At 65.7% G+C, this 108,758-nt stretch carries 108 protein-coding genes and 2 tRNA genes (2 of these 110 only partly in view); 49 read left to right on the forward strand and 61 right to left on the reverse strand.

The features are described 5' to 3' along the window. The 5 genes from V474_RS13770 to V474_RS13790 all read left to right on the forward strand — a co-directional run. Positions 1 to 532, forward strand: partial view of a DUF2163 domain-containing protein gene (locus tag V474_RS13770; RefSeq protein ID WP_059152008.1) — the 3' portion only. 293 nt of this gene lie to the left of the window's left edge; 532 of the gene's 825 nt are visible here — the last part of the coding sequence; its start codon lies off the left edge, out of view; it ends in the stop codon at positions 530 to 532. After that, positions 529 to 951: an NlpC/P60 family protein gene (locus tag V474_RS13775; protein ID WP_059152009.1), complete on the forward strand. Its 423-nt coding sequence runs from the start codon at positions 529 to 531 to the stop codon at positions 949 to 951. The genes V474_RS13770 and V474_RS13775 overlap by 4 nt, the downstream gene beginning before the upstream one ends. A 1-nt stretch (position 952) precedes the next feature. Further along, a complete protein-coding gene (locus tag V474_RS13780) occupies positions 953 to 3,148 on the forward strand; it encodes a phage tail protein (RefSeq protein WP_059152010.1) in 2,196 nt (731 codons plus the stop codon). Positions 3,149 to 3,167: 19 nt separating this feature from the next. Then, the gene (locus V474_RS13785; protein ID WP_059152011.1) at positions 3,168 to 3,626 is read left to right on the forward strand and encodes a DUF2793 domain-containing protein; all 459 of its coding nucleotides are present in this window, start codon (positions 3,168 to 3,170) and stop codon (positions 3,624 to 3,626) included. Between the two features lie 189 nt (positions 3,627 to 3,815). Further along, the gene (locus V474_RS13790) at positions 3,816 to 4,805 is read left to right on the forward strand and encodes an OmpA family protein (protein WP_059152012.1); all 990 of its coding nucleotides are present in this window, start codon (positions 3,816 to 3,818) and stop codon (positions 4,803 to 4,805) included. Between the two features lie 168 nt (positions 4,806 to 4,973). Here V474_RS13790 and queC read toward each other — a convergent pair whose 3' ends face one another. From queC to V474_RS26885, 6 genes are all read right to left on the reverse strand, one after another. Further along, complete coding sequence (queC, locus tag V474_RS13795) at positions 4,974 to 5,669, reverse strand: 7-cyano-7-deazaguanine synthase QueC (protein WP_059152013.1); 696 nt, start codon at positions 5,667 to 5,669, stop codon at positions 4,974 to 4,976. A 36-nt stretch (positions 5,670 to 5,705) separates the two neighbouring features. Then, on the reverse strand, positions 5,706 to 6,026 hold the full coding sequence (locus V474_RS13800) for a hypothetical protein (protein WP_330219644.1): 321 nt from the start codon (positions 6,024 to 6,026) through the stop codon (positions 5,706 to 5,708). Between the two features lie 169 nt (positions 6,027 to 6,195). Then, the gene (gene hslO / locus V474_RS13805; protein ID WP_059152015.1) at positions 6,196 to 7,104 is read right to left on the reverse strand and encodes an Hsp33 family molecular chaperone HslO; all 909 of its coding nucleotides are present in this window, start codon (positions 7,102 to 7,104) and stop codon (positions 6,196 to 6,198) included. Then, positions 7,101 to 8,027 (reverse strand): ornithine carbamoyltransferase, encoded by a 927-nt coding sequence (gene argF, locus V474_RS13810; protein ID WP_059152016.1) that lies wholly within the window; start codon positions 8,025 to 8,027, stop codon positions 7,101 to 7,103. Before argF ends, hslO begins: the two co-directional genes overlap by 4 nt. Next, positions 8,027 to 9,217 carry an aspartate aminotransferase family protein gene (locus V474_RS13815; RefSeq protein WP_059152017.1) on the reverse strand — a complete coding sequence of 397 codons (1,191 nt, stop codon included), beginning with the start codon at positions 9,215 to 9,217 and terminating at the stop codon, positions 8,027 to 8,029. The genes argF and V474_RS13815 overlap by 1 nt, the downstream gene beginning before the upstream one ends. Before the next feature lie 134 nt (positions 9,218 to 9,351). Continuing rightward, positions 9,352 to 10,005, reverse strand: coding sequence for a cold-shock protein (locus tag V474_RS26885; protein WP_059152162.1), 654 nt, complete (start codon positions 10,003 to 10,005; stop codon positions 9,352 to 9,354). A 296-nt stretch (positions 10,006 to 10,301) separates the two neighbouring features. Between V474_RS26885 and V474_RS13825 the strand changes: the two genes are divergently transcribed. Beyond that, a complete protein-coding gene (locus V474_RS13825) occupies positions 10,302 to 10,727 on the forward strand; it encodes a TIGR01244 family sulfur transferase (RefSeq protein WP_059152018.1) in 426 nt (141 codons plus the stop codon). Positions 10,728 to 10,747: 20 nt separating this feature from the next. Here V474_RS13825 and V474_RS13830 read toward each other — a convergent pair whose 3' ends face one another. The 5 genes from V474_RS13830 to V474_RS13850 form a co-directional block, all read right to left on the reverse strand. Further along, a complete protein-coding gene (locus V474_RS13830) occupies positions 10,748 to 11,086 on the reverse strand; it encodes a P-II family nitrogen regulator (RefSeq protein WP_059152019.1) in 339 nt (112 codons plus the stop codon). Between the two features lie 229 nt (positions 11,087 to 11,315). Then, positions 11,316 to 12,614 (reverse strand): ammonium transporter, encoded by a 1,299-nt coding sequence (locus V474_RS13835; protein ID WP_059152163.1) that lies wholly within the window; start codon positions 12,612 to 12,614, stop codon positions 11,316 to 11,318. Positions 12,615 to 12,627: 13 nt separating this feature from the next. Further along, entirely contained in the window at positions 12,628 to 12,966 is a 339-nt protein-coding gene (locus V474_RS13840; protein ID WP_007687500.1) for a P-II family nitrogen regulator, read from the reverse strand. A 162-nt stretch (positions 12,967 to 13,128) separates the two neighbouring features. After that, on the reverse strand, positions 13,129 to 13,833 hold the full coding sequence (locus tag V474_RS13845) for an endonuclease/exonuclease/phosphatase family protein (protein WP_059152020.1): 705 nt from the start codon (positions 13,831 to 13,833) through the stop codon (positions 13,129 to 13,131). Between the two features lie 82 nt (positions 13,834 to 13,915). Continuing rightward, positions 13,916 to 15,454: a peptide chain release factor 3 gene (locus V474_RS13850; RefSeq protein WP_059152021.1), complete on the reverse strand. Its 1,539-nt coding sequence runs from the start codon at positions 15,452 to 15,454 to the stop codon at positions 13,916 to 13,918. 334 nt (positions 15,455 to 15,788) lie between these two features. Here V474_RS13850 and V474_RS13855 point away from each other — a divergent pair, with 334 nt between their 5' ends. Next, positions 15,789 to 18,239, forward strand: coding sequence for a ligase-associated DNA damage response DEXH box helicase (locus tag V474_RS13855; protein WP_059152022.1), 2,451 nt, complete (start codon positions 15,789 to 15,791; stop codon positions 18,237 to 18,239). Positions 18,240 to 18,403: 164 nt separating this feature from the next. On the opposite strand, the gene V474_RS13860 is transcribed toward V474_RS13855, so the two are convergent. The 4 genes from V474_RS13860 to V474_RS13875 form a co-directional block, all read right to left on the reverse strand. Then, positions 18,404 to 18,838: an ExbD/TolR family protein gene (locus V474_RS13860; RefSeq protein ID WP_043977207.1), complete on the reverse strand. Its 435-nt coding sequence runs from the start codon at positions 18,836 to 18,838 to the stop codon at positions 18,404 to 18,406. A 27-nt stretch (positions 18,839 to 18,865) separates the two neighbouring features. Further along, complete coding sequence (locus tag V474_RS13865; RefSeq protein ID WP_201786033.1) at positions 18,866 to 19,399, reverse strand: ExbD/TolR family protein; 534 nt, start codon at positions 19,397 to 19,399, stop codon at positions 18,866 to 18,868. 119 nt (positions 19,400 to 19,518) lie between these two features. Then, complete coding sequence (locus tag V474_RS13870; protein ID WP_059152023.1) at positions 19,519 to 20,283, reverse strand: MotA/TolQ/ExbB proton channel family protein; 765 nt, start codon at positions 20,281 to 20,283, stop codon at positions 19,519 to 19,521. 71 nt (positions 20,284 to 20,354) lie between these two features. Next, the gene (locus V474_RS13875) at positions 20,355 to 21,020 is read right to left on the reverse strand and encodes an energy transducer TonB (RefSeq protein ID WP_059152024.1); all 666 of its coding nucleotides are present in this window, start codon (positions 21,018 to 21,020) and stop codon (positions 20,355 to 20,357) included. Between the two features lie 379 nt (positions 21,021 to 21,399). On the opposite strand from V474_RS13875, the gene V474_RS13880 reads away from it, so the two are divergent. Together V474_RS13880 and V474_RS13885 are read left to right on the forward strand one after the other, a co-directional pair. Beyond that, on the forward strand, positions 21,400 to 22,257 hold the full coding sequence (locus V474_RS13880; protein WP_059152025.1) for a hypothetical protein: 858 nt from the start codon (positions 21,400 to 21,402) through the stop codon (positions 22,255 to 22,257). 100 nt (positions 22,258 to 22,357) lie between these two features. Further along, entirely contained in the window at positions 22,358 to 23,665 is a 1,308-nt protein-coding gene (locus tag V474_RS13885) for a homoserine dehydrogenase (RefSeq protein WP_059152026.1), read from the forward strand. Between the two features lie 48 nt (positions 23,666 to 23,713). On the opposite strand, the gene V474_RS13890 is transcribed toward V474_RS13885, so the two are convergent. Next, positions 23,714 to 24,130, reverse strand: a complete 417-nt coding sequence (locus V474_RS13890) for a hypothetical protein (protein WP_236711268.1) — start codon at positions 24,128 to 24,130, stop codon at positions 23,714 to 23,716. 95 nt (positions 24,131 to 24,225) lie between these two features. Here V474_RS13890 and glpX point away from each other — a divergent pair, with 95 nt between their 5' ends. Both glpX and V474_RS13900 read left to right on the forward strand, forming a co-directional pair. Further along, the gene (glpX, locus tag V474_RS13895) at positions 24,226 to 25,206 is read left to right on the forward strand and encodes a class II fructose-bisphosphatase (protein ID WP_059152027.1); all 981 of its coding nucleotides are present in this window, start codon (positions 24,226 to 24,228) and stop codon (positions 25,204 to 25,206) included. A gap of 187 nt (positions 25,207 to 25,393) precedes the next feature. Then, on the forward strand, positions 25,394 to 26,329 hold the full coding sequence (locus V474_RS13900) for a ribose-phosphate pyrophosphokinase (RefSeq protein ID WP_043977216.1): 936 nt from the start codon (positions 25,394 to 25,396) through the stop codon (positions 26,327 to 26,329). Between the two features lie 100 nt (positions 26,330 to 26,429). On the opposite strand, the gene V474_RS13905 is transcribed toward V474_RS13900, so the two are convergent. After that, complete coding sequence (locus tag V474_RS13905) at positions 26,430 to 27,374, reverse strand: helix-turn-helix domain-containing protein (RefSeq protein ID WP_059152028.1); 945 nt, start codon at positions 27,372 to 27,374, stop codon at positions 26,430 to 26,432. Between the two features lie 168 nt (positions 27,375 to 27,542). On the opposite strand from V474_RS13905, the gene V474_RS13910 reads away from it, so the two are divergent. From V474_RS13910 to V474_RS13945, 8 genes are all read left to right on the forward strand, one after another. Next, positions 27,543 to 28,328, forward strand: a complete 786-nt coding sequence (locus V474_RS13910) for an inositol monophosphatase family protein (protein ID WP_059152029.1) — start codon at positions 27,543 to 27,545, stop codon at positions 28,326 to 28,328. Between the two features lie 4 nt (positions 28,329 to 28,332). Then, positions 28,333 to 28,758, forward strand: a complete 426-nt coding sequence (locus tag V474_RS13915; protein ID WP_059152030.1) for a gamma-glutamylcyclotransferase family protein — start codon at positions 28,333 to 28,335, stop codon at positions 28,756 to 28,758. Positions 28,759 to 28,917: 159 nt separating this feature from the next. Further along, positions 28,918 to 29,121 carry a 50S ribosomal protein L35 gene (gene rpmI, locus V474_RS13920; RefSeq protein ID WP_043977221.1) on the forward strand — a complete coding sequence of 68 codons (204 nt, stop codon included), beginning with the start codon at positions 28,918 to 28,920 and terminating at the stop codon, positions 29,119 to 29,121. 13 nt (positions 29,122 to 29,134) lie between these two features. Further along, complete coding sequence (gene rplT, locus V474_RS13925; protein WP_059152031.1) at positions 29,135 to 29,500, forward strand: 50S ribosomal protein L20; 366 nt, start codon at positions 29,135 to 29,137, stop codon at positions 29,498 to 29,500. A 177-nt stretch (positions 29,501 to 29,677) separates the two neighbouring features. Next, on the forward strand, positions 29,678 to 30,793 hold the full coding sequence (gene pheS, locus V474_RS13930; protein ID WP_059152032.1) for a phenylalanine--tRNA ligase subunit alpha: 1,116 nt from the start codon (positions 29,678 to 29,680) through the stop codon (positions 30,791 to 30,793). 17 nt (positions 30,794 to 30,810) lie between these two features. Further along, complete coding sequence (pheT, locus tag V474_RS13935) at positions 30,811 to 33,204, forward strand: phenylalanine--tRNA ligase subunit beta (protein ID WP_059152033.1); 2,394 nt, start codon at positions 30,811 to 30,813, stop codon at positions 33,202 to 33,204. Positions 33,205 to 33,231: 27 nt separating this feature from the next. Continuing rightward, on the forward strand, positions 33,232 to 34,113 hold the full coding sequence (locus V474_RS13940; protein ID WP_407938337.1) for an aldose 1-epimerase family protein: 882 nt from the start codon (positions 33,232 to 33,234) through the stop codon (positions 34,111 to 34,113). A gap of 11 nt (positions 34,114 to 34,124) precedes the next feature. Continuing rightward, the gene (locus V474_RS13945; RefSeq protein ID WP_059152035.1) at positions 34,125 to 34,874 is read left to right on the forward strand and encodes an SDR family NAD(P)-dependent oxidoreductase; all 750 of its coding nucleotides are present in this window, start codon (positions 34,125 to 34,127) and stop codon (positions 34,872 to 34,874) included. Between the two features lie 37 nt (positions 34,875 to 34,911). Here V474_RS13945 and pgmG read toward each other — a convergent pair whose 3' ends face one another. Genes pgmG through V474_RS13960 form a run of 3 tightly spaced genes read right to left on the reverse strand, consistent with a single transcriptional unit; the run spans position 34,912 to position 37,425 of the window. Then, positions 34,912 to 36,321: a phosphoglucomutase/phosphomannomutase PgmG gene (gene pgmG / locus V474_RS13950; protein ID WP_059152036.1), complete on the reverse strand. Its 1,410-nt coding sequence runs from the start codon at positions 36,319 to 36,321 to the stop codon at positions 34,912 to 34,914. A 1-nt stretch (position 36,322) separates the two neighbouring features. Further along, the gene (locus V474_RS13955) at positions 36,323 to 36,613 is read right to left on the reverse strand and encodes a J domain-containing protein (RefSeq protein ID WP_059152037.1); all 291 of its coding nucleotides are present in this window, start codon (positions 36,611 to 36,613) and stop codon (positions 36,323 to 36,325) included. Next, positions 36,610 to 37,425, reverse strand: coding sequence for a division plane positioning ATPase MipZ (locus tag V474_RS13960; protein WP_059152038.1), 816 nt, complete (start codon positions 37,423 to 37,425; stop codon positions 36,610 to 36,612). Before V474_RS13960 ends, V474_RS13955 begins: the two co-directional genes overlap by 4 nt. Positions 37,426 to 37,595: 170 nt before the next feature. On the opposite strand from V474_RS13960, the gene panC reads away from it, so the two are divergent. From panC to V474_RS13980, 4 genes are all read left to right on the forward strand, one after another. Further along, positions 37,596 to 38,459: a pantoate--beta-alanine ligase gene (gene panC / locus V474_RS13965; RefSeq protein WP_059152039.1), complete on the forward strand. Its 864-nt coding sequence runs from the start codon at positions 37,596 to 37,598 to the stop codon at positions 38,457 to 38,459. Between the two features lie 130 nt (positions 38,460 to 38,589). Further along, entirely contained in the window at positions 38,590 to 39,360 is a 771-nt protein-coding gene (locus tag V474_RS13970; protein WP_059152040.1) for a CsgG/HfaB family protein, read from the forward strand. A 271-nt stretch (positions 39,361 to 39,631) separates the two neighbouring features. Then, positions 39,632 to 40,318 carry a response regulator transcription factor gene (locus V474_RS13975; RefSeq protein WP_059152041.1) on the forward strand — a complete coding sequence of 229 codons (687 nt, stop codon included), beginning with the start codon at positions 39,632 to 39,634 and terminating at the stop codon, positions 40,316 to 40,318. Continuing rightward, positions 40,315 to 41,670: a sensor histidine kinase gene (locus V474_RS13980; RefSeq protein ID WP_059152042.1), complete on the forward strand. Its 1,356-nt coding sequence runs from the start codon at positions 40,315 to 40,317 to the stop codon at positions 41,668 to 41,670. The genes V474_RS13975 and V474_RS13980 overlap by 4 nt, the downstream gene beginning before the upstream one ends. Positions 41,671 to 41,898: 228 nt before the next feature. Here the strand turns inward: V474_RS13980 and V474_RS13985 are convergent. Continuing rightward, positions 41,899 to 41,972 (reverse strand) — tRNA-Gly (locus V474_RS13985). Between the two features lie 376 nt (positions 41,973 to 42,348). On the opposite strand from V474_RS13985, the gene V474_RS13990 reads away from it, so the two are divergent. After that, positions 42,349 to 43,629 carry a malonyl-CoA decarboxylase gene (locus V474_RS13990; protein WP_236711269.1) on the forward strand — a complete coding sequence of 427 codons (1,281 nt, stop codon included), beginning with the start codon at positions 42,349 to 42,351 and terminating at the stop codon, positions 43,627 to 43,629. A gap of 31 nt (positions 43,630 to 43,660) precedes the next feature. Here the strand turns inward: V474_RS13990 and V474_RS13995 are convergent, their stop codons facing one another. The 6 genes from V474_RS13995 to pepN all read right to left on the reverse strand — a co-directional run bounded on the left by V474_RS13995 (position 43,661) and on the right by pepN (position 50,651). Then, positions 43,661 to 44,197: an adenine phosphoribosyltransferase gene (locus V474_RS13995; protein ID WP_059152166.1), complete on the reverse strand. Its 537-nt coding sequence runs from the start codon at positions 44,195 to 44,197 to the stop codon at positions 43,661 to 43,663. A gap of 84 nt (positions 44,198 to 44,281) precedes the next feature. After that, the gene (locus V474_RS14000) at positions 44,282 to 45,121 is read right to left on the reverse strand and encodes a cytochrome c1 (protein ID WP_059152044.1); all 840 of its coding nucleotides are present in this window, start codon (positions 45,119 to 45,121) and stop codon (positions 44,282 to 44,284) included. Positions 45,122 to 45,149: 28 nt separating this feature from the next. Next, positions 45,150 to 46,439, reverse strand: coding sequence for a cytochrome b (locus V474_RS14005; protein ID WP_043978422.1), 1,290 nt, complete (start codon positions 46,437 to 46,439; stop codon positions 45,150 to 45,152). Between the two features lie 22 nt (positions 46,440 to 46,461). Beyond that, positions 46,462 to 46,995 (reverse strand): ubiquinol-cytochrome c reductase iron-sulfur subunit, encoded by a 534-nt coding sequence (gene petA, locus V474_RS14010; protein ID WP_043978424.1) that lies wholly within the window; start codon positions 46,993 to 46,995, stop codon positions 46,462 to 46,464. A 226-nt stretch (positions 46,996 to 47,221) separates the two neighbouring features. Continuing rightward, positions 47,222 to 47,989: a peptidoglycan editing factor PgeF gene (pgeF, locus tag V474_RS14015; RefSeq protein WP_059152167.1), complete on the reverse strand. Its 768-nt coding sequence runs from the start codon at positions 47,987 to 47,989 to the stop codon at positions 47,222 to 47,224. A 7-nt stretch (positions 47,990 to 47,996) separates the two neighbouring features. Further along, a complete protein-coding gene (gene pepN / locus V474_RS14020; RefSeq protein WP_059152168.1) occupies positions 47,997 to 50,651 on the reverse strand; it encodes an aminopeptidase N in 2,655 nt (884 codons plus the stop codon). A 98-nt stretch (positions 50,652 to 50,749) separates the two neighbouring features. On the opposite strand from pepN, the gene V474_RS14025 reads away from it, so the two are divergent. Continuing rightward, complete coding sequence (locus V474_RS14025; RefSeq protein ID WP_059152045.1) at positions 50,750 to 51,595, forward strand: Rossmann-fold NAD(P)-binding domain-containing protein; 846 nt, start codon at positions 50,750 to 50,752, stop codon at positions 51,593 to 51,595. Here the strand turns inward: V474_RS14025 and V474_RS14030 are convergent. Both V474_RS14030 and V474_RS14035 read right to left on the reverse strand, forming a co-directional pair. Then, entirely contained in the window at positions 51,505 to 52,422 is a 918-nt protein-coding gene (locus V474_RS14030) for a DMT family transporter (RefSeq protein ID WP_059152046.1), read from the reverse strand. The genes V474_RS14025 and V474_RS14030 overlap by 91 nt on opposite strands. Continuing rightward, on the reverse strand, positions 52,419 to 53,414 hold the full coding sequence (locus V474_RS14035) for a threonine aldolase family protein (protein ID WP_059152047.1): 996 nt from the start codon (positions 53,412 to 53,414) through the stop codon (positions 52,419 to 52,421). The genes V474_RS14030 and V474_RS14035 overlap by 4 nt, the downstream gene beginning before the upstream one ends. Positions 53,415 to 53,498: 84 nt before the next feature. Here V474_RS14035 and V474_RS14040 point away from each other — a divergent pair, with 84 nt between their 5' ends. Continuing rightward, the gene (locus V474_RS14040; RefSeq protein ID WP_059152048.1) at positions 53,499 to 53,789 is read left to right on the forward strand and encodes a GNAT family N-acetyltransferase; all 291 of its coding nucleotides are present in this window, start codon (positions 53,499 to 53,501) and stop codon (positions 53,787 to 53,789) included. Between the two features lie 7 nt (positions 53,790 to 53,796). Here V474_RS14040 and V474_RS14045 read toward each other — a convergent pair whose 3' ends face one another. After that, positions 53,797 to 55,152, reverse strand: coding sequence for a lipopolysaccharide biosynthesis protein (locus tag V474_RS14045; protein WP_059152049.1), 1,356 nt, complete (start codon positions 55,150 to 55,152; stop codon positions 53,797 to 53,799). Positions 55,153 to 55,316: 164 nt separating this feature from the next. Here V474_RS14045 and V474_RS14050 point away from each other — a divergent pair, with 164 nt between their 5' ends. Further along, positions 55,317 to 56,075: a phosphocholine cytidylyltransferase family protein gene (locus tag V474_RS14050; RefSeq protein WP_059152050.1), complete on the forward strand. Its 759-nt coding sequence runs from the start codon at positions 55,317 to 55,319 to the stop codon at positions 56,073 to 56,075. Positions 56,076 to 56,083: 8 nt separating this feature from the next. On the opposite strand, the gene V474_RS14055 is transcribed toward V474_RS14050, so the two are convergent. Together V474_RS14055 and V474_RS14060 are read right to left on the reverse strand one after the other, a co-directional pair. After that, the gene (locus tag V474_RS14055; protein WP_059152051.1) at positions 56,084 to 56,515 is read right to left on the reverse strand and encodes an HIT family protein; all 432 of its coding nucleotides are present in this window, start codon (positions 56,513 to 56,515) and stop codon (positions 56,084 to 56,086) included. 2 nt (positions 56,516 to 56,517) lie between these two features. Continuing rightward, positions 56,518 to 57,654 carry a CDP-alcohol phosphatidyltransferase family protein gene (locus V474_RS14060; protein ID WP_059152052.1) on the reverse strand — a complete coding sequence of 379 codons (1,137 nt, stop codon included), beginning with the start codon at positions 57,652 to 57,654 and terminating at the stop codon, positions 56,518 to 56,520. A gap of 150 nt (positions 57,655 to 57,804) precedes the next feature. Between V474_RS14060 and V474_RS14065 the strand changes: the two genes are divergently transcribed. The 3 genes from V474_RS14065 to V474_RS14075 are packed head-to-tail and all read left to right on the forward strand — an operon-like array spanning position 57,805 to position 60,588. Then, the gene (locus V474_RS14065; protein ID WP_059152053.1) at positions 57,805 to 58,848 is read left to right on the forward strand and encodes a diacylglycerol/lipid kinase family protein; all 1,044 of its coding nucleotides are present in this window, start codon (positions 57,805 to 57,807) and stop codon (positions 58,846 to 58,848) included. 49 nt (positions 58,849 to 58,897) lie between these two features. Continuing rightward, positions 58,898 to 59,836 carry a hypothetical protein gene (locus V474_RS14070; RefSeq protein ID WP_059152054.1) on the forward strand — a complete coding sequence of 313 codons (939 nt, stop codon included), beginning with the start codon at positions 58,898 to 58,900 and terminating at the stop codon, positions 59,834 to 59,836. After that, on the forward strand, positions 59,833 to 60,588 hold the full coding sequence (locus V474_RS14075) for a nucleotidyltransferase family protein (RefSeq protein ID WP_059152055.1): 756 nt from the start codon (positions 59,833 to 59,835) through the stop codon (positions 60,586 to 60,588). Before V474_RS14070 ends, V474_RS14075 begins: the two co-directional genes overlap by 4 nt. A gap of 33 nt (positions 60,589 to 60,621) precedes the next feature. On the opposite strand, the gene V474_RS14080 is transcribed toward V474_RS14075, so the two are convergent. Continuing rightward, positions 60,622 to 61,146, reverse strand: coding sequence for a DUF2141 domain-containing protein (locus tag V474_RS14080; protein WP_059152056.1), 525 nt, complete (start codon positions 61,144 to 61,146; stop codon positions 60,622 to 60,624). 289 nt (positions 61,147 to 61,435) lie between these two features. Between V474_RS14080 and rpe the strand changes: the two genes are divergently transcribed. The 7 genes from rpe (at position 61,436) to dxs (ending at position 69,334) form a co-directional block, all read left to right on the forward strand. Continuing rightward, on the forward strand, positions 61,436 to 62,098 hold the full coding sequence (gene rpe / locus V474_RS14085) for a ribulose-phosphate 3-epimerase (RefSeq protein WP_043978445.1): 663 nt from the start codon (positions 61,436 to 61,438) through the stop codon (positions 62,096 to 62,098). A 65-nt stretch (positions 62,099 to 62,163) separates the two neighbouring features. Beyond that, entirely contained in the window at positions 62,164 to 64,011 is a 1,848-nt protein-coding gene (locus V474_RS14090; protein WP_082699780.1) for a heparinase II/III family protein, read from the forward strand. 114 nt (positions 64,012 to 64,125) lie between these two features. Continuing rightward, complete coding sequence (gene purH, locus V474_RS14095; protein ID WP_059152058.1) at positions 64,126 to 65,718, forward strand: bifunctional phosphoribosylaminoimidazolecarboxamide formyltransferase/IMP cyclohydrolase; 1,593 nt, start codon at positions 64,126 to 64,128, stop codon at positions 65,716 to 65,718. Between the two features lie 149 nt (positions 65,719 to 65,867). Continuing rightward, positions 65,868 to 66,473, forward strand: coding sequence for a hypothetical protein (locus tag V474_RS14100; RefSeq protein WP_059152059.1), 606 nt, complete (start codon positions 65,868 to 65,870; stop codon positions 66,471 to 66,473). A gap of 169 nt (positions 66,474 to 66,642) precedes the next feature. After that, positions 66,643 to 66,792: a hypothetical protein gene (locus V474_RS26215; RefSeq protein WP_169795069.1), complete on the forward strand. Its 150-nt coding sequence runs from the start codon at positions 66,643 to 66,645 to the stop codon at positions 66,790 to 66,792. Between the two features lie 35 nt (positions 66,793 to 66,827). Further along, positions 66,828 to 67,289 (forward strand): Fur family transcriptional regulator, encoded by a 462-nt coding sequence (locus V474_RS14105; protein ID WP_059152169.1) that lies wholly within the window; start codon positions 66,828 to 66,830, stop codon positions 67,287 to 67,289. Positions 67,290 to 67,411: 122 nt separating this feature from the next. Beyond that, the gene (gene dxs / locus V474_RS14110; RefSeq protein ID WP_059152060.1) at positions 67,412 to 69,334 is read left to right on the forward strand and encodes a 1-deoxy-D-xylulose-5-phosphate synthase; all 1,923 of its coding nucleotides are present in this window, start codon (positions 67,412 to 67,414) and stop codon (positions 69,332 to 69,334) included. A 69-nt stretch (positions 69,335 to 69,403) separates the two neighbouring features. On the opposite strand, the gene V474_RS14115 is transcribed toward dxs, so the two are convergent. The 3 genes from V474_RS14115 to V474_RS14125 all read right to left on the reverse strand — a co-directional run bounded on the left by V474_RS14115 (position 69,404) and on the right by V474_RS14125 (position 73,797). Beyond that, on the reverse strand, positions 69,404 to 70,699 hold the full coding sequence (locus V474_RS14115; protein WP_059152061.1) for an amidohydrolase family protein: 1,296 nt from the start codon (positions 70,697 to 70,699) through the stop codon (positions 69,404 to 69,406). Then, positions 70,696 to 72,078, reverse strand: coding sequence for an amidohydrolase (locus V474_RS14120; protein WP_059152062.1), 1,383 nt, complete (start codon positions 72,076 to 72,078; stop codon positions 70,696 to 70,698). The genes V474_RS14115 and V474_RS14120 overlap by 4 nt, the downstream gene beginning before the upstream one ends. A 63-nt stretch (positions 72,079 to 72,141) precedes the next feature. Next, entirely contained in the window at positions 72,142 to 73,797 is a 1,656-nt protein-coding gene (locus tag V474_RS14125; protein WP_059152063.1) for a peptide MFS transporter, read from the reverse strand. Positions 73,798 to 74,082: 285 nt separating this feature from the next. On the opposite strand from V474_RS14125, the gene V474_RS14130 reads away from it, so the two are divergent. The 3 genes from V474_RS14130 (at position 74,083) to V474_RS14140 (ending at position 75,354) form a co-directional block, all read left to right on the forward strand. Then, the gene (locus V474_RS14130; RefSeq protein WP_043978468.1) at positions 74,083 to 74,364 is read left to right on the forward strand and encodes an integration host factor subunit beta; all 282 of its coding nucleotides are present in this window, start codon (positions 74,083 to 74,085) and stop codon (positions 74,362 to 74,364) included. Between the two features lie 95 nt (positions 74,365 to 74,459). Continuing rightward, positions 74,460 to 74,543, forward strand: a tRNA-Leu gene (locus tag V474_RS14135). A 187-nt stretch (positions 74,544 to 74,730) separates the two neighbouring features. After that, positions 74,731 to 75,354, forward strand: a complete 624-nt coding sequence (locus V474_RS14140) for a PilZ domain-containing protein (RefSeq protein WP_059152064.1) — start codon at positions 74,731 to 74,733, stop codon at positions 75,352 to 75,354. A 13-nt stretch (positions 75,355 to 75,367) separates the two neighbouring features. Here V474_RS14140 and msrB read toward each other — a convergent pair whose 3' ends face one another. The 3 genes from msrB to V474_RS14155 form a co-directional block, all read right to left on the reverse strand. After that, on the reverse strand, positions 75,368 to 75,859 hold the full coding sequence (msrB, locus tag V474_RS14145) for a peptide-methionine (R)-S-oxide reductase MsrB (protein WP_059152065.1): 492 nt from the start codon (positions 75,857 to 75,859) through the stop codon (positions 75,368 to 75,370). A gap of 88 nt (positions 75,860 to 75,947) precedes the next feature. Beyond that, positions 75,948 to 77,207 carry an ABC transporter permease gene (locus V474_RS14150; RefSeq protein ID WP_059152066.1) on the reverse strand — a complete coding sequence of 420 codons (1,260 nt, stop codon included), beginning with the start codon at positions 77,205 to 77,207 and terminating at the stop codon, positions 75,948 to 75,950. Continuing rightward, complete coding sequence (locus V474_RS14155) at positions 77,204 to 78,205, reverse strand: ABC transporter ATP-binding protein (protein ID WP_407938333.1); 1,002 nt, start codon at positions 78,203 to 78,205, stop codon at positions 77,204 to 77,206. Before V474_RS14155 ends, V474_RS14150 begins: the two co-directional genes overlap by 4 nt. 25 nt (positions 78,206 to 78,230) lie before the next feature. Between V474_RS14155 and queG the strand changes: the two genes are divergently transcribed. Next, positions 78,231 to 79,352 (forward strand): tRNA epoxyqueuosine(34) reductase QueG, encoded by a 1,122-nt coding sequence (gene queG, locus V474_RS14160; RefSeq protein WP_082699781.1) that lies wholly within the window; start codon positions 78,231 to 78,233, stop codon positions 79,350 to 79,352. 52 nt (positions 79,353 to 79,404) lie between these two features. On the opposite strand, the gene V474_RS14165 is transcribed toward queG, so the two are convergent. The 4 genes from V474_RS14165 to V474_RS14180 form a co-directional block, all read right to left on the reverse strand. Continuing rightward, complete coding sequence (locus tag V474_RS14165; RefSeq protein ID WP_059152068.1) at positions 79,405 to 80,631, reverse strand: NAD(P)/FAD-dependent oxidoreductase; 1,227 nt, start codon at positions 80,629 to 80,631, stop codon at positions 79,405 to 79,407. A 139-nt stretch (positions 80,632 to 80,770) separates the two neighbouring features. Next, complete coding sequence (locus V474_RS14170; protein WP_059152069.1) at positions 80,771 to 81,763, reverse strand: LLM class flavin-dependent oxidoreductase; 993 nt, start codon at positions 81,761 to 81,763, stop codon at positions 80,771 to 80,773. Further along, a complete protein-coding gene (locus V474_RS14175; protein ID WP_059152070.1) occupies positions 81,760 to 82,668 on the reverse strand; it encodes a tetratricopeptide repeat protein in 909 nt (302 codons plus the stop codon). The genes V474_RS14170 and V474_RS14175 overlap by 4 nt, the downstream gene beginning before the upstream one ends. Before the next feature lie 4 nt (positions 82,669 to 82,672). Continuing rightward, a complete protein-coding gene (locus V474_RS14180) occupies positions 82,673 to 83,443 on the reverse strand; it encodes an alpha/beta hydrolase (RefSeq protein ID WP_059152071.1) in 771 nt (256 codons plus the stop codon). Between the two features lie 336 nt (positions 83,444 to 83,779). On the opposite strand from V474_RS14180, the gene V474_RS14185 reads away from it, so the two are divergent. Then, positions 83,780 to 85,117: an ArnT family glycosyltransferase gene (locus V474_RS14185; protein WP_059152072.1), complete on the forward strand. Its 1,338-nt coding sequence runs from the start codon at positions 83,780 to 83,782 to the stop codon at positions 85,115 to 85,117. 16 nt (positions 85,118 to 85,133) lie between these two features. Here V474_RS14185 and V474_RS14190 read toward each other — a convergent pair whose 3' ends face one another. Then, on the reverse strand, positions 85,134 to 85,325 hold the full coding sequence (locus V474_RS14190) for a helix-turn-helix transcriptional regulator (RefSeq protein ID WP_059152073.1): 192 nt from the start codon (positions 85,323 to 85,325) through the stop codon (positions 85,134 to 85,136). Continuing rightward, positions 85,322 to 85,786 carry a hypothetical protein gene (locus V474_RS14195; RefSeq protein ID WP_236711270.1) on the reverse strand — a complete coding sequence of 155 codons (465 nt, stop codon included), beginning with the start codon at positions 85,784 to 85,786 and terminating at the stop codon, positions 85,322 to 85,324. Before V474_RS14195 ends, V474_RS14190 begins: the two co-directional genes overlap by 4 nt. 359 nt (positions 85,787 to 86,145) lie before the next feature. On the opposite strand from V474_RS14195, the gene thrS reads away from it, so the two are divergent. Together thrS and V474_RS14205 are read left to right on the forward strand one after the other, a co-directional pair. After that, complete coding sequence (gene thrS / locus V474_RS14200; protein ID WP_059152074.1) at positions 86,146 to 88,140, forward strand: threonine--tRNA ligase; 1,995 nt, start codon at positions 86,146 to 86,148, stop codon at positions 88,138 to 88,140. Beyond that, positions 88,137 to 88,811, forward strand: a complete 675-nt coding sequence (locus tag V474_RS14205; RefSeq protein WP_059152075.1) for a spermine/spermidine synthase domain-containing protein — start codon at positions 88,137 to 88,139, stop codon at positions 88,809 to 88,811. The genes thrS and V474_RS14205 overlap by 4 nt, the downstream gene beginning before the upstream one ends. Before the next feature lie 197 nt (positions 88,812 to 89,008). Here V474_RS14205 and V474_RS26220 read toward each other — a convergent pair whose 3' ends face one another. The 6 genes from V474_RS26220 to V474_RS14230 all read right to left on the reverse strand — a co-directional run bounded on the left by V474_RS26220 (position 89,009) and on the right by V474_RS14230 (position 93,628). Then, positions 89,009 to 89,224, reverse strand: a complete 216-nt coding sequence (locus V474_RS26220; protein WP_059152076.1) for a hypothetical protein — start codon at positions 89,222 to 89,224, stop codon at positions 89,009 to 89,011. Beyond that, positions 89,218 to 90,105: a bestrophin family protein gene (locus tag V474_RS14215; RefSeq protein ID WP_059152077.1), complete on the reverse strand. Its 888-nt coding sequence runs from the start codon at positions 90,103 to 90,105 to the stop codon at positions 89,218 to 89,220. The genes V474_RS26220 and V474_RS14215 overlap by 7 nt, the downstream gene beginning before the upstream one ends. Further along, the gene (locus V474_RS14220; protein WP_059152078.1) at positions 90,102 to 90,359 is read right to left on the reverse strand and encodes a hypothetical protein; all 258 of its coding nucleotides are present in this window, start codon (positions 90,357 to 90,359) and stop codon (positions 90,102 to 90,104) included. Before V474_RS14220 ends, V474_RS14215 begins: the two co-directional genes overlap by 4 nt. A 197-nt stretch (positions 90,360 to 90,556) precedes the next feature. After that, the gene (locus tag V474_RS26825) at positions 90,557 to 90,682 is read right to left on the reverse strand and encodes a hypothetical protein (RefSeq protein ID WP_255456490.1); all 126 of its coding nucleotides are present in this window, start codon (positions 90,680 to 90,682) and stop codon (positions 90,557 to 90,559) included. A gap of 253 nt (positions 90,683 to 90,935) precedes the next feature. Further along, complete coding sequence (locus V474_RS14225; RefSeq protein WP_407938334.1) at positions 90,936 to 91,922, reverse strand: agmatine deiminase family protein; 987 nt, start codon at positions 91,920 to 91,922, stop codon at positions 90,936 to 90,938. Beyond that, the gene (locus tag V474_RS14230) at positions 91,919 to 93,628 is read right to left on the reverse strand and encodes a M28 family metallopeptidase (protein WP_059152079.1); all 1,710 of its coding nucleotides are present in this window, start codon (positions 93,626 to 93,628) and stop codon (positions 91,919 to 91,921) included. The genes V474_RS14225 and V474_RS14230 overlap by 4 nt, the downstream gene beginning before the upstream one ends. A 132-nt stretch (positions 93,629 to 93,760) precedes the next feature. On the opposite strand from V474_RS14230, the gene V474_RS14235 reads away from it, so the two are divergent. The 4 genes from V474_RS14235 to V474_RS14250 all read left to right on the forward strand — a co-directional run bounded on the left by V474_RS14235 (position 93,761) and on the right by V474_RS14250 (position 98,621). Further along, positions 93,761 to 96,484, forward strand: coding sequence for a bifunctional [glutamine synthetase] adenylyltransferase/[glutamine synthetase]-adenylyl-L-tyrosine phosphorylase (locus tag V474_RS14235; protein WP_059152080.1), 2,724 nt, complete (start codon positions 93,761 to 93,763; stop codon positions 96,482 to 96,484). Continuing rightward, positions 96,481 to 96,957, forward strand: coding sequence for a peroxiredoxin (locus V474_RS14240; RefSeq protein WP_059152081.1), 477 nt, complete (start codon positions 96,481 to 96,483; stop codon positions 96,955 to 96,957). The genes V474_RS14235 and V474_RS14240 overlap by 4 nt, the downstream gene beginning before the upstream one ends. Then, positions 96,957 to 97,748, forward strand: a complete 792-nt coding sequence (locus tag V474_RS14245) for a ferritin-like domain-containing protein (protein WP_059152173.1) — start codon at positions 96,957 to 96,959, stop codon at positions 97,746 to 97,748. Before V474_RS14240 ends, V474_RS14245 begins: the two co-directional genes overlap by 1 nt. Before the next feature lie 165 nt (positions 97,749 to 97,913). Continuing rightward, positions 97,914 to 98,621 (forward strand): M23 family metallopeptidase, encoded by a 708-nt coding sequence (locus tag V474_RS14250; protein ID WP_082699782.1) that lies wholly within the window; start codon positions 97,914 to 97,916, stop codon positions 98,619 to 98,621. Positions 98,622 to 98,772: 151 nt separating this feature from the next. On the opposite strand, the gene V474_RS14255 is transcribed toward V474_RS14250, so the two are convergent. From V474_RS14255 to cyoA, 10 genes are all read right to left on the reverse strand, one after another. Continuing rightward, positions 98,773 to 98,973 carry a hypothetical protein gene (locus tag V474_RS14255; protein WP_059152082.1) on the reverse strand — a complete coding sequence of 67 codons (201 nt, stop codon included), beginning with the start codon at positions 98,971 to 98,973 and terminating at the stop codon, positions 98,773 to 98,775. A gap of 127 nt (positions 98,974 to 99,100) precedes the next feature. Continuing rightward, positions 99,101 to 99,520: a GtrA family protein gene (locus V474_RS14260; RefSeq protein ID WP_059152175.1), complete on the reverse strand. Its 420-nt coding sequence runs from the start codon at positions 99,518 to 99,520 to the stop codon at positions 99,101 to 99,103. A gap of 61 nt (positions 99,521 to 99,581) precedes the next feature. Beyond that, the gene (locus tag V474_RS14265) at positions 99,582 to 100,274 is read right to left on the reverse strand and encodes a Crp/Fnr family transcriptional regulator (protein WP_059152083.1); all 693 of its coding nucleotides are present in this window, start codon (positions 100,272 to 100,274) and stop codon (positions 99,582 to 99,584) included. Between the two features lie 52 nt (positions 100,275 to 100,326). Continuing rightward, entirely contained in the window at positions 100,327 to 100,905 is a 579-nt protein-coding gene (locus V474_RS14270; protein WP_082699783.1) for a response regulator transcription factor, read from the reverse strand. Beyond that, the gene (locus V474_RS14275; protein ID WP_236711271.1) at positions 100,902 to 102,254 is read right to left on the reverse strand and encodes an ATP-binding protein; all 1,353 of its coding nucleotides are present in this window, start codon (positions 102,252 to 102,254) and stop codon (positions 100,902 to 100,904) included. The genes V474_RS14270 and V474_RS14275 overlap by 4 nt, the downstream gene beginning before the upstream one ends. Continuing rightward, on the reverse strand, positions 102,251 to 102,937 hold the full coding sequence (locus tag V474_RS14280) for an SURF1 family protein (protein WP_059152084.1): 687 nt from the start codon (positions 102,935 to 102,937) through the stop codon (positions 102,251 to 102,253). Before V474_RS14280 ends, V474_RS14275 begins: the two co-directional genes overlap by 4 nt. 65 nt (positions 102,938 to 103,002) lie before the next feature. Then, complete coding sequence (gene cyoD / locus V474_RS14285) at positions 103,003 to 103,395, reverse strand: cytochrome o ubiquinol oxidase subunit IV (protein ID WP_059152085.1); 393 nt, start codon at positions 103,393 to 103,395, stop codon at positions 103,003 to 103,005. Then, a complete protein-coding gene (gene cyoC / locus V474_RS14290) occupies positions 103,395 to 104,039 on the reverse strand; it encodes a cytochrome o ubiquinol oxidase subunit III (protein ID WP_059152086.1) in 645 nt (214 codons plus the stop codon). The genes cyoD and cyoC overlap by 1 nt, the downstream gene beginning before the upstream one ends. A 4-nt stretch (positions 104,040 to 104,043) precedes the next feature. Further along, on the reverse strand, positions 104,044 to 106,056 hold the full coding sequence (gene cyoB, locus V474_RS14295; protein ID WP_201786034.1) for a cytochrome o ubiquinol oxidase subunit I: 2,013 nt from the start codon (positions 106,054 to 106,056) through the stop codon (positions 104,044 to 104,046). Between the two features lie 7 nt (positions 106,057 to 106,063). Further along, the gene (cyoA, locus tag V474_RS14300; protein WP_082699784.1) at positions 106,064 to 107,410 is read right to left on the reverse strand and encodes a ubiquinol oxidase subunit II; all 1,347 of its coding nucleotides are present in this window, start codon (positions 107,408 to 107,410) and stop codon (positions 106,064 to 106,066) included. A gap of 194 nt (positions 107,411 to 107,604) precedes the next feature. Here cyoA and V474_RS14305 point away from each other — a divergent pair, with 194 nt between their 5' ends. Continuing rightward, positions 107,605 to 108,758, forward strand: partial view of an MFS transporter gene (locus V474_RS14305; RefSeq protein WP_059152087.1) — the 5' portion only. 160 nt of this gene lie beyond the right edge of the window; 1,154 of the gene's 1,314 nt are visible here — the first part of the coding sequence; it begins with the start codon at positions 107,605 to 107,607; its stop codon lies beyond the right edge, outside the window.

The raw sequence follows: 108,758 nt of genomic DNA on the forward strand, positions 1-108,758 counted from the left end.
GCAAACCGGGGTGCGGGAGATTCTCTACGCCGGTACCATCGGCGCCATGACCGAGGAGGACGGCGCATTTGCCGCCGAGCTGATCTCGCGCAAGGCGCAGTTGTGGCGCGATCCCGTGCCTCGCACCAGCCCGGCCTGCCGCGCCGTCTTTTGCGGGCCGGGCTGCAATCTCAATCCGCAGCATTTCACGCGCAACGTCCGCCTTTCCGCCATTGATGCGCTGGCCAACGCGGCGATATTCGAAGGCGCGCCCGGCGCCGACCTCCATGCCGGAGGAACGGTACACTGGCTGGACGGGCCGCAGACGGGCGTGGTCACGGGCGTGATGGGACCGGGCGAATCAGGCGGCCTCGTCCTTGACGTGCCCCTGGACGAGACGATCCCCATCGGCACCCGCGCGCGCCTTCGCGAAGGCTGCGACCATACGCTGGGCACGTGCGCCGACCGATTCGGCAATGCGGTGAACTTCCGGGGCGAACCCTTCCTGCCCGGCAACGACATGCTCACCCGTTACCCGAGACCCGGCCAATGACCCCGGACACACTGGCAGCGGCCGCACTGGAACTGGTGGGCACGCGCTTTCGCCTTCACGGCCGCGATCCGCAGACAGGGCTGGACTGCGTGGGCGTGCTGTCCGCCGCATGCTCGGCGCTGGGTCGTGATGCGCCCTTGCCGGCCCGCTATGCGCTGCGCAGCCGCGCCATGCCGGATACCGCGCGAATCGTAGCTGACCTTGGCATGACGGCGGCAAACGGTCCGATCCGCCCCGGCGACGTGCTGATGCTGCGCCCGTCGCCCTGCCAGTTCCACATGGCCATCGCCGCCACCGCGCGGTCGGTGGTTCATGCCCATGCCGGACTGCGCAAGGTCGTGCTCGGCCCGCTTCCCGGCGAATGGCCGGTCGCGGGTCACTGGCGCCTGCTCCCCACCTCCGATCTCACAAGGACCTGACATGGCGACCCTCGTTTTCAGCAGCCTGGGCACGATGCTGGGCGGCCCCGTCGGCGGAGCCATCGGCTCGCTCGTCGGCCGCCAGTTCGACAGCGCCCTGTTCGGTCCCTCCGCGCGGCAAGGCCCCCGCCTCAAGGAGCTGGCGGTGACCACCTCCAGCTACGGCCAGATCCTGCCGCGCCATTTCGGCCGGATGCGCGTCGCCGGCTCGATCATCTGGGCCACCGAACTGGTCGAACACAGCGAACTGCAAGGCACCGGCAAAGGCGCGCCCGCGCTCACCACCTACAGCTACACCGCCAACTTCGCGGTCGCGCTGGCGAGCCGCCCGATCCTTGGCATCGGCCGCATCTGGGCCGACGGCAAGCTGCTGCGCGGCGCGGAAGGAGACCTCAAGGCAGGCGGCACGATGCGCGTCCATACCGGTGCCGGCGACCAGCCTGTCGACCCGCTGATCGCCGCGGCGGAGGGCGAACGATACTGCCCCGCTCACCGCGACCTTGCATACGTGGTGTTCGAGGATCTCGACCTTTCCGAATTCTACAACCGCATACCCTCGCTCACCTTCGAGGTGATCGCCGACGAGCGTTTCGACCTTCAGACCGTGATCGGCGAAGTGATCGAGGGCATAGATGCGTCCGTCCCGCTTGACGGCATGGCCGGTTACAGCAGCGAAGGATCGCCCGCGACCGACCTTGAGGTGTTCGAACAGGTCATGCCCCTGGAAATCGACGCAGGCGGCGATACTCTTTTCATCGCGCGGGAACGCCGGCAGGAAGCGGCGATCACGCTGGCCGAACCGGCGGCAGCTACCGGCGACGACGATTTCGGGGGCGGCGCCGGCTTCACCCGCCGCCGCGCCCCCCAGTCCGACCGCCCTGCGGCAATCCTGCGCTATTATGATGTAGGGCGCGATTATCAGGCCAGCGTGCAGCGCCCGTCCGGCCAGCCCGCGCCGGGCGAACCGGCCACCCTGGATCTGCCCGCCGCGCTGGATGCCGCGACCGCACGGATGCTCATCGAACGCACCGCCCGGCGGGTAGACTGGAGCCGCGACCGTATTTCATGGCGCACCAGCGAACTGGACCCCGGCGTAGCGCCCGGCGCTCTGGTCGCCTTGCCCGGCATCGCCGGCCTGTGGCGCGTGCGCGAATGGGAATGGCGCGAAAGCGGCGTCGAACTGGCCTTGGAAAGAGCGCTTCCCACCGGCGCCGATGCTGCGCCCCTCCTCGGTTCGGACCCCGGACGCGGCAACCCGCCCCTTGACGTACCGCTGGCCGAAACCCGGCTCATGGCCTTCGAACTGCCGCTTGATGGACCTTCGGGCGCGCCGGACCGCGCCCGCGCATTCGCCGCCGCTTCCGGCACCAGCGCGAACTGGAACGGCGCAGCGCTTTACGCCGACCGCGGCGACGGCCAGTTGCTGCCCCTCGGTGCCAGTGGGCGCACACGGGCGACCATCGGCACCGCGCGGTCAGTGCTGCCTGCCGCCAACCCACTTCTGTTCGACCGCGGCTCCAACCTGCTCGTCTCGCTGGTCGATCCCGATATGCGGCTTGCCGGGGCCGACACGCGCCAACTTGCCGACGGCGCCGATCTTGCTCTCGTCGGCGAGGAGATCGTGCAGTTCGCCAAGGCAACAGCGCTCGGCAATGGCCTCTGGCGAATCGACGGCCTCCTGCGGGGACGCGGCGGGACGGAGGCCGCCGTCGACACCCACGGCGAGAACGAAAGTTTCGCACTGCTCGATGCCCGGCTCACCGCGCTCGATTCGGGTACCTTGGGTTCCGACCCCAGCAGGCAGGTAGTGGCATTGGCGCGCCAAGACACCGAACCTTTCGCTGCCCCGGTGCTTCTCGGCGGCATCACCTTGCGGCCGCTTGCGCCCGTCCATCCGCGCACCGTCATGTCGCAGGACGGCGCCCGCACCGTGTCATGGACGCGCCGCGCTCGCGGCGGCTGGCCATGGCAGGACGAAGTCGACGTGCCCCTGGTCGAGCAGGCGGAGCGCTATCTTATAACCCTGGGCGCATTCGACGCCCCGCTTGCCGCCTGGGCGACCGATACCCCCAGCCTGACGATCGATGCGGTGACGCTAACCCGGCTGGCCATGCTGGCGCCGGGAAGCGCGCTGCATGTTCGCCAGCAGGGCACTCACGCACTTTCGCATCCGCTGCTGCTCTGCACTCTCCCCTGATTTCGACAGGAATTCCCCGATGACCGATAATCTGATCTTCGCAAATGCCACGCCTCGCTTCGCCCTGCCCCTGCTTCATGCAGGGCAGGCACAAAAAGAAATTTTCGTGAACGAGGCACTCACGCAGGCCGACACCCTCCTGCATTGCGCAGTGACGGGTGAAAGTGCCTCACCTCCAGAAAATAGCGTAGGCGATGAAGCGTGGCTCATCGGCACCGGCGCATCCGGCGATTGGGAAGGCCACGATGCCGAAATCGCCACGCGCCGGGGCAATGCCTGGGCCTTCGTGTCACCCCGCAATGGCATGCGCGTGTTCGACATTTCCTCAGGATGCGAGATGCTGTTTTTCGGTTCCTGGAGAAAAGCTTCGCTTCTCGTGGAACCACTTGGAGGATTGATTGTTGATGGGGAGGCTCGGGCTGCGATCAATGATCTGATCGCTGCTCTTCAAGCCTTGGGTATTCTCCCATCGGCATAACCGGTGCAAAAAACAAAGGTCCTACAGGGTGTCAGAGGTTTCGAACATTGAGGTCGCAAGTCGCCCCCAAGCCCCCGGAATCGCGACATTCTTGCAACAGTCGGGCTCAATGTGCGCTTGCACACGGAATGCCGAGGGGCTAGACACTCTCGCACTCGGTGGCTCCAAATCTCTCTGTAGGGGAAACGTATGAGGAAACTCGTCCTTGGTCTGGCACTGGCTTCGACAGCCATTGCCACGCCCGCGCTCGCGCGCGACAATTCATGGTATCTGCAACTCGACTTCGGCGGCATGATCGTCGAAGACTCCAACGTCGCAATCAACGGTGTCAAGAACGCCGATTCGATCGACTTCAAGAAGGGCTTCGATGGCGGCGCCGTTCTCGGCTACGACTTCGGTCCCTTCCGTCTTGAAACCGAAGCCAGCTATCGCCAGGCCAAGATCAAGAATTCCGGTGGCGCTGACGCCAGCAACCTGTCGTTCATGGTCAATGGCCTGCTCGACTTCGGTCCCGACGACGGCCTTCAGGGCTTTGTCGGCGGTGGTGCCGGTGTTGCCCGCGTTCACGCCGACGTCATCGACGATTCGGACAGCGGCTTCGCATGGCAGGCGATCGCGGGTATCCGCGCTCCGCTCAGCTCGCACGTTGATGTGGGTCTGAAGTATCGCTTCATGAACGTCGCCAACGTCGACCTGGTCAGCCCTGCTGGCGACAGCATCGGCACTCGCTGGCGCTCGCACTCGCTGATGGGTACCCTGGCGTACAACTTCGGCGAACCGGCAGCTCCGCCGCCGCCCCCGCCTCCGCCGCCGCCGCCGGTTGTGGAATGCAACAAGGGTCCGTACATCGTGTTCTTCGACTGGGATAAGTCGGACATCACGCCGGAAGCCGCGACCATTCTGGACAGCGCAGTCAGCGCCTACGGCAACTGCGACAGCGTTCCCATCATGCTTGCAGGCTACACCGATCGCTCGGGTACGCCGAAGTACAACCTGGGCCTGTCTGAGCGTCGTAACGGTGCGGTCCGTTCGTACCTCACCGGTCATGGCATCCCCGATGGCTCGATCTCGAGCCAGGCATTCGGTGAAGCCAACCCGCGCGTTCCCACCGCTGACGGTGTGCGCGAGCTGCAGAACCGCCGCGTCGAGATCACTTACGGTCCCGGTTCGGGCATGTAAGCGAACCGGCAACGGTCAAGATTGGGGGGTCGGAGCAATCCGGCCCCCTTTTCTTTTGCCGTTGATCCCCGGTATTGGTCAGTGGGTAAACACCGCAGACGCCAATACAAAAAGCCCCGCAGCGCTCGTCGCGCTGCGGGGCTTTTTGTATTGGCTATCCAGAAATTATCAGGCGGAGTACGGCGTGGGATCAATCAGTCCTGCATCGGCAAAACCCGCCTTGCGCAAGCGGCAACTGTCGCACAGGCCGCAGGCGGTGCCATCCGGCTGCGGATCGTAGCACGACCAGCTCATGCCTGGGTCAAGCCCGAGACGGTCCGCTTCGCGGGCTATATCCGCCTTGCCCATGAACTGAAGCGGCGCATGGATGCGCAGTACCTGCCCTTCCGCGCCGGCTTTCGTGGCAAGGGCCGCGATGTTCTCGAAAGCGGAGATAAATTCCGGCCGGCAATCAGGATAGCCCGAATAATCCAGTGCATTAACGCCGATGAAGATGTCGTTCGCGCCGATCGCCTCCGCCCATGCCAGGGTGAGCGACAGGAATACAAGATTGCGGGCGGGCACGTACGTGACCGGGATATCGGCCCCCACGCCCTCCTTTGGCACCTCGATATCGTCTGTCAGCGCCGACCCGCCAAATTGGCGAAGGTCGAGCGGCATCACGACATGGCGCCTGGCGCCAATGAAGCGGGCAATATCCGCCGCAGCATCAAGCTCGCGCCGGTGGCGCTGGTTATAGTCGATGGTAAGCGCGTTGACCGCGAAGCCCTGCTCGCGCGCGATGCCCGCCGAGACCATGGAATCAAGGCCGCCGGAGAGCAGCACAACCGCCTGCTTCGGTTCGGGAGATGTCGTTTCCTGCATATTCGATCCGCTACCCCTGCCGCCGGGCAACGGCAATCATGAACTGTGACATGCGCCCGTCTTGCGGCCCTCTGCCGAGTACGAGAACGGCAGTCCATTGACGATGCCCTGGGTATCGATCTGGATCAGCCGATTCGTCTCGCGCCGAATCCGGGTACGGCCGTAGCCCTGGCCACGGCAGGTATACTGCACCGTGACCTGCACGGCGCTATCCTCCACCACTACGCTGCTGCATGGCACACCGGGGTGGCGCAGCTGAATCAGGCGACGCGCATTGTCGAGGCAGATGTTGTGCACGGATGCGTCCCCCCCGCGCTCCCGCAGCTCCCAGCCTCCACGATCAAGTTCGTCGAGCATGCCAAGCGACGGCTTCTGGCCATGTGCCGGAACCGCAATCGCGGCAAAGACTGCCAGCGTCAGCGCTGAAATAGCGGCTCTCAATGTCGTTCCCTTGATTTCGCACCCAACCTGCCGTCATAGTATCGGTAGACCAGGCCGCGAATTCAAGCCGCGCGCCTACGGCAACTTAAGCCGAAACGCGCAGTATCTTCGAACAGAATGCGCAATCGACCGGGATCGTCCCATCCTCATCGCGCATCTCGGCGCGCTGGTCTTCCGGGAAACTCGACAGGATCGACCGGTAATGCTCCACGCTGCAACGGCATCCCCGCTCGAGCGGCTCAAGCGGGTCAACCCGTACTTCCTCTTCCTCATGGAACAGCCGCCACAGCAGTTGCTCAAGGTTGAGCACGGGATCGACCAGCTCGGCTTCCTGAACGCTGCCGGCCATGACCGAAACGTGCTCCCAGTCCCGGTAGTCTTCCTTTGCGTGAAGCCGTTCCCGGCCTTCTTCACCCTCGGGCAGGTGCTGCACCAGCAGGCCGCCTGCGGTACAGCGCAGTCCATTGGAGCGGACTGCAACCCGCAGTAGGGTAGGGACCTGCTCGGACTGCGCGAAGTAGTTCTCGCAGGCATGGGCAAGCGAAGTGCCCTCCAGCGGCACCACGCCCTGATAGCGTTCATTGCTGACGGCGAGGTCGAAGGTGATCGCCAGGTAGCCGGTGCCGAAGATCGCCTCGAGCGAGCAATCCTCCTCAAGCGCACCGACCTTGTCGGGATCATGGCGCAGGTAGCCGCGAATTTCTCCGCCGCGATAGTCGCAGACCAGAAGATCCACCGCACCGCCTTCGGCCTGCGCCTGGAAGGTAAGCTGCGCGCCGTCCTCCTTGAGCAGCGAGCCCATCAGCGCGGTAAGCACCAGCGCCTCCGCCAGCACATGCTTGACCGCCTTGGGATAGTCATGCGCCGACAGCACCGTCTCCAGCACCGGACCGAGCCGCACAACGCGGCCACGGACGTGACGTGCGGGCACGGTGAAGGCCAGTACCCGGTCGAAGCCGGTGTCGTCGCGGCGTAGCAGATCGTCCTCGGTCACAGCTTGCCGAGTGCCCAGAGCAGCACCGACTTCTGGGCGTGCAGGCGGTTCTCGGCCTCGTCCCAGACAGCCGACTGCGGACCGTCCATGACCTCATCGGTCACTTCCTCGTTCCGGTGTGCGGGCAGGCAGTGAAGGAACATCGCAGCGGGATCCGCCGCTGCCATCAGAGCACTGTTGACCTGATAGGGCTGCATCGCCGCAACGTGCGCGTCGCCGCCTGCCTGGCCCATGGAAACCCAGGTGTCCGTGACGACAACCTGCGCTCCCGCCACTGCTTGGCGTGCATCCTGCGTCAGGATCACCTCGCCGCCGGCTGCGCGTGCACGGGCGACGAAACCAGCATCCGGCTCGTAACCCGCAGGACCGCCGATGCGGATCGTGAACTTCATCAGGCCGGCCGCCTCGATCAGGGAATTGGCGACGTTGTTGCCATCGCCCAGCCACGCCAGCTGCAACCCCGGCAACGCGAAACCGCGCTCCACCACGGTCAGCAGGTCGGCCACGATCTGGCACGGGTGCGACAGATCGGTCAGGCCGTTGATCACCGGAACCTCGGCATAATGGGCCAGTTCCTCGATCTTGGCGTGATCGTCGGTGCGAATCATGATTGCATCGACCATGCGGCTGAGCACGCGCGCGGTATCGGCGATGCTTTCACCCCGGCCGATCTGCGTGCTGCCTGCTTCCAGGATCAGCGCCGATCCGCCAAGCTGGCGCATCGCCATGTCGAACGAAACGCGCGTGCGCGTCGAGTTCTTCTCGAAGATCATCGCCAGCACATGGCCGGCCAGCGGCGCATCGGCATCGGGCCGCGCCTTGGGCCACCCATGGCGCGCAGCCTTGCGGTCTATGGCGTCGTTGATCATAGCCGCGACTACGTCGCCGCCGGCATCCGACAGACCAAGGAAATCCTTCGCCATCAGGCGGCCCCCTCCGGCTGGTAGCTGGCTGCTGCCGCCGAGAGCTTTTCCATGAATTCGTCGATGTGGCTGTCGTCGATCACCAGCGGCGGGATGATCCGCACCACATTGTCGCCCGCCGAAACGGTGAGCAACTGGTGATTGTCGCGCATGTGGGCAACGAACGGCCGCGGTTCGACCTTCATCTTGAGGCCGATGAACAGGCCGCGTCCGCGCACCAGTTCAAACAGATCGGGATAATTGCCGATGAACTGCTCGAGCCGCGCCTTTAGCCGTTCTCCCTTGGCGCGCACGTCCGCCATGAACGTCTCTTCGGACATCACGTCGAGAACGGCGCCGATCGCGGCCATCGCGAAGGGATTGCCGCCATACGTCGAGCCGTGCGTGCCGGCGACCATGCCGCGCGCCGCCTTTTCAGTGGCGAGGCATGCGCCGACGGGGAAGCCGCCGCCGATGCCCTTCGCGGTCGCCATGATGTCCGGGGTGATGCCGTACTGTTCATAGGCGTAAAGCGTGCCGGCGCGGCCGACGCCGCTCTGCACTTCGTCCAGCACCAGCATCAGGTCGTGTTCGTCGCACAGCGCCCGCAGGCCGCCGAGGAATTCATCAGTGGCGATGCGGATACCGCCTTCGCCCTGGATCGGTTCGACCAGGAAGCCCGCCGTATTGGGACCAATGGCTGCCTTGGCCGCCTCCAGATCGTTGAATTCGACGTACTTGAAGCCCGGCAGCAATGGCAGGAAGCCCTTGTGCATCTTTTCCTGGCTGGAGGCGCTGATGGTCGCCAGCGTCCGGCCGTGAAAGGCGTTGTTGAAAGTAATAAGTTCGAACTTGTCCTCGTTGCCCGCCGACTGGTGATAGGCGCGCGCTGTCTTGATCGCGCATTCGACCGCTTCGGCGCCCGAATTGGTGAAGAATACAGTGTCCGCGAAGGTCAGATCGACGAGGCGCTGGGCAACAGCCTCACCCTGGGGGCTGCCGTATAGGTTGGAGACGTGCATCAGCGTCTCGGCCTGCTTCTGGATCGCGCCGATCAGGCCGGGGTGCGAATGGCCCAAGGCATTGACGGCTATGCCGCTGGCAAAGTCGAGGAAACGGCGGCCGTCCTCGCTGACGAGATGGCAATGCTCACCGCGAACGGGGCGCACGCCGCACCGGGGGTATACGGGCATCAGCGGGGTGATCGACATGTCGGTTATCCTCGAAACAAATTCATCACGTGGAGATCGCAAACGACAAATGGCGGCCCTACCGGGCCGCCATTTGCGCGCATTTAGACGTTTGCAGTCGCCCGGTCAAACGACCGGGGGAAGTGCTGTCGGGGTCAGGCCTGGAGCGCCGTCAGGTTGACCGCCGAGTACTTGCCTCGTCGATCCACCTCGATGTCGAACTCAACCCGGTCACCTTCGTTCAGGCCGGACATGCCCGAGCGTTCCACCGCACTGATGTGCACGAACGCATCCGGCTGGCCGTCATCACGCGTGATGAAGCCGAAGCCCTTCATGGAATTGAAGAATTTGACCGTGCCGGTCGCCTTCTCGCCCGTCAGCTGGCGCTGCGGTGCTTCCGGCTCGCGCTTGGCAACGGCGATCACGTCACCCACGACCGAAAGGTCCGTGGCCGAGATCTTGCCGCCGCGATCGACAAGCTGGAATTCAAGCTGCTGGCCTTCCGCAAGGCCTTCGAGGCCTGCACGTTCGACCGAGCTGATGTGAACGAACACATCGTCGCCGCCTTCATCGCGCTGGATGAAGCCGAAGCCCTTTGCCGCGTTGAAGAACTTAACGACGCCGCGACCCTGGCCGACAACCTGGGCAGGCATTCCGCCGCCACCGCCACCGCCGCCGCCGAAGCGATCACCGCCTCCGCCGCCGCCGCCGAAACGATCCTGTCCGGCAAAGAACGGGTCGAACTCGTCCTCGCCAAACCGATCCCGCTTGTCGCGTCCCCTTCCGCGACGACCTCTGTCAAAACCCATGTCTACGAACGTACCTTCGCTGCGCCCCATAAGCATTCGCCCGGACGCGTGGACGTAGCACGCCGGACGCCAGGCAAAGAACTGAGCAAGGCCCAGCGCTTTCCTGCGATCACGGCTCTTACACGAGTCCAAAGTCGATTGCGAACGGAAATGCGCCGCGTTTTAGGCCCACAACGGTGAAACATTCGATTTCTAGCGGTGAATTGGCTTGCCTGTTCTGTCCGAAGCGGCTTGATGGCCGCAAGCCCGATGCCTTGCCTTCGGCCCTGAAAATCGATTCCTAGAGAGTGTGCGCCATGTTCCGCCAGATCACCGACACCGTCTTCGCCAGCCCGCAGATCGGCACCGATGCCATCGAAGAGGCCAAAGCGCTCGGAATCGTCCGGATTATCAATAACCGCCCCGAAGGCGAAAGCGACGATCAGACGCCCGGCGGCGACATCGAGACCGCAGCCCGCGCGGCCGGAATCGATTACGTCGCGATTCCCGTGACTCACGCCGGTTTCAGCCAGGCACAGGTCGATGCGATGGCAACGGCGCTTGACGCCGAGGGGGCTGTGCTCGCCTATTGCCGGTCAGGCACCCGGTCTACGCTGCTGTGGGCGCTTGCCCGCGCAAAGGCCGGTGACAGCCCTGCCGTGATCGCCTCGAAAGCCAACGCGGCCGGCTATGACGTTTCACCGATTCGCGAGTTGATCGACATGCTCGCCGCCCGCGGCTGAACAATCCGGGCGGCGATGCGTCACAGCGCGTCGTCGCCCTGCTCGCCGGTGCGGATACGTACCGCCTGCGCCAGTTCGAATACGAAGATCTTGCCGTCACCGATCTCGTCGTTGTTGGCGTGCTGACGGATGATCTCGGCCACCTTTTCCGCGAGCGAATCAGGCACAGCGACCTCCAGGCGTATCTTGGGCAACATGCTCGATGCATATTCGGCGCCGCGATAGACTTCGGTCTGGCCCTTCTGCCGACCGCAGCCGCTTACTTCCGAAACCGTGACGCCGGAAACTCCGGCCGCGCTCAGCGCTTCCTTCACCTCGGTGAACTTGAACGGTTTGATGATGGCCGTGACGTACTTCATGCGCCCCCCGCTTCCCGAACCTGCTGAACCGAAACCCAGCCTTTCACAAGCGCGGGACCGCGACAAAGGTTTTCGAAAAAAACCCGCGCTGCGCGGACAAAAAAAGGGCCGGAGCGGCTGGCTCCGGCCTTTATGAAGTTTGTGTTCGCAGGAGGAACATCGGTTGGCGACGACGGGTGGGAGGAGAGGAGGAAGTACCCGCCGCCGCCAAACTGTAGAAAACGTGAACTTAGTTGTAGGCGCGCTCGCCGTGCTCACCGATGTCGAGGCCGTCGGCTTCGACTTCGGGAGTGACGCGCAGGCCGGTGATTGCCTTGGCGATGAAGATCGCGATCACGGTGCCGATCGTCGCGATGACGACGGTGGCAAGGACCGCTTCGATCTGGATCACCAACTGCGAGCCCATCGCGAAGTCCGCCTTGCCGGGGCCGCCCAGGCTGGGAGCATAGACGATGCCGGTGCCGATTGCGCCGACGATACCGCCGATGCCGTGGACACCGAAAGCGTCGAGTGCATCGTCATAGCCGAGCATCGGCTTGAGCTTGCTGACCGCGAAGAAGCAGATGAGCGAGGCGACGCCGCCCAGAACGATCGCACCGAACGGACCGGAGTTGCCGGCAGCCGGAGTTACCGCAACGAGACCGGCAACGACACCCGAGCAGAAGCCCAGGGCCGACCCCTTGTGACCGGCCAGACGCTCAGCGAGCATCCAGAACAGACCAGCCGAAGCAGTTGCGACGAAAGTGTTGATCATGGCGAGCGAGGCAGCGCCGTTGGCCGAAAGAGCCGAACCGGCGTTGAAGCCGAACCAGCCCACCCACAGCAGGCCGGTGCCGACCATGGTCAGCGTCAGCGAGTGCGGCGGCATCGGCTCGGCCGGGAAGCCCTTGCGCTTGCCGAGGATGATCGCGGCAACCAGTGCCGAAACGCCCGCATTGATGTGGACAACGGTGCCGCCCGCATAATCGAGAGCGCCCAGACCGAAGAAGTAGCCGGTCGGAGCCCAGACCATGTGCGCGATCGGGAAGTAGACGATCGTCAGCCAGACGACCGCGAAGACCATGACTGCCGAGAACTTGATACGCTCAACCGTCGAGCCCAGCACCAGCGCGACGGTGATCGCCGCAAAGGTCATCTGGAAGCAGACGAAAACGTATTCGGGGATGGTGCCCGAAACCGAATCGGGTGTGACGCCTGCAAGGAACGCCTTGCCGAAGCCGGCGACGAACGCATTGCCGCCCTCACCGAAGGCCATCGAATAGCCGTACATCACCCAGATGAGCATGGCGAGCGCCGCTGCGGCGCCGATCTGCGTCATCGTCGAGAGCATGTTCTTCGAGCGGGTAAGACCGCCGTAGAACAGCGCGAGGCCGGGCAGGATCATAAGGAAGACAAGGACGGTCGACGTCATCATCCAGGCGGTATCGCCCTTGTCGACGGTCGGAACGGCGTCCTGCGCGAAAGCGGTGGTCGAGACGGCGAGGGATGCGACTGTCGCACCCAGGCCGCCGAAAATCTTGCGGTTCATCATGGAAATCCCCTCAGAGCGCGGTGTCGCCGGCTTCGCCGGTGCGGATCCGCACAGCCGAAGCGAGGTCGAGGACGAAGATCTTACCGTCGCCGATGGCTTCGGTGCTTGCGACCTGCTGGATCGTCTCGACGATCTTGGGTGCCAGATCGTCAGGTGCGGCGACCTCGATCTTCACCTTCGGCAGCATGTTGGTCGAATATTCGGCCCCGCGGTAGATTTCCGTCTGACCCTTCTGACGACCGAAGCCCTTGACCTCTGAAACGGTCATGCCGGCGACGCCGATTGCCCCCAGCGCCTCACGCACTTCGTCGAGCTTGAAGGGCTTGATGATGGCTATGATGAACTTCATGCCTATCCCCTGTTTGCCACCGGCCCCAGCGCCGGCTGCGAATACGCAATGCAAAGGGTGTGCCAATTTACCAACTGGCAAGTTTATGTGGCGATTCAAGTCGTGCCGATACCGACGAACGCACGGGCGACACGTACCGTCGCCTGATTCATGAGCAGTTGCCTAAATTTTAGGCATGTTTAGAGACGCAACGACCGGCAGATGGTCCGACCCTACTGCCGACAACGGACTGTGATGGACCTGGGTTTCCAGGACTTCCCACTCCTTGGACACAATAATCCGGTCGAGCAGCGCCATCGGCCGGCGTGAGGGGAAACTTCGGCCCGGCGCCAGCACGCGCCAGCTTTCGTCGAATTCGCGCAGACAGCCACCGCGCTGCGCCCATTCGTTGAGATCGCCCATCATCACCGTCGGCACATGCTCACCGCATCCGGTGCAGTGCGACAGCACGCTGCGCACCTGATGCCGGCGGCGCAGGCCTGAAAGGTCGAGGTGCATGCCGACCACCCGGATCCGCCGCCCCTCGATACGAAGATCGGCGCGGATTGCGCCGCGCGGCTCCAGTACCGGCAGCGGCACCGGCGCGGCCTCGATAAGCTCGATCCCTTTGCGGACCAGCAGGGCATTGCCGTGCCAGCCAAGGCTGTCCGGCTTCATCGAGAGGGGCACGGGCACGTAGTGGGTGCCGGCATGAATGGCATCGAGCGGCAGCACCGCCATGCGCCGACCGTAACGGCGATCGACTTCCTGCAAGGCGACCACGTCGGCATCGATCTCGCGCAGCACCGTCAGGATGCGCTCGGGATCGCGCCGCCGGTCGAGCCCGACGGCCTTGTGAATGTTGTAGCTGGCGAACTTGATCTGCAATCGCTGGGTATCCCGTTGGATGGATAGCCTAGCAATCCACCAGCGTCCTGTCAGGTTCCCCTCATGGCCGCTCAGGCGCCGTTCAGCGCTCCTTGGTGGCGCTGAACGCCAGGTCGGGATTGCGCTCCTGCTGGTAGTTCACATCCCAGGCAGACCGGGCCATGAATACCGGATCGCCGTCGCGGTCCTTTGCCAGGTTCATCTTGTTGATGTCGGCGAAATCGCGCAGCGCCTTGTCGTCGCCCTTGAGCCAGCGCGCGGTGTCGAACGGCGAGGGCTCCAGCATGGCTTCGACCTTGTATTCGGCCTCAAGCCGCGAAATCAGCACGTCGAGCTGGAGCTGGCCGACAACGCCGACGATCCACTGCGAGCCGAGTTCCGGGTAGAACACCTGGATCACGCCCTCTTCCGAAAGATCGTCCAGCGCCTTGCGAAGCTGCTTGGTCTTGGTCGGGTCCTTGAGCTGGACGCGGCGCAGGATTTCCGGCGCGAAGTTGGGCAGGCCGGTGAAGCGCACGTCGTTGCGCTCCGACAGGGTATCGCCCACGCGCAGGGTGCCGTGGTTGGGAATGCCGATGATGTCACCTGGCTCGGCGCTATCGGCAAGTTCGCGGTCCTGCGCGAAGAACAGGATCGGCGAGTGCACCGCGATCGGCTTGCCCAGCCCCGACGGCGTCAGCTTCATGCCGCGCTTGAAGGTGCCCGAAACCAGCCGCATGAAGGCGATGCGGTCGCGGTGCATCGGATCCATGTTGGCCTGCACCTTGAAGATGAAGCCGGTGACCTCCTTGTTTTCCGGCTCGATCGTGCCCTGCTCGGACGGCTGCGGACGCGGCGGCGGCGCGAGGTTAGCGATGGCCTCGATCAACTCGGTGACGCCGAAATTCTTGAGCGCCGAGCCGAAGTAGACCGGCGTCAGGTCGCCGCCGCGATAGGCGTCGAGGTCGAACTCGGGATAGCCAGCCATTGCCAGTTCCAGTTCCTCGGCCACCTCGGCGGGGAGCGCTGCGCCTTCATCGACGGTCCCGAGAAACTCCTTCCTCGGGCCCTCGGGACGGCTGATGCGGCCCGATGCGATGTCGAGAATGCCTTCGAACACACCGCCCATGCCCACCGGCCAGGACATCGGGCAAACGTCGAGCGCCAGCATGTCGGCCACTTCGTCCATCAGGTCGAAGCAGGCCCGGCCCTCGCGGTCCACCTTGTTGATGAAGGTGATGATCGGCAGCGAACGAAGGCGGCACACCTCGAACAGCTTGCGCGTCTGCGGCTCGATGCCCTTCGCGGCATCGATCACCATGATCGCCGAATCGACCGCCGTCAGCGTGCGGTAGGTATCTTCCGAGAAGTCCTCGTGGCCCGGCGTATCGAGCAGGTTGAACGTGATCGTGTTTCCGTCCGCATCGGTCCGCTCGAACGTCATGACCGAGCTGGTCACGGAAATGCCGCGCTGCTGCTCGATCTTCATCCAGTCCGACCGCGCACGCCGCGCAGCACCGCGCGCCTTGACCTGTCCGGCAAGGTGGATGGCGCCGCCTTGCAGCAGCAGCTTCTCGGTCAGCGTGGTCTTGCCGGCGTCCGGGTGGGAGATGATCGCGAAAGTGCGGCGGGAGTTCGTCATCGCCGCGCTTTAGTTGGGCGCGGGGCGGGTAGCAACAGGGGAAGATGAAGGGGAAGGCCCGGATGAAGACCTGGGACCATCGCCCCAGACCCCTTTGATGTCGTCGCGGCGCGCGCAGCATCCCAAAGCACTCCCTGCGCCGCGGGCTATTATGTCTCCCGCCTCTAACGTGAGCGCAAAACGAAGCTTCACGCATGACCTCGACATTAAATGGGTCTGGCGCGATGGCCCCAGAGTCTTCCCTTCAAACACTTCACGCAACCGGCGCGGCGACGGTGCTTTTCCCCATACGTGCCGATATGCTCCTCCACATGCCCAACCTGACGCGCCCCGCATGACCGAACCAGGCCTTGTCCCGCAGGAGATCGCCGACTGGTTCGACGCGCGCGGCTGGCGGGTCCGCCGGCACCAGCGCGAGATGCTTGCTGCCGCCGACAGGGGCAACCATGCCCTGCTGGTCGCGGATACCGGCGCGGGCAAGACGCTTTCGGGGTTTCTCCCCACGCTCGCCGCGTTCTGCCCGTCGCGACTGGCCGGCACAAAGGTGCCCGAAGGCCTGCACACGCTTTACGTCTCACCGCTCAAGGCATTGGCGACAGACGTTCAGCGAAACCTCCTCGCGCCGATCGAGGAGATTGGCCTGCCCATCCGTGTCGAGACGCGAAGCGGGGATACCTCGTCAGACCGCAAGGCCCGTCAGCGCTCACGTCCGCCGCATGTCCTGCTGACCACGCCCGAATCGCTATCGCTGCTGCTCAGCTACCCCGAGGCGCCGGAATTGTTCGCGGGCCTCCAGCGCGTAGTGATCGACGAGGTCCATGCCTTCGCCACCGGCAAACGCGGCGACTTGCTGGCGCTGGCGCTGGCACGGCTGCAGGCGATCAACCCGGCACTCCAGCGCGCCGCCCTTTCGGCGACGTTGGCGGACCCGGACGAGTATCGCGGCTGGCTTGCGCCCTGGGGTGAGATCGACAGCGTGGAACTGGTGGTGGGCGAGCCGGGCGCCGACCCGCAGGTCGACATCCTGCTCCCGCGCGAGGAGCGCATCCCGTGGAGCGGCCATGCCGCGACCTGGGCGATCCCCCAGCTCATCGAGCAGATCCGTGCCCATCGCACTACGCTGATCTTCACCAACACGCGGTTTCTGGCCGAATACATCTTCCAGGAACTGTGGAATGCGAACGACGGCAACCTGCCGATCGGCATCCACCACGGGTCACTTTCCCGCGAGGCCAGGGCCAAGGTCGAGGGCGCGATGGCCGAGGGCCAGCTGCGGGCGCTGGTGTGTACCGCCAGTCTCGATCTGGGGATCGACTGGGGGGATATCGACCTTGTGGTGCAGATGGGGGCGCCGAAAGGTTCGTCGCGCCTGTTGCAGAGGATCGGGCGCGCCAACCACCGGCTCGACCAGCCCAGCAAGGCCGTGCTGGTGCCAGGCAACCGCTTCGAATTCCTCGAAGCCTTCGCCGCGCAGGAGGCGGTGCGCCAAGGCCAGCGCGACGGCGACCCGTTCCGACCCGGCGGGCTGGACGTGCTGGCCCAGCACGTCATGGCTGCCGCCTGCTCGAGACCGTTTCGCGAAGACGCGCTGCTTGCCGAAGTACGGTCGTCGCTCCCGTATGCCTGGGTCGATGAGACGCTGTTCGCACGCGTGCTCGAATTCGTGGCGACCGGGGGCTACGCGCTGCGTTCCTACGACCGCTTCCGGCGCATCGTGCGCGAGAAGGACGGAACCTGGCGGCTGACCCACCCTGAACATGCCGCCCGCCACCGGATGAACGCCGGGATCATCGTCGATGCCGAAATGCTCGATGTGCGCTTCCGCAACGGCCGCTCGCTGGGCAAGGTGGAGGAAGGCTTTGGGGCCAGCCTGAAGCCGGGCGACACGTTTCGCTTCGCCGGCCTGGACCTAGAAGTCGAATCGATGAAGGACCTCGAACTCGTGGTGCGCGCGGCGAAACGGTCCGCGACGATCCCCAGCTACTCCGGGCAGCGGATGCCGATCTCGACCCATCTGGCTGACCGGGTTCGCTCGATGCTGTCCGACCGTGCGGGCTGGGCGCGCTTTCCTGACGACGTGCGCGAATGGCTGGAAGTGCAGGACTGGCGCTCGCACATGCCCGCACCCGGACGGCTGCTGGTGGAGAGTTTTCCGCACAGGGGCCTTGCCTATACCAGCTACTATACGTTCGAGGGATGGAACGCGAACCAGTCGCTGGGGATGCTCATCACCCGGCGCATGGAGGACCGGGGGCTCGGCCCGCTCGGTTTCGTCGCCACCGACTATACGCTGGTCGTATGGGGGCTGAAGGCGGTGGAGGATCCGGCCGCGCTGCTCTCGCCCGATATCCTGACGCACGAGTTTGTCGACTGGGTGCAGCAATCGTACCTGCTACGCCGCGCCTTTCGCGAGGTTGCGGTAATTTCCGGTCTCGTCGAGCGCCAGCAGCCAGGGAAGCGCAAGTCGGGGCGGCAGGTCACATTCTCTACCGACCTCATCTACGATGTCCTGCGCAAGTACGAGCCGGATCACCTCTTGATCGAGGCGGCATGGGCCGATGCCCGCGCACGCATGACCGATGTGGCGCGCGTTGCCGACGTTCTCGACCGGGCCGCGCGCGAGGTGGACCATGTCGTGCTGGAGCGGATCAGCCCGCTGTCTGTCCCCGCAGTGTCGATGATCGGGCGGGAAACCATGCCGTCGGGGGCCGCGGACGACGACCTGCTGTTCGAGGCGGAGAGTTTGGCTTCGGTCGCCATGCGGGTGGATTCGCCAGATAACTGAAGCGCGGCGCCATAGCGCCGGCATACCTAAAGGCCGCCAGGGGAAAGGGTCTGGGGCCCTGAGATTGCGTTTTTACCGCCAACCTTCGCAGACACACAAAAAAGGGGCGGATCGCTCCGCCCCTTTTGGGTGTCCCTTGCGGGACCAGTCTTGGAACCTTTGGCTTACTTGCCGAAGTTCGCGAACTGTTCGTTGCCGACGAAGCCGAACTTCGTGACATTTGCCGCCTTGATCACCTGCAGGACCTGGGCAGACAGCTCATAGCTGGCTTCCGGTTCCGGCTGGAACTGAAGTTCCGGCTCGGTGGCCATACGGGTGGTGGCCTGCAGCGAGTTGACCAGACCGTTCTGGTCGATCTGCACGCCGTTCCACAAGATCTTGCTGTCCTGGGTCAGGACGATCTTGTTCTTGATCGGATCGATCGGCGGCGGTGTGTCCGTCGGAGGAGTCGCGACCGGCAGATCGATATCGATCGAGTGGGTCGCAACCGGGATGGTGATGATGAACATGATGAGGAGCACGAGCATGACGTCGATCAACGGCGTCGTGTTCATGTCCATCATCGGGGAGCCATCATCTTTGCCCGCTGACATTGCCATGGAAAGTTACTCCTGTTCCTGCCTACGTCAGCCGTTCGGGTCGACGGGGTTGGTGATGAAGCCAACCGTCGGGTAACCCGAGACTTGAACGTTGTAGATCGCACCAGCCACGCAGCGCCAGGGAGCCTGGACGTCGCCGCGGATGTGGACCTGCGGGATGAGCTCCGGGTTCGACATCAGAGCCTGCGGGCCACCTTCACGCTTCACGATTGCATCGAGACGCTTGAAAGCCTGGTCGCGCAGTTCTTCAGAGGTGACCGGAGTGACGTTGTTGAAGTAGATACGGCATTCGCCGCCGCGCGAGGCGCCCAGATAACCGGGCTCTCCGGCCGTACGGCCGCCGCTGTCGGTGGTCGAGACGGTGAGGAGAAGGTTTTCGACCTTGTCCTTCGATTCGACTGCTTCGACGACGGGAATGCGCAGCTTCTCGATCGTCTGGATCGCGACCGGAACCGCAATCAGGAAGATGATCAGAAGCACCAACATGACGTCGACGAGCGGCGTCGTGTTGATGTCGGACATCGGTGCGTCTGCACCGCCTCCGCCCGTGGATATCGCCATAGTCTTATCCTAATCCTTGCGTTGCCTTGGGGCCGGCGACGGCATTCGCATGCATCGTACCGCCGCCGATCTCCCCGTACGGGGGGCGGACCGGAAGGCCGGCCCGCTTCCCGCGCTCCTTACGACTTGAGAGGAGCGGCAGCCGGCTTGGGAGCGACGGGCTTCACGGGTGCGGAACCGATAACGGGCTTCACGGCGCCCTTCGAAGTGATGTTCGCGAGAACGTCATTCGAGAAGCCGGTGAGCAGTTCGGCGATACGCTTGTTACGGCTCTGCAGGTAGTTGTAGGCAAGCACCGCGGGAACCGCGACGAGCAGACCGAGAGCGGTCATGATCAGTGCTTCACCAACCGGGCCTGCGACCTTGTCGATCGATGCCGAACCGGCGAGACCGATGGCGATCAGGGCGCGGTAGATGCCGACAACGGTACCGAACAGACCGATGAACGGCGAGGTCGCACCGACGGTAGCGAGGAACGACAGGCCGCCTGCGAGACGCGAATTGACGGTTGCTTCCGAGCGAGCGAGCGAGCCGTGCAGCCAGTCGTGTGCTTCGAGCGAATCGGTCATCTTGGCGTGCTGGTCTTCAGCGGCGAGGCCGTCGTCGACGAGCTGGCGCCAGGCGCTGTTCTTGTCGAGCTTGGCAGCGCCTTCGCGCAGGGTCGGCGCCTTCCAGAAGGTCGTGCGGATGGTGTTGAACTGGCGCAGGATCTTCGACTGTTCGAACCACTTGGTGAACAGGATGTAGAACGAACCGAAGGACATGATGCCCAGGATGATCACGGTCGCGTAGGCGATGAAACCGCCCTGTTCGAGGGCTTCCATGAAGCCGAACTTGTTCTGCGGCGCGCCCGCACCGGCGGCAAGGATGTCAACGATAAGCATGCGATATACCTCTCAAGAAGAATGCAGGAGTAGGTCAGGACCAAAAGGTGCCGTCCGGACCAGCCTTGGAGTTAGTTGAGCTTGTAAACGATCGCCGTCGAATAATTCGACGAGACCGGATTGCCGCCGTCGTCAAGCGCCGGGTCGAAACGCGCATAACGCGTCATACCGTCGCAAGCCGCCTCATCGAGGTCGGGGCTGCCGCTGGAGCTCGATACCGAGCAGGCGCTGACACGGCCATCCGCACCGATCTGGACACGAACGCCCACGCGGCCTTCGCGCTCTTCACGCGCAGCCCGGGTCGGGTAGTTCGACTGGATGCGACCAGCCCAGCCAGCCTGACCCTTCGGCCTTACACCGCGGGCCTTCGAAGGTCCGGGAGGAGGCGGAGGAGCAGCCTGAATCGGCGGCGCAGTCTGGATCATCGGCGGCGGTGCCGGCGGCGGAGTCTGCACCGTCACCACCTGAGGCGGAGCCGGGGCAATATTGATAGGCGGCGGCGGCGCCACGATGGGCGGCGGCGGCGTATCGGGTTGTTCAGGCGGAGGCGGCGGCGGCTCCTCTTCCTTGGGTTTCTCTTCCTTGATATCCACGGTGGTCACCTTCTTGATGACCTGTTGCGCCGCCTTGTAGGCCAAGCCGGTGACAAGCGCATAGCCGACGAAGACGTGGATCAAGGCGACAATGACAAGAGCAACAATCTTGTTGGTGCTCATTTGCTGGTCAGCGTAAGCCATTCAGACGCATCACTCCATTACCAAGCCCCGAACCGTTTCTGACGGAAACCAATCCCGACAAGACGTGTCCAAGGGCGCCCATGGCTTCCCCCGAACGGAGGAATCCATGACGAAACTACAATTACCCACCCTGACGGCTGACAGTCTACCTTCCCGTGAACGAACCCGACGGGAAGACGAACCGCGGGGCATTTTTTAGTATTTTTGCCCCATTTTGCAGGCTTCTTAACGGTGAAGCCTTCCCTGCGCAACGCCTTATCGCGGTGGCGGGTGTTAACGGACAATTCATGCCGCGTTAGGTGAGTTTGATCCAGTGCAATTTTGTGCATAGCCCGCACTGCGGCTATAAGGCATCGCATTTCCACGGAGATTATCCTTCATGTCCTTCAAATCGCAGCACCTTGCAGGGCTTCTGGCGGGTGCCTATCTGGCGCTTGCTCCCGTTATGGCGAGCGCCCAGGCGGCTCCCGGAGGACTTCCTGCGGCGTCTAACGAGGTAACCTATGCCGATGTGGCGGACCTTGCCGATTCGGCAGGCCTGGTCGTGCAGGCGCAGATCGCGAAGATGGTACGGGTCGAAGATGCCCGCGCACCGGGTCTGACACCGGGCCATGGCCGCTTTTATATTCAGGCGAACACCAAAGCGTTGCTGACCGGCAAGGCCCCGCTTGGCGAATCGGTTAGCTATCTCGTTGACCTGCCGCTCGACGCCCGCGGCAAGGCGGCCAAGCTGAAGAAGCAGGACGTGTTCCTGTTCGCTCGTGCAGTGCCGGGCAGGCCCGGCGAGTTGCAGCTGGTTACGCCGACCGCGCAGCAGCTGTGGACCGTCCGGGGCGAAGCGCGGCTGCGCGCGATCCTGGGCGAGCTGGTTTCGCCCGATGCGCCCGCACACATCACCGGCGTGCGCGAGTTGCTCTATGTACCGGGCAATCTTGCCGGACAGGGCGAGACGCAGATTTTCTTCACCACCAGGGACAATTCGGCGGCTTCGATCACCGTCCGCCACGAACCCGGCGCCGCGCCGGTATGGGGTGTATCTTTTTCCGAACTTGTAGCGGACGTTGGCCATCCGCCCCAGCGCGATACACTCGAATGGTATCGCCTTGCCTGCTTCCTGCCCAACCTGCCCCCTGCCCGCGCCAACATCTCGGGCAGCTATGCCGAACAGCAGCAGGCATTGTCCGACTACCGTATGGTGCTGGGCGACCTTGGCGTGTGCAGCCGCACCTTGCGCTGAGTTTCGGTGTCCCGGGCGAGGCCTGGGACACCGGGATCGTCCAAGGCGCTGGAAATTCCCGCCAGCCTGGCTTACGGCGCGCTCCCGAAAAGGAGCTTGCATGGTCGAACCGCTCAATATCGCGCTTGCCGGACTGGGAACCGTCGGCAGTGGCGTCGTCCGCCTCATCGAGACCAACGCGGAGCTGATTGCCCGCCGCGCCCGCCGCCCGATCCGCATTGCGGCGGTTAGCGCGCGCGACCGCACCAAGGATCGCGGCGTCGACCTCTCGCGCTACGACTGGGAGGACGACACTGCCGCCCTCGCCGCGCGCGCCGATGTCGACGTGGTGGTGGAGATGGTCGGCGGGTCTGACGGCCCGGCCCTGGCGTTGGCCCGCAACGCGATTGCGGGCGGCAAGGGCCTGGTCACCGCCAACAAGGCGATGATCGCGCACCACGGGCTGGAACTGGCCGCAGCGGCCGAAGCGGCCGGCGTCGCGCTCAAATTCGAGGCGGCAGTGGCCGGGGGCATCCCGGTCATCAAGGGGCTGAGCGAAGGCGCGGCCGCCAATGCCATCGAGCGGGTCTACGGAATCCTCAACGGCACCTGCAACTACATCCTCTCCACCATGGAAGACACCGGCCGCGACTTCGCGGACGTGCTCGCCGATGCGCAGCGGATGGGCTATGCCGAAGCCGACCCGACCTTCGATATCGAAGGCATCGACGCGGCGCACAAGCTCTCGATCCTCGCCGCGATCGCCTTTGGAACGCGCCTGCGCTTCGATGCGGTGGAAACGATGGGTATCAGCCGCGTGAAGGCCGCCGATATCGAGCAGGCCCGCGCGCTGGGCTACGTCATCCGCCTGATCGGCATGGCCGGGATCGACGGCACCAATGGCAGCGCTCGCCTGTTCCAGCGTGTGCGTCCGCATCTGGTGCCGATCGACCACCCGCTGGCCCATGTCGACGGCGCAACCAATGCGGTCGTCGCCGAGGGCAATTTCATGGGCCGCCTGCTGTTCCAGGGCGCAGGCGCCGGTGACGGACCGACCGCCAGCGCGGTGGTTGCCGACATCATCGACATCGCCAAGGGCGAGAAGGGCCCCGCCTTCGCGATGCCCGCCGCCGAACTGGAAGCGATGGAACCGGCTTCGTCCGGCCACCGCGTGGGCAGCTCGTATATCCGCTTCACCGTGCCCGATCGTCCGGGCGTGCTGGCGGACATCACCGCCGCCATGCGCGATGCCGGCGTTTCGATAGAGAGCCTGATCCAGAAGGGCGACCCTGACCAGGACGGCGAAGTGATCCTCGCCGTGGTCACGCACCCGGGCCCCGAAAGCGCGGTAACCGAGGCCATGCGCATCCTCGACGGATCCGACAGCCTCGCCGGGCGCCCGCTGGTGATGCAGATCATCGGCGCCTGATACAGCCAACCTGTCCTCCCCATCCACGGGGAGGACAGTAAAGCCCGATTATCGTGGAGCCCGGATTTCGCCCTTGGCGATCTTGTCGGCGTCCGAACCAGCCGGGGCCATCGGGATCGTCGACAGATCGATGATATAGGGCCGCTCGACAGAGCCGAACGTGGCTGTGGCCTTGCCCTTGAAGATACCGCCCCCGGCAACGTCGGGGGTATGCAGCCTCCCATCCTTGAGCGCCTGATCCGAGGTGGGGTCGGAATCGGCAGTGGACGGCATCCGGAACTGGTCCTGATCGGGCGCGCAGACCACGATCTCGTTCTGGCGCGTGGGGTTGGCGCATTCGTTATGCGTCTTGTCCGGGGTGATCCGGCCGCCGGCGCCCAGCATCTTTTCGGCAAGCGCCCGGTCCGCATCGGATGGACCTGCGGAAGCCGTCTGCGCAATCGCCGGAACGGGGGCTAAGACCACGATTGCAAAAAGGTAAATCCAGCTTCTCGACAACTCAAATTCCTCTGTCTAAGCGATCCGAACCTTTTTCCTCCCTGGATTACTCCGGAGTGAACATGCCCGAAAACATGACCCCCGCAAGCAAGGTACTCGACCGGGTTCTCGTCCTGGAAATGGTGCGCGTCACCGAAGCCGCGGCCATTGCCGCGTCCTACCTCATCGGCCGCGGAGACGAGAAGGCGGCCGATCATGCCGCCGTCGAAGCGATGCGCAAGGCCTTCGACGAACTCTATATGGACGGTACCGTCGTGATTGGCGAGGGGGAACGCGACGAAGCGCCGATGCTCTTCATTGGTGAAAAGGTCGGCGGCGCGCCGGGTACGGGGCCGAAGATCGACATCGCGCTCGATCCGCTGGAAGGCACCACGATCGCCGCCAAGGCCGGCCCCAATTCGATGGCGGTGCTGGCGGCAGCGGAACAAGGCGGCCTGCTCAACGCGCCCGATGTCTACATGGACAAGCTGGCAGTGGGCCCGGGCTACCCGGACGGCATCATCGACCTGGCCAGGACCCCCACCGAGAACGTGACGGCGGTGGCGGCGGCCAAGGGCGTGAAGCCGGCCGACATCATCGTCTGCGTCCTCGACCGCCCGCGTCACGAGGCGCTGATCGCCGAACTGCGCAGCATCGGCTGCGGCGTCGTGCTGATCGGCGACGGCGACGTCGCGGGCGTGATTGCGGTGACCGACGAAGACACCACGATCGACATGTACATGGGTTCGGGCGGCGCGCCCGAAGGCGTGCTGGCCGCGGCGGCGCTGCGCTGCGTGGGCGGCCAGTTCAACGGCCGCCTGGTGTTCCGCAACGAGGACGAGCGTCTGCGCGCCCGCAAGTGGGGCATCGAGGACCTGAACAAGATCTACAAGCTGGAAGACCTCGCCAAGGGGGACTGCATCTTCGCGGCCACCGGCGTGACCAGCGGTTCGCTGCTGCAAGGCGTCAAGCACCGCAAGGGCGGCAGGATGACGACAGAGAGTGTGGTGATGCGCGCCAGTTCGGGCACCGTGCGCTGGATCAGGGGCGAACACCGCACCTGATTGATGCAAGCTACTGGCAGGAAACGCGAAAGGCCGGATCCGGGGCGCCTCGGGTCCGGCCTTTCACTTTTGCGAGTCCCGCCGCGGAGCGGTGAAAAACCGCCTCCCACTATTGCAATCGCATGACGCATCACTACAGGGCGGGCGCCATCGACCGTCCGTCCAGGAACCGTCACGGGGATTCGCCATGAAGATCATGTCCGGCAACAGCAACCTGCCGCTCGCCCGCGCCATCGCGGCCTATCTTGAGCTGCCGCTCACCGATGCCAGCGTGCGCCGCTTCGCCGACGAGGAAATCTTCGTCGAGATTCACGAGAACGTGCGCGGCGAGGACGTCTTCGTGGTCCAGCCCACCAGCTACCCCGTCAACGACAACCTGATGGAACTGCTGATCGGCATAGACGCGCTGCGCCGTGCCTCTGCCCGGCGCATAACGGCCGTGGTTCCCTATTTCGGCTATGCCCGCCAGGACCGCAAGCCCGGACCGCGCACGCCGATCTCGGCCAAGCTGGTCGCCAACCTGATGACCGAAGCCGGTGCCGACCGCGTGCTCTCCGTCGACCTGCACGCCGGCCAGATCCAGGGCTTCTTCGACATCCCGACCGATAACCTGTTCGCAGCCCCCGTCATGGCGGCCGACATCCAGGCCCGCTACGGCGACCAGTCGCTGATGGTGGTTTCGCCCGACGTCGGCGGCGTGGTCCGCGCCCGCGCGCTGGCCAAGCGCCTCGACAACGCACCGCTGTCGATCGTCGACAAGCGCCGCGACCGTCCCGGCCAGTCGGAAGTCATGAACATCATCGGCGACGTCAAGGGCCGCGCCTGCATCCTGATCGACGATATCATCGACTCGGGCGGCACCCTTTGCAACGCCGCGCAGGCCCTGATGAACGAGGGAGCGGCCAGCGTCACCGCCTACATCACCCACGGCGTCCTGTCGGGAGCTGCGGTTTCGCGCGTGACCAATTCGGCGCTCAAGGAACTGGTCATCACCGATTCGATCCAGGCAACCGATGCCGCCAAGGATTCGGACAAGGTCCGCATCCTGACCATCGCGCCGCTGATCGGCGAAGCTATCCGCCGTATCGCCGATGAAAGCTCGGTTTCCAGCCTCTTCGACTGAGGCAAGGCGGGAAGGCTTCCCTCCCGCTACAAACCATTTTCAAAACCCAGGGCAGTTTACGCTGCTCTGGGTTTTTTCTTTTGCAAGACCAAGGCCGCTCTCACTCCCAGGGCCGGCTCTGGCCAGGCTCTATCCGGTGCAGCGCTTCCAGCCGGCGGGCCTGGCGCGATTCCAGCGCAAGCGTGAGGATCGGCTGCGGCGTCTTGACGAACTGACGCGGCGACATGCCGAACAATTCCGTGAATTCATGGATCAGGTGGCTTTCGTCGTAATAGCGCAGGGCGATCTCTTCTCCCTCACGCGCATCGGCGACGCCGCGCAGGTGGCTTGCCATGTCGAGCGCACGGGCGCGGCGCAGCACCTGCTTGGGCGCCATGCCGAAATCACGGCTGACCACACGTTCGAGCTTGCGCCGCTCAACCCCGCATTCAGCGGCCGCATCGCTTACCGACATGCCTGGGTCACGGAAGGTGATCTCCTCAAATCGCGACGAGATGGGGTCTGGCAGGCTGCCGCCCAGATGCTCCACCCGTTTGCGCAGCTGGCCTTCGAGCGATTCCAGCCATTCCTCGGAGGAGGCATCCGGCGCGAACAGATCCAGCAGCCGGTCCGAAGGCGTGCCTACGACACCCGAGGGCACCAGCCGGTCGATGAAATCCCCCACGCGGGGCCCTTGGAGCGCAGTGCATGCACCGGGGCGGATCGCCATGCCGATGCTGGTGAAGCTGCCGGTGACGGAAACTGGCATCCGGCGCGATTGCGGGCCGAAGAAGATCGCCGCCCGTCCATAGCGCTCTGTCCCGGTCGCGGCTTCGGCGGTCCACTCTCCGGCCAGTTGGATACGGACGCAGGCCGTGTCGTTGAACAACCCGCACGACAGTGTGTAGTCGGCCGGCGCCTGGACTATCGTGACATACAAACGCGCGATCCATGGAGCCAGGTCCGCCGCCGGTGCTCGGTTGTACGACAGGGGTTGCCCGTCCCTTGTGATGCCCTGTTGCGGCGCGATCGTAGAATCTACCGCAGGGCTGTTCTTACGCTGCATGCCCACTCTTGCTGCGAATGCCCAAACACCGCGATACTTGCGCCGCAAAGGCGCGGCAATGCACGAAAAACCACAAGTGCTGTTAGATTCCTGATATTATTTTACAGGTCCGCCGGTTTCAAACCTGTAACCTTGACCATACGGGCGCCGGGAAGGCACAGCAGCGCGATGAAGATCGAACAGGATATCGCCCTTGCCCTCCGCCTTGCCGACGCAGCGGGAGAAGCGATTCGCCCCCACTTCCGCACGGGCATCGGCGCCGAGCGCAAGCCCGACGCCTCGCCGGTGACGGTCGCCGACCGCGCCGCCGAAGAGGCCATGCGCCGCATCCTCAAGGCAGAAGTCCCGCGCGACACCATCATCGGCGAGGAATTCGGCACCGAGGAAGGGGCATCGAACCGGACCTGGGTGCTCGATCCGATCGACGGCACCGTCTCGTTCATCGGCGGACGCCCGATCTTCGGCACCCTGATCGCGCTGCTGGTGGATGGCTGGCCGGTGCTGGGCATTATCGACCAGCCGATCCTGAGGGAACGCTGGGTCGGCGCCAGCGGCTACGCCACCACTTTCAACGGCCGCGAGGTCCGCACCCGCCCCTGCCGCGAGCTTTCCGAGATGATGCTCGCCACCACCGGCCCGCAATACTTCGACGAGCACGAGGGCCAGCACTTCATGACGCTTGCGGCCAAGACGGACCACAAGCGCATGATGATGGGGGGTGACTGTTATAACTATGGCCTCCTCGCCAGCGGCCACATCGACCTCGTCTGCGAAGCGGGCCTCAAGCTGCACGACTGGGCGGCGCTGGTGCCGGTCGTCGAAGGCGCCGGCGGGACCATGTGCGACTGGAACGGCGAGCCGCTCAACATCGAATCGGACGGTCATGTCCTCGCGATCGGCGATCCAGCACGGCTGGAGGACGTCGTCGAGGCGATGGCCTGCCATCACCACTGAGAACATGACGCACGCCCTGCGGCTGTTCGTCTACGGCACCCTGCAACCCCGCGCCGGGACGCAGATGGGCGACTGGCTGGCGGCGCGTCTGGTCCGCAGCGATCAGGCGACGATACCCGGACGCCTCTACGGCATTCACGGCGGCAGCGGCTGGTTTCCGGCGCTGCTGCCTGCCTCGGGCGATGAGATTGTACATGGCACCTTATGCACCGTGCGGCTGGAGGCGGGCGATCTGGCGCTGCTGGACCGTTATGAAGGCGCGGAGTACCGCCGCGAGGCCGCTACCGCCCGGATCGCATCCGGGGGAGAGGTCTCCGCGCAGGTCTATCTCTGGTGCGCCGCCTTGCCGCCCGGAGCGCCGGTGATCCCCGGCGGCGACTTCCTCGACTGGCTGCGCACCGGCCACCGCAAGGCTTTCTCCGCCTTGTAAGGCGCCGGGTGCGTACAGCGCTTGCCTTTCGCCTTCCTCCCCACTAAGGGCCGGCGCTTCAATCGACACGGATGAGTCTTTTCAAAGAGATTCGCGGGTCGGCCTGGCGAAAAGGGCTGCCATGGCCGACGGGACGTGTCCCTGACAAAGGAGACGCAAATGCCCAAACTGAAGACCAAGAGCGGCGTGAAGAAGCGCTTTCGCCTCACCGCGACCGGCAAGATCAAGCACGGCGTGGCCGGCAAGCGTCACCGCTTGATGAACCACAACGGTAAGTACATCCGCCAGAATCGCCGCACCGACGTCATTTCTGACGCCGACGCGAAGACGATCAAGAAGTGGGCGCCCTACGGGCTCAACTGAGGAGTACTAACCAATGAGCCGTATCAAAAGGGGTGTAACCACCCGCGCCAAGCACAAGCGTATTCTCGAGCAGGCCAAGGGCTACCGTGGCCGCCGCAAGAATACGATCCGCGTCGCTCGCCAGGCTGTCGAAAAGGCCGGCCAGTATGCGTATCGTGACCGCAAGATCAAGAAGCGCACTTTCCGCGCTCTCTGGATCCAGCGCATCAACGCGGCTGTCCGCGCTGAAGGCCTGACCTACTCGCAGTTCATCCACGGCACCAAGCTTGCCGGGATCGAACTGGACCGCAAGACCATGGCCGACCTTGCCATGAACGAAGGCGGCGTGTTCAGCACCGTCATCGCTCAGGCGAAGGCAGCCCTGCCCACAGCGGCGTAACAACGCCGCTCGCGCTTGCAGCGTGATGAAAAGGGCGCGGATGGCATATGCCGTTCGCGCCCTTTTCGCGTCTGGGCGTTCCACTATCGCATCGTCCCCTCTTCCGTTGCGATCCGCGCCCCTTCTCCCTAAGGAGCACGGCATCGAATATTCCCTAATCAAGCAGGCGGACGACCAGTGGACTATGCAGCAACCGGCCAGGAGGCGCTCTCGCGGATAGCGGGCGCTGACGATCTCGATACGCTGGAGTCCCTGCGCATCGAATTTCTGGGCAAGCAGGGCTCGATCTCCGGCCTGCTCAAGACGCTGGGCAAGCTCGATCCCGAGGAACGCAAGATCGAAGGCCCCAAGATTCAGGGCCTGCGCGAAAGTGTGACCGAGGCCCTTGCCGCCCGAAAGGACGCGCTGGAAACCGCCGCGCTCGACGCGCGCCTTGCTGCCGAGACGATCGACCTCTCGCTCCCCGCCCCGGCCAGCCCACGCGGCGCCGTCCACCCGATCTCTCAGGTGATGGATGAACTGGCGGAAGTCTTTGCTGACCTCGGCTTCGCCGTCGCCACCGGGCCCGAGATCGAGGACGACTGGCACAACTTCACCGCGCTCAACATGCCGGAAAGCCACCCGGCCCGCGCGATGCATGACACCTTCTACTTCCCGGACAGGAACGAAGCCGGCCGCGAGATGCTGCTGCGCACGCATACCTCGCCGGTGCAGATCCGCTCGATGATCGAGACGGCGAAAGCCAATCCGGGCGGCGCCCCGCTGCGCATCGTCGCGCCGGGCCGCGTGTACCGTTCGGACAGCGACGCCACCCACACCCCGATGTTCCATCAGATCGAGGGCCTGGTCATCGACAAGGGCATCCACCTGGGCCATCTGAAGTGGACGCTGGAGGCCTTCCTCAAGGCCTTTTTCGAGCGCGACGATATCGTCCTGCGCCTGCGCCCCAGCTACTTTCCCTTCACCGAGCCTTCGATCGAGGTCGATGTCGGCTACTCCAGCACCGGGGGGCGCCGCGTGGTGGGCGGTTCGGGCGATGCGCCGGGCCATGCCTGGATGGAAGTGCTGGGCAGCGGCATGGTCAACCGCCACGTCGTTACGGCGGGAGGTTTCGATCCCGACGAATGGCAGGGCTTCGCCTTCGGCATCGGCGTCGACCGACTTGCCATGCTGAAATACGGCATGGACGATCTGCGCGCCTTCTTCGACGGCGATGTGCGCTGGCTCTCCCACTACGGATTCTCCGCCCTCGACGTGCCGACCCTTTCGGGCGGCGTTGGCACGCCGGTCTGAGCGGAAAGGATATTTAGATGAAGTTCTCGCTCTCCTGGCTCAAGCAGTACCTGGAAACCGATGCGACGATCGAGCAGATCGCCGCCACTCTCAACGCCATCGGCCTTGAAGTCGAAGGCATCGAGGACCCGGCCGAGAAGCTGGAAGGCTTCCGCGTCGCCAAGGTGCTGACAGCCGCGCGCCATCCCGATGCGGACAAACTGCAGGTCCTTTCCGTCGATACGGGTGACGGCGCGCCGCTGCAGGTCGTGTGCGGCGCCCCCAATGCCCGCGCCGGCATGATCGGCGTGCTGGGCCTGCCCGGCGCGACGGTGCCGGCCAACGGCATGGTGCTCAAGAAGTCGGCGATTCGCGGTGTCGAATCGAACGGCATGATGTGCTCTACCCGCGAGCTGGAACTGGGCGAGGACCACGACGGCATCATCGAACTGCCCGAGGACGCGCCCATCGGCACGCCCTTCGCGCAGTATCATGGCGCCGACCCGGTCATCGACGTGGCGATCACCCCCAACCGGCCGGACTGCATGGGCCTTTATGGCATCGCCCGCGATCTTGCGGCGGCCGGCATCGGCACGCTCAATCCGCTTCCGGTCGAGGATATTCCCGGCACCTTCCCCTGCCCGGTCGAGGTCCGCACCGATGACGCCGAAGGCTGCCCGGCATTCTACGGCCGCGTCATCAAGGGCGTGAAGAACGGCCCTTCGCCGCAGTGGCTGCAGGATGCGCTGAAGTCCGCCGGTCAACGACCGATTTCGGCGCTGGTCGATGCGACCAACTTCATCATGCTCGCCTTCGGGCGCCCGGCCCACGCCTATGACCTTGCGAAGCTGAGCGGCGCCGTCACCGCGCGGCGTGCGGGCGAGGGCGAGACGGTCGTCGCGCTGAACGAGAAGACCTACACCCTCGACGCCGAAATGACGGTGATCGCCGACGAGGCCGGCGCCCACGATATCGCGGGCATCATGGGCGGCCAGCATTCCGGATGCGGCGATGACACCGCCGACATCCTGCTCGAAATCGCCTACTTCGACCCCACCCGCATCGCGAAGACGGGCCGCAAGCTCAACCTCACCTCCGATGCGCGTGGCCGCTTCGAGCGCGGGATCGACCCGCAGTTTCTCGACACCGGCATGGCGCTGCTGACCGGGCTGATCGTGAAGCTTTGCGGCGGTGAAGTGTCCGAAGTCGTGCGCGCGGGCGCGGCGCCAAGCACGCCCAGGATCGTCCACTTCGAGCCTTCGCTGGTCGCGAAGCTGGGCGGCGTCGCCGTCAACCCCGCCGAGCAGAAGCGCATCCTCGAAAGCCTCGGCTTCTCGGTGGTCGAGGCTGACGGCTGGGCGGTCACCGTCCCTGGCTGGCGCCCCGACGTCGACGGCGCGCCCGACATCGTCGAGGAAATCGTGCGTATCCACGGCCTCGACAAGGTCGAGAGCGTGCCCCTGCCGCGCGCGGAAGGTGTGGCCCTGCCCACCGCCACGCCTGCGCAGACCCTTGAGCGCCGAGTGCGCCGCGCCGCTGCCGCGCGCGGGCTTCAGGAAGCCGTCACCTGGTCGTTCCTGCCCGAAGCGCCGGCGCTGGCATTTGCGGAAGGCGAGCCCTGGGTGCTTGCCAACCCGATCAGCGAGGACATGAAAGCCATGCGCCCATCGCTGCTGCCCGGCCTGCTGATGGCGGCCCGGCGCAACCTTGATCGCGGTGCGTCTGCCTTGCGCCTGTTCGAAATCGGCCGCCGCTATCTGCGCGGCCCGGGCGGAGCGAGCGACGAACGCCTTGCGCTCGGTCTCGTGCTGGCGGGCGAAAAGACCCCGCGCGGCTGGGCGACTGGCAAGGCCGCTGCTTTTGACGCCTATGACGCCAAGGCCGAAGTCATGGCCCTGCTCGCCGAAGCCGGCGCGCCGGTCGACAAGCTGCAGGTCATGGGAGAGGCCGGCCCGCAGTTCCACCCCGGCCAGTCCGCCACCCTGCGCCTTGGCCCCAAGAACGTGCTGGCACGTTTCGGGATGCTGCATCCCAGGATCGCCAGGCAGTTCGACATCGACGGCCCTGTGGCTCTGGCCGAGATCTATCTCGACGCCATTCCGGGCCGTAAGGGCGCGGCGACTTTCGCCCGCACCTCTTATGCGCCTCCTGCGCTGCAGGCGGTGACCCGCGATTACGCCTTCCTCGTCGCCGCCAGCCTGCCCGCCGCCGACCTCGTCCGCTCGGTGCAGGGCGCGGACAAGGTGAACATCGTCGCGGCCCGCCTTTTCGACGACTTCCGCGGACAGGGCGTTCCCGAAGGCCAGAAGTCGCTCGCCCTCGAAGTCACGTTCCAGCCGCTCGAAAAGAGCTACAAGGACGAAGACCTCAAGGCGATCGGCGACAGGGTAACCGCCGCCGCCGCCAAGCTCGGCGCGGTCCTGCGGGGTTGAATGGACAGGAGATCGCCGGTGGCTGACATGGAATTCGTGACCATCTCTTCCGGCGATCTCACCGCCCGGATCAATCCGCTCGGGGCCGAGCTGTGGTCACTCACCGATCGTCAGGGCCGGGAGTACATGACCGATGCCGATCCGGCATTCTGGACCGGCCACGCACCGCTGCTGTTCCCGATCGTCGGCGCCCTCAACGGCGACCGTTACCGCATCGACGGGCAGGAATACGAACTGGCCAAGCACGGCTTCGCACGCCGCTCGATGTTCGAAATCGTCGAAGCCGGTCCGGCCCACGTGCGTTTCCGCCTGACCGACAGCGACGCGACGCGCCGCATCTACCCCTTCGCCTTCGTCCTCGACATGGCCTTCCGCCTGAGCGGCACTGAACTGCACATGCAGGCCACCGTCACCAACCCCGGCGAGGAAGCGCTGCCCTTCAGCTTCGGCTTCCACCCCGCCTTCGCCTGGCCCCTGCCCGGCGGCGCGGCCAAGTCCGATCATGTGATCGCCTTCGAACACGACGAGCCCCAGCCCATCCGCCGCATCGAACCGGAAACCGGCCTCGTCTTGCCCGAGCCGGTCCGCACCCCCGTCGAAGGTCACCTCCTGCACCCCGAGGCCTCCCAGTTCGAGGCGGATGCGCTGATCTGGGACCATCTCGCCAGCCGCTCGCTGACTTTCGGAGCTGCCGGCGGCGCACAGCTCGCCATTGCCTTTCCCGACACGCCAATGCTGGGCATCTGGCAAAAGCCGGGCGCGGGCTACTTGTGCATCGAACCATGGCAAGGCATCGCCGACCCGCTCGGCTTCACCGGCGACTACCGCGAAAAACCGGGCGTGATCTCGCTGCAAGCAGGCGAGGCACGCAGCTTTCGCATGGATGTGGCCGCCCTCTCCGCTGATTGAAGGAGTATCCCATGAAGACCGCATTCATTACCGGCGCCACCTCCGGGATTGGCGAAGCCTGCGCCCGCGCTTTCATCGCGGCCGGCTGGCGCGTGGTCGGCACCGGACGCCGCGTCGAGCGCCTTCAGGCACTGGCCGATGAATTCGGCGCCGAGCGCTTCCATGCCTGCGCCTATGACGTGCGCGACGAAGCTGCCCGCGACGCCGCTCTCGGCGCCCTGCCCGAAGCCTTCGCCGGAATCGACTGCCTTGTGAACAACGCCGGCCTCGCGCTGGGCGCCACCGCTGCCCAGAAGGCCGACATCGCCGACTGGAAGACGATGATCGACACCAATGTCGTCGCGCTCGCCTCGCTCACGCACAAGCTCCTGCCGGGCCTGATCGAACGCAAGGGCGCGATCGTGATGCTCTCCTCGGTGGCGGCGACCTACCCCTATACCGGCGGCAACGTCTATGGCGGCACCAAGGCCTTCGTGCGCCAGTTCGCACTGGGCCTGCGCTCGGACCTGTCGGGAACCGGCGTGCGCGTGACCTCGATCGAACCGGGCATGGTCGAAACCGAATTCACCGTCGTGCGCAACGGCGGCGATCAGCAGGCGTCGGACACGTTCTATTCGGGCGTCAACCCGCTAACCGGCGGGGACATTGCCGAGACCGTGCTGTGGGTCGCCACGCTGCCGGCGCACGTCAATATCAACACGCTTGAAGTGATGCCGGTGAACCAGTCGTTTGCAGGGTTTCAGGTGGCTAGGGAAGGGTAAGAGGAAGTTTAAGGGCAATGGCCGCAGCTCTTCCCCTTCAAACGTCTCCCCGCGACACCCCGGACAATGCCAGCTGCCGGTCGATCTCAGCCACCAGCCGCGCCACCCCCTGATCCGTGCCGCTTTCCGCGCGGGCGGTCAGGGCGGCCTGTGTGTTGGAGGCCCGCAGCAGCCACCAGCCATCGGGGGCAGTCACACGCACCCCGTCGAGGGCGTTGACCTCGGCCCCGGCTCCGATCAGCCTCGCGCGCACCTCCTCGATCACTGCGAACTTGCGTGCTTCCGGGACGGCGAAGCGTATCTCGGGGGTGTTGCACATCGCGGGCATCGCATCGCGCAACCGGGCCAGCGGTGCGCCGAGTCTCGCGCTCGCGGCGATCAGGCGCACGGCGGCATAGAGGCCGTCATCGAAGCCATAGTAATCGTCGCCCAGAAAGAAATGGCCGCTCGTCTCGCCGCCGAGCAGCGCGCCCGTTTCCTTCATTCTGGACTTAATATGGGAATGCCCTGAAGGCGCCATCTCGGCGATCCCGCCCAGCGCCCGCACGGTGTCGTAGACGGCGCCCGATGCCTTCACGTCCGCGATTACCGTGGCGCCGGGGTGGCGGGCCAGCACATCGCGGGCGTAGATCATGAGCAGTTGGTCGGCGTCGATCACGCGGCCCTGCCCATCGATGACCCCGATGCGGTCGGCATCGCCATCGAAAGCCACGCCGAAATGGAGGTTCTTCACCGCGACGAGCGCGCGCAGGTCTGCGAGGTTCGCCTCGATCGTGGGGTCGGGGTGGTGATTGGGAAACCGCCCGTCCACGTCGGAGAAAAGCAGATGGTGTTCGCCCGGCAGCCGCGAAGTCAGCAGTTCCAGCGCGGGTCCGGCAGCACCGTTGCCGGCGTCCCAGCCGATGCGCAGGCCGGCAACGTGATCTGTATCCAGACCGGAAAGCCCCTCGATCAGCCGGTCGACGTAGAGTGGGAGGAATTCCTGCAGTTCGCTGCGTCCGGCGGGTTCTTCGCACTCGACCTCGGCCCAGTCTCCCGCCGCCGCCATGACGCCAAGCCGCTGGATGTCCGCCCCGAAAAACGGCCGGCCGCCAAGTACCATCTTGAAACCATTGTGATCGGCGGGATTGTGGCTGCCTGTTACCTGAATGCCGCCTTGCACATCTTCGGCTGACACTTCGGCAAAGTAGAGCATCGGCGTGGCGGCAAGGCCGATGCGCACCGTGTCCACCCCGCTTGCCGTCAGCCCCTCGACCAGCGCCTGCTCCAGCATGGGAGAACTGAGGCGGCCGTCACGGCCCACCACCAGCCGGTGCCCGCCGGATCGGCGCAGCGCGGTCCCAAAACTGCGGCCGATGGCATAAGCGTCAGCCTCCCCCAGCGTCTGCCCGACGACGCCGCGGATGTCGTATTCGCGCAGCACCGACGGGTCGAAGCGGTGGCTCACCTCACACGTCGACCGGGAGCTGGGCAAGCAGGACGTCGCGCGCGGCGTTGGCCTCGTGGACCTGTTCGTTGCTTCCTCCGCGGTCGGGGTGGACGGCGGTGATGCGGCGGCGGTGTGCCTCCACGATTTCGCGGCGGTCGGCATTGGCGGCGACGCCCAGAAGCGCGCGCGCCTGTGCGGCCTCGAACGAAGGCGCCGTCTTGCCGGCGATCTTGCCCTGCCAGGGCCAACGGCCTTTAATCATGCGCCAGACGATACAGCCCAGCGCGATGAGCCAGATCAGCTTTATCATCGGGCAGCAGCAGTGAGCGCGGGTTCATCTTCGGCGCGAACCAGCTTAGGCAGGTTCAGCCCGGCCAGCAGGCCACGAACCTCCTGCCGGGCAACAAGGTGGCTGGTGCCCAGATCCCCCAGATAGCCCTTGTCGAGCAGGGTCAGCCCCGAGGGGAACAGTTCGCGGAAGATCACGCGCTCGGACAGGCCGCCGGCGATACGGAAGCCCGCCCGCTTCGACAGTTCCTGAAGCGCGCCGTCGATACGGCGCATGTTACGTGCCTCTACGTGCTGGACGCGGTTGCGGACCACCACCCAGTCAAGTTCGCGCCGCCCTTCGGCCAGGGTCTTGAGGCTGCGCTTCTTGCGCGCTTCCCACATGACCTCGGCGTAGAAAGACAGACGCTTGACCTTGAAGGTCTCGCTCTCCACCTGACCGAGAAGGTCGAAATCGACGAAGCTGTCGTTCAGCGGCGTCACCAGCGTGTCGGCCGTGGTGGCGACATGACGGGCGAAGACATCATCGCGGCCGGGCGTGTCGAAGACGAGGAAATCGTAGCCCTCGGCAATCTGCTCGGCGAGGTCGTCGAGTTCGCCCAGATCGTCGCCATCGTAAACCGCGAAGCGGGCGCCGGGCAGCGATATCTCGCGGCGACGCTCTGTCTCCACGCGGTTTTCGAGGTAGCGGTACAAGGTCCGCTGCCGGTGGTCGAGGTCAATCGCCGCTACCTTGGCGCCCTGATAGGCGAGCGCAATGGCGACATGAACGGCAGTCGTGGACTTGCCGGTGCCGCCTTTTTCATTGGCGAAGACGATACGATGCGCTGTCACGGAACCGTTACGCTTTCTTCTAGCGGCCCCGGCGGGGCCGACCGTTTCAATTCACCCCGGACCAGCTACGCCGGTCCGTCAGCTCAATTCAATTGCCCCCAGAAGCGCGCAGCGGCTAAGGCCGGCGCGCCAGCCGGTCGAAGCCCACCATACTGGAGCAGTGAACCTCAATGCAAATCATCCACACCCTTGATCCACTGCGCCGTGCAATTGAGCAGTTGCGCACATCCGGTCCAGTTGCCCTGGTGCCTACGATGGGCGCGCTCCATGAAGGGCATCTGACACTTGTGCGCGAGGCCCGCAAACATGCGCAAAGCGTGGTCGTCTCGATCTTCGTGAACCCCCTGCAGTTCGGCGCGGGTGAGGACCTGGACGCTTATCCGCGCCAGCTGGAGCGCGATGCCGGCCTCCTCGTGGCAGAGGGCGTGGACGTGCTGTGGGCGCCCACGGTGGAGGCGATGTACCCGGCCGGCTTTGCCTCCAACGTCTCGGTCGCCGGGGTGAGCGAGGGGCTGTGCGGCGCGGCCCGGCCCGGCCACTTCGACGGCGTCGCCACGGTCGTCGGCAAACTGTTCAACCAGGTCCTGCCCGATGTCGCGCTGTTCGGCCAGAAGGACTGGCAGCAGCTGGCGGTGATCCGCCGCATGGCCCGCGACCTTGACCTCACGCGCCCGGCGGCGGACAGGATCATGGGCGTCGAGACGGTGCGCGAAGCGGACGGTCTCGCGCTGTCATCACGCAATGCCTACCTGTCACCCCAGCAGCGCGCCGCCGCGGTCGCCCTGCCCGACGCCATGCGCGCCGCCATCGCCAGGATCGAATCCGGGGCTCCAGTGCCTGCAGCGCTGGCGAAGCTGGAGACGGACATACTTGCCGGCGGCTTCCACACGGTCGATTACGCCCAGCTTCGCGAGGCTGCCGACCTGGGACTGCTGGATGCGCGCGCCGACAAGCCGATGCGCCTGCTGGTCGCGGCGCGGATCGGTACTACCCGACTCATTGATAATATGGCTGTCGCTCCCACCAACAATTGAACAAGCAGGGAAAATTTCTCACAGACATCGTCATTTGTTCGTGCCACAGTCGCGGCCTATCTGACGTGTCGCCCAGGGGATCGGGCGTTCCGCGCCACTACTGCGCGGTTAAATGGGAGCAACGATCGACATGAAGACCTCTGTCTGCGCGCTTGCCGCGCTCGCCATTTCTCTGACCGCAACGCCTGGCCTTGCCGCCGACAGGTCCTCTGCCCGCAAGCAGCAGGAAACCCGCACCCAGAACATTCCGATGTGCACCAAGAAGCTGGGCAGCGTCGCCATCGTGGAGCCCGACAACCAGTGGTGGCGCGAACTGAGCCTGGGCAGCCCTGAAGCAATCCTGCGCGTCTTCGTGCAGAAGTCCGGCTGCTTCACCCTGGTCAATCGCGGCCGCAGCCTTGAAAACAGCGCGATGGAACGCGCCTTGGCTGCGCAAGGTGAACTGCAGAAGGGTTCGAACATCGGCAAGGGCCAGATCAAGGCAGCCGACTACTTCCTCCAGCCCGACATCGTCTCGACCAACAACAACTCCGGCGGCGGCGGCCTTGGCGGCGTGCTGGGCGGCGTGGGCGGCATGTTCGGACGCGGCATCGGCGCCATCGCCGGCGGCCTCAACATCAAGAAGGGCGAGGCCAACGTCACCCTCTCGATCGTCAATTCGCGCACCACTGTGGAAGAAGCCTTGACCGAGGGTTACGCTCGCAAATCCGACGTCAGCTTCGGCGGCGGCGGCGCGGGCTTCTTCGGCGGCACTTTCGGCGGGGTCGGCGGCGGCGGCTACCAGAACACCCAGATCGGCCAGATCATCGTGCTCGCCTATCTCGACGCCTATACGAAGCTGGTAACCGATCTGGGTGGCCTGCCAGTGGACGCATCCGCAGCCGCGCCCCAGGCGCACTGAGGCGGATCAGGGCAAGGGGCCGGCGGCCTGCCATCGGCAGGTCCCGGCCTCCTGAGCAGGACATAACAGCCATTGTCAGGCGACCCGCCAGGGGCCTTAGTTTATTTTGCAAAAAGACGTACCATGCGAGGCCGAGGCTCCTGGGTAACCGGGCCGAAGGCGAGGGAGCGGATTACTCGCGGCCTGGGCTTGTCATCGGCACGGCAACCGTGATGCCGCGCGGTGTGCGGCATGAACGGGAGCTTGGCGCCATGAGGGAGACGACGGCGTCATGGGCGGGCTGAACATCCTTTACATTGAGGACGATTCGCGTGCCGCCGCGCAAGTCGCGGAACTGTCGGGCGTGTCCGGCGATACGCTGACATGGTGCGCCACCGGCAACGACGGCCTCAAACGCGCCGGGGCCGAGCGTTTCGACGTCATCATCCTCGACCGCATGCTGCCCGACCTCGACGGGCTGACGATCCTGTCGCGCCTGCGCGAAAGCGGAGTGGGCACGCCGGTCCTGCTGCTTTCCGCCCTTGGTCGCACCTCCGACCGCGCGGAGGGGCTGGACGCGGGCGCCGACGATTACCTCGCCAAGCCTTTCGAGGGCGAAGAACTGCTCGCCCGACTGCGCGCCCTGCACCGCCGGTCCTCCGGGCGCGAGCATTCCGCAGTGATTCTGTTCGGGGCCTTCGAATGCCACGTGAAAGCCCGCACCGCCTTTCGCGACAACCGCCACCTCTCGCTCAGCCCGAAGGAATTCGAGCTGTTCCGCTATTTCATGGAAAACGCGGGCGAAGTGCTAACCCGCGAGATGCTGCTGCGCGACGTGTGGAAAATGAACTTCGACCCGCAGACCAACGTCGTCGACGTCAACATCGGGCGCCTGCGCCGCAAGCTGGAAGAAGGCTTCGACCGCCCGGCTCTGGAGACGATCTGGGGATCGGGGTACAGGCTGCTGGACGGCCGGTGAGCCGCATCTTCGTCATCCGCCACTCCATCTTCGCCCAGATTGTGGTCTGGGCGATCATCACGGCAGCAACGATCACGTTCGGCCTGTGGGTGCTGACCAATGCGACGATCCAGCGCACCAACCGCCAGGCCCTGGAACGCGCGGTCGGCGTCGACCTTGCCGGCATGGTCGACATCTACGCCAGCGGCGACAAGGACGAACTGGCCAAACGCATCGGCGACCGCCTCGCCCTTCAGCAGCGGGACGGGGATGTCGCGCACTACCTGCTTGCCGATGCGCAAGGCGCGCGCATCGCAGGCGATCTTATCCGCTGGCCCGGCCTTCACGCCGGAACATCCGAATCGGCCGACATATATATCGATGGCACTAACCGCGCCTTCGCGCGCTCCACCCAGCTCGCCCCCAACCTGCGGCTGCTGGTCGCCCACGAGTACCGCGACCTGGGGCTGCTGCTGCGGCAGGTTGCGCTGGTGTTCCTGACCGGCGGCGTGCTGGCCATGCTGGCCGTGGCACTGGGCGGTTGGACGGCCGCGCACCGGCTGGCCGGAAGACTTGAACGGATCAACGCCGCCTTCCGCCAACCCGACGATGCCGCGCTGGAAGAACTGGCGCGCGGATCGGCCGGGCATGACGAGATCGACGAACTGGCCAGCCATTCGGGCAATGCACTCGCCCGGCTCAAGCGCCTGGCGGCCTCCCACCGCGCGACGAGCGACCACGTCGCCCACGAGATGCGCACCCCCCTCATGCATCTCGACAACCGACTGGTGAAGGCACTGGCGGCCACGCCCGATGCGGAAACCGCCGCACGCATTGCCGATGCCCGCACGGAGATCCGGGGCATCATCCGTATGCTCGAATCGCTGCTCGATATTGCTGCCAGCGAGGCTCGGCGCGGCGACCGCCACGGCCTTGCCCCGGTGGACCTCAGCGCGCTGGCCGCCCGGCTGGGCGAGCTTTACGCCGACAGCGCCGAGGAATCGGGCCACGTCCTGCAACTTGATATCGAACCCGAAGTGACGATCGACGGTGAGGAAATGCAACTCACCCGGCTCATCACCAACCTGCTCGACAACGCCTTCAAATTCGTACCGCCCGGCGGTACCGTCCGGCTCAAGCTGCGCAAGGGGCCAAGGCTGGTCGTCAGCGATGACGGCCCGGGCATCCCAGAAGACCAGCGCGAGAGTATTTTCGAGAAGTTCAGCCGGGGTAAAAGCTGCTTCGGCACGGAAGGCGCCGGACTCGGCCTTGCTCTGTGCCGCGCCATCGCCGAACGCCACCACCTGGAGATTGCCCTGGCGCCCACCGATGGCGGCGCGAGCTTCACCGTCACCCCGGAGTTCCAACGATAAGTTGAAGTTCGTCTGCGCTGCCGATCGAACCCGGACCGACAGCTTCCCTCTGGCGATCGACCAGGTCGCTTTCGCCGAAGCGCTGATCGCCGACACCGACGCTTCGTTCAGCCCGGCAGACCTGCACGAACGGATGCGCGAGTCCCCAAATCGACCGTTCATCACCCCACCGCTGGAACCATACCTTATTGGCAGATTTTCGCGGCGTTTCAACATGTTGGGAAGCCTTGGAGCGGGTAGCGGGAATCGAACCCGCATAGCCAGCTTGGAAGGCTGGAGCTTTACCACTAAGCTATACCCGCTCATGCGGCCCTGTGGTGTCGCGGGCCGCGTCGTGCGAGGGCCGATTGCCACGACCTGTGGGGTTTCGTCAACGACTCTCTTGCGCTCGCCTGCGATCGTTTGAAACGCCGCGCCGGCACAACCGGCGGATCGCCCTGGCGGCTTCTGCGCTGCAGCACGGCAAAAACGCCTGTATCTGTGCCATTCGGGCCGGCTTTCGGCAGGCTCATCCCGGCTTCACCGTATTCTCTCGCAGGCGCAGTAGTGATACCCTCGCGCGGTCATCAGCAGAGGACCCGAGACACCATGAACACTTCACGGCCCCGCTCCCCCTCCGATGGTTCAGCGGCGAGCGCAGCGGCGAATCCACGGCGGCGCAATCCGCTTGACCTGCTGATGAACTCAGGTCTCGGCAAGCTGCTACGCGGGATCGGCGTTGCGGCCCGCCATGACAGCGGCGAAAGCCTGCTCGAGATCGCCGACGCCCTGCTGTCCCTTCGCGGACGCGCGTCGGGGCCAGCGCTGGCCTCGGCCTTTTTCGACCTCTATGAAGCCAGCGACTTGGAAGCTCGCCAGGATTTTCTGGGCAAAGTCCATGATCTGCATCCGGCAGACGCCAAGGCGATCGACAAGGCCATCGCCAGATGGGCCGAAAAGCCCGACGAGGCTTCGGCGCTGGCGCTCAATGTCGCGAGCAAGTCGCCCAGTCGGCGGCTGATCAACCAGCTCAACCTCGCGCCGCAGGGCACCCAGCGGCTCATCGGCCTGCGCGAAGACCTGCTGGCGGTGCCCAAGTCCGCCTCCACGCCCGGCCTCGCCGCGCTCGACCGCGATCTGGAGAATGCCTTTACCGCCTGGTTCAACGCGGGGTTCCTCGAACTGCGCCGAATCGGATGGGACAGCTCCGCGCAACTGCTCGAACGCATCATCCGCTACGAAGCGGTACACCAGATCCAGGGCTGGGACGATCTGCGTCGCCGGGTCGAGCCGGTCGACCGGCGCTGCTACGGCTTCTTCCACCCGCAGATGCCCGACGACCCTCTGATCTTCGTGGAAGTGGCGCTAACCCCGCAGATCCCCGGCGCCATCCACCAGATCATCGCCGAGGAGCGTGAGACTATTGCGCCGCGCGATGCAACATGCGCGATATTCTACTCGATCAGCAACTGCCAGGTCGGCCTCAAGGGCATTCCCTTCGGCAACCACCTCATCAAGCGCGTGGTCGGCTTGCTGAAGGAGGAGCTCCCGCACCTCAAGACCTTCGCCACGTTGTCCCCGGTGCCCGCTTTCGCCAAGTGGCTGGCCAAGGAACAGCCCGCCAATACCGCGCTGCCGGGCGCCGGGGAACTACGCCAACTGGCGGCCCGCTATCTGGTGGAAGCCAAGGGCAAGGCCAACCAGCCGGTGGACCCGGTCGCCCGCTTCCACCTCGGCAACGGGGCGCGGCTGGAGGCTGTCCATGCCAATGCCGACCTTTCGGCCAATGGGCAGAAGCAGTCACACGGGGTCATGGTGAACTACCTCTACGACCTGGCCGATATCGAGACGAACTTCTTCGCGCTTACCGAATTGGGCACGGTCGCCACTTCCAAGGCGGTGCAGACCCTCCTCGAACCGGAGCCAACCGGCAAGAAGGACAAGGGCAAGAAGGCCGCCAAGGACACTGTGGCGGCCTGAAAGGGCGGGCTCCGTCGTTCGACGGGCCCGCTCAGTGCCCGTCGAATGACATCAGGGCATCTGCGGGCACCTTCGCATCGCGTAGTCGCCGCGCACCGCCAAGCTCAGGCAGGTCGATCGCGAACAGCGACTGGACGACCGTGCCCCCTGCTCGCCGCAGCAGTTCGACGGCCGCCATGGCGGTGCCGCCCGTCGCGATGAGATCGTCCACCAGTACCACGCGCGCACCGTCCGGCACGGCGCCGGGATCCACTTCCAGCGTATCTGTGCCGTATTCCAGCGCATAGTCGATGGCGAGGACCGGCACCGGCAGCTTGCCGGGCTTGCGCACCGGCACGAAAGGCAGCGCCAGGCGCACCGCGATGGCCGCGCCGAAGATGAAGCCGCGTGCCTCGATGCCGGCGATCACCTGCGCCCCGGCAGCTTCTGCCCGGTCGGCCATATGGCCGACGGCGGCAGCGAAGCCGGGTCCGTCGCCGATCAGCGTGGTCACGTCGCGGAACAGGATGCCCGGCTTCGGGAAATCCGGGATCGTGCGCACGAGCGCCTTCAGGTCATCGACGGTCACGTTGATCTTCTCCAAAAAGCGAAACGCCCCGCCATCGTCGGGATGGCGGGGCGCGCAGCCTTTAACAGTCTTTGGACAGCTGGGTCAGTGCTTCTTGCCGGCCCAGATGTTGCGGTAAGCCATGTAACCCAGCACCGTCGCGAAGAGCAGGAACAGCGTGACCGCGAGGCCGGTCTGCTTGCGCTTGTCGAGCGAGGGTTCGGCAGTCCAGATCAGGAAGGCGGAAACGTCCTTCGACATCTGGTCTACCGTGGGCTTGGGGTTGCCGGGGCCGTATTCCACCTGACCGTCACCGGTCAGCGGCGGCGCCATCGCGAGGTTCAGGTTCGCGAAGTACGGGTTGTAGTGCAGGCCATTGGGCGTCTTGGAGTCCGGGAACTTCTTCAGCAATTCGGCCGGCTGTGCCTGGAAGCCCGTCAGCAGCGAGTAGACATAGGCGGGGCCTTCGTGGCGCGCCTTGGTCATCAGCGACAGGTCGGGCGGAACCGCATTGTTGTTGGCGGCGCGCGCGGCGACGTCGTTCGCGAAGGGCTTGGGGAAGTAGTCGGTCGGCAGGCCGGGGCGCAGGTTTGCCTCACCCGTGGTGGGATCGACGCCCGGAACCTGGAAGCCGGCGGCGATCGCCTTCACCTGGCCTTCGGAGTAGCCCAGCTGCGCCAGGTCGCGGAAAGCGACGTGGTTGAGCGAGTGGCAGGCCGAGCAGACTTCCTTGTAGACCTGGAAGCCGCGCTGCAGCTGCTGCTTGTCGAACTTGCCGAAGGCGCCGTCGCTGGCGAAGGCCACTTCCTTGGGGTGGAGGTGGAATTCATGCTCGGCGGTTGGCGCTGCCGGGTCAGTCGCCCAGGTGTAGAAACCCAGGCCGAACGACCACGCCAGCGCGACTGTGAAGAACAGCCCGACGAGGATCGAGAGAATGCGTGCCATGTCTTTCGTCTTCCGTTCTAGCTGTTGATCAAACGCTGCCCGAGGGAGCGAGCTGGGCGGCTTCATCCGTACCGAGAACGGACTCGGTAATGGAGTAAGGCAGCGGCAGCGGCTTCTCGATGGCGGAGACGATCGGCAGGACGATCAGGAAGTGCGCGAAGTAGTACAGCGCGGCGAGCTGGCTGATCATCACGTAGGGCTCTGCCGCCGCGGCGCCGCCGCAGTAGAACAGGACCGCCATCGCGGGGATCAGGCCGAACCAGAAGAACTTCTTGTACAGCGGGCGATAGCTGCCCGAGCGCACCGGAGACTTGTCGAGCCAGGGCAGGAAAAACCACACCAGGATCGCGCCGAACATGGCGAGCACGCCCATCAGCTTGGCCGGGATGAAGAAGAAGTCCTGGGTGAAGGCACGCAGGATCGCGTAGAACGGCCAGAAATACCATTCCGGGACGATGTGCGCAGGCGTGCTCATCGGGTTGGCCGGAATGTAGTTGTCCGGGTGGCCCAGCGAGTTCGGGAAGTAGAACAGCATCAGGCTGAACACGATCGCGAACACGCCGATGAACCAGCCGTCCTTGGCCACGTAATAGGGGTAGAAGGGCACCGTGTCGCTCTCGGCCTTCACTTCCACGCCGGTCGGGTTCGACGAGCCGGGGATGTGGAGCGCCCAGATGTGCAGGATCACCACTCCCAGGATCACGAAGGGCAGCAGGTAGTGGAGCGAGAAGAAGCGGTTGAGCGCGGCGTTATCGGGCGCGAAACCGCCGAGCAGCCACTGCTGGAGCGGTTCGCCCACGAAGGGGATCGCGCCGAACAGGCCGGTGATGACCTTGGCCCCCCAGAAGCTCATCTGGCCCCAGGGAAGCACGTAGCCCATGAAGGCGGTGGCCATCATCAGCAGGAAGATCACGACGCCCAGCAGCCACACCATCTCGCGCGGGGCCTTGTAGGACCCGTAGTAGAAGCCGCGGAAGATGTGGACGTAGATGACGATGAAGAACATCGAGGCGCCGTTGGCGTGCGCATAGCGCATCATCCAGCCCCAGTTCACGTCGCGCACGGTCATTTCGATGGTGTCGAACGCCACCGCCGTGTTGGCCGCATAGTGCATGGCCATGACGATGCCGGTGACGATCTGGACGATCAGGCACAGCGCGGCCAGGAAACCGAAGTTCCAGAAATAGTTGAGGTTGCGCGGCACCGGATAGCCGGCGCCGACCGAATTGAATACCAGCCGGGGGAGCGGCAGCCGGTCATCCATCCACTGCATGAAGGGATGGCTTGGCTTGTATTCGTTGGCCCAGGGAAAGCTCATATTGTGATCCTCTCTCTTGGCCTCAACCGATCTGGACGACGGTATCTGTGGTGAAGGCGTATTCCGGAACCTCTAGGTTCTTGGGCGCGGGGCCCTTACGGATACGGGCGGCAGTGTCGTAGGCAGAACCGTGGCAGGGGCAGAAATATCCGCCAAACTCGCCCTTGATCTCACCCTCGCCGGCGCCCAGCGGCACACAGCCGAGATGGGTGCACACGCCCATGGTGATGAGCCAGTTTTCCTTGCCCTCCTTGGTCCGCTCGGCAAGCGTCTGGGGATCGCGCAGCGACGCAGTATCGACCGCGTTGGCTTCCTCGATCTCCTTGGGAGTGAGATTGCGCACGAAGACGGGCTGTTTGCGGAACACCGCCTTGATCGCCTGCCCCGGCTGAATCGCGGAAATGTCGATCTCGGTCGAAGAAGCCGCCAGCACGTCTGCGGATGCCGACATCTGGCTGACCAGGGGAATTACGACCCCCACGCCCGCGATACCCGCGGCGCTTACTGCGGCGATATTAATGAAATCGCGCCGCCGCACGCCCTCTGTTTCTGCCATGTTTGCCCTTGCCTTGCTTTCGACCACCTACTGTCGGAATCCGACAGGAGGCCAATCTTGACCATCGGTAAGCCTGGTATCCCCGTTTCGGTTCGCGCACCGGGCACTGCCCGACATTCTCCCGACTTTGCGGGCCTGATATACACGAAAGGCCACCGTGCCAACCGCCTTTTTGGTCGGTCGGCGATGCATCCTGGCAGCAATGCATCAATAGATCACGAAGTAATCAGGGCAATCCGATCAACGACATCTGCCGTCCATAGCTGGCTTCCGACCGATGCGTGGCCCGCCGGAACGAAAAGAATTGCTGCGGCGCACTATAAGTATCGAGGCGCAGGCCCTGAACGCTGCCGATCCCGGCGCCGCGCAGTCGGCCCAGCACATAGGCTTCGAGGTCGAACTGGTAGTGACCCGGGCGGCCCTCATCGAAGCAGCACGCGTTAACGGGGTGGTCGGCGACGAATCGATCGCGAAAACCTTCGTCCACTTCGTAGGAGGCGCGCGCGATGCACGGACCCACTGCCGCGGCGATGCTTTCGCGCCGGGCGCCCAGCTTCTCCATCGCCGCGATCGTCGCGTCGGTCACGCCGCCGATCGCGCCCTTCCAGCCGGCATGGGCAGCGCCGACGACGCCCGCCTCGCGGTCTGCGAAAAGAACAGGGGCGCAGTCGGCGGTAAGGATGCCCAGCAGCAGGCCGGGCCGGTCAGTGACGATGGCGTCGGCGTGGGGGCGATCGGCCTCGGGCCAAAGGTCCGCGCCTGCCGTCACGCAATCGGCGGAATGGACCTGGTAGACCGTGACCAGCCGCGCCCCCGGCAACACCGCCCCGGCCGCGAGCGCCCGGTTGCGGGCGACCCGCTCTGGCTCATCGCCCGCGCCGTGGCCGACATTGAGACCTGCGACATCGCCTTCACTCACCCCGCCCCGGCGGCCGAGGAAGCCGTGCGGCAGTCCCTCGAGCACGTCGGCGCGGTTGACCTCGACAGGCTCCATCTCGAAATCAGCCAAGGCTTTTGGTCACCTGCTCGCGCACGTCGCGCGACAGCGTCGGCACCGCGGCGATGCGTTCCAGTTCGGCGCGCATCAACGCGGCGCGCACCGGCTCGATCCGCCGCCAGCGGCCCAGAACCGGCACGAAGCGCGCGGCGGTCTGCGGATTGACCGGGTCCAGCTTGCGGATCAGTTCCCCGATCATGCGGTAACCCTCGCCGCCCTCGTCATGGAACGCGACGGGGTTGCTGGCGGCCGCCATGTAGAGCGCGCGCACCCGGTTGGGGTTGGTCATGGTGAAGTCTCCGTGCCCCGCCAGCGCCTTTATATGCTCCAGAACCTCGGGATGAAACGCGCTGCCCTGGAGCGAGAACCACTTGTCGATGACCAGCGCATTGCCGGTATAACGCTGGTGGAAGTCGGCCAGTGCCTCGGCCCGCTCGGGCGCGTCGAGGCTGGCCAGGACCATGAGCGCGCCCTGACGGTCGGTCATGGTATCGGCAGCCCGGTACTGCGCGAGCGCGCGCCTTGCGCCTTCGGCCGGATCACCGGCGGCGATCAAGGTAAGCGCCTGGGTCTTGATCTTGCGGGCACCGCGCGCCGCCGCATCGCGCCCGTAAGGTACCGCCGCCGCACGGTCGTGCAGGGCCTTCAGGCCCTCGCCGCATTCACTGCCAAGCCAGGCCTTGAGCGCCTCGCGCTCGGCATGGATGGCGCCGGGATCGGCAACGAGGAGCTGTTCTGCAAGGTAGGTCTCGGCCGGCAGGATCATGAGCTCGCCGCGCATCAGGTCGTCGAGTTCGGGATCGTCGATCACCGCCGCGAAAGCCGCGCCGATCGCTGCACGTCCTTCGGTGCGGGCGGCATCGTCAAGCCGTCCGCTCACGCCGGCGACGAGGTACTGGACGACGAGGCCCTGCATCGCCTCGTAGCGGGCGAAAGGATCGTCGTCATGCGCTGCCAGGAACACGAGGTCCTCGTTGGCCCGCGCGAAGTCGATCGCGACGGGGGCGGAGAAGCCGCGGTTGATCGACAGCACCGGAGGCTTGGCGAAACCGTCGAAGGTGAAGCTGCCGGTATCCTTGTCGAGCACGACCAGCTGCTCGCCCGAATGCGCGCCGGTGTCGCGGTCGTAAAGGGCGATCCGCAGCGGGATCGGCACCGGCTGCTTTTCCGGCTGTCCCGGCGTCGCAGGTACGGCCTGGGTCAGGGTCAGCGTCGTTCGAGCACCATCGTGGTCCAGCTCCACCGTCAGCTGCGGGGTGCCCGCCTGCGAGTACCAGAGGCGGAACTGGGTGAGGTCCAGCCCGGCGCCGTCCTCGATCGCCTTGACGAAATCCTCGCAGGTGGCCGCTTCGCCGTCGTGACGCGCGAAATACAGGTCGGTACCTGCGCGGAATCGCTCGGGCCCGGCCATGGTGCGCATCATGCGGATCACCTCGGCGCCCTTGTTGTAGACGGTCGCGGTGTAGAAGTTGCTGATTTCCTGATAGGAATCGGGGCGGATCGGGTGAGCCAGCGGGCCGGAATCCTCAGGGAACTGGGCGATACGCAGAACGCGCACGTCCTCAATCCGCTTGACCGCCGCAGAGCCCATGTCCGCGCTGAACATCTGGTCGCGCAGCACCGTGAAGCCTTCCTTGAGACTCAACTGGAACCAGTCGCGGCAGGTCACGCGGTTGCCCGACCAGTTGTGGAAGTATTCGTGGCCGATCACCCCCTCGACCGCGTCGTAGTCCGCATCGGTGGCGGTTTCCGGGTCGGCCAGGACATAGCGGGTGTTGAAGACGTTGAGGCCCTTGTTCTCCATCGCGCCCATGTTGAAATCGGACACGGCGACGATGTTGAACAGGTCGAGGTCATATTCGCGCCCGAAGGCTTCCTCGTCCCACTTCATCGAATTGATCAGCGAGTCCATCGCGTGCTGGGTGCGGTCCTCGTCGCCCGGGCGGACCCAGATGTTGAGGTCCACCTTGCGGCCGCCCATGGTCGTGAACGTATCGTGATTGGCGACCAGATCGCCCGCGACGAGGGCGAAAAGGTAGCTCGGCTTGGGCCAGGGATCATGCCACTCGGCCCAGTGGGTGCCGTCCTCGCCTTCGCCGGTGGCGGTGCAGTTGCCGTTCGCCAGCAGGACCGGAAACTGCGCCTTGTCGCCGCGCATCTTCACCGAATAGGTGGACAGCACATCGGGACGGTCGGGGAAGAAGGTGATGCGGCGGAACCCTTCCGCCTCGCACTGGGTGCACAGCATCCCATTCGAGGCATAAAGGCCCATGAGCTGGCTGTTGGCGGCCGGATTGACGGCGGTTTCGACCTCGACGCTATGCGCCTCGCCGGTCAGTTCGACCAGCAGGTCAGGTCCGTCGAGCCGCCAGTCGTTCACTTCGCGCCCGTCGACACGCACGGCAAGCGGGGCGATCTGATCGCCGTTGAGGCGCAGCGTCGATGTGCCGTTACCCTCAGGGTTGCGGGTGACCGAAAGGGTCGAGACGACATGCGTGGCATCCACGCCCAGACGGAAATCCAGCAGGACCTGCGGGATCAGCCAGGCGGGCGGCAGGTAATCTTCGCGGTGGATAACCGGCGGGGCCTGCGGCGGCGGCGCGGCATCTGCGATCTGGGTGTTTTCCACGGGCTCGGCGGGTCTGCTGGCGATATCCATGCCCGCATACTTAGAGGCTCGGCGGTCGATTGCCAGCGCGGGCGATGCGATTTCGGTGCGAGGGTTGCCCACCCGCGCCGGGGTGGTAGGCATGGGCGATGCCCCGCCTCTTCATCTTCGGCCTCGGTTACACCGCGCGTTTCATCGCCGCCCGCTTCGAACGGCGCGGCTGGGAAGTGATCTCGACGGGCAGCGAAGGCACTCTCGCCTTCGATGACGCGGGTAATGTGCGGATGGCGCTGGCCGATGCCGACCATGTGCTCTCCTCCGTCCCGCCGGGCCGCGAGGGGCGCGGCGAACCGCTCGACCCGGTGCTGGACCTTTACGCGGATGCGCTGAAAGGAAGGGCGCTGTCCTATCTTTCCTCCACCGGGGTCTACGGCGACACCGGCGGCGCCTGGGTGGACGAAAGCGCGCCGATCGGCACCGGCCGCCGCACCGCGCGGGCCGAAGCGGACGCGGCATGGCAGGCGCTGGGGGCACGGGTCTACCGCCTGCCCGGCATTTACGGCCCCGGTCGCTCGATCTTCGAGCGGCTGGCCGAGGGCCGCGCCCATCGCATCGACCTACCCGGGCAAGTGTTCAGCCGTGTCCATGTCGAGGATATCGCCGCCGGGGTGCTCGCCGGCATCGCCGCGCCGGGCGGAGCGTACAACCTTGCCGATGACCTGCCCTGCGCGCAGAACCGGCTGGTGGAGGAGGCCTGCCGCCTTACCGGGACGCGGCCGCCGCTGCTGCAATCGCTGGAGCAGGCAAACCTCTCACCGATGGCGCAGGCTTTCTATGCGGAGAACCGGCGCGTCACCAACGGCAAGGCCAAAGCCGTGCTGGGCTGGCGGCCGCGCTATCCCACTTACGTCGAGGGCCTTCGCGCGCTCAGGGCGACAACCAGCCCCGCCGTGGCCAGCACCGCCCCGGCTCCTGCCAGCAGCGACCAGCGGTAACCCTCCAGCACCGTCGAAAACAGCATCGCGATCACCACCACGGCAACGCCGTTGTAGGCCGCGCGCCCGGCGCCCAGCTGGCGGATCAGCGTGTAATAAAGCGGGAACGTCACCACCGAACCGAACAGGGCGAGATAGGCGGTGCCCAGCCAGTATCCGCCATCGGTCGGCAGCACCGGGGGCCCGGCAATGGCAAAGGCCAGCGCGGCGTCGCACAGCGTGCCGTAGAGCATCGCCCATGCCAGCAGGCTTACCATCGGCAGGCGCTGGCCGACCTCGTTGGCCTGGATCACGTTCGATACCGAGGCGCACATCATCGCGATCAGGGCGAAGATCACGCCCAGCAGGACCTTGTCGCCCAGCGGCGCTTCATGCGCTTCGTGAAGCAGCAGCAGGGCGATGCCGGCGATGGCGACGGCGCTGCCAACGGCAAAGCGGGGCAGGATCGGCTGCTTGAGCATGACCCGCGCCAGCACGGTGTTGGGCACCAGCAACAGCGCGATCATGACCGCGACGATGCCCGAGGTAAGGTACATCTCGGCGCGGTAGACGAAGTTGTAGTTGCCGCAGAACTGCGTCACGCCGACGAGGAAGGCCAGCCAGTGGCCCTCTCTCCCGATCCTGAGGTTGCGGCGCATCGCGGCGGCGACGATGAACATCGCCGGGGTCGCCAGGGCAAAGCGCCAGGTCACCGACCAACTGGCCGGAACATGGCCGATCTGGCCGGTAATCACCCACCAGGTCGACCCCCATATCAGCGCCACGAGCAGGAACGGCAGCGCCACTGCCGGGCGCAGCATCGACTGCGCCGAAGCATCCACGCTCATAAGGATGCGATCGCTTTCGCCAGCGGGCCGACATGCTCGGCCCGTGCGTCCCACGAAGTCACCAGCCGCGCTGCATCGGCGCCCCAGTCGTAGAAAGCGAAGCCCGCGCCGCGCAGGGCTTCGCGCTCGGCGGCGGTGCAGGTCAGGAACACCTCGTTCGCCTCGACCGGATGGAGCAGGCGGCCCGGCGCGGCGGCGGCGATCTCGGCCGCGGCGGCGTTGGCGGCGCGCGCATTGTCTAGCCACAGGTCGTTTTCAAGCATGGCCAGGATCTGCGCGGCCATGAACCGGCCTTTGGACTGGAGGTGCCCGGCCCGCTTGCGGCGATAGCGGATCGCCCTTGCCGCCTCGACATCGAAGAAGACGATGGCCTCGGCGCTCATCCCGCCGTTCTTGACGAAGCCGAAGCTCAGCACGTCGACATCGCCCGCCGCCTCGGCCGGGGTGCAGCCCAGATGCGCCGCCGCATTCGCGAAGCGGGCGCCGTCCATGTGCAGACCGAGCCCGCGTGTTTTTGCGAAGGCGGCGATGGCGGCGACCTCGTCCGGGCGGTAGACGCAGCCATATTCGCTGGCCTGGGTGATCGAGATCGCGTGGGGCTGAACCTGATGGACGTCGTCGCGGATGATATCGACCACCGCCGCCAGCGTCTGCGGCGTTACCTTGGCGCTGGCGCCGTCCGCCAGCAGCAGCTTGGCGCCGTGAAGAAAGAAGCCGGGCGCGCCGGCCTCGTCCATCTCGATATGCGCCTCGCGGTGGCACACGGCGGCGCCATGCGGCTGCACCAGCGAGGCAAGCGCGAGGCAGTTGGCCGCCGTGCCGGTCGCGGTCCACAGCACCGCGCACTCGCGCCCGAACAGCGCGGAGAACGCCCCGTCCAGTCGGCGGCTCAGCGCGTCGTTATCGTAAGGCGCATCAGGGGCGTCGGCCGCCATCATCGCCTTCCAGACGGCGGGATGCACGGCGGCGGCATTGTCGGAGGTGAACTGCATGGCCATATGCCCTGTAAGGGCGCGCGGCCCGCGTCAAGCGCCCATCAGACATCGCCCCATCGAACACGAAGAGGAGAACCACCCATGGTCGGCGTCACCATCACCAAGCACGAAACCGGCTCCACCGGCGAATATCATGCCCATGTGGCGGACAGCGACCAGATCGGCCGCCTGACATGGACGGCGCGCGGCGGCGTCCACTACGCCGAACACACGCTGGTGCCGCAGGAGATCGGCGGGCGCGGCGTGGCGGGAAGGCTGGTTGAGGCGATGGTCGCCGACGCACGGGAAAACGGGTTCAAGATCGGGCCGGTATGCAGCTACGTCGCCGTTGCCTTCCAGCGCCACCCGGAATGGGCGGACGTGAAGGGATAGGCGCGGCTTACTCCAGCGGTTCGTCCTCGACGCCGACGGTGATCTTGCCAGCCTCGACCTGGCGCAGGGTGCGCCAGGCCATCAGGCCCATCACAAGGTAGGAAACCGCCCCGGCAAGGGCCACGGCCCAGGCCGCGCCGCTGGGACCGATGGGGATGAACTGCCAAAGGCCCAAGCCCAGCGCGACCACAGCGATCAGCCGAGCCACCAGCGAGTGCCGCGCCTTGCCAGTCGAATGCAGCACCGGCTCGAACGCCACGCTGGCCAGGTCGAAGCTGGAGGCGATGGCCAGCGGCACCAGAATGCCTGCGCCGCTTTCGAAAGCCTCGCCGCCGATCATCGCCAGCAGCTGCTCGCCCGCGAGTACCGCGATGGCGACCACGGCAAGCCCGGCAACACCGGCGATCATCGTCGTCTGCACCGCCAGCTTGCGGAATTCCTCGGCCTTGGAGGCGACACGCACGCGTGCGACTTCGGCATAGACCGATCGGGTGAGCAGCGTGGAAAGCTTGCTCAGCGCCTGCGAAAGCTGCGAGGCAAGGCGGTAGAGACCGGCCGCGCGGGTGCCCACCCAGCCGCCGACGATCAGCAGCGGACCATTCTTCATGGCCGCGTCGATCGAAGAGCCCCCGTAGGTAATGAGAAAGAAGCGCGCTACGCCCGGGTTCTCCGCCAGCGCCTGCCGCCATTTGCCCAAGTTGGAAAGGCGTACCGATTCAGGACTGAGCCTGCGCGCCATGTACCAGTAAAGTACAGCTTCGAGGATATCGACCGCAGCCCACGCCGCCAGGAACCGCCCGACCGAAGGCCCCGTCGCCCAGATAATCAGCGCGGCGACAAGCCGCCCACTGGGCACGATCGCCTCGACATAGACCGCCATGTCGAACCGGTTGAGCGCGCGCACCACGCCGGTAGGCGCGGAAACCAGCGCCCACAGCGAGATGCAGCAATACCAGAAGGCGACGTCGACGTACTTGGGATTGAGGTCCAGCACATGGGCGAAACCGAAGATCACGACCGCAGCGAAGATGCAGCCGATCACCGCGCCCACGGCATCGATCATGCCGCACAGCATCGCCAGTCGGCCAAACTTGCCCCAGTCCTTGTTGTGGACATGCTCCGACCCGTAGCGAACCGCCACGCGCCAGCTCTGGAAGCCGGCTATCGAGGTTAGCGCCTGCGCGGTGCCGAAGATCAGCGCGAAGTGGCCGAAGTCCTTCAGGCCCAACGTACGGGTCTGGATGGCAAGGTAGGCCAGGCCGCAGATCGCGCCGAAGCCCTTTCCGCCAAGCAGCCAGGCGGTGTTCTGGAGTATCCGCCCTAACGGAGTGGCACTCTCCTGGCGGTCGCGTTTGGCGGGCATCGGGGTGCATTTGGACGAGGGGGCTGTCACTTGCAAGGGATCACTCGTAGTTGCGGGGAAGAAGGTTTTCGGGTCCGCCCCCGCCAGAGCTTTTCCTTTGGCGCCGCAATCGCTAGATGGCGCTGCTCCCCCCCTAATCGCCTTTGGGCAGACTGAACCTGAACATGATAGAACACGCCATCCTTCTCAGCGCCGGCCAGGGCTCGCGCCTTCTGCCGCTTACCGCAGAGCGTCCCAAGTGCCTGATCGACTTCTCGGGCCGCTCGCTGATTGCATGGCAGATCGAGATGCTGGCCCGCTGCGGCGTGAAGCGGATCGACGTGGTCACCGGGTTCATGACCGACATGCTGGAGGCGCATCTCGCCGCGATCCGCGATCCGCGCGTGGAAATCGCCATCCGTTTCAACCCCTTCTACAAGGTGGCCGACAACCTCGGTTCCTGCTGGATCGTGCGTGAGGCGATGCGCGGCGACTTCCTGATCCTCAACGGCGACACGCTGGTGTCAGAGGATATCGTGCGCAAGGTGCTGGAAGGCTCGCTTGGTCCCGACGGCAAGCCCTGGCCAGTGACCGTCACTGTCGACGTCAAGGCGGACGGCTACGACAGCGACGACATGAAGGTCGAACGCACGCAGGAAGGGCGCCTCGTTCATATTGGCAAGACGCTGACCGCCGCGCAGTCGAACGCCGAATCGATCGGCTTCCTCGCCTTCCGGGGCGAAGGCGTCGAACTGTTCCGCGAAACGGTGCGCAAGGCCATGCGCACGCCTGAGGGCGTGCAGCACTGGTATCTCAAGGTGATCGATTCGATCGCCCCCACCGGCAAGGTCGGCACCGTTTCGATCGAGGGGCTGGACTGGGCCGAGGTGGACTTCCTCAACGACATCGAAATCGCGACGAAGCTGACCGATACCTGGGCCTGAGGGCAGGCCTAACCTGAAAAATAGCCCTTGAGCCATGCCGTCAGCGCCTTGAGGGCCTCGCCCTCCAGCGCTACGGCATGGCCGAGGTCCGGCACCTTGGGCCAGCCGCAGTCGACGAATTCGCGGCCCTGCCACTCGCGCGCGCCTTCGTAGCGCGGGATGACGTGGAAATGGACCTGCGGGTCCGCCATCATCAACATCAGATAGTTGATCTTCGCATAGCCCACCGCCTTGCCCAGCGCAGCTTCGATTGCGGCGGTAGCGATCTTCAACTCCGCATGAGCCTCGCCCGGCAGGTCGCCGAAAGCGGTCGCATCGCTTTTTGCGGCCAGCACCAGAGAACCGAGCGTGGGCTGCGAGGGCCTTGCCAGCACGACCCAGTGATCGAACTGTGCCACCAGAGTCGCGGGCCAGCCGAACTTTTCGATCGTCGCGTGCATGCTCAGCCTTCCGAAAGCCAGGAAGTGATCTTGCCGCCGCGCGCCCGCAAGGTCCAGGCCTGAACCAGCCGCACGGCGTGGATCAGGCACGAGCACGCCGTCCACCAGGCCACCGCGATCAGGCCGAGGTCAGGCCGCGAAAAGACCATGAAGGCGAACAGGATGACCATGTTCGGATTGCGCCGCGCGGTAATCAGGCGGAACCGGCTGTCGAAACGGGTCCACACGTGGATGTGCATCATGCCGTTCTGGCGCATGAAAGCGCCTTCGATCAGACGCTGGACAATATAGCCGCCCTGGATCGCGCCCTGCACCCACCAGAAGGTGACCGGATCATAGGCCATGCCCCAGAACCCTAGTCCGGTCGCCCAGAACCACCACCAGAACGGCGGGTGGACAAGGTCCATGCCGTGGTCGAACACATTGCCCCAGGCCGAGGACGTGATCGTGCAGCGCGCCAGCTTGCCGTCCACGGTGTCCAGCACCATGAACACCAGACCCGTCGCCATGCCCGCCCAATAGTGGCCATAGGCGAACAGCACGGTGGCCACGACGCAGAACACTGCGCCCACGCTGGTCACCATGTTGGGGGTGATACCCAACTTCGCGCAGATGCGGGTCATGACCAGTGCCCATTCGGGCCAGAGGTACTTGGTGAGCACGTCGGTCACGCCCTTGTAGGCGCCGAAATAGCTGGCCCGCTCGATCGCACGTACCGTTTCGGGGACAAGCGGCATGAGGAAAGGCGTCTCGCGCTTTCTAAGCTGCTTGTTTTCTACTGTCGGGCCGTCCTCGTAGGCGATGACGTCCAGACCAGAGGTATCGGTGAGCGGCGTACCCTGCGCCATCGCCTGCGCGATTCGCGCGGCCTGCGCCCCGTCGGCTGCATGGGCGAGCGCCGGAACGCCCTTCAAAGTGAGCACCACGCCGGGCCGGCCGGTGATGTTTCCAAACCACGCCGGGTCCCACGCATGTGCCGCGTTGGACAGGATTGCGGGGCCTGCGGGCACCTCGTCCAGCGAAACCAGCCCCGCCGCCCGCGCGATCCGCGCCACGCGCCGGGCCATCGTCAGACCCCAGAGCTTCACGAAATTCTCGCCGATCGTCACGACCGGCATTGCCTGCTTTTCCTGCACCATGGCCCCAGCCCGTAGTCGGTCGCACACAGGCTGGCAATTGCAGCGAGGCAAACGTGTCTGCACGGCAACAGCTGCCATCGAACTGTAACTTTAATGTGTCAGAGCATGTTTCTTGGTGATTTTGCGGACGGGCGTCACTAGATAGCGCCCGTGCACGGAAGCATTTACGAATTCGAGACGCTGCCGATCTTCGGTGAGCTTGGCCGCCACGGCGGCGCCCACACGGTCCGCCCGGCACGCCGTGGACGGGCGGTTCCGCTCGTCGGCATCGTGCGCAATCCGCGCAGCCACCGCAATAAGGGCAAGGCGCCCGAAATGGCGGATTGCTCCAACATCCTGACGCAAACGCCCAGCACCCGCGAGGAACTGCACTACACGCTGGCGGAATTCGCGCGGCGCGGCATCGACTACCTCGTGGTCGACGGCGGCGACGGCACCGTGCGCGATGTGCTGTCCTGCGGCGCCGATATCTTCGGCGACGACTGGCCGACCTTCGTGGTCCTGCCCAAGGGCAAGACCAACGCGCTTGCCGTCGATCTGGGCCTGCCCAACCACTGGTCGCTGACGCAGGCGATGGCTGCGGCACACCGGGGTGAAACCTTGGCGCGCCGGCCGATGCGCCTCACCCCCGCCGATGGCAAGGGACGCGGTGTCCTTGGCTTCGTGCTGGGCACCGGCATTTTCGCGCTGGCGACCGAGGCCGGGCAGGAAGCCCACCGCCGCGGCGCCTTCAACAGTTTTGCCGTGGGACTATCCATTCTGGCCGCTATCGTCGGCGCCCTGTTCGGCCGCACTGGCAATGTCTGGCGCGCCTGCACCCCTACCCGTATCATCGACCGCCGCAGCGGCCGCCACCTGCCTTATGATGGGCGCGGCAACCCTGGTGAGCGCTTCCTGACTTTCGCCACCACGTTTGAGCGTTTCCCTCTGGGCGCCCGGCCGTTCGGGCGCAATCCCGGCGCCGGCCTGAAGCTGGCGGTGATGGACTCGCCGGTACGCTGGATTGTCGCGCTGCTGCCCGCGCTCATGTTCGGCCTTCAGGGCAAGTTCCTGACCCGCAACGGCGCAAAGCGTTTCAGCGTGAACAATATCGACCTCGACATCGGCGGCACGTTCATCCTCGACGGCGAGGCTTTCCCCGCCGGCCGCTACGTGCTGGACGAAGGCCCGCAGATCAACTTCGTGGTGCCCTGACGCAGGCCCGGGCTTGCATTGACGGCAGGCCTGCACGATGCACGCGCGAATGAGCGACGACCTCTACGGATCCGAAACCCTTGCAGACCGCACGGCGGCCGCGCTGGCGCGCGATGTGGTTGCGCCGGTGCGTGCCTTCGCCGAGCGGCTGGCGCGGGACGCCGGCGCGCTGGGCGTGCTGTTCTACGGCTCGAACCTGCGCACCGGATCGCTGGAAGGCGTGCTGGATTTCTACGTGCTGCTGCCCGGCCCGCAGGTCGAGCGGATCTGGCCGCGCGTCAGCTATCACGAATGGGTCCATGACGGCGTGCCCCTGCGCGCCAAAGTCGCCACCATGGCGATGGAAACCTTCCGCGCCGCCGCCGCCGGAGCGCGGCTCGACACCACGATCTGGGCCCGCTTCGTCCAGCCCAGCGGCCTTGCATGGCAGCAGGACGAGGGCGCCGGCGCCTTAGTTGCAGATGCCGTGGCGCAGGCGGCGCGCACCGCAGCGCGGCTCGCCGTGGCCCTCGGCCCCGAGGCGGGCACGCCAGAGGATTACTGGCGCGCCTTGTTCCGGGCCACCTATGCCGCCGAATTCCGCGTTGAAAAGGCAGGCCGCGAAGACTCGATCCTTGCCGCCAACCGCGCTCATTTCGACGGGCTGTTGCCGCTGGCACTGAGCGCCCAGGCGATCCGCTTCGCCCGCTGCGCAAATGGCACGATCCGCCCCGAAATCACGGCGCGTGACCGTGCCCGGACCCTGGCCTGGTGGAAGCGCCGCCAACGGCTGGGCAAGCCCTACAACGTCATGCGCCTGCTCAAGGCCTCGACCACGTTCGAGGGCGCATCGCGTTATGCCGCCTGGAAGATCGAGCGTCACACCGGCGTCCCCGTCACGATCACTCCCTGGCGAGAGCGTCATCCGGTGCTGAGCGCACCGGGCGTGCTGTGGCAGGTCTGGCGCGGCCGCAAGGCGCTGGCGAATGCGGAAGGTAAGGCCCGATGACCCAGCCCGCAGCCCTCATCCTCGCCGGCTCACGCCCCGGTGCGCCCGATCCGGTCGCGAAGGCCGAGGGCGTGGCGCACAAGTCGCTGGTAGAGATCGCGGGGCAGCCGATGCTCGCCCATGTCGTCCACGCCCTGCGCGAGGCCGGGACCAGCCGGATCGCGGTTTCGGCCAGCGACGACGCGGTGCGCGATCTTGCCCTGCTGCTCGGCTGCGAGGTTCTGGCAACCGGCACCGGGCCCAGTGCCAGCGTGGCAATCGGGCTGGAGGCATTGGGCGCGCCGCTGCTCGTCACCACCAGCGACCATGCGCTGCTGCGCGGCGAATGGGTGCGCGATTTCCTGAACGATACGCCGCAAGGCAGCGACGTCGCGATCCTGCTCGCCCGGCGCGAGGCGATCGAGGCGGCCATGCCCGGCAGCAAGCGCACTTATCTGCGCTTTGCAGACGGACAGTGGTCGGGATGCAACCTGTTCCTGCTCGCCAGCGGCAATGCCGGGCTGGCGATCGAGACCTGGAAGATGGTCGAGGCAGACCGCAAGCGTCCCTGGCGCATCGCCGCGCGGCTGGGTCTGGGGATGCTGCTGGGCTATGCGCTGGGCCGGCTGACGCTGGCGGCGGCGATCGCAAGGCTGGGCAAGCGCATCGGCGTTACCGCCAGCCTCGTCGCGGCGCGCGACGGTCTGGCGGCGGTGGACGTCGACAAGCCCGCCGACCTCGCGGATGCGCGGACGATCATGGCGAAGCGTTGAGGCGGGGGCGAAAGCCTGCCCCCGCCCCTGCCGTTACATATACTTCATCTGGATGCGGATCGACTTGACCGATCCGCCCACCGGCACGCCAACCTTGGTGTAGCTGGGCTTGCCGAGGTTGAAGATGTTGATCGAGGGATTGTTCGACATCGCCCCGCCATCGGTGCGGATATCGGTCTCGCCGTTGCCGTTCACGTCGTGGCGCACGGCAACGCCATACCTGCCTGAAGCCGGCAGTGGCACGCAGAAACTCATGCTGCCGGCGCGCGCCGGCACTTCGATGCGCGAGAGCCACTTGCCCTTCACCAGCCATTCGCCCGCATTGGCGCGGTAGGCCTGCACGCGCACCTTGCCCGACGAGGCCTTGATGCCGTCGACGGTGACCATCAGCCCTGGCCCCTTGTCGGCGGAGCAGCGGCCCATTTCATTGCGAATCTCGTTCCGATATTCGCGCTGCGCCGAAACCGGCACAGCAAGACCGACTGCGGCGGCCAGCGCCAGCACAGCGGACATCCGGTTGGGCATTGCGATCGATCCCGGGGGACTGGTCGTTATCATTTCTCTTCCATTTGTCGTAAATCCGGCCAGCTGGCGGCCGGTCGTTCGCCCTTGGCGGCGGGGCATGCCATGAACTCTCTTAATGCCGCCTAAATGCCCAAGCCGCCGTGAATGGCTACTGAATTTTACGTTTCGGCGGCTGACAGCCTCGTTTGGCTGCATGCGGGCTCATAGCGGCCTCTTGAGAGGCTTGACCCAATATCGCGTGTGGAAAACGGCCCTGTCGGCGCTTGTCGCCCCAATATGTGGTGGCGTATTCATTCATGGTGAGGAGTTCCGTAAAACTACCATGACGATACCCCTGATTTCCCCCTCGATCCTGTCCGCCGACTTCGCGCGGCTCGGCGAGGAAGTGCGCGCCATCGACGAAGCCGGTGCCGACTGGATCCACGTTGACGTGATGGACGGCCACTTCGTGCCCAACATCACCATCGGCCCCGCCGTGGTGAAGGCCCTGCGCCCTCACAGCGCGAAGGTTTTCGACGTCCACCTGATGATCTCGCCGGTCGACAGCTATCTTGAAGCCTTTGCCGATGCCGGCGCAGATTATATCACCGTCCATCCCGAGGCCGGTCCGCACGTTCACCGCACGGTGCAGACGATCCACAACCTGGGCAAGAAGGCGGGCATCTCGCTCAACCCGGCGACACCTGCCAAGATGCTGGACTATCTGATCGACGACATCGACCTGGTGCTCATCATGAGCGTGAACCCCGGTTTCGGCGGCCAGAGCTTCATCTCCAGCCAGCTTCGCAAGATCGAGGCGGTGCGCAAGATGATCGACAAGACCGGGCGCGACATCCGCCTGGAAGTTGACGGCGGCGTCGATGCGAAGACCGCGCCGCTGTGCGTTTCGGCCGGCGCCGACGTGCTGGTTGCCGGATCAGCGACCTTCCGCGGCGGGCCGTCGCAGTACGCGGCGAATATCCAGACGCTCAAGGGCCTGGCATAAGAGTGGACGCCCGCACCCCTCTTCGGCCTGCGGCAAGGAACCCGGACCCTTCCCGGGCGATTCCCATGTCGCAGGCGGAGGAGGAGGGTGCAGTGACAGGCAGCGCGGATAAACCAGAAACTCCTGCCTTGCAGCGTCCGGCTCCCGCACATCATCCCGAAGTCATCGAGCCCGGCCATATCGAGCCGGGCCGCGCGCTGGCTCTGATCGATTTCTCGCCGCCCTCGGTAGGGGTGGCCGAAAAACTGATCCGCATGGCCTACCGCATGGGCGTGCCGGGATCGATGCTCGGCGCGCCGATGAGCAAGAAGGCGCGCACGCGCCTGCTCGCGACGGTAAGCAATACCCTGCCCGGCAACCGCACTGCAGGCACCGCCATCCGCGCCGGCCATTTCCTCGTCCACGGCGCAAAGACTCCGGTCGCGCAGGTCGACTATGCTGGCGCCCAGCGCGTAACCCCGCCGCTGGAAAAGGTGGTACATTCCTTCTCCTGGCTGACCGACCTCGAAGCCTGCGCCTCACGCGAACAGGCCGCGCCGGTGGCCGAACGCATTCTGACCGCGTGGCTCCAGGCCAATCCCAAGCCCCCCGCCAAGCCCGGAAAGGGCCCTGCGTGGAGCGTGGGCAACACCGGTGCGCGGATCGCCAACTGGCTTGCCCATGCGCCGCTGATCCTGTCTGGCGACAAGGCGCTGCGCCTGCGGACCCTGGCCCACATCGCCGATACCGCACGCTGGCTAGACCGCCATGTCACCCACGCGGAGGACGGACTGGCCGAAGTCGCCGGCTGGTGCGGCATCGTTGCGGCCGGCCTGCTGCTGCCCGATGGTCGCCCGCGCCGCCTTTACGGTGAGGCTGGGCTGATCAAGGCGCTGGGCGAGCTTATGGGCGATGACGGCGGCGTCCTGGCCCGCAGCCCGCTGGCGCAGATGGAGGCGATCGCGCTGCTGGTCCGGCTGCGCAATTGTTATCAGGCAACCCGCCGCGATGCGCCGACTTCGGTGGAGCGGGTGATCGAACTGCTGGTGCCGCCGCTGCTGGCGCTTACCCACGGCGATGGCTCGCTGGGTTCGTGGCAAGGTGGCTGGGCCGTTTCGGCCGAGGACGTCGATGGGCTCGTCAAGGCCAGCGGCGTGCGCACCCGCCCCCTGCGCGACGTGCGCCAGTGGGGCTATCAGCGCGTGACGGCGCACAAGTCGATCTTGCAGTTCGATACCGCGCCCCCGCCGATGCCCGCCCATGCCCGCTTCGGCTGCGCCTCGACGCTGGCGTTCGAAATGTCGCACGGCGCCCACCGCCTCATCGTCAACTGCGGCGGTGCGGCCAGCGGCGGCGGCCTTGTACCCGTCCGTCTCGAACAGGGCCTGCGGGCAACGGCGGCGCATTCGACGCTGACGCTGGATGATGCCAATTCCACCGCGATCCTGATCGGCGGCATGATCGGCTCGGGCGTCACCGAAGTCGCGCTCGACCGCAAGACCCTGCCGCAGGAAAAGGGCTCGGCCGCGACCCGGCTGGAAGCCAGCCACAACGGCTATGCCGCGCGTTACGGCCTGACCCACCAGCGCATACTGCTGCTGCGCGACGACGGCAGCGAACTGCGCGGCGAAGACCTGCTGTTGCCCTCGGGGCGCAAGGGCAAGCGCGGCATGGTGGGGTTTGCGATCCGCTTCCACCTCGGCCCCGAAGTCGACGTGAACCTGGCCGCCGATGGACAGGGCGCGGGCCTCTCGCTGCCCGATGGCAGCCATTGGCAGTTCCGTTCGGGCGCTGAAAGCGGCGAAGTGACAGTCGAGGATTCGCTGTGGGTCGATGGCCAGGGGCGTCCTCAGGCGACCCAGCAGCTCGTCATCCAAGGCATGGTCTCACGCGGGGGCGGCACGTTCGGCTGGCTGCTCAAGAAGATGAACTGAATCGCGGCGGACGCCGAGGCGGCCGTATCGGACAAAGCACCCCGACGCACTTGCCCCCCTCCCCCCGCCGCCCTAAAGGCCCGCGCAAAGAACCTGCCGCAAGGAAGCCGCCCGATGACCGATACAGTCCAGATCCGCCGTGCCCTGCTATCCGTCTCCGACAAGACCGGGCTTGCCGAACTGGGCCAGGTTCTCAGCGCGCGCGGCGTGGAACTGGTCTCCACCGGCGGCACCGCCAAGGCCCTGCGCGAAGCGGGCCTTGAGGTGAAGGACATCTCCGAGATCACCGGCTTTCCCGAAATGATGGACGGCCGTGTCAAGACGCTGCACCCGATGGTCCACGGCGGCCTGCTGGCCGTGCGCGACAACGCCGAACATGCCGCCGCGATGGAGGCCCACGCCATCGGCGCGATCGACCTTGTCGTCGTCAACCTCTACCCCTTCGAGGCGACCGTGGCCAAGGGCGCGGACCGGGACGAGGTGATCGAGAACATCGACATCGGCGGCCCTTCGATGGTCCGTTCGGCGGCCAAGAACCACGCCTTCGTCGCCATCGTCACCGACCCCAAGGACTACGCCGGCCTGATCGCCGAGCTGGACGCGACGAGCGGCGGCACCACCTTGCCCTTCCGCAAGCTGCTGGCAGCGCGCGCCTACGCGCAGACCGCCGCTTACGATTCGATGATCGCGCAGTGGTTCGCCACCGTCGATCAGGGCCTCGAATTCCCCGAGATGATCAGCGTCAACGGCCGCCTTGCCACCACGCTGCGTTACGGTGAGAACCCGCACCAGAAGGCCGCGCTCTATACGCCGGTCGGCCCCTTCACCAAGGGCCTGGCCCAGGCAGAGCAGGTGCAGGGCAAGGAACTGTCCTACAACAACTACAACGACGCCGACGCCGCCTTCGAACTCGCCGCCGAGTTCAAGGGCCAGAAGCCGGCCGTCATCATCGTCAAGCATGCCAACCCCTGCGGCGTGGCCCAGGGCGATAGCCTGCTGGAAGCCTGGCAGGGCGCGCTTGCCTGTGACGACGTTTCGGCCTTCGGCGGCATCGTCGCGGTGAACACGCTGCTCGACGGGCCCACCGCCGAGGCGATCTGCCAGATCTTCACCGAAGTCGTCGTCGCCCCCGATGCCGACGAGGAAGCCCGTGCCTTCTTCGCCAGGAAGAAGAACCTGCGCCTGTTGCTGACCGGCGAACTGCCCGATCCGCGCCGCGCGGGCCTCACCGTCAAGCCGATCACCGGCGGGCTGCTGGTGCAGGGCCGCGATGCCGGCGCCATCGGTTTCGACGACCTCAAGGTGGTGACCAAGCGCGCCCCGACCGACCGCGAACTGGCCGACTGCCTGTTCGCCTGGACCGTGGCGCGCCATGTGAAATCCAACGCCATCGTCTATGCAAAGGACGGCGTCACCGCCGGTATCGGCGCAGGCCAGATGAACCGGCGCGACAGCTCGCGCATCGCCGCGATGAAGGCGGCGGAAGCGGCCGAGAAGTTCGGCTGGGACGCTGCGCGCACCGTCGGTTCCGCGGTTGCCTCGGACGCCTTCTTCCCCTTCGCCGATGGCCTGCTGGCTGCGGCAGAGGCGGGCGCCACCGCCGTGATCCAGCCGGGCGGCTCGATCCGCGACGACGAAGTGATCGCCGCCGCCGACGAGGCGGGCCTGGCGATGGTCTTCACCGGCATGCGCCACTTCAAGCACTGAGGCGCTCCTTCCCTTGACTACCCCCCTTCGTCATTGCGAGCATGGTGGCCCACGCCCCAAGCCCTCCGCAATGACGCGGTGGGCGGGACCGGCCGCACTCTGAGCGGCACGCGGCGCCGCAGCGCAGCGCGACAAGGAGACTGACGACCATGTGGGTGATCTGGTTCGGCCCCATGGTTGTGGTCTGTTTTCTGGCTGGCATGACGATCGCCGCCGTCCTGCTGCGGCTGGGCAAGCTACGCTCGCCGCGCAGCGCGCTGGCCGCCGTGGCCCTGCCGTTCGGGTTCGCGATGCTGCCGATGTTGGCGCTCGCACTGCTTTCTCTTGCCGCCTCGATGTTTGGTCCCACCAACATCGCGCTCCATGGCGAGTTGTTCGGTCCCGATCCCACGCCCATTTCCTCGCCTGGCCGAATGCTGGCCGATGCCTTCGGCGCCGGTCCGACTCGCGAAATCCTGCTGCGAATCGACCCCACCCCGGCCGAACGCGAGCGGCTGATGACCCTGCCCGGCCTCACCCGCACCGCCATGACGCCCGAGGATTTCGCCCTGCGCGGCGCCCGCCACGGGCTTGGCAACTGGTGGATGCGCCCTGCCCTACCCGGTATCGTCAGCCGCAAACCGGGGACCGACTGCCTCAGCCCCGCGATCTACCAGGCCGACGGATTCAACGGCTGGCGCGAATTGCGGCTCGCCCTGTGTACACCCGAAAGCGGCGACGCCCCGCCGATGTTTGTGGCAGCTTACGGTCGATAACCCCAAAAGTTGCCGGAACTCATCGCCTGAGACCAACCGTTCGTCGCAAAACCACGGTATGATGCCTTTTGTTCACTGGACGGCAAGGGGTTTCGCGCCATTTGGGCCGCACGCCATTTCCGACCGGCCCCAGCGCCCGTCACCAGCAATACCGAAAGCCGATCACGTCATGGGACTCTTCAAGGCCGACTTCTACCGCTTCTTCGCTTTCGGCTTCGCCGGCGGGGCTTTGCTGGTACTCGGTGTGATGGGTATCGGCAGCCATTCGCCCTTCGCCAACGACTTCGCGCCCGCCGCGCAGGCCGCTGAAACGCGCTGATTGCATAGGGCCGCGACTGCCCCCATATGGGCCGCATGTCCGCGCACCACGACCACCACGAACATTCCGGCGTCAGCCTCGTCACCGAGGCGCGCAACGCACTTGTCGAAGCTGGCGAACAGTGGACTGAAATGCGCGCCGACGTGTTCTCGGCGCTGGCGCAGGTGGAACGCCCCGCCTCCGCCTACGACCTTGCCGAAAGCGTCTCGGCCCTGCGCGGCAAGCGGGTGGCGCCCAACAGCGTCTACCGCATTTTGGACCTTTTCGTGCGCACCAACCTGGCGCGCCGGGTGGAAAGCGCCAACGCCTATGTCGCCAACAGCCACCCCGGCTGCCAGCACGACTGCATCTTCCTCATCTGCGACAGCTGCGGCCAGGCCGTCCACATCGACGATGACAAGCTGACCGGCGCACTCGTCGCCGCCGCGCGCGCCAATGGTTTTGCCGACGTGCGCCCGGTGGTGGAACTGCGCGGCACCTGCGCGCGCTGCGGCTGAAGTCGCGCCTGCGCGTTGCTTGCGGCACAGGCAGTTGAAATCCGTAATCGTCCCCTCGGCGCAGCTATGTATTGGCCGCGCATCAATCGACATCAAAGTCACAAGCGTGTAAGGCCCGGAAGATGAACGCCAACCCGGCCACTCCCCTGCTCGATACGGTTTCGACCCCCGAAGACCTCCGCAAGCTCAAGCCTGCCCAGTTGCGACAGCTTGCCGACGAACTGCGCGCCGAGATGATCTCCGCCGTGGGCCAGACCGGGGGCCACCTCGGCTCCGGTCTCGGCGTGGTCGAACTGACCACCGCGATCCACTATGTATTCGACACGCCCGCCGACCGCCTCATCTGGGACGTCGGCCACCAGGCCTATCCGCACAAGATCCTCACCGGCAGGCGCGACCGTATCCGCACCCTGCGCCAGGGCGGCGGCCTGTCCGGCTTCACCAAGCGCAGCGAGAGCGAATACGACCCGTTCGGCACCGCCCACAGCTCCACCTCGATCTCGGCTGCACTGGGCTTTGCCATGGCGAACAAGATCAAGGGCCAGCCGGGACGCGGCATCGCCGTGATCGGCGACGGCGCGATGAGCGCGGGCATGGCCTACGAGGCGATGAACAACGCGCGGGATGCAGGTAACCGCCTGATCGTCATCCTCAACGACAATGACATGTCGATCGCCCCCCCCGTGGGCGGCCTTTCGGCATACCTCGCGCGGCTCGTCTCCTCGGGCCGGTTCCTGGGGCTGCGCGAACTGGCACGCAAATTCGCCCGCCGCCTGCCGCGCCCGCTGCACGTCGCCGCCAAGAAGACCGACGAATTCGCACGCGGCATGGCCATGGGCGGCACCCTGTTCGAGGAACTGGGCTTCTACTACGTCGGCCCGATCGACGGCCACGATCTCGACGCGCTGGTGCCGGTGCTGGAAAACGTGCGCGATGCGGGCGAAGGCCCGATCCTCGTCCACGTCGTCACCCAGAAGGGCAAGGGATACGGCCCCGCCGAGGAAGCCGCCGACAAATACCACGGCGTACAGACATTCAACGTCGTCACCGGCGAACAGGCCAAGGCCCCGGCGGGCCCGCCCAGCTATACCGGCGTCTTCGCCAAGGCTCTGACCGCCGAGGCGCTGGCCGACCCCACCATTTGCGCCATCACCGCCGCGATGCCGTCCGGCACCGGCCTGGACAAGTTCGCCGCGCAGTTCCCGGAACGCAGCTTCGATGTCGGCATCGCCGAACAGCACGCGGTCACCTTCGCCGCCGGCCTTGCCGCGCAGGGGATGCGCCCGTTCTGCGCGATCTACTCCACCTTCCTGCAGCGCGCCTTCGATCAGGTCGTCCATGACGTGGCGATCCAGAACCTGCCCGTGCGCTTCGCCATCGACCGCGCCGGCCTGGTCGGCGCAGACGGCGCGACCCATGCCGGCTCGTTCGACGTGACCTACCTTGCCACCCTGCCCAACATGGTGGTCATGGCCGCCGCAGACGAGGTGGAACTGGTCCATATGGTCCACACCGCCGCGCAGTACGACGCAGGCCCGATCGCCTTTCGCTACCCGCGCGGCAACGGCATCGGCCTGGACCTGCCCGAAACCCCGCTGGCGCTCGAAATCGGCAAGGGCCGGGTCGTGCGTGAAGGCTCCAAGGTGGCGATCCTGTCGCTCGGTACGCGGCTGGGCGAAGCGCTCAAGGCCGCCGACCAGCTCGACGCGCGCGGCCTGTCCACCACCGTGGCCGACCTGCGTTTCGTCAAACCACTCGACACCGACCTGATCCGCCGCCTGATGCTCAGCCACGAAGTCATCGTGACGGTGGAGGAAGGCTCCATCGGCGGCCTTGGCGCCCACGTCCTGACCATGGCCAGCGACGAGGGCCTGACCGACGCCGGACTCAAGATCCGCACGATGCGCCTGCCGGACGTGTTCCAGGACCACGACAAGCCCGAGGCGCAGTACGACGAAGCCGGGCTCAACGCCCCGCAGATCGTCGATACGGTGCTGAAAGCATTGCGCCACAACAGCGCAGGCGTGAACGAGGCGCGGGCTTAAGAGCGCGTCGCAAGCCTCTCCTCCGCTCCTGCGGGGAGAGGGGCTCCCTCCCCCCGTGCCCGGGATGAATTACCAGACGTAGGCCTTTGGCAGATACGTCTCGTCCAGATCGTTATACCGCGCGCGCAGGCGGCTCTGGTGGCTCGCCAGCGGCTGCTTCACCCCGTCGATCCACACCTCTACCGGCGCGGAGGACAGTTCCAGCGGATCGCCGTCCCACAGCACCACGTCGCCTGCCGCGCCGGGAGCCAATACGCCCAGCTTGCCGCCGAAACCGCTGATCTGCGCCGGGACCGACGTGATCGCGGCAAAAGCCTCGCCCCAGGTAAGGCCGGTGGCACCAGGTATCTTCGTCAGGGCCACGAGGTTGCCGGCCTGCTGCGGGGCGTAACGCGGCTGGTCCATCCCTGCGAACATGCCGATGGCGACCTTCACGCCCGCCTTCTTCATCCGGCCCACGTTCGACATGGTGGCCGCCAGCGTCTCGAACGCGGCGGGCAGATCGCGCATGGGCATGGTGATGACCGGCACCCTGGCGGCGGCGATCTCGGCGCCGACGAGCCAGCCCTCGGTCGCGCCGACCAGCACGAGGTCGAGCTTGGGAAACTCACTCTTGAGGGCAAGGACGCTGCGGATATCAGCGGCCCGTTCGACGCCGACGTAAAGGGGCTGGCTGCCGTCGATCACTTTCGCCAGCGCCAGCGCATCGGCGCGGGTGAGCAGTACATCGCCCTGCCGCTGGGCGCCGGGCGCCAGCGCCGCCGCCTCGCGCGCCTCGCGCAGGGCATTGCGCAGGGCGGTGTGCGCGGCGACGCGGCTGCCGCCGGCAAAGCGTGCCCCGGCCTCGCCCAGTTCGACGTACTGGAAGGCGCGCGGGCGCATCAGCATGGCGGCATCGGCGCCAAGGTCGATCACGGCGCCCTGCCCGGCGAAGATCGAGCCGCCGTTGAACGCGGCCACGCTGGCCCGCGTCACTCCGCCTTCGCGGCTGACGGCAATGTGCTCGCTCGACGGGTTGAGCGCAGGCGCCACGTCAAGCGCGGCATTGAAGGGCGACTTGTTGGCGGACGTGTCATTGCTGTCGTCCACCCCATCCACGTCCACCAGCCCAAGGTCGGTGACGGCGGAGAACAGCCCCGGCGTCACCCATTTGCCGGTGCCGTCGACGGTCAGTATGCCCGCAGGCACGGCCACCCCGGCTCCGGCGGCGACCACTTTCCCGCCGCGCACGACGACAGTGCCATGCTCGACAGGGGCGCCGCCGTCGCCGGTGGCCACCGTGGCGTTGGTGACGGCAAAGTCCTGCGCGAAAACAGGGAGCGGCGCGGCCACGAGCAAGGCGGCGATGAGCAGACGGGTCTTCACTTCACGTCTCCTTCACCGGGTTGGCCGAGTTCGAAATCGCTCACCGGCTTTCGCTTGGGATCATCCGCGTCGTACAGCATCGCGCCGTCCACCCAGACCTTCTCGGGGCGCGAGTAGACGGACAGCGGGTTGCCGTTCCACAGCACCACGTCGGCCATCTTGCCGACTTCGAGGCTGCCGGTCTTGGCGCCGATGCCCATAGCCTTGGCGGCGTTGTAGGTGAACCAGCCGACGACCTGCGCATCGGGAATATCCACGCCGATGCGCCTGCCCGATGCCTGCGCGCGGGCGGCGGCCTGGTTGAGGCGCTGGATGCCGTTCTCGTCGTCGGAGTGGATGACCACGCAGGCGCCCTGCTTGGCGAGAAGCGCGGCATTTTCCGGGATGCCGTCATAGGCTTCCATCTTGAAGCCGTACCAGTCGGCCCAGATCGCGGCGCAGACGTCGTTCGCTTTCAGCAGATCGCCGATCTTGTAGGCTTCGACCGCGTGGTGAAAGGCGGTGACCTTGTAGCCCATCTCCTTGGCCATATCGAGGACCTGCGCCATCTCGTCGGCCCGGTAGCAGTGGTTCTGGACTAGGATCTCGCCCTTGAGCACGCCTTCCAGGGTGTCCTTGCCAAGGTCGCGCTCGGCATGGTCGCCGTCCATGTACTGCTTGGCATCGATCCACGCCTGGCGGTTGACCGAGAAGTTGCCCATGCGGGTGGAGGGCTTCTGATTGCGTGCGCCGTAAACCCGCTTGGGATTTTCCCCGCAGGCCATCTTCAGCGAATAGGGCGCGCCGGGGAACTTCATGCCCTGCACAGTGCGGCTGGGCACGTTCTTGAGCGTGACCGCGCGGCCGCCCATCAGGTTGCCCGACCCGGGCAGTATCTGCAGCGAAGTAACGCCGCCGTTGACCAGAGCACGGCTGAATCCGGGGTCCTGCGGCCAGACCGAATGCTCGGCCCAGACATCGGGCGTGGTGGGCGAGGTCATCTCGTTGCCGTCGGAATTGGCATCGACACCGGGGCTGGGATAGACGCCGAGGTGCGAGTGGATGTCGATCACGCCGGGGGTGACGAACTTGCCCGCGCCGTCGACACGGTCATAGCCCGAAGGGACCGCAAGCTCCGCGCCGCCCACGGCGACCACCCTGCCGTTCTCGAACAGCACCGTGCCGTTCTCGATCCGGCCCCCGCGCCCGTCATAGACCGTGGCGCCCACCAGGGCGGTGGGGCGCCCGGGATATGCCTTGTAGGTGGACGCGTAGGGGGTGCCTGCCGCCTTCGCGTCCTTGTCCTTCTTCTTCGCGTCGGCAGCCTGCCCGGCCAGCGTCAGCGCAGCGCCGAGCGCCAGCAGCGACGTCCAGCGCCGCATCGCGGTCGATACCCGCATGACCGTTCCCCTGTTGTCGGCCCTCTTGTCCGGGGCCGTCGCCCCGGGGAGGCCATGTAAAAATCAGTGCGGCTTGGTGGCCGGATGGAAGCCGGCTTCCTGCGCGTCGAGACCGAGGCCGGCCTCTCCCGCAAGGTCGTGGTCGCTTGCCCGGTCGCCCAGCGTGTCGACATGCATCCAGCGCTTCACCAGCGGCGAAAGCGCCAGCACGGCGACGGCGACGCCCACCGTGGTCCAGCCGATCTTGCTGTAGATATCCAGCGTCAGCGCCTTGTCCATCACGCCGCCCTCGCCGCCGGTGGCCTCGCCGATCTTGCCTGCCACGAAGTTGCCCACGGCGGTCATGTAGAACCATGCCCCCATGATGAAGCTGCCCAGATGCACCGGCGAAAGCCGGGTCATGGCCGAAAGGCCGACGGGCGAAAGGCACAGCTCGCCGGTGGTGTGCAGGGCATAGATCAGGAACACGAACAGCACCGAGGTCATCACAGCCGGATCGCCGGTGCCCGCGCCCCATACGAAGACCAGGAAGCCCAGGCCCACCTGGATCAGCGCAAGGCCGAACTTGGCGGGGGCGGAAGGCTCGATGCCCTTCCTGCCGAGGTACTGCCACAGACCGGCGAAGATCGGGCCGAACAGCACGATGTAGATCGGGTTGATCGACTGGAACAGGCTGGTGGGCACCCCGCCGCGATCGACGAACTTGTCGGTATAGAGGCTGAGGCTACCGCCCGCCTGCTCGAACAGGCCCCAGAAAATCGGATTGAGGGCGATCAGGAACAGGATCGCGAACATCCGCTCACGCGGTTCCTTGGGCAGCTTGAAGGCTTCCCACAAGGTATAGCCCAGCATGGCCACGCCGGTGAGGATCAGCAGGTTCTGGATCACGCTGACGTACTGGATCAGGAACCAGACCACCAGAACCGCCGCGCCGCCGGTGCCGTAGAGGATCAGTTCCGCCTTCTTCGCCAGCGCCTTGGGCGGCTCGCCCCGGCCGCGCAGGGCCGGCTTGCCGACGACGAAGATGATGAGCCCCAGCACCATGCCGATACCGGCAACGCCGAAGCCATAGGACCAGCCGATCGTCTCGCCCAGATAGCCGACGAGGATCGTGCCCAGCGCAGCGCCGGTGTTCACGCCCATGTAGAAGATCGTGTAGGCCGCATCGCGGCGCGTATCGGTCATCTTGTAGAGCTGACCGACGATGACCGAGATGTTGGCCTTCAGGAAGCCTGAGCCGACTATGATCAGCGCCAGCGCCAGCCAGAACACGTTGATCGCCGGATCGGCCTGCTTGACGGCCGGATCAGCGACTCCCTGCAGCCCTTCGTAGGCCATGAACAGGTGGCCGAGCGCCAGAACGATGCCGCCGAAAAGCACGGCTTTGCGCTGTCCCAACCAGCGGTCGGCCAGATAGCCGCCCAGCACCGGAGTGATGTAAACGAGGCTGGTGTAGGCCCCATAGATCAGATTCGAACGGCCATCGGAATAGAGCCAGAACTTGGTGAGATAGAGGATCAGCAACGCTCGCATGCCGTAGTAGGAGAAACGCTCCCACATCTCGGCATAGAACAGCACGAACAGGCCGCGCGGGTGGCCTACGAATTCGTCGCTTTTGCGCGTGGCGATAAGACCGCCGATCGCCAGCACGGCGAAGAGGCAGATCGCGCCGATCGCGCCTATCCAGTCCCCTTCGTTCCAAAGTGCGATGTCCTTCATGTCGCTTCTATGCCCTCACGCCCTGTAATCCTGCCCGCTCCCATGCCCGTCTGGAACCGGCACAGTGCGAAAGAAGCGAGGTTAGCGGGCAATTTGCCAGTGTAAATGGGCAGCGGCGCATCGTGCCGGCAAGCGCGGAGCGCAAAACTGGGCGATTTCACACACGTAACACTTCCCATTGCGCGAAGCGGCCAGCGATGGCATTTTCCCGGCACGGGGCAGGCTGGCGTTACGTAATTTTATGTTCCGACACGGTTTGTCGTTTTTTTGGGGGGAAATTTCGCGATGATCAGGTCCGAACTGCTGCAGGTGCTATCCAAGGACAATCCCGAGCTTCGCGCAGAGGATGTGGAGCGCGCCGTAGACACCTTCTTCGACGAAATCGGCCAGCGCCTGGCAGACGGCGGCCGCGTGGAACTGCGCGGCTTCGGTGCCTTTTCAACCCGCCACCGCGATGGCCGCAAGGGCCGCAACCCTCGCACCGGCGAAAGTGTGGAAGTGCCCGAGAAGCGCGTCCCCTATTTCAAGCCCGGCAAGGAAATGCGCGCCCGTCTCAACGTGGAGTGATCGCACCTTTCGGGGGATTTTCGTACAAGATGCGGCAAGGTCCCGGTTGCCGGGGCCGCGCCGATCTGCGAGATGCAGCGCCTGACGCAGGCCGTGCGGGCGTGGCGGAATGGTAGACGCTGCGGACTTAAAATCCGCTTGGGTATCCAGTGCGGGTTCGAGTCCCGCCGCCCGCACCAAATTTCCCGATCATTGATTACTTCGCATTTATTTGCGGCAGTGAACGTATGCAAACGTTTGCGTTTACAAATAGGTAATGTGCTGAAAGGTATCTATTACTAGGTATGCACCCGTTGAGCTGTTGCGCATCCCGCGCAGCGCCGCCTAGCCGGCTTAACGGGCGCGTACCAAGGGGGTATCGTTCGCATGAATTTCCCGGGCAGCCTGTCCACCCGCAGCGCCGCATCATCGGCCGACCAGCGTGCGACGCCGCGCTTTGCGCTGCTGCTGCGGGCGGCCAAGCTGGTTTCGCCCGGAGGAGAGTACCTCTGCATCGTGCGCGACGTTTCCGCGACCGGGGTGAAGCTCAGGCTGTTCCACTCGCTGGCCGGGGTCGAGCAACTGGCGCTGGAAAGCGTGACCGGTGAGCGTACCGGCGTCAATCTGGTGTGGGAACACGGCGGCGAGGCAGGTTTTCGCTTCGTGCAGCCGATCGACGTCGAGCGTTTCATCGCCGAGGCCGGGCCCTATCCCAAACGCCCCATCCGCATCTGCGTGGACCATCCCGCCCGCATCACTGTGACAGGCAGCGTGACAGGCGCCCGGCTTCTCGACCTCTCGCGTCAGGGCGCCCGGATTGAAACCGACCAGCGCCTTGCGATCGGGCAGCAACTGCGCATCGACGCCGCGGAGATGCCGCAGTTCGAGGCCACCGTATGCTGGCGCCGCGAACCGGCTTACGGCCTGGTGTTCCGCCAGCTCATGAGCCTGGAGGAACTGGCCCAGCGCACCTTCCGCATGCAGGCCCTGCGCGGTATTCCCTCCCGATAAAGGCCCATCGGCGCTAGTCCGGCCGAAACTTCATCGCCGCCCCGTTCATGCAATAGCGCTTGCCGGTTGGCGGCGGCCCATCGTCGAAGACGTGGCCCAGATGCCCTCCGCAGCGCATGCAGTGCACTTCGGTGCGCGAGATCCCCAGCGTCGAATCGCCCGAGACACCGACAGCGCCGGGCACCGGCTTCCAGAAGCTGGGCCAGCCGGTACCGCTGTCGAACTTGGTCTTCGAGGAAAACAGCGGGTTACCGTCCGCCGCGCATAGAAAGGTACCGGCGCGGTGTTCATCGTTGAGCGGCGAGGTGAAGGACCGCTCGGTCCCCTGCTGGCGCAGGATGCGGTATTGCTCGGCGGTCAGGCGGCGGCGCCATTCCGCATCGGCGAAATGCACCGGATAGACTTTCGCCTCGGCTTCGGTGCCCCCGCAGGCGGCAAGCACCGGCAGCGCGGCCCCCGCGCTGAGCCAGGCCAGGACATTTCGGCGGGTTGTCGCTGTGGGCATGATGACGCCTGACCTCTTGCTTGATCCCCTGCCCCTCCATGTGGGGCACGCGCAGCGCTATTCAATCTCGGGCCGGTATCTCTTGTCCCTAACGATTGACGGCGGGGCGGCGGCCCGGCCACCAGCGGACCTTGCCTTTTTTCCCCTGCGCGCCGGACTTCATCACGCGCATGCGGAACAGGCCCGAACCCAGCCGCACCAGCAGCAGAACCCACAGGCCCTGCCAAAGCACCGCGCCCAGATGGGGCAGCAGCGCCGGGTCCTGCGCCGCGCGGGCCAGCATCGCGAAAGGCGAGCTGAACGGGAACAGCGCCGCGACCATCTCGATCGTGCTGCCCGGCTGGGTCATCGCGTACGTGGCGAAGAAGAACAGCATGAGCTGCATCATCGTCACCGGCATCGAGAGCGTCTGCACCTCGCGAACGGTATTCGCCAGCGAGCCGATCGAGAGGAACACCGAACCCAGCAGCAGGTAGGCCATGGAAAAGTAGAGGATGCCCAGCAGGACCAGCATCGGCCAGCCCACGGCAGGGTCAGGCAGCGACGGCACCGCCGATTCGGCCAGCAGGTAAAGCCCGCCCCCAACAGCGGCCCATGTGGCGATGCCCACCAGCGACACGCCCAGCATCGCAAAGAGCTTGCCGAAGAACACCGCCTCCATCGGGATCGCGGCGGCCAGCACCTCGATGATCTTGTTGGCTTTCTCCTCGACGAGGTTGGACAGAACCATCCCCGCCAGCATCATCGTCAGCAGAAACAGCAGCGTCTGGGCGCCCTGCGCCGTCCTGAGACGGCTCTTGCGGTCGTTGACCCGGCTGCTGACCGTGGTTTCCAGCCTGACCCGCGGCCAAGGCGCGGCGGAGGTCTGCTTTGCCTGTGCCGCGATCATCGCCACGTCGCCGGTCCACGCCGCGATCTGGTCGCGCGGGCCGGTCAACACGGGTGCTTCGAGGGAGCCGGAGAGAATCGCGGCGATGTTGCCTTCCTTGCCAGCCATGGCGGCCGCCGGATCGGCGCGCTCGCCCGGGGCGAGGCGCTTGAGCACCATGAGGCCGGGCAAATCCTGCCCCAGCCGGTCGGCAAGCCCGTCACGGGCGCGAACCATGGCGTCGGCTTCGGCTCCGGGCATGATGACCCCCACTTCCGGCCGCTCGCTGGAATGCTCCACCTGATTGCCCACGCTGCCCGCCAGCGCCCCGACGATCAGCGGGAACAGCGGGCCGAGCAGGAAGAAGAAGAACGTGCGCGAGAACAGGATCGCGGTGAAATCGCGCCGGGCCACGACCCAGGCGGCGCTAAAAGCCGAGAGCCGGCCCTGATGCGAATCGTCGTGCGAGTCGAGGATCATCGGCGCGGCTCCTCGGGCTTTTCTTCTTCCAGCGCGCGCGCCGCGGCCTCACCGGCGATGGCGACGAAGGCATCGTGCAGGCCCGCACGCTCGATGGAGAGCGACAGGATGCCAGCCTCTCCCGCGATCAGGGCGCGCAGCAGCGGTTCGATACCCGAGTCGGGCAACGCGAAGTGCCAGAACTGGCCATCCTGCCGTACATCGGCGGGCAGCGCGGCGCGCCACGCGCCCTGCAGCGCGCGGGTTTCGAGGCGGACCTGCGCCGGGATGCGGTCCCGCGCGAGGTCGACCGGACCGGCGAAGGGCACCTTGCCGCCGGCGATGATCGCCACTTCGTCGCACAGCCGCTCGGCATGGGCGATGACGTGGGTAGAAAAGATCACGGTGGCGCCGTCCTGCGCCAGACCGCGCATCATCGCCTCCAGCTTGCCCTGGTTGAGCGCATCGAGGCCGGAGAACGGCTCGTCGAAGATCACCAGCCGGGGCCGGTGGACCAGCGTGCCGAGGATCTGGACCTGCTGCGCCATACCCTTGGAAAGCTGGCGTATCTGCCGATCTGCGGCATAGCCCAGCCCGTGCCGCTCAAGCAGTTCATGCGCCCGGCGGCGGCCTTCCTTCAGCGGCAGTCCGCGCAAGGCGCCAAGAAACGCGATCGCCTCCGTCGCCTTCATCGAGGGGTAGAGGCCGCGCTCCTCGGGCAGGTAGCCGATCGCATGGGCAACGTCGTGCGGGCGTTCGGCTCCAAGGATGCGGCGATAGCCCGAATCGGGGTCGATGATGCCCAGAAGCATCCGCAAAGTGGTGGTCTTGCCGGCACCGTTGGGGCCGAGGATGCCGTAGACCGAGCCCGCCGGGACCGAAAGATCGACGCCGTCAACGGCGGTGAAACCCTCGAAACGCTTGACCAGGCCGCGCGCTTCGATCGCCAGCGGCCGGTCAAAGGGCAATCCCGCATCTGACTGCCGTGCCCGATCTGACTGGTGCGGATTGCCGGTCAACCTCGGATCTCCTACTTGCGCATCCATGACATCCCCCGGCTCTAACATATCCGCCCATGATGGCGCAGATCTGGTTAAGGCCAAGCTAAATGCTTTCGCCAAGGATGCAGAGGCACAGGCGCGCGCGTTGGGCTTCTGCGCCTTCGGTATCGCCTCGGCCGCCACCGACGACGCGCGCGCCGCCCGGCTCGATGCCTGGCTGGCGGCGGGGATGCACGGCACCATGGGCTGGATGGAGGAACGTGCGCACCATCGTCGCAGCCCGCAGGGTATGTGGCCCGAGGCGCGCAGCGTGATTGCGCTGGGCATGAGCTATGCCCCCGCCGCCGACCCGCTGCGGCTGGAGGGCGAACCGCAGATCGGGCGCATCTCCACTTATGCGCAAGGTGCCGACTATCACGACGTGGTGAAGAAGGCGCTGAAGCACCTCTCCCGCTGGATCGTGGCCGAGGGGCAGGCGCGCAAGATCGCGCCCGAAGTGGGCGTGAAGGTGTTCACCGATACCGCGCCGGTCATGGAAAAGCCGCTGGCCGCCTCGGCCGGGCTGGGCTGGCAGGGCAAGCATACCAACGTGGTCAGCCGCGAGCATGGATCGTGGCTGTTCCTGGGCGAAATCTACACGACGCTGGAGTTCGAACCTGCAAAACCGGGCCGCGACAGTTGCGGATCGTGCAGCGCCTGTCAGGACGCCTGCCCGACGAACGCGTTTCCCGCGCCTTACCGGCTCGATGCGCGCCGCTGCGTCAGCTATCTCACCATCGAACACAAGGGGCCCGTCCCCGAGGACCTGCGAGAAGGGCTGGGCAACCGCATCTACGGCTGCGACGACTGTCTGGCGGTGTGCCCGTGGAACAAGTTCGCGCAAGTGTCGCACACCATCAAGGCGTACCTGCCCCGCGCGGAACTGACCGCGCCGGAACTGGCGGACCTGCTGACGCTGGACGATGCGGGTTTCCGCACGCTGTTCTCGGGCAGTCCGATCAAGCGAATCGGGCGCAATCGCTTCGTTCGCAACTGCCTGTATGCGGCGGGAAACAGCGGGCGGGCGGCACTGCTGGCGCCAGTGGAGGCGCTATTGGGGGATGATGACCCCGTTGTGGCGGAAGCTGCCCAGTGGGCGCGGGCGCGGCTTGGCGCTCCGGCCTGATTTCCCAGAAGGTGGCGGGGCCCCCGCAAGAACGCAGGCCCCCGCCTTGCCTTTAGAGCAGTTCCTTGAGCGGCGTGCCGGCATCCGCCAGAACGGCCACGTCGGGCGTCGCCCCGGCTTCCACCAGCTTGCGGCCCTGTACGTAGTCCTTGACCGCATTCACGCAGTCCAGCGCGACGACGCGGCCTTCCTTGAGGTATACGACCGAGAAGCTGCGGCTATCGGGCTCGCCGCGAATCACGGTCTTGTCGAAGCCCATGTTGATGCCGGCGGTCTGGAGACGCAGGTCATACTGGTTCGACCAGAACCACGGGAACGCCTTGTAGGCCTTCTCGTCGCCGCAGATGGCCTTGGCGACACAGGTGGCCATGTCGTTCGCGTTCTGCACCGATTCGACCCGCATCACGGTGCCGCCGGCGTATTCGCAGGCAAAGGCTGCGCAGTCGCCGATGGCGTAGATGTCGGGCAGCGACGTGCGGCAGAATTCATCCACGTCGACTCCGTTCGCGCCGCTCGCTCCAGCCGAGATCAGCGGGCCGATGGCAGGCACGATGCCAATGCCGACGATCACCGCCTCGGCCGGGACCACTTCGCCGTCCGCCAGCTGAACGCCGGTGACACGGTGGCCATCGCCCACCAGGCAATCAACCGCCACGCCAGTGCGCAGGTCGACGCCGTGGTCGCGGTGTTCTTTCTGATAAAACTCGGACAGTTCCTCGCCGGCCACGCGGGCCAGGACGCGCGGCAGCGCTTCGAGCAGGGTTACGTTGAGCTTCAGCTTCGACAGCACCGCCGCCGCTTCGAGTCCGATGTAGCCGCCGCCGATGACGACGATGTTCTTCGTACCCGCATCGACTTCGGCCATCAGCGTGTCGCAGTCCTCGCGGGTGCGCACGGCGTGGACGCCGGCCAGTTCCGCGCCCGAGCACGAGAGGCGGCGCGGATCGCCGCCGGTCGCCCAGACCAGCTTGCCATACCCCAGCGTGGTGCCGTTCGAAAACGTCAGTTCCTTTGCCTTGGCATCGACCTTCGTGACCTCCGTGCTGAGCTTGAAGGTTATCTCCTTCTCGGCCCAGAACGTCGGAGGGCGGATGTAGAGCCGGTCGAAGGTCTTCTCGCGCGCGAAGTACTCCTTGGAGAGCGGCGGGCGCTCGTAAGGATACTCCGGCTCGCGGCCGACTACGGTGATGGTTCCGGTGAACCCGTTCTGGCGCAAGGCAATGGCGCACTGCGCCCCGCCATGTCCCGCTCCCACGATGACGACGTCTGTTGTTTCCATGCCCGGTTGAGTTCCGCAATTTAACCGCGCGGTCAATGCCCCAGAAGATATCAAGTTGCGATAATTACGGTATCGACGCCTGATCAGCGAGCGACGGCGACAATCGCTTGCCCCGCCTTCACCCTGTCTTCCGCCCTGGTCAGGCCGGCACCTGCCCCAGCGCTTCCATTGTCAGTTCAAGCGAGCGGATCTGCGCCGCCGGATCGTAAGTGGCGATGCTGACCATCAGTTCGTCCGCCTGCGTGCGGGCGACGAATTCCTCGATCCCGGCGCGCACCGTCTGCGGATCGCCCACGGCACTGACCGAGCGGACCTGCTCCAGCATCGCTTTCGCCGAACCGGGCAGGCTATCGCGGTAACCGCGTACCGGTGGCAGCAGCCGGCCGGGATTGCCGGTGCGCAGCGCCACGAAGCTCTGGTCGGTGGAGGTGGCGAGATAGGCCGCTTCCTCGTCCGTATCGGCGGCGATCACGTTGATTGCGGCCATGAAGTGAGGCTTGTCCAGCGTTTCGGACGGCTGGAACCGCTCGCGGTAGACCTTGGCGGCCTCGTCCAGCGCAGCAGGCGCGAAGTGCGAGGCGAAGGCGTAGGGCAGGCCCAGCATCGCCGCGAGCTGCGCGCCGAACAGGCTGGAGCCGAGAATCCACATCTCCACATTCGCGCCCGCCGCCTGCGGCGAAGGGACGCCGCCCGCCGCCTGCCCGGCGAAACGGGCCTGCAGTTCGACGACATCGTTGGGAAAACGCTCCGACGCGGCGTGGATGTCCTTGCGCAGGGCATGGGCCAGCCGCCCGTCCGCGCCCGGCGCGCGGCCAAGGCCCAGATCGACGCGGCCCGGAAAAAGCGCCGACAGCGTGCCGAACTGCTCGGCGATCACGTAAGGCGTGTGGTTGGGCAGCATGATCCCGCCCGAGCCGATGCGGATCGTCGAGGTCGCATTACCGAGATGGGCCAGGACCACCGAAGTCGCTCCGCCCGCGATCCCGTCCATGCCGTGATGCTCGGCCACCCAGTAGCGCTTGTAGCCGGCGCGCTCGGCGGCCTGCGCGGTCTTCACCGAGATGTCGAGCGCCTGGGCGACCGTGCCGCCTTCGCGCACGGAAACGAGATCGAGGACGGAAAGGGGGATCATGGCTTAGGGGCCTTCGCTGTGGTCGGTCGGGGCTTGTCGGATTCCGGGCCGAGCTGGGAGATATATTCCTTTGCGGTGACGGCGGCATCGCTGCCGGGACCGGCGGCGAGGACCGAATTCCAGCTGCGCCGCGCCGCCGTCTCGTTGCCGGAAAGCATGGCGATGACGCCTGCCTCAAGCCCGATCTCGGGGTCCTGCGGGGCAAGGCTCGCGGCCTTTTCGATCTGGGTCTGGGCCTGGCTTAACTTTTCCTGCCGGCGCGACAGCGTGGCCGAAAGCAGCCATGCCTGCGCATTGTCCGGCTGCGCGGTGCGCGCTTCCGCCAGCGCGGCGGCGGCTTCGTCCGGCTGCTTCACCGCCACCAGCGCGCGGGCGCGGTCCAGCGCGATCGAGCCGGTGAGTTCGGCGTCACCTATGATCTTGGCATCGGTCGCCGCCGGGCTGAGCAGGGCCAGCGCCTGTCCCGGCTGTCCGGCAGCCAGGGCGGCGTTGCCCGCCATGGCACCAAGCCGGGCGCGGCTGGAATGGTCCGCCGTGTCGGCAGCGTCGCGGGCGGTTACGAAGGCGCCGCGCGCCTCGTCCCAGCGGCCCAGATCGCTGAGCGCCGCCCCCAGGCACAGCCCGGCGCGCACGCGCTCGCGCCCGATCGCATCGCCCAGCGCGCTCTGGGCCAGTTCGGCCGAGCGTTCTGGGTTCGCTTCGACCGCGCTCATGCAGCCCGCCGTGCCGCGCGACGAGGGCAGAGCGACGCTCTGCGCTGCCCGCGCCCGCTTGGCGGCCTCGGCATCCTTCTTCTCGATGATCTCGAGCGGCAGCGACGAGGCATAGGGGTTGGCGTTGCTGGGCAGCGCGGACGCCGGGCCGACCTGGGCCATGAGGGGAAGCAGGAGAGGCAGCAGGGACATGGGATCAGGACTCCGAGGGAACCTGCGCCGCGCGGGGGAGAACAAGCTGCGCGACGGTGCGCAGCAGCAGCTGGATATCGCCATCGCGCGAGAGGCGGTGATCGCCGTCCTTGATCAGCGTCACCTGCACATCGGCTGAACGCAGTCGCTCGGCCAGTTGCAGCGAAATGTCGAAGGGCACGTCCTCGTCGCGCTGGCCGTGGAGCAGGCGTACCGGCGCATCGATCGCAATCGGGCCTTCCAGCAGGAGGTTTGCCTGCCCGTCCGCCCAGAAACCGGGGTGCGTGGGGGTCGGCTCGGGGCCGTAGGGGTTATCCTCGAAGATCGTTTCGCCGTCGGCCAGCATGGCCTTGTCCATCTGGGCGATGCCCCAGTCGGTGAAGTCGGGCGCAGCCGCGATGCCGACAAGGCCGGCAAGCCGATCACCCAGCGCAAGGCCGGCCAGCAGCATGACCCAGCCGCCCATAGAGGAACCGACGAGGACCACCTTCTCGTCCGGCATCTCCAGCGCGCCGACCAGGGCCAGCACTTCCTGAGTCCAGCGCGTCAGGGTGCCCTCGCCGAAATAGCCGGGGCTTTCGCCGCAGCCGGAATAATCGAACAGCAGGCACGGCAAGCCGCTGGCGCGCGCCATCTCGAACACGGCAGCGGCCTTGGAACCGTTCATGTCCGACATGTAGCCGGGCAGGAAGACGATCACCGGGCCGGTCCCCGGCGTGAAGCGATAGGCGATGGTGCGACCGTCGGACAGGTCGAGGAAACTGGTGGAAGTCATGCTCCCGTTAGTGGGAACCCCAAGCCCCAAGGGCAACCCGCGAAAGGCAAAGACTTAGCGGTATGGCCCATTCAGGGGTAATAGGCCTTCATATTGCCTGCATCGCAGAAACCGTCATCCTGAACTTGTTTCAGGATCCAGTTTGCCAATAACACTGCCGGTTGATCGGCTGGATGGATCCTGAAACAAGTTCAGGATGACGGTATGGAATGTTGGACGACCAAAGTGTCTTGCTGTCGATCGGCCTCGAAGTGGGCTGGCGCCGCTTCAAAAATGCACCCTTTCGCGCATTTTCAAACGGACTCTTAAGCCTGCGCTGCTAGAGACGGACCCGTAATGAGCGCCAAGGTCATCCATTTTCCGTCCCGCCCCTCGCGGCTTGCCTTGCGGCTCGAATGGTTTGCTACCGACAAATCGGTGCTGCTGGGCATCTGGGCGCTCTATTTCGCACTGCGAGCGGCGGTGCTGCTGATCGACGTGGCGCCTACTTCCGATGCCGAGTGGTACTATGCCCGCGCCGCGAGCCTTGCGGCGGGGCTGGGCTATCTCGACAATTCCGGCGCGCCCACCGCGTTCTGGCCCGCCGGCTGGCCGATCGCGCTGGGCCTCACCTTCTCGCGGTTCGGCACCTCGCTGGTGACGCTGGGGCTGTTCAACCTGGTCAGCGCGATGCTGATCGGGGTGACCACGCTGGCGCTGGGGCGGCGGCTGTTCGGTTCGGAAGGCGCCGCGCGGGCCGGACTGTTGATGCTGGCGGTCTATCCCAATGCCATCGGCTACGTGCCGCTGGCGCTAACCGAGGTGTTCTACACAGCTCTGCTGATGGCCGGGTGCTGGGTGGTGGTGACGCGCACCAACCGCTGGCAGCTTGTCAGCGCGGGCCTGCTGTTCGGCTTCGCCACGCTGGTGAAGGCGCAGACGCTGGTGGTGGTGCCCCTGCTGTTCGCGATCGACTGGCTGCGGATGGGCCAGGTCTGGCAGCGCCTGCCGCGCCTGCTGACCGAGGGCCTGATGGTGCTTGGCATCGCCGTGCTGACGGTGCTGCCCTGGACGATCCGCAACGAGGTGCAACTGGGCCACTGGATCGCGGTTTCGACCAACGGCGGCTATACCCTGCTCACGGGCAACCACGACACCGCCACCGGCGACTACACGCCGGGCGCCCCGGTGGTGAAGGAACTCATGGCCCGCCCCGGCCTGAACGAAGTGACCCGCGATGCCGAAGCCGGGCGGCTGGGCATTGCCTGGATCACGCAGAATCCGGACCGTTTCCTGGCGCTCGCCCCGAAGAAGCTGGCGCGCCTGTGGCTGCCCGACGGCGAGGCCGAGTGGGCCTATCAGGGCGGCGCGCCGGGTTATGCGCGCTTCGAGATCGTCTACCGCGCGGTGCGTGTGCTCAACCAAGGCTATTACGCAGCGCTGATGCTGACCTTTGCCGCCGCATTCTTCGTGATGATCGCGCGCCGCCGCCGCGACGGCCAGCGCTGGATCGGCTGGTGGCTGCTGCCTTACGGGATCGCGCTCTATCCGACGCTGATCTGCTTGGGGTTTTCGGGCCAGTCGCGCTTTCACTATCCAGTGATGCCCTGGGTCTGCATCACCGCCGGCTGGCTGGTGATGACCGCGCTGGGCCGTCTGGGCGAACGGACGGCTCTGAAACCGACGTTGCACTGACGCGCGCGCCGCCCAGCTAGTCCCTCTGAAAGATATCCTCGATCGCCATCCCGAACAGGTCGGCAATGCGGAACGCAAGCGGTAGCGAGGGATCGTAGCGCCCCGTCTCGATCGCATTGACGCTCTGGCGGGACACTTCCAGCCGCGTCGCCAGATCCTGCTGGCTCCAGCCGCGCTCGGCGCGCAGAACCTTGAGGCGGTTGTTCACAAACCTTGCCCGCCGCCTTGCGAAAAGCGATTGACCACCACCCCCACGAACAGCCCCAGTGCCCAAAGCGGGAAGACCAGGAACACCGGCATCCGGGGCACGAACGGCGAAAACAGTTCCAGAATGCCCCAGACGCTGCACACCGCCAGGGTCACGCCCGTCGCGACGAGGAATTTGCGCACTTCGAGCATGCGCAGATATTCGTCCTGAAGTTCGACCAGCAGCCTGCCCATCGCCCAGATCCAGCCCAGCACCGCGAAACCGGGCAGTAGCGCAAGGCCAACCGTGGTCGCGCTGGCCGGCGCATTGTCCGGCACCAGCCGCGTCGCCAGCGCGATAGCGGCCACGTAAAGCACGCTTAGCGGCAGCATACGCTTTGCGTAGCGCAGGTAAGCGGGGTTCTTCGGCGGCGAGGCCATGGCTGCGATCTCCTGTTCCTTGATGTAAAGCCAGCTTGTCATTACACTCCACTTAAGTCAAGTTTCATTGACATAATGAAAAGCAACCTTGTCCCATGGGGTCAGGGAGGACAAACCTCGACTTATCGCCGCCGAATCGCTACATCGCCCGCACCATGACGCGCCTGCGCACACTTGCGACCACTACCACCACCACCCGGCTCGTCCGGGCACGGTCGGTCGCGGCTTAAGGCAAGCGATCACCGTCGCCCGGGCATTTCGGGCGAGACGGCGTCTCTCTGCCCGAAACGAAGCTATTTAACAGGCGCCGCCGCTTCACCCTTGCGCGTGCCTGTGCCATGGCGCGCAAAGACCGCCCAGATGCTCCAGTTCGGCATTGGGCAAACGAGAGACGAGCTTTCATGTCCCAGATGTTCAAGATCAGCCTGCCCGACGGTTCGGTGCGCGAGATGCCCGAGGGGTCCACCCCCGCCGACGTCGCCGCCGCCATCGGCCCGGGCCTCGCCAAGGCGGCGCTTGCCGCGAAGATCGACGGCGAGCTGGTCGACCTGACCCGTCCCTTCACGGGCGACGCCAGCCTCGCCCTCGTCACCAGCCGCGACGAGGCCGAAGCGCTCGAGCTGGCCCGGCACGATTTCGCCCACATCCTGGCCGAAGCCGTGCAGGCGCTGTTCCCCGGCACGCAGATCACCTTCGGCCCTTCGACCGATGATGGCTTCTACTATGACTTCGCACCGGCAGACCGCCCCTTCACCGACGACGACCTGCCCGCGATCGAGGCGGAGATGCGCAAGATCATCGCCGCCGACAAGCCGCTGCGCCGCGAAGTGTGGGACCGTGAGCAGCTCATCAGCCGCTGGAAGCAGCAGGGTGAAAGCTTCAAGGCCGAATGGGCCGCCGAACTTCCCGGCGACGAGCCGCTGACCGTCTACTGGTCGGGCGAAGACTGGCTCGACATGTGCCGCGGCCCGCACCTGCCCTCCACCGGCAAGCTGGACCCGGCCGCGTTCAAGCTGACCCGCGTGTCCGGCGCCTACTGGCGCGGCGACCAGAAGAACGCGATGCTTTCGCGTATCTACGGCACCGGCTGGCTGAACAAGAAGCAGCTTTCCGCTCACCTGACGCGTCTGGAAGAAGCCGCCAAGCGCGACCACCGCAAGCTGGGCAATGAGATGGACCTTTTCCACCTCCAGCACGAAGCGCATGGTTCGGTCTTCTGGCACCCCAAGGGCTACGTGATTTACCGCGCGCTGGAAGACTACATGCGCCGCGCCATCAGCGCAGCCGACTGCAAGGAAGTGAAAACCCCGCAGGTCATGGACGCCCGGCAGTGGGAGCAGTCCGGCCACTGGGGCAAGTACCGCGAGAACATGTTCGTCATCCCCGACGAAGTGCCCAACACCGAGGACGAAGGCCCGATCATCTCGGACGATGCCGAGTGGATGGCGCTCAAGCCGATGAACTGCCCGGCCCACGTGCTGATCTTCAAGCAAGGCATCAAGTCCTACCGCGACCTGCCGCTGCGCATCGTCGAGAACGGCTGCTGCCACCGCAACGAACCGCACGGCGCGCTGCACGGCCTGATGCGCGTGCGCCAGTTCACGCAGGACGATGGCCACATCTTCTGCCGCGAAGACCAGATTGTCGGCGAAGTGCAGGCGTTCTGCGAAATGGCCGACAAGGTCTACCGCGATTTCGGCTTCACCTATTCGATCAAGCTGGCGCTGCGCCCCGACAACCGCATCGGCACCGACGAGCAGTGGGACAAGGCCGAGGCCGAACTGCGCGACGCCGTGGAGCGGGCCGGCCTCGCAACGCCCGAATACGGTTGGGAAGAACTCCCCGGCGAAGGCGCGTTCTATGCCCCCAAGCTGGAATGGCACCTGACCGACGCAATCGGCCGCACCTGGCAGGTCGGCACGATCCAGTCCGACCGCATGCTGCCCGAGCGCCTGGATGCACACTACATCGGCGAGGACGGCGCCCGCCACCGCCCGGTCATGCTGCACCGCGCGATCTTCGGATCGTACGAACGCTTCATCGGCATCCTGATCGAACATTTCGCCGGCAAACTGCCGGTGTGGCTCGCCCCGGTGCAGGCCGTGGTCGCCACGATCGTGTCCGACGCCGACGACTATGCGGGTGAAGTCACCGCGAAGCTGAAGGCAGCGGGCATCCGCGTCGAGACGGACGTGCGCAACGAGAAGATCAACTACAAGGTGCGTGAGCACTCACTGAAGAAGATCCCGCACCTCCTCGTTGTCGGCAAGCGCGAGGCCGAGGAAGGCACCGTCGCCCTGCGCACGCTGGGCGCCGAGCATCAGAAGGTCATGACGCTGGACGAGGCTATCGCCCTGCTGAAAGCCGAAGCGACCGCACCGGATCTGGTCGCATGATCCAGCGCGAACTCCTCGACACCGCATGGATCCCCGACGGCGAGAAGATGGAACTCTTCCGCCACGACAAGGACTTCATGGTCGTGATCGGCCACAACGAGCTGATGAGCACCCGCAAGTGGGGGTCCGAAGAAGCTCTGGCGACGATGGCCTATGACCGGATCAGGAACGCCAAGCGCCCGCACGTCCTGATCGGTGGCTACGGCATGGGCTTCACCCTGCGCGCCGCGCTTCGGGTGCTGCCGGAAAACGCCCTAGTCACCGTGGTCGAGCTGGTGCCGGAGATCATCGCATGGGCACGTGGCCCGATGGCGCACCTGACGGAAAACCACCTCGAAGACCCCCGTGTCAGGCTGGTGATGGGCGATGTCGCCCACGTCATCGAGGAAGGGCACGGCGACTATGACGCCATCCTGCTCGACGTCGACAACGGACCTGACGGGCTGGTGCGCGAAGACAACAACGTCATCTACTCGAAGGTCGGCCTGCGTAACGCCAAACGCGCACTGACCCCGGACGGCGTGCTGGCGATCTGGTCTGCCGGAGCGGACCCGGTGTTCAAGCGGCGGCTGGAGAAGGCCGGGCTGGCTGTGGATGAAGTAAAGGTTCACGCGCGCAGCAACGGCAAGGGTGCCAAGCACACGATCTGGTTTTCTACGAAGAGCGAGTAGGGGCAAAGTCCTGGGGCCATTGCCCCAGACCCCTTTATTGCCGTCGTCGTGCGTGCAGCGGCGTTTTGCGCGCATTGCACCGCCGGAGGTTATATGTCTCCCGACCAACCGTGAGCGCGCCTGTGCGGCGGCGCGCACAACCTCGACATTAATGGGGGTGCAGGGGGGCTATGCTCCCCTGCTTCTTACCCTTCAGCCTACCGCCGACGCCCAGCCGCCACGATAACGGCACTGCTCAGCAATATCCCCGAAACCAGCAACCCAGCCGCGACAAGGCCAACGGGGCTGAAGTCCGTCCGCGCCTCCATGCTGAAGGCCTTGCCGATGCGCATCACGGCGCTGGTTGTCTGGCGATCCTTGGAGAGGCGCATGGGCAGGGTGCTTTCTTTGGCGAAACCGCCCTGCCCTACCACAGCACTCCGTGCTTGTCCGGTCCCAGCGGCGCGGGTGCTTCTTCGCCGATGGTCTGCAGCAGGTCGATCTCGATCGTGCGGCACATCGCGTTGAGCGGCAGGTCGTGGACGTCGTTGGCGAAGGGATCGACGAGGTCGTCGCCGATGGTGAGCACGGCCAGGAACATCAGCCCCGCGAGGGTCGAGCCGAGCGGCGTCGCGAATTGCAGCGTCTCGACCAGTCCGATCGGCAGCAGCACGCAGAACAGGTGCGTGAACAGCATCGGCAGGAAGCGGTACTGAAACGGCAGCGGCGTGTTCTTGAGACGCTCCATACCGCCCTGCGCATTGGCGATGTCGACCAGCACGGCTTCCATCTGCGCCTGCTGGATGGTGTCGATCCAGCCGTTGCGCCGTGCTTCGTCGATGCGGCGGCCGGTGCCATCCAGGATGCCGTTCGCCACGTTGGTACGGCTGAGCGCGAGGTCCGCCTCATGCTGCGGGAGCAGGCGGAGAACTTCCTCATCGGGCGGCAGACGGCGAAGCTGGCAGCGCAGCGCGTTGACGTAGGCGATCTGGCGCAGGACAATCCGGCGCTTGTAGTCCGACGCTTCCGGGTCCGGCATGAAGTTGCGGGCCGAGCGCGCGATATTGCGGCTGGCGTTGATCATCAGGCCCCACAGGCCCCGGCCTTCCCACCAGCGCTGGTAGGCCGAATTGCTGCGAAAACCCAGAAACAGGCCCAGCACCGTACCGAACAGCGTTACCGGCAGTTCAGGAGCGTGGAAGGGGAGGATGTAGTATGTGATCGTGACCACCACATCCCATACGAACAGAAGGCAAAGCGGCTTCCATATTTCGCGAACGAGACGGGCGGGATTGGGGAGATTATTGACGATCATTGGGGAACTGCAGACTCCGGGCGGGGGTGCTGAGCGAGCGTCGTTATCCGCTTTTCCTCGAAGCTGCTCTTGGGCTTTTCGGTCGAACGGGCCATGGCGATGGAAGTTCCGGTTGCCGGGCGGATCGAGAACCAGTTCACCCGGTCAGCTGCCACCAGAAAGGCCAGCACGCCGCATCCAAACAGGAGCAGCAGCGAGTTGCCGACGAGCGATTCTCGAAGGCGGGTACGTTCAGCATCGGTCATGTTGCGCATGGTCGATCTCCAAAATCAGGTTTCAACCCCAAACTGGGGAAACCGGATTTCGATTGCATCAGCACTTTGCGACGAATCTTTGCTGCAGTGCAATATTAAGGTGTGCAGTGCAACACTAGAGACAAGATGCAGCCAAGATGCACCCTGTCACGTTGAAAATACAAAGAAATATTGCTGCCCGATGAATAGGCGGGCGCTCAGAACGGCAGCGATGTCCGCGCGAGAATCAGCGCCAGTGCGCAGCCGCCCACCACCAGCGGACGCAGCATCCCGGCAGTGGGAATGTGCAGCGGTGCCTGTGCGAGAGCGACGATACGAGCCATGACCGCGACCATGCCCCGGCAGTGGTTGCCAAAGCGTTAAGATCGCGCGGCGACCTGCGGACAGTCGATATCCAACCTTGTCGAATAATGCGGCTGTCCGACAACGCCCACCGTCACCCTGAACTTGTTTCAGGGTCCATCTTGCAGCTCAAACAACCGCTCAATCGGATGGATCCTGAAACGAGTTCAGGATGACGGCATTTGCCCGGCAAAAACCGGGCCTTTCGACCAAGCCTCGTACCGCGCCTCCCAATCAGACCAGCGAGGGCATCTGCTGGCTCGAGCAATGAAACGAGCCGCCGCCCGCCAGCACCGCATCGGCCATCACGCCCACCGTATCGCGGTCCGGGAATAACGCCGCGATCGCGGCGATGCCTTCGTCGTCATGCGCGGTGCCATAGATCGGCACCACCACCAGCTTCGAGGTGATCGCGAAGTTCATGTAGCTGGCCGGCTCGATACGCCCGCCTTCACTTTCCACCCGGCCCGGCGAGGGGACTTCGGCCACCGCCACGCCCATCGCCTCGGCCCGCGCCTTGGCGTCGGCGTAGATCTGCGCGTTGGGATCGTCCTGGCCGGTCGCGCGCGGCAGGGCCAGCACATTGGGCGACACGAAGCGGGCCAGGTTGTCGACATGTCCGTCGGTGTGGTCGTTGATGAGGCCGTCGCCCAGCCACAACACCCGGTCATAGCCGAGATCACGCTCCAGCCGCATCTCGAGGTCGCCCTGTGTGAGGTGGGGATTGCGGTTGGTGTTCAGCAGGCACTGCGCAGTCGTGGCGACAAGGCCGGTGCCATCCCCGTCAAGCGCGCCGCCCTCCAGAATCCAGTCGGCCGTCTCGACATCGAGACCGGCATCGCGCGCCAGTTCCTCGCCGATCTCCTGATCGCCGTCCATCAGGTACTTGCCGCCCCACCCGTTGAAGCCGAAACGCATCGCCTTGCGGTTGCCGTGCTGGTCCATCGTCACCAGCGGGCCCGTATCGCGCAGCCACACGTCGCCGAAGCGCCGCGTCTCCAGCTTCACCCTGGACGATACGAGTTCCAGCGCCCGCGCCCGGTTCGCTTCGTCCCGCACGATCAGGCGCACTTCCTGCCCGCTTTCGGCAACGGCGCTGGCGAAAGCCGCCATCTGCTCCTGCGCGGCTTCGAGGAAGCCGGGCCATTCCTCGGCGGCGTGCGGGAAGCCGATCCAGATCCAGTCCTGCGGGTGCCATTCGGGGGGGAGTGCGAAAGTCACGGGTGGCATCCTTTGGTAGCTGCGGCGCAATCCTTGTCGCGGATGGCGCGGAATTCGTCGGTTTTGCGCCAGTTGGGCCACATCGTGCCATCGGCAAGCTCTCGGCCCAGGTCGTAAAAGAGGCTGACGTCCTGCGCGATACCGCTCCAGTCCCAGTCGTCCGAATATTCATCGGCGGGGGCGTGATAGCGGTTGTCGGTATAGTCCTGCGCGGCCTTCTCTCCGGCAGCGGTGCCGCCGGTCACAAGGTCGTTGCTGCGCTCGATGTTGAACATGGGCACGCCGCGCTTGGCCAGACTGAAGTGGTCCGAGCGGTAGTAGCCGCCGCGCTCGGGATGATCTTCCGCCGCTTCGGTCAGGCCGCGTGCGGTCAGCGCCTTTTGCAGAAGGTCGCCAAGCTCGGACTTGTCACCGCCCGCCACCGTATAGGACTTCGCCGGGCCGGTCGGCAGCAGCGCATCCATGTTCACCCCGCCCACCGTGTGGTCGAGCGGAAAGACCGGGTTGGCGCCGTAGTATTCCGAACCGAGCAGCCCCGATTCCTCCAGCGTCAGCGCCACGAACAGCTGGCTGCGGGCGGCGGGCCCGGCCTCGGCGTTCATCTTCGCCAGCGCGGTCAGCGCCGCTACGCCGGTCGCATTGTCGACCGCGCCGTTGCAGATGTCGTCGCCGGTCTTGTCGGGCGTGCAGTGGCCGAGGTGGTCCCAGTGCGCGGAGTAGAGCACCGCTTCGTCAGGACGGGTCTTGCCCGGCAGCACGCCGACGACATTGTTCGAGCTGGAGCGGCGGACCGCGTTGTCGAACCCGAAGCTGGCCTTCACGCCCAGCGGCACGGCCTTGAAGCCCTTCTTCTGTGCAGCGGCGGTCAGCGCGGCCAGATCCTTGCCGGCGGCCTTCAGGATCGCTTCGGCGACGGGCTTTTGCACCCAGCCGTTGGCGGCGGTCTGGTCCATGCCGTCACCCGGTTTCTGCACGTAGTATTGCGCGCCGGTCCAGCTGGAGTTGACGACCTTCCAGCCATAGGCGGCCGGGAAAGTGTCATGCACGATCAGCGCGGCGGTAGCGCCCTGGCGCGCGGCTTCCTCGAACTTGTAGGTCCAGCGGCCATAGTAGGTCATGCGGCGGCCCTTGAAGAGGCCCTGCTCGCTTTCCGTCGCATAGTCGGGATCGTTGACGAGGATGACGGCGGTCTTGCCCTTCATGTCGACGCCGGCATAGTCGTTCCAGCCCAGTTCCGGCGCATTGATGCCGTAGCCGACGAAGACCAGTTCGCTGTCTTTCACCTGCGACTTGGGCGTCACGCGGTAGCTGGCGGCCACGTAGTCGTCGCCGAACCGGAACGATAGCGCCTTGTCTGCGCCTGACACGGTGAGCGGGGTGTAGCCGCTGCCGGTGATCTCCACCGTGGGCACCGGCTGCAGCCACTGGCCCTTGTTGCCCGGCTGGAGCCCTGCCTTCTTGAACTGCTCGACGATGTAATCGAGCACTTTCGGCTCGACCTCGGTGCTGGGCGCGCGGCCCTCGAGATCATCGGCGGCGAGGCGCTTGGTGATCGCCTGCATCAGCGGCACCGGCGCATCGGGCTGCGCGCCTGCATCCTGCGGCGGCGGCAGGGCGGTGCCCTTGGGCAAGGGGCCATCCTGTGCGGAAACGGCGGCGCAAAGACCAAACGCCGCCGCAGCGGCCAGGGGCAGGAGATGCTTCATCCGGGGGGAACCTCATGCTGGGAACGCGCGGCCACAGGTGCCAGAGCGGGCCTGACGGCACAAGGCCAGAGCGGACATAGTCGTCGTCCCGCCCCCTTGCCCCTCATCCACCCAGCGGGCAGGGAAGTATGCATGAGTGCCGACTGGACAGCCGCCATCGCCCGCGCCCGCGCCCACGCCCCTTACCTTGCCGGCGCGCTGGACCGCTTGCCGCGTCTCACCGAACTGCTCGCGGCAGGCGACAGCGCCGGTGCCCTTGCACTGGCGAAGGCCGCCGGCGAAGGCGCGCCCGATACTTCGGCGGCGCTGCGACGGGAAAAGCAGGCGCTGGCCCTCGCGCTCGCCATCGGCGACCTTGCCGGGGCCTTCCCGCTGCTGGAGGTGACCGGCGCCCTCTCCGCCTTCGCCGACCGCGCGCTGAATGCCGCCATCGTCGAAGGCATCCGCCGCCGCGCGCCGGACTTCGATCCGGCACATACGCCCACCGGCTTCATCGCGCTCGCCCTTGGCAAGCACGGCGCGGGCGAGCTTAACTACAGTTCCGACATCGACCCGATCCTGCTGTTCGATCCTCTGCTGCTCCCCCGCCGAGAGCGCGACGAGCCGGGCGAGGCGGCCCAGCGCGTGGCCCGTACCGTGGTCGAAACCCTCTCGCGCATGGACCACGAAGGCTATGTCTTCCGCGTCGACCTGCGGCTGCGCCCGGCCTCCGAAGTCAGCCCGCTGGCGATCTCGGTCAACGCCGCGCTGACCCATTACGAATCCTCCGCCCTGACGTGGGAGCGTGCCGCCTTCATCCGCGCCCGCGCCTGCGCCGGAGACATCGCGGCGGGCGAAGGTTTCCTGGCCGCGATCCGCCCCTTCGTATGGCGTCGCAGCCTGGATTTCGGCGCCATCGCCGAGATCGGCCGCCTGACCGCGCAAATCCGCGCCAGCACGCGCGGCAGCGCCGTGGTCGGCCCCGGCTTCGACCTCAAGAAAGGGCGCGGCGGCATCCGCGAAGTGGAGTTCTACGCCCAGACCCACCAGCTGATCCACGGCGGCCGCAACCCGGCGCTGCGCCTGCGCGGCACCCGTGCAACGCTGGATGCTCTGGCCGCGGCCGGGCTGGTCCCCGCCGAAGAAGCCCGCCTGCTGGGAGAAAGCTACGACCGTCTGCGCACCGTCGAACACCGCCTGCAGATGATGCAGGACCAGCAGACCCACAGCCTGCCCAAAACGGCAGAGGCGATCGAGGCGGTGGCCCGGCTTGACGGCCTCGCCAGCGGCCAGGCCCTGCTGGGCGAACTGACCGAAATCACCGAGGCCGTCGGCAGCCGCTACGATGCGCTTATCATGGCCAATACGCCCCAGGGCAGCGTGGTCGTGGCCATGCCCGAACAGTCCTCGCTGGTGGAGGAACTGGAAGCGCTGCGCTTTACCGAGCCTGCCGCGCTGGCGGAGCGGATTCGCGGCTGGCTGGGCGGCAAGGTCCGGGCGCTGCGGTCGGAGGCGGCGCGCGCCGCCTTCGAGACGATCCGCCCCGACCTTCTCGCCGCCTTCGCCGCCGCGCCTGAGCCGGAGCGCGCGCTGGCGCGCTGGGAGCAGCTGCTGGGCAACCTGCCCACCGCCATCAACCTGTTCAACCTGCTGGTGGCGCGCCCGGCGCTCATTGAGCTGCTGGCCCGCATCCTGGGCCTCGCTCCGCCACTGGCCGATGCGCTGGCGCGCCGGGCCGACCTGCTCGACCCGCTGATCGACGCCAGCGCCTTCGACCTGCCCGGCACGGTGGAGGACCTGACTGCGCAGCTGTCCCGCTTCGAATCCGGCGACGATTACGAACGCAAGCTCGACGCGGTGCGCCGCAAGGTGGGCGAAATCCGCTTCAAGCTGGGCGTCCAGCTGATCGAGGGCGCCAACGACCCGATCGCCATCGGCCAGGCCCTGGCCCGCATCGCCGAAGCCGCGCTGGTGGTGCTGACCGATGCCGCCGCCTGTGAATTTCGTGCCGCCCACGGCGCCGTGCCGGGCAGCGAGCTTCTGGTGCTGGGCCTTGGCCGGATGGGCGGCGGCGTGCTGACCCATGCCTCCGACCTCGACCTGATCTACCTGTTCAGCGGCGATCATCAGGCGGAATCGGACGGGCGCCGCCCGCTGGGCGCCACGCATTACTACAACCGCCTGTCGCAGCGGGCGATTTCGGCGCTCTCCGTGGCGACCGCGCAAGGCGCGCTGTTCGAGGTCGACACCCGCCTGCGCCCATCCGGCGAACAAGGCCCGCCCGCCGCCAGCCTCGACAGCTTCGAACGCTACCAGCGCGAACAGGCCTGGACCTGGGAACACATGGCGCTGTGCCGCGCCCGCCCGCTTTACGGCTCGGCAGAGGGCCGCGCGCCCCTCGCAGCCATCGTGCGCGATGTGCTCACCGCCCCGCGCGATGACGACAAGCTGCGCACCGACGTGCTGGAAATGCGCGCCAAGATGGCGAATCACAAACCGCCCAAGGGCCCGCTCGACGTCAAGCTGGCGCGCGGCGGACTGGTCGACCTGGAATTCATCATCCACTTCATCCAGCTGCGCGAGCGCGGCCCCGGCCTCGACCCCGACATTGGCGAGGCGGTCCGCGCCCTCGCCGCCGCCGGGCTGCTGCCTCCCACGCTGGTGGAGGCGCATGACGCCCTGACCCGCCTGCTCGTCGCGGGGCGCCTGCTTGCCCCCGATATGCAGGTGCCCGGCCCTGCGGCGTGCATGGCGCTGGTGCGCGCATGTGGCTATGGCGACTGGGAAGCGCTCGAACAGGGCCTCGGCCTTGCCCGCCGCCACGTCGCGGCCGCCTGGCAAGAGGCGTTCGGTGAAACATTGGAGACTGACGCATGACCACCGCCCGCCCTAATGTCGGAGACACCTTCCCCGACATCGCCATGGAAACGCCCGAAGGCGGCAGCGTGAAAGCCTCTGACTTCGCTGGGCGCAAGCTGGTGGTGTTCTTCTACCCCAAGGACAGCACGCCGGGCTGCACCACGGAAAACATCGAATTTTCCGGCCTCAAGGGCGAATTCGAAGCTGCCGGCACCGCGCTGCTCGGCGTCAGCAAGGACTCGGCGAAAAAGCACCAGAACTTCATAGCCAAGCACGACCTTACGGCCCCGCTCGCCAGCGATGCCGAGGAAAACGGCCTGTCCGACGCACTCGGCATCTGGACCGAGAAGCAGAACTATGGCCGCACCTACATGGGCATGGTCCGCACCACCTACCTGATCGGCCCGGACGGCAAGATCGCGCAGATCTGGGACAAGGTGAAGGTCAAGGACCACGCCGCCAAGGTGCTGGAGGCCGCGAAGGCCCTGTGATCCGGCAAACCGTTGCCGCCGCGATCCGGGCCGCGCTGTGCCAGCAGGATCCCCGGGCCAAGGCGATGGCTGCGCGCAAGGTGGCGCGCGACTGGCGGCTGGACAGGCTGGCCTTCGTCTTTGACGCGGCGATGCCCGAAACGCCGGGCCGCCCGGATGCGCCCGAACTGTTGCTCCCCGGCAAGATGCCCAAGCGCGGCAAGGCGGGGTCCGAGCGCGGGCGCATCGCCCTGTGGCACGCTCTCGCCCACATCGAGTTCGTGGCGATCGACCTTGCGCTGGACATGGCCGGGCGCTTCGGTGCCGAGATGGGGCCTGCCTTCGTCGGCGATTTCCTCAGCGTGGCGGCGGACGAGGCGATGCACTTCGCCCTGCTGGAGCGTCATCTGCATACATTAGGCAGCCATTACGGCGCTTTGCCCGCCCACGACGGTCTCTGGACTTACGCCAATGACACCCGCCATGACGTCGCGGCCCGTCTTGCGGTGGTGCCCATGGTGCTGGAAGCGCGCGGCCTCGACGTCACTCCGGCCATGCTGGAACGGGTGCGCTCGGCAGGCGACGAACGCGGCGCACGCATCCTTGAGCGAATCCTTGACGATGAAATTCGCCACGTTCGATTCGGCACAAATCATTTCAACGAGCTCGCCAAACGGCAAAACGAAGACCCCGCAGACCGGTGGAAATCCTTGGTTTTTCGTTACTTTCGCGGCAACCTGAAGCCACCATTCAACGACTCGGCGCGCCTCGCTGCCGGTTTGTCGCGCGATCTGTATACAGGGCTTGCCTGAGCGAAAGCTAACGGCATAAGTCAGGATCACGAGACGGCGGGGGGTTCCGACGATCTCCAAAACCTAGGCGCGGCGACTTCACGATTGAGGTTGGCTGCGCTCAAAATTAAGCGTCGCGCTCCACAGGTTGCTGGGCGAGTAGCGGCGGAAAGCAAGGTATTGCGAGTGGTCGTAACGAAATTTTTCGCCAAGTTCCGCGCAGTGACTGGTCTCTTCGTCGCTGCAGGTATCACCATGGCCGCACATCCCGCCATGGCCAACAGCAGCGCCGCCGCTGCCGATATCTCCGCTCCGCTGCGCGCTGCACAGGCCGCTAATCAATCTGTAACGGGCGGTGAGGACGAACAGTTCCGCCAGCTCTTCAGTTCGTGGCAGAATTTCGAAGAAACCGGCCTCGCCGCCGCCAAGCCCAAGCCCGCCGTTGCCGGCAGCTTCGCCTCGGTCGCCATTCCTTCGCGCAACCCCCTCGCGCAAGAGCGTATGACCAGCACCTTCGGTATGCGCGAACATCCCATTCTCGGCGGTCGCCGCGCCCACAAGGGCGTCGATCTCGCCGCGCCGACCGGCACGCCGATCTACGCAACCGCCGACGGCACCGTCAGCCGCGCTTCGTGGTTCAGCGGCTACGGCCTTTATATCTCGCTTGAGCACGGCGGTGACATGCAGACCCGCTACGGTCACATGTCGCGCCTCAACGTCGCCGAAGGCCAGCGCGTCCACAAGGGCGATGTGATCGGTTTCGTAGGCAGCACCGGAAACTCGACCGGCCCCCACCTCCATTACGAAGTGCGCGTTTCCGGTGAAGCCGTTAACCCGCTGGCTTACATGCAGACCGGCATTGCCGCCAACGATGGCGATGCCAAGGGCGGCTGAACCGCCCCACCAGGTTGAGAGGAGGAAGAGGCGGCTCACAAGGCCGCCTTTTCTTTGTCCGCAATCCGCGTGGACAACAAAGGCGCGGGCCCTCACGAAAGTGGGCCGCCCGAAGCCGAGGAGAAGCGGATTGCGGTTCCTTTGAAGACGGTCAACCCGTGTGGGCACGGGGGGACCCAGCAGGAGCAGCAGCGAACAGCCGATGGCTGAGAACGAAGGTCAGCGCGGTGAGCATGGCCACGGCGCCATAGGCCACCGGGTCCGCCGGGTCCGCCATGCCGGGCCAGAACCGATGCCGGAGCGGGGGCGCATCGACGAAGCGGAACTCGTGCGGCTCCCGCTGCCCCGTCATTCCCGCGAAGGCGGCTGACGAAAGGGTCCGCGCAGCGTCAGCGCGCCCTGCGATCCCTGGATGACCATCGCGGGCCTTTCCTACCGGTGCTGGCGTTGTCGTCGCCCCCTCCGGTGGGGGAGGGCAGCTAAACTTCGTGGAAATTTAGCGTTGCATTGAGAATGAACACGATCGTTCCCGCGCACACCGAGACGATCACCCGCGCCACCAGATAATGCGTGTCCAGCGGCCCGGTCAGGAGCGCGAAACCGGAAAGGATGATCGCCAGCCCCACCAACGCATTGCCCAGGAAATAGACGTAACCCGTAACCATCCCGCGTTCACTGTCACGGAACACCCAGAGCCGCGCCAGCACATAGTTCACCGCATTGGCGACAAGGAAACCCACCGTCACCGCCACGAACTTGTCCAGACCGGCCTGCGACACCATCAGCCAGATCAGCGCCATGTCGATCGCAAAACAGAAGCTGGAAACCAGCGCATTGCGCGCAAACAGGACCGCTCCGTGGCGGCTGAACAGGCCGGGATGGGAAGAAACAAGCAACATGCCCTCGCAAACACCGCGCGCGGACATTGTTTCCCGCACTGCAAAAAGACGCGCCGGACCGTTATCCCGCTTCGGCGACCAGCGCCTGATAGTCGACAATCGTGACATCCCGGCGCGAGGGCAGGTCGATCACGCCTTCGTTCTTGAGCCGGGAGAACTGGCGGCTGACGGTTTCGATCGTCAGGCCAAGCACGTCGGCGATCTGCTGTCGCGAGAACGGCAGGGTCAGCAGGCGCTCCCCAGGCTTGCAGGCGTCGGTCCGGCAGCCGAGCCGCTCAACCATCTCGACCAGAAAGCTGGTCATCTTTTCCGCCGCCGACTTGCGGCCCAGCAACAGCATCCAGCGGCGGGTGCGGTCCAGTTCGCCCAGCGTGCGTTCGAGCAGCTTGTGCTCCAGCGCCGGGTGCGTTCGCGCGAAAGCGTCAAAATCACGGCGCGAGAACACGCAGACCTGCGAATCGACCAGCGCAGTGACGCCGTACTCGGTGGTGCCACCGAAGGGCCGGCCGATGAAGTCGGACGGATAGACCACGCCGACGATCTGCTCGCGCCCGTCCTCGGTATTGGTGGAAAGTTTCAGCACACCGTCGATGACATTGGCGACGAGAACCGAATCCTCGCCCTCCCAGATGATCGATTCGCCGGCCTTCAGCGTACGCGTGCGGCCAATGGCGTTCAGCGCCTCAAGTTCCTCGGCATCGAGCGCGGCACAAATCGCCCGGTTGCGAACGACACAAAGATCACAGTTGGCCATAATCCGGCGAGTACCCCAATCGCGGCGAAGTTAGAACCTTTGCGAGCCCGCTTCAAAGCTGCCGCTTCTCCAGCTTGCGCGCCAGGGTGCGGCGGTGCAGACCCAAACGCCGCGCGGTTTCCGAAATGTTGAAGTCGCACTCGACCAGCGTCTGGTGGATGTATTCCCACTCCAGCGTCTTGATCGAGCTTTTGCGTCCTTCCACCGGAATGCTGGCATTGCCGCGCAGATTGCCGAAAGCGGCCTCGATGTCGTCGGTGTTGGAGGGCTTGGCGAGGTAGTGCGCGGCGCCCAGCTTGATCGCCTCGACAGCAGTGGCGATGCTGGCATAGCCGGTGAGCACGACGATGCGGGTCTGCGGCGCATGGGCGTGGAGCGCCTCCACCACCGCCAGCCCCGAACCGGCGCCAAGCTTGAGATCGACCACGGCAAATTCGAAATCCTCGGCCAGGAACAGCGTCCGGGCCTCGTCCGGGCTGGCGGCGGAGGCCACGCGGTAACCCCGGCGTTCGAACGAGCGGCGCAGGGTGCGCGCGAAAGTGGGGTCGTCCTCGACGATCAGCAGGCTGGCGCCGCCCCCGGAAGCTGTATCGAGAACTGCGGAGGCAGGCGGGGGCGGAACCTCGGTCATGCCCCCTTGTCCGGCGCCAGCCCGGCGCTGTCCAGTGCCAGTGTGGCAAGCGGTATCGCCAATTGCACACTGGCACCGCCATCGCGCCGGTTCTCGACGAAGACCGAACCGCCCAGCTTGCGGATCACGTTGACCACCAGAAACAGGCCCAGCCCGCCCCCATCGCGTCCTTTGGTGGAGGAATAGGGCTGGCCGATCCGCCCCAGCATCTCAGGCGCAAAGCCCGGTCCGCGGTCGCTGACGGTCAGGACCAGGCTGGGGCTTTCCGCCTCATTCTCCAGCCAGGCCTCGATTACCACCAGTTCCGGCGATACTTCGACGGCATTATCGATCACGTTGCCGATGATCTGGCGCAGGCCGGGATCGGCGATGATCGGCACTTCCCCGGCGATCCTGTCGACGAGGCGCAGTTCACCTGCGAAGCGTGCGCGCCATTCCTCGGCGATATCCTCGATGAAGGCGCGCACGCCGGTCACCGCCGGGTCGATCCCGCGCACTTCCCCCGCCGACATCAGGATGCCCGAGACGATGGTCTTGCAGCGCGCCAGTTCGCGCCGCACGTCCGCAAGGTCTGCGGCCATGTCGGGATCGCCCGCGATCGACGGCTCACGGCTCCAGTCGCCCAGGATCACCGAGATCGAGGATAGCGGCGTACCCAGTTCATGGGCCGCGCCGGACGCCAGCAGGCCCATGCGGATGATGTGATCCTCCTCCGCCGCCTGCTGGCGCAGCGCCGCCAGGCTGGCGTCGCTCTCGCGCCGGGAATGGTCGAGCCGTACCACGAAGACGATCAGCAGCACCGCTGCCAGCACAAAGCAGAACAGGCTGCCGTAGATGTAGAGGTGAAAGTGATCCGCGGCATACGCGTTGGGCAGGCGCAGCGGTACGTAGCTGAAGGTCAGCAGCGCCATGCACAGGCAGGCGTTGAGCGCCACCAGCCACGACCAGCGCGCCTCCAGAATGATCGCGCCGATCACGATCTGAAGCAGGAACAGAAAGGTGAACGGATTGGTCGCACCGCCCGAATGGTAGAGCTGCCAGCACAAGGCCACCACGTCGATCATCAGCGCGCTGAACAGCTCCTGCTGCGAGAACGCGGTGCGGCGGCGCACCACGCTGGCGGCGACCAGGTTGATGACCATCAGCAGCAGCGGCGCGAGCAGCAGCGGCGCCAGCGGCAGCCGCACCTTTAGCGACTGCGAGACGATCACGATCGTCGCAAGCTGCCCCGCTACCGCGATCCAGCGCAACTGGGTCAGCAGGACGACGCTGGACCAACTGGGCGAGCTGGCCGCCATGCCCGGTGGCAAGCCGGGCGGGGCGAACAGCGCCGTCAGCCGGTCGATCACGCGCGGCGCCAGATGTAGACCAGACCGAACGCCGAAAGCGCCGCGAGCGCGAACCACGTCAGCGCATACATGAGATGATTGTCGGGAAAATGAACCTGCGTCAGGCCCGGAACCGGCTTCAGCGCCGAGGCCGGATTCTGCGCGGCCTGCTCCACCTGCACGTCGACGAAGGCGGGCACCACGGCGCCCAGCCTGCGCGCCGCCGCCAGCCCCGCGACGTCGCGCGAATACCAGCGGTCATCCTGCGGACGATTGGCCTGCAGCAGGCTGCCCCCCGGTTCGGTGAAGCGCAGCAGGCCGCTCACCGCCACGCGCGTTTCGGGAGCCGTGGCCGCGGCGACAGCGGGTGAGGTTCCCTCGGGCACGAAGCCGCGATTGATCCATACCTGCCGGCCATCGTCCATCCGCAGCGGCGTCATCGTCCAGTACCCGGTCCCAAGGTCCGTGGCGGCCCGCACCAGCGCGGTCGCACTGCCCTGATAGACGCCGGAGAGCTTTACGCGAAGATATTCCAGATCGCGGGTGCGCGGATCGGACACGCTGGCATTCGCCAGGGCGGCATCGGCCGGAAGCGCCACCGGAGCGGCGTGGATGCGCGCATCGACGCGGGCGATCAGCGCATGCTTCCAGTGCAGGCGCTGCACCTGCCACACGCCCAGGGCGGCGAAAACGACAAGGGCCATCAGCAGAAACGCGGCAAGCCCATAGGGCCGCCGCGTTCCGCTTGACCGCTGTGAGGCGGGGTGGGTCAGGGGACCTGCCTCATGTCCATGTCATGGCTCATCGGCATCATGTTATGGTTGAGGTGGTACATGACCCAGAGCGAGCCGGAGAGCGCGATCACGACGATGACGATCGTGAAGATCAGCGCCATCACCGTCCAGCCGTTCTCGGACTTGGTGTTCATGTGCAGGAAGTAGATCATGTGGACCACGATCTGCACGATCGCAAAAGCCATGATGACCAGCGCGGTGGTCTGCTTGTCGGGGATCGCACCCGTCATCACCAGCCAGAACGGGATCGCGGTGAGTACGACCGAGAGCAGGAAGCCCACGACGTATTCGCGCATCGAGCCATGGCTGCCGCCGTGGTCGTCATGACCATGGGCGTCCGGGTTGGGGTGAGCGTGCTGCGTGCCCATCAGAGCATTCCCATCAGATAGACGAAGGTGAAGACGCCGATCCAGACGACGTCGAGGAAGTGCCAGAACAGCGAAAGGCACATCAGGCGGCGCTTGTTGGCCGGGATGAGACCCTTGGTGCCGACCTGGACGACCAGCGTGAACAGCCACACCAGACCGAAGGTGACGTGAAGGCCGTGGGTGCCCACCAGCGAGAAGAACGCGGTGAGGAAGCCCGAGCGCATCGGCGTCGCGCCCTCATGGATGAGGTGGTAAAACTCGTACATCTCGATCGAGAGGAACGCGATGCCGAACACGGCGGTGACCAGCAGCCACAGCTGCACGGCGCCCTTGCCGCCCTTTTCCATCGCCAGCATGGCGAAGCCATAGGTGATCGACGAGAACAGCAGCATCGCGGTGTTGAGCGCGACGAGCGGCAGCTCGAACAGATCCTTCGGACCCGGCCCGGCGGCGAAGCTGCCGCCAAGCACGCCGTATGCGGCGAACAGCATCGCGAAGATGAGGCAATCGCTCATCAGGTAGATCCAGAAGCCGAGCATGGTGCTGCCGCCTTCGGGGTGGTCGTGCTCGTTCAGGTCGTAGAACGTAGCCTGAAGCTGCGGCTGCGACAGGTCGTGAACGGAGTTGATCGTGGTAGCGGTCATGGCGTCAGGCTCCCGCAGCGGCGAGCTGGCGGGTGCGTGCCGCCTCGGTCGCTTCGACCGTCTCGACGGGGATGTGGTAGTCCCGCTTGTAGTTGAAGGTATGGAAGATCGCGTAGCCGATGATGCCGACGAACGACGCCGCCGCCAGCCACCAGATGTACCAGATCATCGCAAAGCCAAGCGCCGTGGACAGGCCGGCCAGGATCAGGCCGGTGCCGGTGCTCTTGGGCATGTGGATCGGACGGAAGCCGGTGACCGGACGCTCCACGCCGCAGCGCTTCATGTCGTCCCATGCGTCGATGTCGTGAACGATCGGCGTGAAGGCGAAGTTGTACTCCGGCGGAGGCGAGGAGGTCGCCCATTCCAGGGTACGGCCCTGCCACGGATCGCCGCTCTCGTCCTTCAGTTCCTCGCGCTTCCAGATCGATACCGCGAACTGGACCAGCATGGCGCCGATGCCGCCCGCGATCATCACGGCGCCGAAGGCGGCGATGACGAAGTAGATCTGGATGCTCGGATCGTCGAACACCCGCATGCGGCGCGTCACGCCCATGAAGCCCAGGATGTAGAGCGGCGTGAAGGCCACCCAGAAGCCGGGAACCCACAGCCAGAAGCTGACCTTGCCCCAGAACTGGTTGAGCTTGAAGCCGAAGGCCTTGGGCCACCAGTAGTTGATCGCCGCGAAGATGCCGAACAGCACGCCGCCGATGATGACGTTGTGGAAGTGGGCGATCAGGAACAGCGAGTTGTGCAGCACGAAGTCGGCGGGCGGGATGGCCAGCATCACGCCGGTCATGCCGCCGATGGTGAAGGTCAGCATGAAGGCCACCGTCCACATCATCGGCAGTTCATAGCGGATGCGCGCGCGGTACATCGTGAAAAGCCAGTTGAACAGCTTCGCGCCCGTCGGGATCGAGATCACCATGGTGGTGATGCCGAAGAACGAGTTGACGCTCGCTCCCGAACCCATCGTGAAGAAGTGGTGCAGCCAGACGAGGTACGACAGGATGGTGATGACCAGCGTGGCGTAGACCATCGACGAGTAGCCGAACAGGCGCTTGCCGCAGAAGGTCGCGGTCACTTCCGAGAACACGCCGAACAGCGGCAGGATCAGAATGTAGACCTCTGGGTGACCCCAGATCCAGATCAGGTTGACGTACATCATCGGCGAGCCGCCGAAGTCGTTCGAGAAGAAGTTGAAGCCCAGGTAACGGTCGACCGAAAGCATCGTCATCACCGCCGTCAGGACCGGGAAGGCCGCGACGATCAGGATGTTGGTGCAAAGCGAGGTCCAGGTGAAGATCGGCATGCGCATCATGGTCATGCCCGGTGCGCGCATCTTGACGATGGTGCAGATCAGGTTGACGCCCGAAAGCAGCGTACCGACACCCGCTATCTGCAAGGCCCAGATGTAGTAGTCGACTCCGACCCACGGGCTGTACGCCAGGTTGGACAGCGGCGGATAGGCCAGCCATCCGGTCTGCGCGAACTCACCGATGAACAGGCTCATCATGACCAGCACCGCGCCGGCGGTGGTCATCCAGAAGCTGAAGTTGTTCAGGAACGGGAAGCTGACGTCGCGCGCGCCGATCTGCAGCGGCACGATGTAGTTCATCAGGCCGGTCACGAACGGCATCGCCACGAAGAAGATCATGATCACGCCGTGGGCGGTGAAAATCTGGTCGTAGTGATGGGCGTTGAGATAGCCCTCGTTGCCGTTGAAGGCGATCGACTGCTGGATGCGCATCATGATCGCGTCGGCAAAACCGCGCAGGAACATGATCAGGCCCAGCACCATGTACATGATGCCGATCTTCTTGTGGTCCACGCTGGTGAACCACTCCTTCCAGAGATACCCCCACAGCTTGAAATAGGTCAGCGCGGCCACGAGGGCCACGCCGCCCAGCGCCACGACCACGAAGGTCGCCAGCACGATCGGCTCCTGGGGGAGGGCATCCAGCCACAGGCGGCCCAGCAAGGGGCTCCAGTGCGAATGATCTACGGCTTCGATTGCCATGATACTGTCAGTTCCGGGAAATCAGGGAAACATGAGCGGGCCTGGAAACAGAATCGGGCGCACGCGCCTCTTCCTGACCCAGTCCGATCGATTGCGGCGCGGCAAGGCCTGCGCCGTTCAGCGAGCGCATGTCGGTCGGCGCCTTGATGGTGCCGTCCGGCGCGGAGCCGGGGATCTGGCGGCACAGCGCCCGCACCCATGCCAGTTCCTTGCGGACGGCGGCATCGGGAGTGGCGGTGGCGTCGGTCCCGGCCTGGCGGCCGTTCTTGTCGTATTCCAGCATCGAGACGTTGCGGATACCGGCCTTGCCCAGGCCGCCGCGCGCGTCGATCGCCATCATCTCGCTCGAGCACATCTTGCCCGGCTCGACGCACATGTCGACGATCGCACCGTAAAGCTCGGGGTCGACACTGGCGAAGCGGATCACGGGGACCTTCTCGCTCGGCTTTTCCAGTTGCAGGTAGGCCGCGCGGTCGAGGTTGCCGCCCAGCGGCATCGCCGCAGGTGCCTCGGGAAGCGGAGCATCCGCGGTCTGGCCAGTGTTGGCCTGCTTGCCGCTGGCCTTCACGTCGCCGACCCACTTGGCGAAACCGGCATCGTCGACCGAATGCGCCGCGAAGTGCATGCTGGAGAAGCCTGCGCCCGAGTAGTTGGCGGAAAAGCCCTTGAACACGCCGGTCTTGTTCATCACCGCGTGCAGGCGCGTTTCCATGCCCGGCATCGCGTAGATCTGGCCGGCCATGGCGGGAACGTAGAACGAATTCATCACGCTGGACGAGGTGATCTTGAACTGCAGCGGACGGCCCGTGGGCACCACCAGCTCGTTGACCGTGGCGATACCCTGCTCGGGATAGATGAACAGCCACTTCCAGTCGAGCGCGACCACTTCGACCTCAAGCGGCTTCGCATCTGCAGCAATGGCGGTCTCGTGATCGATCCGTCCGATGGTGCGGTACGGGTCGAGCAAGTGAGTGCTGGTCCAGGTCACCGCGCCAAGGCAGATGATGATCAGCAGCGGCGCCGTCCAGATCAGCAGCTCCAGCTGGGTCGAGTGATCCCAGTCCGGCTCGTACTTGGCATCCTTGTTGGACGCGCGGTACTTCCAGGCGAAGATCACCACTGCGGCCATGACCGGAATCACGATAAGCAGCATGAGCAGCACGGAGACGATCACGAGATCGCCCTGCTGCCGCGCCACGTCGCCTGCCGGGTCGAGGACGACCGTGTTGCAGCCGGACAAGGCAGCGGTCAGCATCCCGGCCAGCCCGAGGGCGGCGAAGGATCGCTGGTTGAGGAAACGACTCGGGCCGAATGGACGGCCGGGCGGGTTCAGACGTGACTCGGGCGGATGCATGGCGCTGCGCCTAGGCTCGTGCTGCGGATGCGAACATAGGACATTTTGTCCAATCCCCTTATGGCCCTGCAATGACGATAGGGCGGCTCATGTGAAGCCGGTCGCCTTTCGCGCCCGGCCGATTCGCGCAGCGTGTGGAATTCTTCCGCGCGCCCGTGTATACCTGATACCAGACAAAGGCCGCGAAACGCCAGATGAGCAGCACAACCACCCCGACCCGCGAGGAACTCGGCCTGCCGACGTTCAAGCCGCAGCACACGATTTCTCCCGGAGAGATCGCGATCGGCGTGATCATCGGGCGCACCTCGGAGTTCTTCGACTTCTTCGTATACGCCATCGCCTCTGTGCTGGTGTTCCCGAAGCTGTTCTTCCCTTTCGTCGATCCGCTCACCGGCACGCTCTATTCCTTCGCGGTGTTCGCGCTGGCATTCATCGCGCGCCCGCTGGGCAGCCTCGTGTTCATGGCGATCGACCGCGCTTACGGGCGCGGCGTCAAGCTGACGATCGCGCTGTTCGGCCTCGGCGGCTCGACCGCTGCCATCGCCTTCCTGCCTTCCTATGAAACGGCAGGGATGACGTCGGTCTGGCTGCTGGCGCTGCTGCGCCTGGGCCAGGGCTTCATGCTCGGCGGCACCTGGGACGGCCTGGCCTCGCTTCTGGCGCTCAACGCGCCTGAGGGACGCCGCGGGTGGTACGCGATGATCCCGCAGCTTGGCGCGCCGTTCGGCCTGATCGTCGCCAGCCTGCTGTTCGCCTTCATGATCACCACTCTGCCTGCTGCCGACTTCCTCGACTGGGGTTGGCGCTATCCGTTCTTCGTGGCCTTCGCGATCAACGTCGTGGCGCTCTTCGCCCGCCTGCGCATCGTGGTGACCGAAGAATTCCAGAGCCTGTTCGAAAGCCGCGATCTCCAGCCCGTCAGCGTCGTCGGCACCGTGACTCACGAATGGCGCACGATCGTGATCGGTGCTTTCGCCCCGCTTGCCAGCTTCGCGCTGTTCCACATGGTCACCGTGTTCCCGCTTTCGTGGGTCTTCCTCTTCACCCGCGAAGCGCCCACCGGCTTCCTGCTGATCGAGGCTCTCGCCGCTGCCTTCGGCGTCGTCGCCATGGTCGCCTCGGGCCGCCTGGCTGACCGTTATGGCCGCCGCACCCTGCTCGGTGTCTGCGCCGTGGGCATCGCGGTGTTCAGCGGCTTTGCCCCCCAGCTGCTCGACGGCGGCACGGCGGGTGAGATCGTGTTCATGATCTCGGGCTTCATCCTGCTGGGTCTCGCCTTCGGCCAGTCCTCAGGCGTCGTCTCCTCGGCCTTCGCGACCGAGCACCGCTACACCGGTTCGGCGCTCAC

The sequence above is a fragment of the Novosphingobium barchaimii LL02 genome (assembly GCF_001046635.1).
Classification (GTDB): domain Bacteria; phylum Pseudomonadota; class Alphaproteobacteria; order Sphingomonadales; family Sphingomonadaceae; genus Novosphingobium; species Novosphingobium barchaimii.

Bases quoted from the DNA above. Each gene is read 5' to 3' on its own strand.
- rpe (WP_043978445.1), top strand. From the start codon at position 61,436: ATGACGATACCCCTGATTTCCCCCTCGATCCTGTCCGCCGACTTCGCG.
- V474_RS14125 (WP_059152063.1), bottom strand. From the start codon at position 73,797: ATGAAGGACATCGCACTTTGGAACGAAGGGGACTGGATAGGCGCGATC.
- V474_RS26215 (WP_169795069.1), top strand. From the start codon at position 66,643: ATGGGACTCTTCAAGGCCGACTTCTACCGCTTCTTCGCTTTCGGCTTC.
- V474_RS14220 (WP_059152078.1), bottom strand. From the start codon at position 90,359: ATGCGCAACATGACCGATGCTGAACGTACCCGCCTTCGAGAATCGCTC.
- V474_RS14050 (WP_059152050.1), top strand. From the start codon at position 55,317: ATGATAGAACACGCCATCCTTCTCAGCGCCGGCCAGGGCTCGCGCCTT.
- V474_RS13860 (WP_043977207.1), bottom strand. From the start codon at position 18,838: ATGGCAATGTCAGCGGGCAAAGATGATGGCTCCCCGATGATGGACATG.
- V474_RS14130 (WP_043978468.1), top strand. From the start codon at position 74,083: ATGATCAGGTCCGAACTGCTGCAGGTGCTATCCAAGGACAATCCCGAG.
- V474_RS13975 (WP_059152041.1), top strand. From the start codon at position 39,632: ATGGGCGGGCTGAACATCCTTTACATTGAGGACGATTCGCGTGCCGCC.
- V474_RS13790 (WP_059152012.1), top strand. From the start codon at position 3,816: ATGAGGAAACTCGTCCTTGGTCTGGCACTGGCTTCGACAGCCATTGCC.
- thrS (WP_059152074.1), top strand. From the start codon at position 86,146: ATGTCCCAGATGTTCAAGATCAGCCTGCCCGACGGTTCGGTGCGCGAG.
- rpmI (WP_043977221.1), top strand. From the start codon at position 28,918: ATGCCCAAACTGAAGACCAAGAGCGGCGTGAAGAAGCGCTTTCGCCTC.
- dxs (WP_059152060.1), top strand. From the start codon at position 67,412: ATGAACGCCAACCCGGCCACTCCCCTGCTCGATACGGTTTCGACCCCC.
- V474_RS14260 (WP_059152175.1), bottom strand. From the start codon at position 99,520: ATGTTGCTTGTTTCTTCCCATCCCGGCCTGTTCAGCCGCCACGGAGCG.
- V474_RS13955 (WP_059152037.1), bottom strand. From the start codon at position 36,613: ATGATAAAGCTGATCTGGCTCATCGCGCTGGGCTGTATCGTCTGGCGC.
- rplT (WP_059152031.1), top strand. From the start codon at position 29,135: ATGAGCCGTATCAAAAGGGGTGTAACCACCCGCGCCAAGCACAAGCGT.
- V474_RS14255 (WP_059152082.1), bottom strand. From the start codon at position 98,973: ATGACGGGGCAGCGGGAGCCGCACGAGTTCCGCTTCGTCGATGCGCCC.
- V474_RS14280 (WP_059152084.1), bottom strand. From the start codon at position 102,937: ATGGCCCTTGTCGTTTTCGCCGCCCTGGGCGTGTGGCAGGTGCAGCGC.
- petA (WP_043978424.1), bottom strand. From the start codon at position 46,995: ATGGCAGAAACAGAGGGCGTGCGGCGGCGCGATTTCATTAATATCGCC.
- V474_RS14000 (WP_059152044.1), bottom strand. From the start codon at position 45,121: ATGGCACGCATTCTCTCGATCCTCGTCGGGCTGTTCTTCACAGTCGCG.
- cyoA (WP_082699784.1), bottom strand. From the start codon at position 107,410: ATGCATCCGCCCGAGTCACGTCTGAACCCGCCCGGCCGTCCATTCGGC.
- V474_RS14180 (WP_059152071.1), bottom strand. From the start codon at position 83,443: ATGACTTCCACCAGTTTCCTCGACCTGTCCGACGGTCGCACCATCGCC.
- V474_RS13800 (WP_330219644.1), bottom strand. From the start codon at position 6,026: ATGCTCGACGAACTTGATCGTGGAGGCTGGGAGCTGCGGGAGCGCGGG.
- V474_RS13785 (WP_059152011.1), top strand. From the start codon at position 3,168: ATGACCGATAATCTGATCTTCGCAAATGCCACGCCTCGCTTCGCCCTG.
- V474_RS14150 (WP_059152066.1), bottom strand. From the start codon at position 77,207: ATGATCCTCGACTCGCACGACGATTCGCATCAGGGCCGGCTCTCGGCT.
- V474_RS13875 (WP_059152024.1), bottom strand. From the start codon at position 21,020: ATGGCTTACGCTGACCAGCAAATGAGCACCAACAAGATTGTTGCTCTT.
- V474_RS14045 (WP_059152049.1), bottom strand. From the start codon at position 55,152: ATGCCCGCCAAACGCGACCGCCAGGAGAGTGCCACTCCGTTAGGGCGG.
- V474_RS14060 (WP_059152052.1), bottom strand. From the start codon at position 57,654: ATGGTGCAGGAAAAGCAGGCAATGCCGGTCGTGACGATCGGCGAGAAT.
- V474_RS14030 (WP_059152046.1), bottom strand. From the start codon at position 52,422: ATGAGCGTGGATGCTTCGGCGCAGTCGATGCTGCGCCCGGCAGTGGCG.
- V474_RS14175 (WP_059152070.1), bottom strand. From the start codon at position 82,668: ATGTCCCTGCTGCCTCTCCTGCTTCCCCTCATGGCCCAGGTCGGCCCG.
- V474_RS13945 (WP_059152035.1), top strand. From the start codon at position 34,125: ATGAAGACCGCATTCATTACCGGCGCCACCTCCGGGATTGGCGAAGCC.
- V474_RS13880 (WP_059152025.1), top strand. From the start codon at position 21,400: ATGTCCTTCAAATCGCAGCACCTTGCAGGGCTTCTGGCGGGTGCCTAT.
- V474_RS14170 (WP_059152069.1), bottom strand. From the start codon at position 81,763: ATGATCCCCCTTTCCGTCCTCGATCTCGTTTCCGTGCGCGAAGGCGGC.
- V474_RS14185 (WP_059152072.1), top strand. From the start codon at position 83,780: ATGAGCGCCAAGGTCATCCATTTTCCGTCCCGCCCCTCGCGGCTTGCC.
- msrB (WP_059152065.1), bottom strand. From the start codon at position 75,859: ATGCCCACAGCGACAACCCGCCGAAATGTCCTGGCCTGGCTCAGCGCG.
- V474_RS14240 (WP_059152081.1), top strand. From the start codon at position 96,481: ATGACCACCGCCCGCCCTAATGTCGGAGACACCTTCCCCGACATCGCC.
- V474_RS13855 (WP_059152022.1), top strand. From the start codon at position 15,789: ATGACCGAACCAGGCCTTGTCCCGCAGGAGATCGCCGACTGGTTCGAC.
- V474_RS14270 (WP_082699783.1), bottom strand. From the start codon at position 100,905: ATGACCGAGGTTCCGCCCCCGCCTGCCTCCGCAGTTCTCGATACAGCT.
- V474_RS13885 (WP_059152026.1), top strand. From the start codon at position 22,358: ATGGTCGAACCGCTCAATATCGCGCTTGCCGGACTGGGAACCGTCGGC.
- V474_RS14040 (WP_059152048.1), top strand. From the start codon at position 53,499: ATGGTCGGCGTCACCATCACCAAGCACGAAACCGGCTCCACCGGCGAA.
- V474_RS13780 (WP_059152010.1), top strand. From the start codon at position 953: ATGGCGACCCTCGTTTTCAGCAGCCTGGGCACGATGCTGGGCGGCCCC.
- V474_RS14080 (WP_059152056.1), bottom strand. From the start codon at position 61,146: ATGATAACGACCAGTCCCCCGGGATCGATCGCAATGCCCAACCGGATG.
- cyoC (WP_059152086.1), bottom strand. From the start codon at position 104,039: ATGACCGCTACCACGATCAACTCCGTTCACGACCTGTCGCAGCCGCAG.
- V474_RS14140 (WP_059152064.1), top strand. From the start codon at position 74,731: ATGAATTTCCCGGGCAGCCTGTCCACCCGCAGCGCCGCATCATCGGCC.
- V474_RS13775 (WP_059152009.1), top strand. From the start codon at position 529: ATGACCCCGGACACACTGGCAGCGGCCGCACTGGAACTGGTGGGCACG.
- V474_RS26885 (WP_059152162.1), bottom strand. From the start codon at position 10,005: ATGGGTTTTGACAGAGGTCGTCGCGGAAGGGGACGCGACAAGCGGGAT.
- V474_RS13970 (WP_059152040.1), top strand. From the start codon at position 38,590: ATGAAGACCTCTGTCTGCGCGCTTGCCGCGCTCGCCATTTCTCTGACC.
- pepN (WP_059152168.1), bottom strand. From the start codon at position 50,651: ATGGATATCGCCAGCAGACCCGCCGAGCCCGTGGAAAACACCCAGATC.
- queG (WP_082699781.1), top strand. From the start codon at position 78,231: ATGACATCCCCCGGCTCTAACATATCCGCCCATGATGGCGCAGATCTG.
- V474_RS14025 (WP_059152045.1), top strand. From the start codon at position 50,750: ATGCCCCGCCTCTTCATCTTCGGCCTCGGTTACACCGCGCGTTTCATC.
- V474_RS14265 (WP_059152083.1), bottom strand. From the start codon at position 100,274: ATGGCCAACTGTGATCTTTGTGTCGTTCGCAACCGGGCGATTTGTGCC.
- V474_RS14205 (WP_059152075.1), top strand. From the start codon at position 88,137: ATGATCCAGCGCGAACTCCTCGACACCGCATGGATCCCCGACGGCGAG.
- V474_RS13870 (WP_059152023.1), bottom strand. From the start codon at position 20,283: ATGCTTATCGTTGACATCCTTGCCGCCGGTGCGGGCGCGCCGCAGAAC.
- V474_RS13835 (WP_059152163.1), bottom strand. From the start codon at position 12,614: ATGAACCGCAAGATTTTCGGCGGCCTGGGTGCGACAGTCGCATCCCTC.
- V474_RS14090 (WP_082699780.1), top strand. From the start codon at position 62,164: ATGTCGCAGGCGGAGGAGGAGGGTGCAGTGACAGGCAGCGCGGATAAA.
- glpX (WP_059152027.1), top strand. From the start codon at position 24,226: ATGCCCGAAAACATGACCCCCGCAAGCAAGGTACTCGACCGGGTTCTC.
- argF (WP_059152016.1), bottom strand. From the start codon at position 8,027: ATGGCGAAGGATTTCCTTGGTCTGTCGGATGCCGGCGGCGACGTAGTC.
- V474_RS13910 (WP_059152029.1), top strand. From the start codon at position 27,543: ATGAAGATCGAACAGGATATCGCCCTTGCCCTCCGCCTTGCCGACGCA.
- queC (WP_059152013.1), bottom strand. From the start codon at position 5,669: ATGCAGGAAACGACATCTCCCGAACCGAAGCAGGCGGTTGTGCTGCTC.
- V474_RS13850 (WP_059152021.1), bottom strand. From the start codon at position 15,454: ATGACGAACTCCCGCCGCACTTTCGCGATCATCTCCCACCCGGACGCC.
- V474_RS26825 (WP_255456490.1), bottom strand. From the start codon at position 90,682: ATGGCTCGTATCGTCGCTCTCGCACAGGCACCGCTGCACATTCCCACT.
- V474_RS13905 (WP_059152028.1), bottom strand. From the start codon at position 27,374: ATGCAGCGTAAGAACAGCCCTGCGGTAGATTCTACGATCGCGCCGCAA.
- cyoD (WP_059152085.1), bottom strand. From the start codon at position 103,395: ATGGGCACGCAGCACGCTCACCCCAACCCGGACGCCCATGGTCATGAC.
- V474_RS13825 (WP_059152018.1), top strand. From the start codon at position 10,302: ATGTTCCGCCAGATCACCGACACCGTCTTCGCCAGCCCGCAGATCGGC.
- purH (WP_059152058.1), top strand. From the start codon at position 64,126: ATGACCGATACAGTCCAGATCCGCCGTGCCCTGCTATCCGTCTCCGAC.
- V474_RS13940 (WP_407938337.1), top strand. From the start codon at position 33,232: ATGGAATTCGTGACCATCTCTTCCGGCGATCTCACCGCCCGGATCAAT.
- V474_RS13865 (WP_201786033.1), bottom strand. From the start codon at position 19,399: ATGGCGATATCCACGGGCGGAGGCGGTGCAGACGCACCGATGTCCGAC.
- V474_RS14070 (WP_059152054.1), top strand. From the start codon at position 58,898: ATGAGCGACGACCTCTACGGATCCGAAACCCTTGCAGACCGCACGGCG.
- V474_RS14075 (WP_059152055.1), top strand. From the start codon at position 59,833: ATGACCCAGCCCGCAGCCCTCATCCTCGCCGGCTCACGCCCCGGTGCG.
- V474_RS13915 (WP_059152030.1), top strand. From the start codon at position 28,333: ATGACGCACGCCCTGCGGCTGTTCGTCTACGGCACCCTGCAACCCCGC.
- V474_RS14195 (WP_236711270.1), bottom strand. From the start codon at position 85,786: ATGACAAGCTGGCTTTACATCAAGGAACAGGAGATCGCAGCCATGGCC.
- V474_RS13900 (WP_043977216.1), top strand. From the start codon at position 25,394: ATGAAGATCATGTCCGGCAACAGCAACCTGCCGCTCGCCCGCGCCATC.
- V474_RS14005 (WP_043978422.1), bottom strand. From the start codon at position 46,439: ATGAGCTTTCCCTGGGCCAACGAATACAAGCCAAGCCATCCCTTCATG.
- V474_RS14035 (WP_059152047.1), bottom strand. From the start codon at position 53,414: ATGCAGTTCACCTCCGACAATGCCGCCGCCGTGCATCCCGCCGTCTGG.
- V474_RS13830 (WP_059152019.1), bottom strand. From the start codon at position 11,086: ATGAAGTACGTCACGGCCATCATCAAACCGTTCAAGTTCACCGAGGTG.
- pheT (WP_059152033.1), top strand. From the start codon at position 30,811: ATGAAGTTCTCGCTCTCCTGGCTCAAGCAGTACCTGGAAACCGATGCG.
- pgeF (WP_059152167.1), bottom strand. From the start codon at position 47,989: ATGGAGCCTGTCGAGGTCAACCGCGCCGACGTGCTCGAGGGACTGCCG.
- V474_RS13840 (WP_007687500.1), bottom strand. From the start codon at position 12,966: ATGAAGTTCATCATAGCCATCATCAAGCCCTTCAAGCTCGACGAAGTG.
- V474_RS14235 (WP_059152080.1), top strand. From the start codon at position 93,761: ATGAGTGCCGACTGGACAGCCGCCATCGCCCGCGCCCGCGCCCACGCC.
- V474_RS14165 (WP_059152068.1), bottom strand. From the start codon at position 80,631: ATGGAAACAACAGACGTCGTCATCGTGGGAGCGGGACATGGCGGGGCG.
- panC (WP_059152039.1), top strand. From the start codon at position 37,596: ATGCAAATCATCCACACCCTTGATCCACTGCGCCGTGCAATTGAGCAG.
- V474_RS14100 (WP_059152059.1), top strand. From the start codon at position 65,868: ATGTGGGTGATCTGGTTCGGCCCCATGGTTGTGGTCTGTTTTCTGGCT.
- V474_RS14105 (WP_059152169.1), top strand. From the start codon at position 66,828: ATGTCCGCGCACCACGACCACCACGAACATTCCGGCGTCAGCCTCGTC.
- V474_RS14230 (WP_059152079.1), bottom strand. From the start codon at position 93,628: ATGAAGCATCTCCTGCCCCTGGCCGCTGCGGCGGCGTTTGGTCTTTGC.
- V474_RS14055 (WP_059152051.1), bottom strand. From the start codon at position 56,515: ATGCACGCGACGATCGAAAAGTTCGGCTGGCCCGCGACTCTGGTGGCA.
- V474_RS14120 (WP_059152062.1), bottom strand. From the start codon at position 72,078: ATGCGGGTATCGACCGCGATGCGGCGCTGGACGTCGCTGCTGGCGCTC.
- V474_RS13990 (WP_236711269.1), top strand. From the start codon at position 42,349: ATGAACTCAGGTCTCGGCAAGCTGCTACGCGGGATCGGCGTTGCGGCC.
- V474_RS13815 (WP_059152017.1), bottom strand. From the start codon at position 9,217: ATGTCGATCACCCCGCTGATGCCCGTATACCCCCGGTGCGGCGTGCGC.
- V474_RS14215 (WP_059152077.1), bottom strand. From the start codon at position 90,105: ATGATCGTCAATAATCTCCCCAATCCCGCCCGTCTCGTTCGCGAAATA.
- cyoB (WP_201786034.1), bottom strand. From the start codon at position 106,056: ATGGCAATCGAAGCCGTAGATCATTCGCACTGGAGCCCCTTGCTGGGC.